The organism is Paenibacillus sp. V4I3, assembly GCF_030817215.1.
Lineage (GTDB): Bacteria > Bacillota > Bacilli > Paenibacillales > NBRC-103111 > Paenibacillus_E.
On record NZ_JAUSZA010000001.1, the window covers coordinates 4,168,315 to 4,283,657 of the forward strand.

Sequence of the window (115,343 nt, forward strand, 5' to 3'; positions counted from 1 at the left end):
GAAATCATCGTTGATGGCATGACTTTTGACGATATGATGAAGCTTATCGTAGAGCACAACATTGTGTGTCCAGATTGCGGCAGCAAGGAATTTACGGATATCCGTCAGTTCAACCTGATGTTCAAAACATTCCAAGGTGTAACGGAAGCTAGCTCTAACGTGGTTTACTTACGTCCGGAAACAGCACAAGGTATTTTCGTTAACTTCAAAAACGTTCAACGCACGATGCGCAAAAAGCTGCCATTCGGTATCGGCCAAATCGGCAAAAGCTTCCGTAACGAAATCACGCCAGGTAACTTTACATTCCGTACACGTGAATTCGAACAAATGGAGCTTGAGTTTTTCTGTAAGCCCGGCGAGGACATGAAGTGGTTCGAGTACTGGAGAAGCTTCTGCCATAACTGGCTGTTGTCTCTAGGTGCCAAAGCGGATAACCTTCGCCTTCGTGATCATAACGACGATGAGTTGTCCCATTACAGCAATGCGACGACGGATATCGAGTACAAATTTCCGTTTGGCTGGGGCGAGCTATGGGGTATCGCGGATCGTACGGATTTTGACTTGAAGCAGCATATGGAGCACTCTGGTGCGGACTTCAACTACATTGATCCAGAAACAAATGAACGATACATTCCTTACTGCATCGAGCCTTCTCTTGGCGCAGACCGCGTTACGTTAGCGCTTTTAATCGATGCTTTCGAAGAGCAAAAGCTGGAAGGTGACGACAGTCGTACGGTTCTGCACTTCCATCCTGCACTGGCGCCGATTAAAGCCGCTATATTCCCACTTTCCAAAAAGTTGAATGAAGGCGCGCAGGCTGTATTTGCTGATCTAGCGAAGCATTTTATGGTGGATTATGATGATACAGGTTCTATTGGTAAAAGATACCGCCGTCACGATGAAATTGGTACACCGTTCTGTATCACATACGACTTTGAGTCCGAAACAGATGGTCAAGTAACGGTGCGTGACCGTGATACAATGGAACAAAAACGGATCCCAATTTCCGAATTAAAAGCATTCATTGAGAATTCACTTCAATTTTAATACCATGCCCCCTGTGAGAACGTCGATGGACGTGATTACAGGGGGCTTTTTTTAGATGACATAATCCAAGATTTCGCTGTAAGGTACGTAGCGTGTTACGCCCTTGAGAGGCGGGCTATATACATGGATGGAAACAGCAGGCTCGTGGAAAGGGTTGCTTAACTGATGAATTTGCTCGCAAGGAGCTTCAAAATATTCACCTGACCCAATATAGTCATCTGTGTGGGCGACGGGATAACCTTCGGAGTCCAGACGGTACTTGGTATTGACTAACGTTCCCTCAATTAAACAAGCGGAGCCGATGGACGAGCCATGGTTATGAATCGCCGTTGCCTCCGAAGCAGGTATGTGAATCACAATAACTTCGAGATCTTTCGTGCTATAAACGACATTCCGACCATAGGGTAGTTGTTTAGGCTCTGTTTTATAAACAGGCACCTCATGAAGTGAGTTGTCTAAGGATTGTAGGGCTTCTTTAAGTTGTTCTAGTGAGGGTTCTTGCAATTTACAGAATGTCTGCTCAATTGCTCTTAATAATGTCATGGTTTCCGCCTCCTGGGTTAATGCTATCTTTTTATCATTTATTATTGGGGAATGGATAAGTTTTATTTATATATCGTATGCGTTCAGTGGTCAAAGGGTTAGTGGGATCTGTGAAATTAATCAATTTGGTATGTAATCGGTCTGTGGACTGGGATTATTTCCTACTCCAGTGCGATTTATTGAAAAGGTAATTATGTCAAAATTGAAATTGTGGAGTGATGAGTGGTTAAAATACTTCGGTTTTAAAGGAATAGCGGAATGAGTTCCGCAATGGTGCCGCAATCGGGCAAAACGAAACAAATAGCGAATCGACGTTCCGCGAAAGCGCCATAATCCGGTAAAACGAAAGAAATAATGGATTGATGTCCCGCGAAAGTGCTTAATCGGGTAAAACGAAAAAAATAACGGAATGACGTTCCCTCCGTATGCAAAAGTTTCAGTAACCGCGAAAATAACGCTTAAGAGAGGATGAGGCTGATATGGTGGATGTTAAAGAACAAGACACGAAAGCGATACTCGCTATTTTCGAGGTGCTTGGCAAAGCTTGGAATGAGCATAACGGGCAAGCGTTCGGCCAATGTTTTACAGTAGATGCTGACTATGTGACCTTCAACGGACAGCATATAAAGGGGCGACAAGACATAGCGGAAATTCATCAGAAGCTGTTTGATGGTGTGTTAAGAGGTTCATCAATGGTGGATGGCGGTTCAATCCAGATCCGATTTCTATCTCCCGATATGGCTGTTGCTCATTGTGTTGGTGCTATTAAACTCAGTTGGCAGAAAAAAGCGCCAAAGAACAGAGATTCCATCAATACAAATGTGATTGTCAAAGAAAAAGGCGATTGGAAAATTGCAGCTTTTCACAACTGCCGCATCCAACCGCCGAATTTTATTCAAAAATGGTTTATGAAGTAATCGAATTTGAATGACCTAAACCCGGAACGGCGGCAACTGTCTGCCATCGATATCCGTGAAGCCATACTGATCCGCTAGGGCACCTACCTCGAGAAGTTGACCTGCCTTTTGACTTACTTGAGGATCGGATGCCAACGCGACAACTGCACGGCCGATATATTCCACAGATTCCGTCGTATGAAGTGCTTCGACTTTCATGAAATTCGGATCACCTGGTTCTAAGCCATAATGCTTATAAACGGCTTCCGTACGCATCCAGCCAGGTGCTAAAGTAAGAGCGGTTACATCGATATGGTTTGCTTTTAGATTTTGAGACATAGCGCGTGTCATATTCGTAACCGCTCGTTTCACTGTGTCATAGAAAACATTGATAGGGTAGTCGCCGCCAATATCAGAGTTGACGCCTGTATTAATCAGAAGACCACGATTTTGTTCGAGAAAAAAGGTAGACATCGCATACCGGCTTGAAACCATCTGAGCACGCAGTCCTGCCTCGAACATTTTGTCCCAACGCGACATCGGCTGCTCCCAAAAGGGAACGGAGAAATCGACATCATCATAGTCCTCGTAACCGCCCCAGGCATTATTAACCAAAATATCGAGCGTTCCTTGTTCTTGTTTAATACGTTCGTACAAAGCTTTGACATCAGCGTCGATGGTATGGTCATAACGAACGGCGATTCCTAATCCACCGCGCTGCGTAACGGCTTCAGCGGTATCTTCAATCGTACCCGTGAGATCTGTTCTCGTGGATTTCGCTCTCGTACTGCGTCCTGTCACATAGACAGTGGCCCCAGCCTCCCCAAGTGCTAGGGCAATGCCGCGGCCGCCGCCTCGACTGGAACCGGTAACCAAGGCAACCCGTCCTTGCAGGTTTTGTAAAGTCATTGTTTTGCCTCCTAAGAGTTTTTTGCCAGAAAAACTGGCATCGTAAGCATGAACATAGCTTTTTTCGCCATAAACAACTAGCAGCATCATTAACTTTGTATGCTCAGTTTTAATGTTACATCGAATCCATGACAATTCTTGTCATAGTATTTATAGTAATGAAGAGATGTATCGCTCGACTCAAGGAGAGGATGATTAAGTAAGTAGGTTGAGTAGAGTATCAAGATAATTGATGTAAAAAGTACACAAATCATTCTTAATTAATCTATTTGAGCAGAACTGATGTATTTTGTGCATCTAATATGTCCGTTTTCGAGGAAACTTCCATATATCCGTTCATTTAGATGTACTTTTTTACATGTATTCTCTTGAATACGCCGAAATCGTGGGAAATATATGCACTTTTTGCATCAAAATTCAAGGTGCCTACCATTGCAACGGTTAAATTGAATCCGCTCTTCAAGTCAACTCATTGCCGTATGCATGCTGCATAGCACGAATTTGCTCCCGAATCCAATTCGCCATTTCTAAGGGCTCTTCAACTAGGGCGTCGGCACCCAAACTGAGAAAATACTTCGAAAAGTACGATAAATTACTTCGATGCATGTCTGTCACTAATAGGCCACTGCCATCTTCATAAAGTTCCACGCTACCGTCCAGTCCATTGTTACGTTCATAGGTTCTAACACCACCTGGAGTCAGCTTCACCCGGAGCTTCATTGTCATTTGGCCTGCCTCACGCTCTTGCCCTGCTAACAGCCAATCACCAATTGTGTAGTGTTTGAAGCTTTTGCTTGGAAGTGCGGATTCGGCTCGTTCTAAGCTGCGTATGCGATCTACGCGAAATAAAAGGAATCCTTCTTTTCGAAAGCAATAGGAGGGAAAATACCAAAAACCATTGGACGCGTAAATGCCAATTGGCTGCACGACTCTCTCTGTGGTCTCATCTTTGGACGCGTAGGTTATGCGTAAAGGCGTTTCATCAATAGAAGCGTCCAAAAGCTGCTCCAAGAAAGGGGAACCTTGCGTTCGCGTAGGCGTCCAGAAGGATACTCGATCCTTAAGTGCATCGATTCTCACCTTCGTATCTGTGGGGAGATAGTGATAGAACTTATTCAGAGCCGAAGTCGATTCCGCAGCAAAAGGGAGCGCTCCATAATACTGGAGCGACTGAAAGGCGAAGAACATCGCAACAGCCTCTTGTTCGGAGAATAGAATCGGAGGGAGCATCCGCTTCTTTAATAAGCGATATCCCCCATGTGGTCCAAATTCGGTATATAGCGGCATCCCCAGCTCGCTCAACTCTTGTAAATCGCGGTGCATAGTACGTTCCGAGACGCCGAATTCATCTGCCATCTCTTTCGTGGTGAACTGCATACGTTCGTTTACTGCCATCATCAACTGAATTAACCGTTGAGTTTTGTTCATTGCAGGTTAAACCTCCTTGTGCTAACCGATTGTTCGCATAACCTCTTTCATTGTGGAAACGAAAGCTTCGGCAGCTTTAGAAATGTATCTGCCTTTACGATAGGCAATAACGAGTGTGCGAGTAGGTCTGCCTTCAAGGGTGAGGTGAATGGGTGATAATTCACTGAAGCTTCTTTTTGAAATTAAATAAGGGACGAAACCGATTCCCATGCCTGCAGCGACGAGGGACTGAACCGTTTCCATATTGCTGGATTCGAAGACAATATTAGGGGTAATGCCAGCTTTTTGGCATAGTTCAAGTGTTAGCTTGCGAAATCCCTGCCCTTTTTTCAAAGCGATGAAAGCTTCCTTCTCTAATTGTTCGATTCGAATAGGTTCTTTACTTGCTGCTAATCGATGCAGTGGAGGTACCGCGAGGACGATTTCTTCCTCCAGTAAAGTCTCATAAACGAGAGAATCCTCTCGTAATGGTAATGAGAGCAGCGAGATGTCGGTTTGTCCATTCATCGTAAGTGTTTCTAAGTTAGAGGATGTCTCTTCAACGAGTGTAATTTCAATATCCGGATATGCCGCTTGAAAGACAGGAACAACGAAAGGCAGGATCGTTGAACCCGTAATTGGCATACTGCCTACGACAAGGCGACCCTTTTTCATTTGTGAAATGTCTTCCATTTCTTTCTTCAGCTGCTCGACCATGTCGAGGATTTTTTGGGATTTTTCAACAAAAAGGGACCCAGCATGAGTAAGCTCAACTGAATTGGTGCTGCGCTGGAAAAGAAGGACGCCGATTTCTTTCTCTAGCTTGGATAGCTGCTGGCTTAGGGAAGGCTGTGCAATATGAAGTTTCTCCGCGGCGCGAGAGAAATTGCGTTCGATCGCGATTTGAATCGCATATTGAAGTTGACGTAGTTCCATCGTAGATTTCATCTCCTGATATGTAATAATCTTAGCTTGTATTATTGATACAGCCTATAAAGCATACAGATAATATACCAGATTTTAAGGTTTGATATGAGAAAACCTCGATCGAGGACTCTCACATCGATGAGCAATCATCTGAGGTACAAGCAAAAGCAGTCTGCGGACAAATTCGACAAATTCCACAAACTGCTTTTTGAATTAATATATAGGTTCATCTGTAAAGTAATGTTAATTACCTCTTCTACCTGTAACCAAATTGAATACCAAAGATATGACGGCTAAAACGAGCAGAAGATGGATTAAATTCCCTCCGATATCAAACCCTATTCCTAAAGCCCACAAGACGAGAATAACAACAAAAATGGTCCAAAGCATAGTAGCACATCCTTTTCAAAATGTCATAATTGCTTATGCAAGATACTAACCACCTTTTTTCAAATTCGAATCATCCTATAGGAATAATCTATGAAGCTTATAGTTATTATATCTTGGAGCTATGACGTTATCCGTGTTAAACTACGTTATGAGGGTAAGACATTAACAATTAGAGCGGATAATGACAAGAGGTGACTGGATATGAGTAAAAAGACAATGTTTCAGAAGATTTGGGATAATCACGTTATTAACCAGGAAGAAGGCAAGCCCAGCGTAATCTATATTGATTTGCAGCTTGTTCATGAAGTAACTTCACCGCAAGCTTTCGAAGGCCTTCGTTTATCGGGTCGCAAAGTTCGCAGACCAGACCTAACGTTTGCGACGATGGATCATAACGTACCTACTAAGGATCGTTTCAATATCACTGATCCTATTTCCAAACAACAAATTGATACACTTTCGCAAAACTGCCGTGATTTCGGCGTTACGTTGTTCGACCTAGACAGCCTTGACCAAGGTGTTGTACACGTTATGGGACCTGAGCTAGGACTTACACATCCAGGTAAAACAATCGTTTGCGGAGATAGCCACACTTCGACACATGGCGCATTCGGCGCACTTGCTTTCGGTATTGGAACAAGTGAAGTGGAGCACGTTCTTGCTACACAAACACTGCAACAATCCAGAGCAAAATCATTGGAAGTACGCATTACAGGCAATCTGAAACCAGGCGTAACTGCGAAAGATTTGATTCTTGGCGTTATTGCTAAATACGGTACAGATTTTGCAACGGGTTATGTAATTGAATATACCGGCGAAGCGATTCGTGGTCTTTCCATGGAAGAGCGTATGACGGTTTGTAACATGTCCATTGAAGGTGGAGCTAGAGCAGGTCTTATTGCACCTGACGAAACAACATTTAACTACCTGCGTGGTCGTGAATACGTTCCACAAGGTGCTGACTTTGACGCTGCAGTCGCAGAATGGTCTAACCTTGTTACTGACGAAGGCGCTACGTATGATTGGGTGCTGGAATTTGATGCTGATTCTTTGATTCCGCAAGTGACCTGGGGAACTAGCCCGGGAATGGGGACGAGTATTACATCACTAGTTCCGGATCCGCAAAGCTTTGAAACAGAAAATGAACGTAAAGCTGCTGAAAAAGCGCTTGAATATATGGATTTAACACCAGGAACGCCAATGACTGAACTGAAAGTTGATTATGTCTTCATCGGTTCTTGTACAAATGGTCGTATCGAGGATCTTCGTGCAGCTGCTAAAATTGCACAAGGTTACACGGTTGATCCAAGCGTTACAGCTATCGTAGTTCCAGGTTCCGGACGCGTTAAAATTCAGGCTGAGAAAGAAGGCTTGGACAAAATATTCTCCGACGCTGGCTTCGAATGGCGTGATGCAGGCTGCAGTATGTGTTTGGCCATGAACCCGGACGTTCTGCAACCAGGTCAACGCTGTGCATCGACATCCAACCGTAACTTCGAAGGTCGTCAAGGCCGCGGTGGACGTACGCATTCTCGTGTCTCCAGCAATGGCTGTTGCTGCAGCAATCAAAGGTCATTTCTACGACGTTCGTGATTGGGAAATCAAAGAATACCAACAAGCTTAATTTGGGCTGATTAAGGCAATGCTTACGATGCTAGTTTTGCTAAAGCAAAACTTTAAGGAGAATGAAAACATGGAAGCTTTTAAACAACATACAGGCCTAGTCGGTCCTGTTGATCGCGTGAATGTAGATACAGATGCCATTATTCCTAAGCAATTTCTTAAAAGAATTGAGCGTTCCGGTTTCGGTCAATTCCTCTTCTTCGAATGGAGATGGGATGAAGCGGGCAAAGTTATCGAGAACTTCCCATTAAACCAAGATCGTTATCAAGGAGCTTCTGTTCTGCTCTCCAGAGCGAACTTTGGCTGCGGATCTTCTCGTGAGCATGCACCTTGGGCTATCCAAGATTTCGGCTTCCGCGTCATTATTGCACCGTCTTATGCTGATATCTTCTACAACAACTGCTTCAAAAACAGCATTCTGCCAATCAAGCTATCGGAAGAGCAAGTTGATGATTTATTCGCTCGTACAGCGAAGCATGAAGGCTACAAGCTGAATGTCGATCTTGAGAACAAGACACTCACTGATGAATACGGCTTGAAAATTCAGTTTGATTTGGATGAGCACCGTCGTCAGTTCCTTCTGCAAGGCTTGGATGACATCGGCTTAACACTTCAACATGAAGAGAAAATCACAGCTTATGAACAAGCTCACCAAAAACGTTTGGCTTATAAATAAAATGTGATCATAGAAGACGCAATCCAATGAGCTCTTGCATTGGTTGCGTCTTTTTTGTTCAAGTTGCAAGAATTCAGACCTAGCTTATGGCTAGGTTTTTTTCTTCTTCTTTTTTTGCAACTTTTGGCAGTTTTCCGCGTCTAATAGATTACTAGATTGTCGATTGGACGGAGGTTTTGCTGTCGGGCATATGATTATTTTGGTAAAATGGACACGTTGCTGCTAGTTTATAAAAGATAGATTTTAAGAGTATGAATTTAAGACCCCAATTCCGACATTACATAGAGGTGAATGATGAAATTTCCTGCATTTTGTTTAATGCTGCTAGTTTGCATGCTGCTTCTCCCTACTTATGCGATGGGAGCTGAATCCACCAGCGGAATTAAGCTTTATATGAATGAAAAAAAGCTTGTGTCTAACGAAGTCCAGCCACGTATCGTAAGTGGCAATACGATTGTACCTGTAAGAATTATCGTTGAAGAAATAGGTGCAAAGGTGAGTTGGGATGAATCCACACGCATGGTAACCATCGTCAAAGACGATATGAACATTCAATTGGTTATCGACAGTAAAACGGCCCTGATTAAAGGTAAGAAGGAAAGCTTAGAAGTAGCGCCAATCATCGAAAAAGGCAATACGATGCTTCCACTTCGTTTCATTGGTCAACTTATGGGTATTGAATTTAAGTGGGACTCTTTAACCTCTTCTGTTCATATGTTCAAAAAGGATGATTCCGATTCCAAACCAGTCACAGGACCCATCGATGTTGTAGATGATCACAATCATGGCGAAGTAACGCCCCCAAAACCGCCAGTACCGGGCACTGGCACAAATCCAGGAACGAATATACCCGATCCAAATGTGCACTTGTTGACTTCGATTGTGCTTTCTGAGAAGGAGTTAGCCGTAGCTGCGAAAGACGGTTCTTTAGTTCCGACTATGATGAAATTATCGAACCCGAATCGCATCGTTTTTGACTTCCCTAACACTTCTTTAGATCCATCTCTCCAAAAATTGCTTGTAAATAATGCAGGGGAGCTGCCTTCTATACATCCTCTGGTTGAGAAAGTGCGCTTTTCTAACTTTTCTGATAACCCGGCTACGGTGAGAATTATTTTGGATCTGAAAGGTTCAGCTGACTACCGCGTACAGCCGTCTAAGCTTCCGAATCAATGGACAGCCGCGATAGTAGAGCATAAGTTAACCGTGGTGATTGATGCAGGGCACGGGGATAATGATCCTGGTGCATTATCCATAACTGGCAAGCATGAGAAGGATTTTACACTCGTTACAGCGAAGAAGGTAGAGAAGCTTCTTGTTCAGGACAAGCGGGTTAATGTCCTTATGACTCGCTCTGATGATACGTTCATTCCACTGGATGACCGGGTTTCTTTTGGGAACGACAATCAGTCTGATCTTTTCTTATCGATCCACGGAAATAGCGCAAAAGCTTCGGTATCAGGAACGGAAACGTATTATAACAGACCGGAAAGCATAGCTTTTGCTAATGTCATCCACAAAAATGTGGTTGCTGCTGCTGGATTTCCTGATCGCAAGGTACGCCAAGCTGATTTCAGGGTCATCACGAAAACGACAATGCCGGCTGTTCTAGTCGAAGTGGGGTATTTGTCCAATAAGAACGATGAATCTGCCATGTACAAGGAAGCTTTTCAAGACAAAATAGCGGCTTCTATCGTTGCTGCCATCAAAGAATACCTGAACCTAAAATAAGAGACGAAAGCTTTAAACGTATGCTTTCGAAGTTCGTTTTGCTAGGCAAAACGCTAAGGAGTGAGTGAGATGACCAAAACAAGTCGCCTATTCCATGGGGTGCTTCTTGTAAGTGCCATCACGTTGTCTGTAACCGCCTGCGGTCAGAAAGGTCAACACGTAGGTGGAGCAACACCGCAAACTACGATTGCGCCGACTCCTACAACGGTGGTACAAAGTCCTGCACCAACCCCAACGCAAACACCAGAACCTTTACAGCAAAAAAAGGTCAAAGCCTTTTATAGTGATCAGGACGAAATGAAACTTATAGAAAAAGAAGTCACAATCAGCTACAAAAAGGATGCTGACGTGTATGAAGCCGCACTAAACGCACTCAAAAAGAGTGATGATCCTAAAGCGATTCCCTTATTTGATGATCTTACATTCACAAGCACTTCGTTTGATATAGCTAAGGGTGAATTGAAGATTGATATTAAATTTGGTCCCAAAACGCAATTAGGCGCTCCGGGTGAGGAGTTGTTTTTACAAGCTTTGAAGAAAACCGTGTTTCAATTCCCAGAAGTGAAGTCTTTATATGTGCTGAAAAACGGCAAACAAGTGGATAGCTTAATGGGGCATCTAGAGCTTCCATATCCAATTAAACGACCTAATTAAATGTAGTAGCAGAGGAGTCTAAATCAACGATGAAGAACAAGAAATTAGCAAGTGCAATTGTTAGCTCTTTAATTATTACAAGCCTGGCGGGGACGCCTGTTTTGGCAGCGGAGTCAGTAAATACGGCATCAACAAGTAATGTAAAGCTTTCTTTTCCTGACGTAAAATCGGACTATTGGGGCATTCGACATATATCCAAGCTTGCTTTGGAAGGCATTATTGAAGGCTACGAGGATGGGGCTTATCGAGCAGAGAACTCGGTTTCACAGCAAGATGTCCTTATTATGGCTACTCGTATGATGGGCTTGCAAGGCGATGTAGATGCTATGACGACTGCAACGGTGTTTCCTGATTTCATGCTGGTTGATAACTATGCGCGTAATTATGTAGCAATTGCTCTGCAGAAAGGCTTAATCTCCAACGAGGAAGAGAAAGTAAGAAGCCAAAGCGATAAGTCCAAAGATAAATGGGGCCAGCGGAAGGCAACGAGAGAATGGGTAGCTGAAGTGGTAATTCGTGCTATAGGGAAGGCAACCACCGCACAAAGCTTATCGACAACACCAACGGCTTTCAAAGATAATAATGACATTAGCAACTCAACATTGGGCTTTGTTAATGCAGCAGTTGCTTTGAAGGTTGTTGATGGCTTTGAAGATGGCACGTTCCAACCTAAAGGGGCGGTCACGCGTGCTCAAATGGCAGCCTTTTTAAGTCGCTCCCAAAAGGAGTTAGCTACATTGCCTTCACGTGCTGTGAAAGGGTACATGACAAGCTTAACAAGCGGCACTATTGGCCTTATGGATAGAGACGGCAATACGAGTACATATAAACTTTCACCGAACACAGTGTTCTACGGTAATAAAAATGATACGGCAATAGCTGCGAAAACGCTGCAAGAAACGTTTGAGGTTTCGCTCGTACAAGTGAATGGAACAGCCTACTATGTTGAAATTATTAGCGATGAGCTTCAGCTGGATATTCATGAGGGTAAATTATTGAAATTGAATATGAGCAGTCTCAAGGCCACATTGGATGACTTTGAGAGCTATGATTTAGCACCGGATGTCGCTGTAACTGATACGGAAGGACGTGGCCTGAGCCTAGGTTCTATCGTAAATGGCAGTACGATTCAATTGCGTAAAAGCAAGATTGTCAAAACCGATAAATACACGTCCATCATAGTTAAACAGGTACCTGTTAATAAAACAGCAGAAGGCGCGATTCAAACGCTTAATAAAGATGCCATGCAAATTACGCTTCTTGACACCGTATCTGGGCAGCCTGAAACATATGGTTTCTCAAGTAATTTGATTGCGACTTTACCAGATAACAGCCTCGTAGATATCAATTCTCTTCACGTTGGAGATTCGGTAGAGTATACGGTTAAGAACAGTGAAATTGTAAAGATAGTAATTAAAAAGCAAGCGGATGTCGGTGTTAGTGTTGAGGGGACTTTGAAAGCAATTGGCGATGACAAAACATTTTTAACGATAACCAAAACAGCTGGCGGAGCATTAGCATCCTATGTTCTAAGCGATAACGTGCAAGTCAGAATTAATGGTTTAGCCACGGCTAGTATTTATGATATTGCTCCAGGAGATCAACTTAAGCTGGATGTTTTGAACAACAAAGTAACTTTGATCACGGTAACGAATCGATCCATTGATAATTTATATTTTGCAAAAATAGATAGCTATAATCCAACATCGAAATACTTAACCGTGACCGATAATACTGGTAATCCGCATGTTTATAAAATGACTGATACTGTTTCTATTTCATATGCAGGTACTACACTTCCTTTATCGAGTTTCAACAGCACTTTCACAGCAGGTAAATATGTTGATTTATTAGTTTCGAAAAACACAGTAACGCAAATTAAAATGTCCTCCCAACTGGATGGCGCATTAACGCAATTAAATTTACAAACAAATGATATAACATTGAAAACGGACAGCGGTCAAAGCTTGACGTTCAAGCTTAATTACGCTCCACAGGTTGAGCTTGCAAATAAGCCTAACAGTACACTGTCGGATCTAAAAGTTGGGGACAATATAAGTCTATTACTAAGCTTTGATCAGGGGATTGTCACAAAAATCGTGACGAGTAAAACGGCACTTTATAAAACAATTTTATCTAACGTGAACAGCAAGCAAATTACCGTGACGGATGAGGCGAACACTTCGTATGTCATTTCCCTGGACGGCGTTCCAATCATTAAAGCGGATCAAAGTGTAGGTTCTATTACAGATTTTGCTCTTGATGATTATGTCAAGCTGACGTTCAAAGGTTTAGCTGTTGTAAAAGCAGAGCTGATCAGTCCTGTACGCGGTAAGGTTACAGCTGTGAATGCAGCTAGTACAAGTTTAACCGTTCAAGATTTTTCAGGCAAAAGTCAAGTGATTAACGCAGGCAGCAATTATGACGTTAAGCTTAATGGCGGCGTAGCATGGAGTTTCACTTCCATCAAAGTGGGCGATCGTGTTCAAGTGATGAAAGACGCCAATGACAAAATGCTTATTCAAGTAGCTGTGGGATCTAAGCGGGAAGTGGATAATTATAATAATGTCGTTAACCAATTTTACTTCAAAGCTATAAGCTCCGGAGAAAAAACCGCTTATAGTATTTTCCCAAGAGCCTATTTCCATAAGGGAACAGACGTTGTGTCGGTATCATCCTTTGCAGCTGGAGATCAAGTAACTCTTTATGTGTTAGACGATAAAATTGTTGAGATTGAGAAATAATTTTGAACGAAAAATAAGTTCATCCGTCTGTATATTAGGAGCTTGACTTCTAAGACAGGCGGTTTTTTTCTAATTTATAAAATAAATATGGCAATTATTTAGAAAATGTTCGCATTTTGACGCTTTCAAGCATTGATTCTAACGCCACAATTCGCTACACTGGAGATTATTACGACCCTAAGGAAGTAAAGACATGACACAGAAGTTAGTAAGGCATATTTTGGATACAATCGGTGAGCTCTTTCCGGATGCACATTGCGAGTTGCGCCACAGTAATCCGTTTGAGTTAACGATTGCAGTATTATTATCGGCTCAATGCACCGATGAAACCGTGAATAAGGTGACATTGGATTTATTTCAGAAATATAAGCGTCCTGAAGACTACTTGGCCGTTCCACTTACGGAACTGGAGCAAGACATTCGACGGATAGGATTATTTCGAAATAAGGCAAGCAATATTCAAAAGTTGTGTCAATTGCTGCTGGACAAGTTTGAAGGCGAAATTCCAGAGAAGCACGAACACTTGGTCGAACTGCCCGGTGTAGGCCGTAAAACGGCAAATGTCGTCGTATCGAACGCTTTCGGGGTACCTGCTATTGCGGTAGACACCCATGTAGAGCGAGTCTCCAAAAGATTAGGATTAGTTGGCTGGGACGATTCGGTACTTGAAGTTGAAAAGAAGCTGATGAAGAAGGTTCCGCGCGAAGAGTGGACACAAACACATCATCGTCTTATATTCTTCGGTCGGTATCACTGCAAAGCTCAGAACCCGCAATGCACGATATGTCCATTGTTGGACAGTTGCCGTGAGGGTAAGAAACGTATGAAACCAAGTGCAACTAGGAAAACTATTACAAACAAATGATATGCAGACAAAGGATGGGATTTGAAATGAAATGCATCGCCGTATACACCAATAGCTTTGAACTGTTCTCTGATATTTATGAGCAAGTAATTAACACGCCCCTAGCCGATAATGAGGAAAAAGTCATTGAAGGTGTAACAGTCAGTGAATCCGGTGAAGTTCCTCAGAATTACATAGACAAGATGAAAACGAAATCCGAAGTCGTAGTTATGAAAGTTAAAGACACCGACATTACGATTTTGCAGCATCGCGATGTCTTTGAGATTTTCTTGCCGGAAAAAGAAAAAGCAGTTATGTCCTAAAACCTAAATCTCCCTTTGGGAGATTTTTTTCTGTTATGTTTGAATAGAAGAACGGATCATAAGGAGCGGAATGGACGAATGACGCAAATGGTGGATATAAGCATCTCGGTCATGCCGGATGCGATCAGGAACATGCAGGTTAATCTGCAAACAAAAGGGGATTACGACAATGCAAGCAAGCTAGGTCAGCTGCTTGATAAATTAGACGCTGGACAGATGAATATAGCGTTCTGCGGTCATTTCTCAGCGGGGAAATCGACGCTGATTAATCAGCTTTGTGGGCACGCCTTGCTGCCATCCAGCCCGATTCCAACAAGTGCAAATATCGTGAGTATTCGTAATGGATCACCAGGTGCTCATGTTACGCATCGCGTGAAGGATAGCACAGCAAATAATCTGGGAAAACCGAAAACGATTGCGCTTGAAGAATTAGAAGCGTATTGCGTCAATGGTACCGACATTGAAACGGTAGAGATTTCCTATCCGATTCCATTTCTGGGCAGTCAAACGGCGCTGCTTGATACTCCTGGAATTGATTCTACGGATGATGCTCATCATCAATCTACGGAATCGGCTTTACATCTAGCAGATGTAGTTTTCTATGTTATGGATTACAACCATGTCCAATCCGAAGTCAATCTCGCGTTTACGAAGAAGATGAAGGAGTGGGGAAAGCCGCTCTATTTGGTTGTAAATATGATTGATAAGCACAAAGAATGGGAGCTTCCTTTTACACAGTATAAGGAGGGGACGAAGCAAGCTTTTCTAAGCTGGGGCATCGAGCCGGATGATTTGCTGTTCGTGACCATGAAGGAGCCGAACCATCCGCATAATGAGTATGCGAAGCTGCAATGGCTCCTAAGTCGTTTAATTGAGCGAGGTGATGATCTGCGAAGCTTCAGCATCGATGCATCCGCGCGTTATCTTGCAGCAGAGCACGGCAAGTGGTTGGCTGATCAGCATGAGCCGCAGAAAGCGGAGCTTATGGAGCAAATCAGCCAGGAAGGTGACGTGCAGGAGATTCAGGCGCAAGCTGCAGCGAAGCAGGAAGAGCTTGCGGCGGTGAAGGGACGGCCGGAAGCTTTAACGGCGGCCCTCCGTAAGGAAGTTGGCATGATTATCGAGAATGCCAATATAACACCAGCCTTGACTAGGGATCAGGCTCATGCGTATTTGGAGAGCCGTAAGCCCGGGTTCAAGGTAGGCTTTTTCTCTAGAGCTGCGCAAACAGTTTTGGAGACGGAGAAACGCCTGGGAACGTTTCAGGCGGATTTGGCTGAGCAGGTAGAAGCGCAGCTGGACTGGCATTTGAGGGATGCTTTGAAAAAGGCCGCTCAGGAGCAAGGGCAGCATGATCCTGCCCTTACAGCGCAAATCGAAGCGCTGAAGGTTGACGTGACGACACAGTGGCTAGCAGCACAAGTGAATGCTGGCGCAACCTTCGGCGGCGAATATACGCTTAACTTCATGAAGCAGGTGTCATCTGATATTAAACAGCAGTACCGCAAACAGGCGTTTGCGGTGATTGATCTGATCGCGGCTGCAGTCCGCGAAGGGGGTGCGCAAGCGGCTGACGCGCTTGCGGAAGAGCTCGAAGCGCTAGGCGTCCGCCTCAGCGCTTGCCGGGAACTGCAGCGCCTCGAGGAAGCCGAGGCGGAGGCAGAGGCCCAGCTGCTGCGCATGGCCAGCTGGCCCAGACCGTCTGCGCCGGCGCTGCCGGCTGCGCAGCAGTACACGGCCATGGAGGAGACGGCAGCCGCCCCGCTGAGCGGGGGACTGCACGTGACCTCCATAGGCACGATCCTGCAGGCCGCGGCCACGACTGATGACGCGGCCGCAGGCACTACAGCTGCGTCATCAGTCGTGGCAGCGTCATCAGCGCCTGCCGCGTTCACCTCGGGTGAACACGGTAGGCGCATGGAGCGCAAGGCCGCCGATTTGCAGGCGGCCTCAAGCCTCATCGAGGGCCTGCCGTCGATGAGGTCGATCGCGCGCTCCATGCGCGAGAAATCGGAACGTCTGCGGCAGCGGACGTTCACGATCGCGCTGTTCGGCGCCTTCAGCGCCGGCAAATCCTCTTTCGCCAATGCGTTGATTGGCGAAAGAGTGCTGCCGGTCTCGCCGAACCCAACGACGGCGGCCATCAATAAGATCATGCCGCCGCAGGAAGGTTGGCCGCATGGCACAGCCAAGGTCAAGATGAAGAAGACGGACGCGATTCTGCAGGACGTACTCTATTCTTTGGACATACTCGGCGTGCAGGCGACAGACATGGCATCGGCCCTCAAACGCATAAGCGCACTTTCTCCATCGGACGTTACGGCCAAAGGGAAGCCGCACTATTCCTTCCTGAAGGCAGTGGAGAAAGGTTGGGCCCTTGCCCAAGATCATTTAGGCACCGAACTAAAAATCACCAAAGACGAGTTTCCAAGCTATGTTGCAGACGAATCTAAGTCCTGTTTTGTTGAATTTATCGAATTATATTATTCCAATCCATTGACGGAACAAGGCATTATATTCGTTGATACACCAGGGGCTGACTCCATTAATGCCCGCCATACTGGAGTAGCTTTTAACTATATTAAAAATGCGGATGCTATTCTTTTCGTTACTTATTACAATCATGCTTTCTCTCAAGCAGACCGTGAATTTCTTTTGCAGCTCGGTCGTGTGAAGGATAGCTTTGAGATGGATAAAATGTTCTTTATCGTCAATGCAGCTGATCTTGCCGCTAGCTCGGAAGAATTAAATGGTGTAATTAAACATGTGGAAACGAATTTGCTGCAGCACGGCATCCGAAATCCGCGTATTTATCCAATTTCCAGTTATTTGGCTGCAGAGGGCAAAATAACAGGGAACGAAGATCTGGTTACCCAATCTGGCATTCAGCCATTTGAGCAAGAATTTGTGAAGTTTACGTTCAATGAGCTTAGCGATGTCGCAATCCATTCAGCTAATTTGGAGCTGAATCGAGCGATTGCTACCATGCAGCAATGGCTGGAGCGTGCGCAGTCTGGGGAGGAAGAACGGAAGATTCAGTTGACCAAGCTCGGACAAGCGGAGCATGCTGGAACAGAGCTTCTGGAAAATACCCTTTATGACGCGGAGCTCAAAGAATTAAAGAAAGAAATTCAGGAGCTTTTATACTACGTCAAGCAGCGCACGATGTACCGCTTCGGTGAATTATACAATTATGCCTTTAATCCTTCGACCTTCAGGGATGATGCCAGAGATCCGAAGCAAGCAATGCAATCTGCGTGGGGTGAGCTGCTGCGAATGATCGGTTACGATTTATCCCAGGAGGTGTTGGCCACAACGCTCCGGGTCGAAAATCGCATGAATGTGATTAGCAGCAGCCGTGTAAAGCGGTGGGAAGAGCAGCTTGGTGAGTTGATGGAAGGATTCGAAAGTGGAACGTATGAATCAAGTAAGTTCGTAACACCTGAAATTACGTCTAAACTAGAAGTTCCAGATGTAAGTTTGAAGCTGCTCCATAGTCATTTCAAAAATGCGAAGCAATTTTTCGAAGGTGATGGCAAAAGCAAGCTTAGAGCAGATCTGGAAAATCGGATGAACACGCCAGTGGCAGAATTTATCGAGCAGCAAACAATGGAGCTTGAACAAGCTTATGCGAATCAGTTGGAAAACTGGCTTGCAACTCAGAAAAATCTGATGCTGCAACAACTGAATGAACATGCTGAAGGGCTTCGCGATGCTCTCGAAATGAAGATTGATTTGAACGAACTTATATCCAAACAGCATCAATTAAAGGCTTTTGTTTAATGGTTAAACAAAAGGGTTGGTCGGGTTCTATTGAACTTGGCCAACCCTTTATTGCGTATTGTCATGTAAGGGCTTACATCGATGGTTATCTGGATGATTTTAAAGAATAGGGTGGATTCCTGCAAGTTTTTGTGAAGTTATGGGCATTTAAGCGTTTAAATCCTCGTATCCTCTGATTGCTCGCTAATAGGGATGGTGATAAGATTCATTAGGTAATAAAACGCTTTCTAAGCTTTTCCAATTTATCCTTCTTGAGGAGGGGGCCCCAAAGTGGAAGTGTTCAGGCAACTGAAGCCGTATTTTTGGCCAGAGAAAAAATTATTTTTTGGAGCAATTGCATGTTTAGCGGTGGCAACCGCGCTCGGTCTCGTTTATCCGAATTTATTACGGTATTTAATCGACGACGTAATCACGCAGAAACAATTTGAACTCGTTCCCAGATTAGCACTTGTTGTCGTAGTGGTCGTTTCAATGAAGGGGATGTTTCAATTTCTTCATGGCTTATGCGGAGGTCGTCTAGGTAACCGCGTCGCGTATCATTTGCGTAATGCGCTGTACAACAAGCTTCAGTACTTATCCTTTCAATACTATGATCAGGCAAGAACAGGGGACTTAATGTCTAGATTGACTGCTGATTTGGAGGCCATTCGACAGTTTATCGGCTTCGGCTTTGCTCAGCTCCTAAATGTGATGTTGATGCTGGTTTTCGGCATGGGGATGATGTTCTCGATTAACTGGAAGCTGGCTTTACTTACGATGATAACGATGCCTTTTCTGGCATTTACCGCAATTCGTTTTGAAGGTAAAATTCATCCAGCTTTTCGGATGGTACGTCAATCTCTCAGTACGATGACTACTGCGGTACAAGAAAATATCACTGGGGTTCGAACGGTGAAGTCGTTTGCACGAGAACCTCATGAAGTAACGAAGTTTTCAGCACGCAATGAGGATTATAAGGCCATGAATATCGAAACCTCAGGGATCTGGGCGAAGTATTTTCCGATCATGGAGATTTTGGCGAATTTAAGTGTCGTTACTTTGCTCGGAGTTGGCGGATACATGGTGATCGAGAATACCATAACACTAGGTGAACTCGTTGCTTGCTTCAGTCTCATCTGGTACATTATTGGACCGATGTGGGGTCTGGGCTTTCATATCAATAACTTTACACAAACCAAAGCTTCTGGCGAGAAAATTTTGGAAGTTTTGAATCATTACATGCATGTGAAAGATCAACAAGATGCGATTGCTTTGAAGAGTGAACATGTACAAGGTCATGTGCGTTTTGATCATGTCACTTTTTCTTATCCGGAAAAACAGCCTGCACTTTATGATTTCTCAGTTGATGCTCCTCCTGGTTCTGTTATAGGTCTCCTAGGCAGCACAGGCTCGGGTAAAACAACAGTCATTTCCTTGCTAATGAGGGCCTATAACGTTAAAGAAGGCAAGGTTATGTTAGATGGTCAAGATATTCGCTCATTACAAGTAGAGAGCTATCGCAATCAGATTGCTACTGTTTTCCAAGAAACATTCTTGTTTTCATCTACCATCCGCAACAATATCTCTTATGGACGTAAAGATGTGACGATGGATGACATTATTCGAGCAGCTAAGTTGTCCAAAGCGCATGATTTCATTATGGAGCTTCCGGAAGGGTATGACACGGTTGTTGGCGAGCGCGGACTAGGCTTGTCTGGCGGTCAAAAGCAGCGGATTGCCATCGCTCGGGCGCTTATCAAGGATCCTAAAATTCTCGTTCTAGACGACGCGACAAGCGCGGTTGATATGGAAACGGAACATGAGATTCAAGCAGGCTTCGGCGAGGTTATGAAAGGGCGTACAACATTCATCATTGCTCACCGGATTTCTTCCTTGAAGCATGCCGATGAAATTATTGTTCTGGATAAAGGTCGGATTGTGCAAAGAGGCACACATCAGGACCTGCTGCAGCAGGAAGGTCTTTACCGTCAAACCTATCATATTCAGTATGCGGATGGGCCTCAGAAATCGGCTGCAAGCAGCCAGGCTGCGGCAACAAAGGATCCGGATTTGGATACGATAAACCATTCTCCATCGCAAGAAAGAAGGTTAGCACATTGAGTACTAATTCGGCGCAAACCGAGGCATCTGCCAAAAGAGAAGATTCCCAAGCGGGGCAACGATTCGTATATCAAGATGATGAACTGATTGAAAAGCCTTTTGATTGGGGTCAGTTAAAACGTTTATTTAGTTATATGAAGCCTTATAAGAAACAGATGCTGCCTATTATCATCATTATGATGTTGGTAGGAGCAATCACCAAGCTGACCATTCCGCTGCTCATTCGTGAAGCCATTGATAATTCCATCATTCCGAAGGATAAGAATCTACTTTTCCTAATTGTTGGGATCATGTTTGCCGTATATGTCATTCAATGGCTAGCCAATACATTCCGTATTAAATATACGAATATGATTGGTCAGCGCGTCATCTACGATCTCCGTCATGATTTATTCAGTCATATTCAGAAGCTGTCGTTTCGTTTCTTCGATACACGCCCGGCAGGCTCGGTGCTCGTTCGAGTAACGAACTACGTGAATTCTTTGCAAGATTTGTTCACGAACGGTGTTGTTAACTTATTAATTGATGTTGTACAGCTCTGCGGCATTATTATTATTTTGTTGACGTTTAATTTCAAATTAGGCGCAGCGATCATCGTGACGGTTCCAATTATGTTCCTCATATCGACTCAGCTTCGGAAAAAGATTCGTCGTGCTTGGCAGGACGTGACGATGAAGCAATCCCGTCTGAATGCGCATTTAAATGAATGTATACAAGGCATCAAGGTTACACAGGCCTATACACAAGAAAAAGAAAATATTCAATTCTTCACGAAAATGAATATGGTCAATCGTTTGTCTTGGAACCGTGCTTCGATGCTCAATCAATCGTTTGGTCCTCTCATTGAAATTACGGGAGCTGTTGGCTATTGCATTCTGTTCTGGCTAGGCGCTCATTTAATTCAAACGGAAGAAATATCGGTCGGTTTGTTGGTTGCTTTCGCTACTTACATAGGCTATTTCTGGGAACCAATTACGCGGTTAGGACAAATGTATTCGCAACTGCTCATTGCTATGGCTTCAGCGGAGCGGATCTTCGAGTTTATTGATGAGGAACCTACTGTGGCTGAAATCGAGGGTGCTAAAGATCTATCAAGTATCCAAGGGAATGTGAAGTTTGAGAATCTTGTGTTTGAATATGAGCCTGGGAGACCAGCACTCAACGGCATTAATCTGGATGTACAGGCTGGTCAATCCATCGCGCTGGTTGGTCATACAGGATCGGGTAAAAGTACGATTATGAATTTATTATGCCGTTTCTATGACCCAAATGAAGGCAAAATACTTATCGATGGCCAAGATATTCGTCATGTAACTATCCAAAGCTTACGGTCTCAGATCGGCGTCGTGCTTCAAGATACGTTTATTTTCTCTGGCACGATTCGGGAGAATATCCGCTTCGGTCGACTAGATGCTACGAATGAAGAGATTGAGCTTGTAGCTAAGGCTGTTCATGCACACGATTTTATCATGAGTTTGCCAGGTGGCTATGATACAGAGGTTCAAGAGCGCGGTAACGTACTCTCGATGGGTCAGCGTCAGTTGATTTCCTTCGCTCGCGCACTGCTTGCGAATCCTCGTGTTCTCATCCTGGATGAAGCAACAGCTAGTATTGATACGGATACTGAGCTCAAAATTCAGGAAGCTCTCAAAACGCTGCTTGCTGGTCGAACCTCTTTTATCGTCGCGCACAGACTTTCTACGATTCGGAATGCTGATAAAATCGTAGTGCTCGATCATGGGCGTATGATGGAGATCGGTAATCATGAGGAACTCATGAAAGAACAAAAGATTTACTTTGGACTTATTCAAGCCCAATACAAATTTTTGCAGGATGCGGTTTAACGTTCCGAGAAAAAGCTGTTTAACTGCTGCGGCGGTTAAACGGCTTTTTTCGGTGAATACAGCAAGTTTGTGCACGGAAGTGAATGTCTGGTGTTGATGAAAAAGGCTACTCAGCTTACGCATACCAGCCTCATCATGGTTTTGGTATACAATAGGCTCGGTTTTCGAGCTTATCTCGGTAAACAGCGGGTGAAAGCTCAGTTTCCGAGCCTATGCGCCAATGCATCATTCCTGACTCAACTGAAAGCTCGGATAACATCTTCTCAGCCTACCTTTACCAGTCTAGCCATGGTTTTAGCATACTTTTAGCAGTTTCAGCACCCAATACGGTATCGAACTGCCAAGAGCATCCCAAATGGACGTCTCAGACAGCACTGGCTCTGCCTGATCCGCATTTTTGTTATAATACAGCCAGCTTTTTTGAAACCAGTATACATTTTCAAAATAAATGAAAGTGCTAACCCAAAGATCTCTTTTGGGTCCGTTCCGTATTGTAATGTTTGCAAATTTATTCAAGAAGCTATACTCTTAGAGTGAATTATGCCATTTATTCGCAGGAGGGGACTTCCTTGAGATCATCACGCTTTATGTGGGGCGCAATTGGCCTTACAGCCTCGATATCTACGATTGTTTTCGCAGTAGGCTTTGCTTACGCGGCGAATCAAATATGGTTTCCCAAAGCATCCGGAGACCTCAATCTTGTAGCGACTACACCAAAGAAAGAAACAATGATTGAGAGTAAAAGTAAGCTTCAGATTGTTGCTCTTGGTGATTCATTGACTGCAGGAACAGGCGACAATACTGGCAAGGGTTACGTAGGACGTGTCCGCGAAAAGCTGGAGAAGGAAAGCGGTAAGCCGGTATTCGTACTTAATAATCTGGCGATTCCAGGCTATAAGAGTGACCAGCTTCTCTCTGATTTAGCGCTTAAAAAGACGCAGGACGCACTGGCTCAGGCGGATATCATTTTACTCACGATTGGTGGAAATGATATTTTTGCCGGCGGGGACGGGCTTTTTAAAGGAGAAAATCAGACGGAGTTTAACCCCGAGGGTGCGCTGAAACGCGTAGAACCTGCGCTGGCCAAAATGGATAAGGTTATTCAAGCAATTAATAAGGCCAATCCGAATGCAACTGTGTTGTATGTTGGCTTATATCATCCTTTTCTTGATTTAGATCCCAAAAAAGAAGGTTCGCTTATTGTACAGCGATGGAATAACAGTGTCTTTGAGATGATGAATCGTTATCCTCGAATGGCTATTGTCCCAACCTATGATTTGTTTGAACAAAATTTGATCAAATATTTGTCTTCAGCCGATCATTTTCATCCTAACGGGGACGGCTATGAGCGCATTGCCGATCGGATTGTACAAATTCTGAAGTAGGGGAGGCCAAGCAGATGGCTGTAGCAGCGGTTCCAACAACGGTTTTATCTGTGAAAAATTTAAAAAAACGAATTAAAAATAAAGAGATTATTAAAGGGATATCATTTGATGTATACGCGGGTGAGATTTTTGGTTTCTTAGGACCCAATGGATCAGGTAAAACAACGACGATTCGCATGCTCGTTGATTTAATACGTCCGACTGAAGGGTCTATTCAGATTTGTGGGCACGATGTTCGCAAGGAGCATAATCAAGCGATGCGCCATGTCGGTTGTATCGTCGAGAATCCCGAGCTGTATTCCTATTTGACAGGTTGGGAAAATCTCGAGCATTTTGCAAGAATGCTGCCTAATGTCGATGAGAAACGGATCCAAGAGGTCGTTGAGATCGTCTCCATGGATCAACGTATTCATGATAAGGTACGTACTTATTCCCTAGGTATGCGTCAACGACTTGGTATTGCACAGGCACTGCTTGGACGGCCTAGTTTATTGATATTGGACGAGCCGACGAATGGTCTTGATCCACAAGGGATTAAGGAAATGAGGGAGTTCATTCAGCGTTTGGCTGCGGGTGGACTTAGCTTGTTCGTGTCCAGTCACTTGCTTAGTGAGATTCAGCAAATGTGCCATCGCGTAGCCATTATTAGTCATGGTGAAGTTATACAAGTGGGAGCCGTCGATGATTTGGTCGCTCAAGGCGGCAAAGTCGTGTGGACCGTGTCTCCGGCCGACAAGGCCGAGGGGCTTTTAGAGGCGTCGCCACTCGTGCATGCCATTGAGGAAATTTCTCAAGAAAGTCCAATAGGCTTACCCGTGGCGGTAAAACAAATCGTTACACTGATGGATAAGGAAAACGTCCCGCAGCTAAGTCAGCATTTGATGGAAGCAGGAATTAGCCTCTTTGCTGTAGAAATCAAAAATCCAACACTGGAAGATTTGTTCTTGAGCCTAACCAAAGGTGAAAGAATTGAATAGGGGAAGGTGAAAGAATTGCTTACTTTATATGCCCTTGTTAAGAATGAATGTATTAAAATGATTAAGAAAAAACGCTTTTATGTTATCCTACTTATACTTCTTGCATTAATCCCTATGTTCACTTATGCTCAAATGCGAGTTGCCAAAAATACACAAAAGCAGTTTGGTACGACGGACTGGAAGGCGGATCAACGGCAGAAAATTGCCGACTGGGAAAAGCGTTTAAGCTCAGCACGAACGCCGGATGAGTGGAAACAACAGCTTAGAGTGCAAATTCAAATCGCTAACTATTATCTTGAAAAGGATGTAGATCCGAGTACACCGAATGCGGTTACTTTTACACGCGAGTTTGTGAAAAATGCGGTTGGTTTATTCATTCCGCTCATTATCATGGTCATTTCCGCTGACATCGTATCATCTGAGCATTCTACGGGGACTATTAAATTATTGTTGACAAGACCGGTCCGGCGATGGAAAATCCTATTGAGTAAATTAATTACGGTTGTCTTCTTTACTTCGCTAACGGTATTGTCCACTGGCGTCTTATGTTATTTGATTTCTGGGGTTGTTTTCGGCTATAACGGTTGGACGATGCCGGTATTTACAGGTATTAAGCTGACAGGTACGGAAGTGGATTTCAGTCTTGTACGTGCAGTTGATCAATGGTTCTTTCTTATCATGGAGTTTGGATTGGTTTGGTTCTCAGCATTAGTCGTAGCACTCATGTCACTAATGCTATCCGTTCTCATTCGTTCCACAGCAGCAGGTATGGGGGTCATGCTTGCCGTATTAATATCAGGAACCATTCTTTCGAACATGGTGTCGTCTTGGGAAACTGCGAAATATTTGTTTATGGTCAATTTGGACTTAACTAAATATTTAACAGGAGGCCTTCCGCCAATTAAAGGGATGGACTTGACCTTCTCACTTAGCGTTTTAAGTGTGTGGGCGATCGCTTCACTTATTGTTTCATTTACGGTATTTTCACGAAAAGATGTTTTGAATTAACGGTTATATTAGATAAAGGAGGGCTTCAATGTCCGAGCAGCTAGAATTTGCGAAAGGAATAGCCCCAACGTCGAATTATGAGGCTGATGATATACAAGTCCTGGAAGGGCTTGTAGCGGTTCGTAAAAGACCAGGGATGTATATTGGTAGTACAAGTGCATCGGGTCTACATCATCTGATCTGGGAGATCGTGGACAATGCGGTTGACGAGCATCTTGCCAAACATTGTTCCAAGATTAATGTGACGATACATAAAGATCAGTCCATTACGGTTCAGGATAATGGTAGGGGGATTCCAACCGGAATGCATAAGACCGGCGTGCCAACTCCACAAGTTGTATTTACTATTTTACATGCCGGCGGCAAATTTGGTGGAACAGGCTATAAGAAGTCTGGCGGACTACATGGTGTTGGCGCATCGGTAACAAATGCTCTATCCGAATGGCTGGAAGTAGAAATTTACCGAGATAGCAAGGTGCATAAAATGCGCTTTGAATACTGGGTCGACGATTCAGGGATCGAGCACGTGGGTGAACCGGTTACCGGACTTGAGGTCGTAGGAAATACCAATCGCACAGGAACGAAAGTAACTTTCAAGCCTGACAAACGCGTATTTCAAGGCGGAACAACCATAAACTACGATACTTTAGCTGAACGTCTGCAAGAAATTGCTTTCCTCAACTCAGGACTTCTCGTAAACTTGAAAGACGAACGGTCTGATAAGCTAGACACTTTCCAATATGAGGGTGGCGCGAGTCAATTTGTTGAATTCCTGAATGAGGAGAAAACAGTTCTTCATCCTGTGATTCACTTTGCTTCAGAAAAGGATGAAATCGAAGTAGAGGTAGCCCTGCAATACAATGATGGCTACACGGAAACGATTGCTTCCTTCGTAAACTCAATCCCTACTCGCGGCGGCGGTACGCATGAGACCGGCTTTAAGACAGCTTATACACGTGTCATGAATGAATATGCCCGTAAAGGGGGCATTATCAAAGAAAAAGAAAAAAATCTTGATGGTACCGACCTTCGTGAAGGTATGATGGTTGTTATCAATATCAAGATGGGTGATGTCGAATTCGTTGGTCAAACGAAAGATCAGCTTGGAAGCGCTAATGCAAGAAGTGCAGTGGATGCGGTTGTTTCTGATAAAATGACTGTTTTCTTGGAGGAAAATCCGCAAATTGCGCAAATGATGCTGAAGAAGGCTGTACAAGCTTCCAAAGCACGGGAAGCTGCTCGTAAGGCGCGGGAAGAAATTCGCAGCGGTAAAAAAGGAAAGAGTGAGAGCTCGAACCTGAATGGTAAGCTAACCCCTGCACAATCGAAGGATTTGCAACGCAATGAGTTGTTCATTGTCGAAGGAGATTCCGCCGGCGGTTCAGCGAAGCAAGGACGTGATTCCAAGCACCAGGCAATACTGCCGCTCAAAGGAAAACCGATGAATCCCGAGAAATCCAAGCTTCTCGATATTATGAAAAATGATGAATACAAAGCGATCATCGCCGCCATTGGGGCTGGAGTTGGCTCTGAATTCGAATCCGAAGAGATGAATTACGGCAAAATTATTATTATGACAGATGCAGACACAGACGGTGCGCACATTCAGGTCCTGCTTTTGACCTTCTTTTACCGCTATATGAAGCCATTGATCGATCAGGGTAAAGTGTTTATCGCACAACCACCACTTTATAAAGTGACTAGAAAAGGCAAGAATGGTGGATACAAGTACGCTTGGACCGACGATCAACTACAGGTTGTTGTCAAAGAACTTGGTAAGAATACCGAGCTGCAGCGTTATAAAGGTCTTGGTGAGATGAATCCGGAGCAGTTGTGGGAAACGACGATGAATCCGGAAAGCCGTACCTTGCTGCAAGTACAGATTGAAGATCCCGCTAAAGCGGAACGACGAGTAACAACATTGATGGGTGATAAGGTAGATCCACGCAAGCGGTGGATTATCGAGAACGTCGATTTTACCGAATATGTAGAGTAGACCAAAAAGAGTGGTGAATGAAAGATGAACATATTAGAAGAGTTTTTACCTGCCTTTCTGGAGGAGATCGTTGGCGATCGTTTCGGGCGTTATTCTAAATATATTATTCAGGATCGCGCGATTCCAGATGTAAGGGATGGTTTGAAGCCTGTACAACGACGTGTATTGTACGCGATGTACGATTCAGGCAATACCCCTGATAAGCCTTATCGCAAATCGGCCAAAACCGTCGGTGATGTCATGGGGAATTACCATCCGCATGGAGATGCCTCCATTTATGATGGTATGGTTCGTATGGCGCAGCCTTGGAAGATGGGCCATACACTTGTGGATGGCCATGGAAACTGGGGATCACTAGATGATGATCCGCCCGCAGCTATGCGTTACACAGAGGCTAGACTTTCTGAGATCGCAATGGAACTTCTGCGCGATATTGAGAAACGTACGGTCATGTTCAAGGATAATTTCGATAATTCTACGAAGGAGCCTGTCGTGCTCCCTGCGCGGTATCCGAACTTACTCGTGAATGGTGTTAGCGGGATTTCGGCTGGGTTCGCAACGGAAATTCCACCTCATAATTTACGTGAAATCATTGATGCCTGCACAGCCATGATCGACAAGCCTGAGATTACAGTCGAAGAATTAATGACGATCGTCAAAGGCCCCGATTTTCCGACTTCCGGCATTATCATGGGTGAAGATGGCATTCGCGAAGCTTATCGCACGGGGAAAGGCCGTATTTACATACGTTCCAAAACAGCGATAGAAGATATGCGCGGCGGCAGACAACAGATTGTAATCACGGAAATTCCTTATCAAGTTGTCAAATCTCGACTGGTTACTGCCATGGAGAACATTCGGCTTGAGAAGAAAATCGAAGGTATTGCCGAAGTACGTGATGAAAGCGGTCGTAATGGGTTACGTATTGTCGTGGAGCTTAAGAAGGAAGCCGATGCCCAGGGTATTTTGGCTTACTTACTGAAGAAGACAGACTTGCAAGTGACCTACAATTTCAATATGGTTGCAATTGTGAATAAAGCGCCTCGTCAATTAGGTATTCGTGAAATTCTTGAAGCTTACATTGGTCATCAAAAGGAAGTTGTTACGTTCCGTTCTCAATACGAGCTCGAGAAAGCCGAAGACCGCGCACATGTGTTAGAGGGACTTGTCAAAGCTCTTAACATTCTGGACGAAGTTATCGCAACGATTAAAGCTTCCAAGAATCGGCAAGATGCGCAAAATAACCTTGTTGAGAAGTTTGGATTTTCAGAGCGACAAGCAGATGCTATTCTTGTTTTGCAATTATACCGATTAACGAATTTAGAAATTACAACGCTTGAAAAAGAGTTGAAAGATGTAGAGAAAACGATTGCCTATTTACGTGGTATTCTTGGCAGCTTGAAGAAGTTGTTAGGTGTTATCAAAGATGAAATGGGTGAAATTCGTAAGAAATATGGCATCGACCGCCGCTCGGATATCCAGGGTGAAGTGGAAGAGTTGAAGGTTAATCTCGAGGTACTTGTGAACGCGGAAGATGTCCTCGTTACGTTATCCAATGAAGGTTACCTGAAACGGACGAGCAAGCTTTCGTTCACACGATCAGGCGGAGAACTCGAAAATACAGGACTGAAGGAAGGCGATTACTTGCGCTTCCTGCTCGACGTGAATACGATCGAAAGCTTGCTGATCTTCACGAAGAAGGGGCAATATTACTTGCTGCCTGTCCACCAAGTGCCTGAGTATAAGTGGAAAGAGAACGGCACCGCGATTGTGAATGTCATTCCTATTGCCAAGGAAGATCGCATCGTTAACGTTATTCCGGTCAAGGGCTTTGAGGATCCGACCAAGTCGCTTGTATTCGTCACACGCAAAGGACAAGTGAAGCGTACAGAGCTGAAAGAATATATGACGAACCGCTCAAACGGAATCGTGGCTTGTAAAATCGGTGAGAATGACGAAGTCCTTCAAGTACATCTAAGTGACAATACGAAGGAAATCTTGCTTGTCACAAAGCAGGGCATGAGTATCCGTTTCCGTGAGGAGGAAGTGAACCCGATGGGCCGTGCGGCCGCTGGTGTGCGCGGCATCCAACTCAAGGATGACGATGAAGTCGTCTCAGCCGAGTGGATTTATGGGGATGAGGGAGAAGTGTTGGTCATCTCGGACCTCGGGTATGCGAAGCGTTCCCTAGTCGTGGACTATCCGATCCAAGGACGCGGCGGGAAGGGCATACTTACCTTCGAATTTAAAGAAGGCAAGCGTGTGAGACCTAATGGTTCAGCGTTAATTCGCACATTTATCGTGAAAATGGATTATCTCATTACTGCCGTCATGAGTAATGGGGAGAAGCTGCGTTTCTCAACAGAGACAGCACCTCTGGAGGATCGAAAAGCACAAGGTAAACAACTTATACCTGTTTCCAAAACAGATGCGATCGTAGAGATCCTGAGATTCCCTCAATCATAGCTGACTGTAGGTGGATCCAGCTTCTCAATGAGCATAAAAGCTAACTCCAATAGGACCCACAGGGGCATCGGTTCGTCTAATCGATCCAGCCACTGTGGGTCTTTCATTATGCCAGCCTCCAGTGCCTTTTTGCCAAGCTCTATTTTCCAAGCTTCCACCTTAAACCACTCCTTTGAGTTTTCTAAGAAAACTAGCCTCGTAAGATAGACTTTTTGTGATAATTACGAAGCCATAGAAACTGTTTTCGTTAGTAAAAAATGTACATACCTGCATCACAGTATATGTAAGAAGTGGGCGAGGTGTTAAAAGAAGTCGAGAAGCTTGGGCGATTTCTTGTTAATCGGACAAAGTAATGGAGGGATCGACAGCAAGCCACAGCATGTCTCAAACGGTGCAGCTTTTGTCTGAAAATATTAATGGCATTAACCTTTAAACCAAAGAAAAGGCATGCTATACTTGCCTTAGGAGATGTTGGAAGCGAGTTGATGAGGTTGTATTCCGATGAATTTGGGAAGCTATGGTTGAAATTGTCTAAGGAATTGAAAAACCAGATGGAGGTAGGTTTAGCACCTACCATTACGGAAGGACAGCTTAACGTGTTAGAGCTGCTTATGACGAATGAACGGATGAAGCCTTCTGATTTAATCGAATATTTATCCACAACGCCTGCAGCTGTGACAACACTATTAGATCGGATGGAGAAAAGTGAATTGATCGTAAGAGAGCGGGATGAGAAGGACCGCCGTATCGTTTGGGTCAACGTCACGGACAAAGGAAAGGCGGAATGCGAGAGAGGTATGAGAATCCGGGAACATCTTTTGGATTCATACCTGAGCCGCGTTTCCGCCCATAATCAGAAATTGCTTATTTATTTGCTTGGGAAGGTCGCCAATTAATAGCGACCCAAGGGTTTGAGACGAATTTACAACTCGGGGAGTGTAAATGCGCTCCATGGCCGCTGCATCGGCGGCAGCGACCGAAAGCGCAGCGTCTTTTTGAGCGTTGGATGCTCAAAGGCAAGAGCCGTGGCCCACAGCGCTAGCTGCTGGCCGGGTTTGTTGACCGCGCTGCCGTAGCGCTGGTCGCCGTAGAGCGTGCAGCCGATGGCTGCCAGCTGCACGCGGATCTGATGCGGCCGCCCGGTATGCAGCTTGATCTGGATCAAGCTGAGCCCTTCTTGGCTGCCGAGCAGCTTATAGTCCAGCACAGCCTCCTTGGCGTCCTGCTGGCCTTCTCTGACCACGCTGACGGTATTCGTCCGCGTGTCCTTCCAAAGAAAGTTGCGCAGCGTAGCGGACGGCTGTGGCGGCTTGCCGTGCACGACGGCGACGTACGTCTTGTCGAGCTGCCTCGATCTTACCGCGTCAGATAGTCGGGACGCGGCTTTTGACGTTTTGGCGAATACCATCACGCCGCCAACGGGACGATCAAGCCGGTGTACAAGCCCGAGGTATACATTGCCGGGCTTGTTATGACGGTGCTTCAGATCTGCCTTCAGCACATTCAGCAGATCAGGATCGCGTGAATCGTCTTCCTGCGTAGGCATGTTGACGGGCTTCTCAACCACAAGAATATGGTTGTCTTCGAACAGTATCGGAATTTGTGATGCTCCCGAGCCATCTCTAGATGCTGCCACCGTTACGCCTCCCAGCGTCCCAGAATACCGCAAGGGAGCATCAAGCCGGAGTGGGTGATCGGCAGGCCGATTTCGCCACTGGAGATCGTGCCGCCATGCTTGGCTTTCATCGCCATGCTTAAAATGTTCTGGAGCACAGTGGCCGAGATACCCGTTGTATAAGAGTTGATCAACAGGAACAACGGATTGTCCGTCAGAATCGATTGGCAAGTCTCAATGAAAGGGAAGAGGTCATCTTCTAATTTCCAAGTCTCACCATTGGGTCCGCGTCCGTAGGAGGGAGGATCCATGATAATCGCATCGTATTTGCTTCCGCGGCGCTGTTCTCTTTGTACGAATTTGAATACGTCATCCGTGATAAAACGAACAGGACGGCTGCCTAGGCCGCTCAGATGCAGATTTTCCTTAGCCCATTGAACGACTCCTTTGGAGGCATCCACATGGCAAACTTCGGCACCTGCGTAAGCGCAGGCCAGTGAAGCTCCACCTGTATAAGCAAACAGGTTTAGTACCTTGATGGGACGTCCGGCTCCTTGGATTTTGTCCATCATCCATTTCCAGTTGACTGCTTGCTCAGGGAATAAGCCCGTATGCTTGAAACTGGTTGGCTTAATATAGAAGGACAACTTCTGGTCATAGTTAATCGTCCAGCGCTCAGGAAGCTCTGCGTGCTGCTCCCATTGTCCGCCGCCACTGGAGCTGCGATGATAATGGGCGTCAGCTTGACGCCATGCCGGCGTTTCTTTTTGTAACGGCCAAATGATTTGTGGGTCTGGCCTTCTCAGGACGATCGTGCCCCATCGCTCGAGCTTTTCGCCGCCGCCTGTATCGAGGAGCTCATAATCAACCCAGTCTTTTGCATAAAACATGCTGCATTCCATCCTTCAACTTGTATACTTTAACAAACATTCATTGTACACCATTTATTGACCTAAATCGATCTTTTCAATCAAATCATTCAGTTCTTTTTCTGCAAATTGTTGAAATTGCTGTTGTTCAAGCGCAGCTTTCAGCTGTTCTTTCACAGAATCAAAAGATTTAACGGATCTGGCTTCTACTTTAATAACGTGATAGCCGAAATCTGTCGCGATGGGGTCACCAATTGTTCCGATCGTTTGCTCGATAGCTGCTTTCTTAAACTCGGGTACCCACTGACTTACATCGGCATCCGCATAAAGACCACCAGCATCTTTAGAACCTGGGTCATCTGAGAATTCTTTGGCCAGTTTGGCGAAATCTTCACCGTTCTTTAATTTCTGTTGAACTTCTTTAGCACGTTTAAGTGCTTCCTCTTTCGTACGAAGAACTTTGTTATCTGAGCTTGATGGGTCATTCAATCCAATCAAAATGTGACGCACGGAGGCAATGGTATAAGCATCTTTATCTACTTTGAGTGTTTCATCATATTTAGTTTTTAACTGGGCATCGGAAATACTGGACTTGATGTAATTTTGTGCACCGATGCTGCCCACTAAAAAGTACTGAAGATCCGATTCCTTTACATTCACCTTTTTCAAATCATCCTGAAACTTCGCTTCGCCAAATTGGTTTTTCCAAGCAGCGATTTGCTTAACAGCACCGTCTTTGGCAGCGTTCTGGTCTGCCTCAGATGCTTTACCGAAAAGAATTCGGTTTTGAATGAGTTGTCTTATCACACTTTTTTGGTACTCTGGGTCATCTTTAGAGGCAGCATGGCCTCCATTGAAGAGCGCTTGCAAAGCAAAGAAAGTATCAAATTCACCCTTGGTCACGATTCCACCCTTGTAGTTTGCAACCACATGCCTAGGATTGTTGCCGATCCAAATGGTTTCATTTTCTTCGTCCCACTCAACCTTTTTCCCAAGAGCTTCACTTACAAATCTAAGGGGTACATAGGTAGAACCTTCATAAATAAATCCTTTAGCTTCGGAAGGCGCTTTCTCAACACCGTCAAACATATACTTAAGACTTCGGAATGCTACTTCAATTTGACTGTTTGCTGCGAATGCTACGGTTCCGCTTAATACGGAACCGATCGTTAGACCAACGATAAGTCCCTTTACTTTATCTTTCATTATTAGTGTTCCACCTCTCGATATAATGTCCCTCAAATAATTCACCAACGGTTGAGTAATTTCCTTTTTTTTTTAATGTAAAAATGAAGGATTCTTTGCTTGCTTGTTGTATTTGTTACGTAAGGTGATTATAAGTAAAATCCAGTTTTGACGAAATCAGGTCGATTTAAGGAGGGATAACGTGGGGGCAAATGTTGGTATACCTAGCTCAGAAGATTTGTTTCTGCTTCATGAAGGATCCCTTTACCACAGTTATCGCATCTTAGGGGCGCATGTAAGCAAAACAAAAGGGCAAGAGGGAGTTCGTTTTGCCGTATGGGCACCTCATGCCAAACAGGTTTACTTGCTTGGTGATTTCAACAGTTGGCAATCTGGGACACATCGTTTGGAGAAGTTTAGTACACTTGGCGTATGGATATTGTTCGTTCCAGAAGCAAGTGAAGGCGATTATTACAAGTTTGAAATTCATAGCGAGACAGGCCAGATTTTGTTGAAAGCAGACCCATATGCCTTTTATTCGGAGTTACGTCCGGGTACCGCATCGCGTGTTGTTGATCTAGAAGGTTACGAATGGAAGGATCAGGCATGGCAGCAGCAGAAAAAGGAAAGTCCCGCTTACAATAAGCCACTATCCATTTATGAGGTTCATCTGGGTACGTGGCGCAAAAAGGACCGACATAGTGAAGATTTATATACCTATGATCAGCTTTCTGAAGAGCTAGTGGATTACGCAGTTGAAATGGGGTATACGCACATTGAATTAATGCCGTTGGCGGAGCATCCGTTTGACCGCTCTTGGGGCTATCAAGCAACAGGCTATTTCTCCGTAACCAGCCGCCACGGTACTCCGAAGGAATTCATGCATTTCGTTGATCGGTGTCATCAGAAGGGTATCGGGGTCATAATGGATTGGGTCCCTGGCCATTTCTGTAAGGACAGTCATGGACTCAGGCAGTTTGATGGGAAGCCGCTGTATGAATATGAAGACCCTCGCAAAGCTGAGAAGCTGGAATGGGGTACACTTACTTTCGATTTTGGTCGACCCGAGGTTCAAAGTTTCTTAATCTCAAATGCTGTATTTTGGATGGACATGTATCATATTGATGGGATTAGAGTAGATGCTGTGGCTTCTATGCTGCATTTGAATTTTGGCAGATGGAGCGAGGAACCGATCAAGAATCAATGGGGTGGGGATGACAATCCCGAAGCGATCGCATTCCTGCGCAAGCTGAATCAGGCCGTCTTCTCCTTCTACCCTGATGCGCTGATGATGGCTGAGGATTCTACCGATTGGCCGCTCGTTACTGCGCCTGTCCACGATGGAGGACTCGGATTTAATTATAAGTGGAATATGGGCTGGATGAACGATATGCTGCGTTATATGAAATTAGATCCGATTAACCGCAAGTATCATCACAAGCTGATCACGTTCTCATTCATGTATGCCTTTAGTGAAAATTATGTACTGCCGCTTTCGCACGACGAAGTGGTGCATGGTAAACGTTCACTCCTTCATAAGATGCCAGGCGATTATTGGCAGAAATTTGCTAACCTGCGCGTTCTATATGGGTATATGACAGGTCACCCTGGTAAAAAGCTGCTGTTTATGGGCAGTGAATTCGGGCAATTCGACGAATGGAAGGATCTAGAGGAGCTTGACTGGTTTTTACTTGAAGGATACGAAAAACATAGTCAAATGCATCATTATGTAAAGACACTTAATCAATTTTATTTGGACCAACCGGCGTTGTGGCAGTTGGATCATCATCAGGATGGGTTCGAGTGGATCAACCCTCATGATGAGAGCCAGAGCGTTGTGACCTTTATGCGCAAAGGGAAATTGCCTGAGGATGACTTGATTCTCGTCTGTAATTTCACCCCTGTGGTACACCCGGATTACCGAATTGGTGTTCCGCGGCATGGTGTGTACGAAGTCGTATTTAACAGCGATGCACCCGAGTTTGGCGGTTCTGGACAAGGTAACTCAGAGCCTATATCCAGTGAAAAGCGTTCATGGCACGGGCAGCCGAATAGTTTAGCGTTGTGTATTCCGCCGCTTGCGGCTGTTTATATAAAATGTGTGAGTGAATTCCAAACTGTGATTGACGAAGTTGAAGGGGGAAATCAGATATGCGCAGTAAAGAATGTGTTGCCATGCTCCTTGCTGGAGGAGAAGGACGAAGATTAGGCGTTCTGACGAACAATTTAGCCAAGCCAGCCGTTCATTTTGGCGGGAAGTATCGTATCATTGATTTTACCCTCAGCAATTGTACGAATTCAGGGATCGACACCGTTGGTGTTCTAACGCAGTATCAACCTCTCGTACTCAATACGTATATTGGGATTGGAAGCTCGTGGGACCTTGACCGCAAATATGGCGGTGTGACGGTGTTGCCTCCGTTCATGGAACAAAAAGGCGGGGATTGGTATAAAGGAACCGCGAATGCCATTTATCGCAATATCGGCTTTATTGAGCAATATGATCCCGAATATGTTTTGGTCATCTCGGGTGATCACATTTATAAAATGGACTATGATCTGATGCTGTCTTACCACAAAGAGAAGAAAGCCGACGCAACGATTGCTGTCATTGAAGTTAAATGGGAGGAAACGAACCGATTCGGTATCATGAGCGTCAATGACAAACAAGAAATAACTGAATTTGCAGAAAAACCGAAAGAAGCGAACAGTAACTTGGCTTCGATGGGCATTTATATTTTTAATTGGAGCGTATTGAAGTCTTATCTGCTCGAGGATGAAGAAAATCCTAACTCCAGCAAAGATTTTGGTAAAGATATTATTCCAATGATGCTGAAAGATGAGGCGAGAATGTTCGCTTATCCATTTGATGGCTACTGGAAAGATGTAGGTACGATCGATAGTCTGTGGGAAGCGAACATGGACCTGTTGGACGACAATAATGAGCTTAATTTAAATGATAAGGACTGGCGGGTATACTCCCAAAATCCTTACCAGCCGGCTCAGTATGTGGCGCCAACTGCGAATATAAAGCGTTCCCTCGTGAATGAAGGCTGCGCGATATTCGGGGATGTCGATCATTCCGTTTTGTTCTTCGGTGTACAGGTTGGCGAAGGAAGCCAGATTCGCGATTCCGTCATTATGCCTAATGCCAAAATTGGTAATAACGTAACAATTAATAAAGCGATTATTGGCGAAAACACGGTCGTTGAAGACGGTGCTGTGGTAGATGGCAAAGGGGAAATTGTACTTATTGGTGGCAATGAGCGGATATCAGGGAATGCCAATCAGAAGGGATGATGTCGAGTGAAACATGTGATGGGTGTCATTAATTTAGTGAATGAACCGGATGATTTGGAGGAACTGACCTACTTTCGTTGCCCAGCATCCGTGCCGTTCGGCGGCCGGTATCGATTAATTGATTTTACATTGTCCAATATGGTGAATTCCGGCATTGATAATGTTGCAGTATTCACTCAACATAAATATCGTTCACTCATGGATCATTTGGGTTCTGGGAAAGAATGGGATTTGGACCGGAAGCGTGGCGGCTTGTTCGTGCTTCCATCTGTGCTCAATGAACCAACAGGCATTTCACGTGGTGATTTATACCAATTCTATAGCCATAGAGATTATTTCTATCGTGGTAAAGAAGAGCTTGTTATTATTTCACGAAGCCACATGGTATGCAACCTTGATCTGCGTGACGCTGTACGTTATCACGAGGATACACAAGCAGACATTACGGTTATCTATAAGCAAACAGATGAGGATATTCAAGGGAAATTCCGTCGGTTAGCGGTCAAGGATAGCGGGCAAGTGACTCTCATGGAGGATCACACAGGTAGATTGCGTACAAACAACATTTCAATGGAAATGTACATCATGAGCAAAGCGCTGCTGCTGGATATGGTTGAATCTTGCTTAGCGCAAGGTTACGATCATTTGGTCCGCGATGGCATTATGAAAAACATTGATAAGCTCAGTGTGTATGGATACAAATTCGAAGGTCATGTAGGGATTGTAAACTCGATTCAAGGCTACTACAAGCACAGTATGCAGCTGCTTAATCCGGCGATTTGGAGAGAGCTCTTCTTCCAGAAAAACCTGATTTACACGAAGGTTAAAGATGAACCGCCTGCGAAGTACTTGGATACCGCAGCAGCTAAAAACGCGCTCATCGCAAACGGCTGCGTCATCGAAGGTAAAGTGGAAAACAGTATCCTGTTCCGTGGTGTGAAGATCCGTAAAGGCGCGTACGTGAAGAACAGCATCATTCTCCAAAACTGTGAGATTGAGGAGAATGTGATCATTGAGAATGCAATCCTGGATAAGGATGTCTTCATTAGTCGTGGACGTGTCTTAACTGGAGATAACAAAGCACCATTCATTGCTGCGAAAACAAAAGTGATCTAGATCAAATAAAATTGAAAAGTCAGCTTTCAGAAGCCTAGAAGCTTGAACGATTACCTGAGTTCCTGGCATTTGTTCGAGCTTCGACACCGACCAATCATTCTGAATAAGCTTCGTTTTGCATAAGGTGGCTTTTCAAACATCCATTGGAGGAGTAGGAAGATGAAAGTACTATTTGCCGCATCTGAGGCTGTTCCTTTTATTAAAACAGGCGGTCTAGCTGACGTAATTGGCTCGTTGCCTAAGGAGCTTACTCGTCAAGGACTGGATGTACGGGTTATTTTACCTAAGTATGGCGATATCCCTGCTGTTTATCGGGAAGCAATGACGAAGGTAGTCGCATTTGATGTCTACATCGGTTGGAGAAAGCAATACATCGGAATAGAGATGCTTCAACTTGATGGAGTCACCTTTTACTTCGTGGATAATGAGTTTTATTTCAAGCGTCCAGGCATTTATGGTTACGGTGACGAGGCGGAGCGTTTTGGGTTCTTCTGCAGAGGGATTATTGAGGCGCTCCCGTTACTTGATTTCCAGCCGGATGTGATTCATTGCCATGATTGGCAAACAGGTATGATTCCTGTGCTGCTGAAGGCACATTATCAACATCTCCCTTTCTATAGCGAGATGAAGACGATGTCTACCGTTCATAACTTGAAATACCAAGGTGTGTTTGATCAATCCTTATTAAAAGATTTGTTCGGTTTATCAGACGATCATTTCTCAGGAACTGCGCTTGAATTGCATGGTGGCGCAAGCTTTCTCAAAGGCGGGCTCCTCTATTCAGATCAAATAACAACGGTAAGTCAGACCTATGCGGAGGAAATTCAAACACCTTTTTATGGTGAATTTCTGGACAGCCTGCTGCGTCATCGCAAAGATCAGTTAACGGGCATCGTGAATGGCATTGATTATGATGTGTTCGATCCAATGACTGATTCACATCTAGTTGTGAATTATCGAGATTCCTTACCGAAGAAGCAGCAGAATAAGTTAGCTCTGCAGGAGCGCTTGGGTCTGCCTGTCAATGCAGATGTACCGATGATTGCGTTGGTCACTCGCTTGGTGCAGCAAAAAGGGCTTGATCTCATCCAGCATGTCATTTCAGAGATTCTCGCTTTGGATATTCAACTCGTCGTTCTCGGTACTGGTGACTATGGGTATGAGCAAATGTTCCGTTATGCGGCTCAGACACATCCAGATAAGGTGTCTGCTCAAATCTACTTCGATGAATCATTAGCACATCAAATCTATGCCGCATCTGACTTATTCTTGATGCCGTCACAATTCGAGCCTTGTGGGATTGGGCAGTTGATAGCACTTCGTTATCGATCTGTACCTATTGTCAGAGAAACAGGCGGACTGAAGGATACCGTGCAGCCTTACAATGAGTTCACGGGTGAGGGAACCGGATTCACATTCAGCAACTATAACGCGCATGACATGCTGCATATCATTCGCCGTGCTGTATTTTTCTACAAGAATGATAGAGATGCATGGCTGAAAATTCAGCAAAATATGAAAAAATGCGATTTCAGCTGGAAAAAGTCAGCCCAGCAGTATATTGCACTTTATAAAGAAATGGTTAGTAGCAACGATTAAAAGGAGACTGGAGGCATGATGCTTCCAGTCTCTTCTATCTAGTTCCTCTTCATTTTATCTCTAATCGTGTCGATAAAGACATTACCGGGTGAAATTTTTTAGGAGAGGCAGTTGTTCATAATGAGCCGGACTGAGGTATGTTTAACGGATGCAGATATGTACCACTGCATGTTGTTTCAAACACCTGTAGAGGTGTGGTTTGATGGTGAATTGGAAGATGCAGGTTCATTGATCGAAGCTTATTCGGATGATGTCATTAAAGTGGGCGGCGTTTATTATTTGCGAAAACTGTGCCTAATTAAGAAAATAGCATAAAGGATAGCTTGTAAATGACCTCTTATTCACCTCGTGAATAGGGGGTCTTTTCCTAATTTGTCGAAATTCAGGTATAATAGTGAAGAGCTGATATAAATGGTTTGGAGTGGTGTTATGGACTGGCTATCGCATGTACTAACTGTCGTTTTTGTGATCAATATTTTACTCGCCATAACGGTTGTGTTCTTAGAACGCCGAAATGTGGCGGCAACTTGGTCATGGCTCATGGTGCTCTTATTCATTCCGATTCTCGGATTCCTGCTCTACGTGATGCTCGGACAAAATTTGAGCCGCAGAAAGCTTTATAAATGGAACCGCCGTATGCTGGAAAGAGTGCAAACCGTCATTTCAGAGCAGCGGGAACAGCTGATCGACGGGACGCTGCCCTATATTGATCCAATGGTAAGTCAATATCGAGATTTGATTTATCTGAATGTCGCAACGAATGATGCGTTCCTCACGCAAGATAATGGCGTACATATTTTCACAGACGGTGTGGCTAAATTCAGTGATTTACTGATGAAAATAGAAGCTGCTGAGTCCCATATACATATGCAGTATTATATCGTTAAGAATGATTCGTTGGGTCAGAAGATCATGGAAGCTCTCACGAGGAAAGCGGAGCAGGGTGTCCATGTTAAATTCTTATATGACGATATTGGCTCAAGGTCCTTGAAGGATTCCTTTTTTCGTGATTTCCTAAAGGCTGGCGGGCAAAAAGCCGCATTTTTCCCATCGCGAATTCCATTTCTTAACTATCGGGTAAATTATCGCAATCATCGTAAATTGGTCATCATTGATGGACAGATTGGCTACATGGGTGGATTCAATGTTGGTAATGAATATCTGGGTTTAGACCCGAGATTTGGGTACTGGCGAGATACACACCTTCGTTTAACTGGAAGCGTTGTTCGCGCTTTGCAGTCTAGATTTATTCTGGATTGGAACTTAGCATCCGTGCAGCAAATGGAAGTTGAACCGGAGTATTTTCCCGATAATACGGAAGCCAATAGCCTGGAACAGGTGCCCATGCAAATTGTGGCAAGTGGACCCAATGAAGCATGGCCGCATTTCGTGTATACATTCCTAAAAATGATTCACATGGCGAAGTGCAGAATCCTCTTGCAGACTCCTTATTTTATCCCTGAAGAAAGTATGTTGAATGCGCTGCGCATTGCTGCTCTATCAGGCATTGACGTTAGAATCATGATCCCTGAGAAAGCAGATCATTTGTTTGTTCATTGGGCTTCTTTGTATTATGTAGGAGAATTGCTGCGAGCTGGAGTGAAATGCTACTTATATGATCAAGGCTTTCTTCATGCGAAAACGATCATCGTCGATGGGCAGGTTGCCTCTGTTGGGACGGCCAACTTCGATATTCGCAGCCTCCGGCTTAATTTCGAGACTAACGCCTTGATGTATCATGCGGAGACGGCGAAGAAGCTGGAAAATACGTTCTGGAAGGATATGGAGGGCTGTATGGAGTTGACGTTAGAGGAATATGATAAGCGTTCCTTACGGATTCGGTTTCTGGAGTCCATATCGAAATTGGTTTCTCCCATATTGTAAGTGAAGGCGTAGCCTATGAAAAAAAAGGATATCCAATCATTTCTTGAGAAAGAAAGATTGAATATCCTTTTTGTATTGTTAAAAAGGTTAATTAATAAACCGATTCACCATTGTCATAGTTAAACTGCCATTGAATGCCGAATTTATCCTCTAGGCTGCCGTAGCATTTGCTCCAGAATGTTTCTTGAAGTTCCATGCCTACTTTGCCGCCTTCTTTCAACTTATGGAAGGCTGACTTCACTTCATCGATATCCTTACTCACTAAGGAAAGGCTAATGTTGTTACCAGCAACGAAAGGCATTCCCGGGAAAACATCGGAGAACATAACTGTACTTCCAGAAATGCTAAGGCGTGCATGCATAACTAAATTTTTGGCTTCCTCAGGAAGAGGAAAGGATGGGTCGGGTGGAGTATCTCCAAAGGTCATGATTTGTGGCTTGTCTAGTCCAAATACTTCTGCGTAATACTCAATGACTTCACGAGTGTTTCCATTAAAATTAAGATATACATCAATAGCCATTAAATTCACTCCTTAGATTAAGTGGTCTATCATTTCCATATTGTAACATTTAGCTGTTCTAAAACCAATATACCTGCGGATGAACAAATATAAAAATTATATGAATGAAATGGTTTGATGTATTCGAAGTTCTAATAGGTTATGGAGCAAAGTAGGAAGTAAAAAAAAATTAAAGGAGATGAGATTATTTGACAACTATTTTGATAATGATTATCATAATCAATAGAATCTTATCCTAAACGTCAGGAGATCGTGCATATGTTCGCCTTTGATCCAAGCATTATGCAAAACCGCCATCGTATTTGGCAGGGGACGACAGTCAGGAATCCCAATACTTATGGTTCGGAGAGAAAGCGGAAAATCCGCTTATTTGCCGTTTTCGTCAGGTCAAAATTCCGATGCATGACGACCGGCATATTTTGCTGCGTGAAAAATGCTGTCTGAATTACTGCTTACCCGGCGGTGATCGATACTGCTACACCTGTCCGCTAATTACAGACGAGCGCCGTATCGAGAAATATTTAGCAGCGCATTAGGCAGAGAAAAGCTTACATATGCTCGCTCAGGAAAACTTAACTGAAAGCAGATTGAGGAGAGAAACTGACGCAAGTCGTTCTCTTTTTTTGTGCGTGCTGATACTTAGTTTTAATTAATAATAACTTTATAGTGCCACGGCCTTTATCTGCTATGCGCACTGTTCAAGAATATCGTTTATTTGCAAAATCACGATATGAAACAGGGGATTACACACACATCGGATTATATGATAAGAATTAAGAAGGGAAACCACATCGCAAGAAGATGTGGTTTTTTCGCAGCATATATCTATTCTCATACAAATTATTGTGAAAGATTGTCGATCATTACCGTTCTGAGCGAAAAACGGAATCCGGCTAAGCTGCGGAAATGAGTTTATTGCGGGAGTTTCTCCGCCTCATTATAGTGTATATGTTGAAGGAGTGATGTTAGTCAGCAGTGAAATGACAGCGCATTCAATGAAACAAATACGGAGGAGGAAGATTGAATGAAGTATATGCGCAGCAAGGGAAGAAAGAGTTGGGTCTCGGCCATCGTGACAGCCGTTATGTTACTCGGCATATGGCTCCCCCTGCTTCCGGCTCCTGTCGCTAAGGCGGCTGTGGGTTTAGGAACGACTTATTACGTCGATGCGACCTTAGGTGACGACAGTCATTCCGGAACGAGTGAAGGCGCAGCCTGGAAGACGCTGGAGAAGGTAAATGTCACCGTATTTCAGCCGGGAGATAACGTCCTGCTGAAGGCTGGTGACAGTTGGGACGGCCAGTTGTGGCCCAAAGGCTCGGGGAGTGGAGGACAGCCGATTGTTATTGACAAATACGGGGCCGGAAGCAAGCCGAAAATTAATGGTAAAGGCTTGATAAATGATGCGGTTCGTCTGTTCAATCAGTCCTACTGGGAAGTTCACAATTTGGATATCTCCAACGCGAAGCCGTCTACCGCCACACCAGGCGAAAATTTGGGCGATTATCGCGGAATTCATGTATCTGGGGATCTGGGCGGAGAGCTTCACTATTTTCGCATCATCGGTGTTGATGTTCATGATGTGACCGGCGAAATCAACTGGATCAGCGGAACACAGCCAAACCCGCCGGAGCCGGGCATCCGCTTTAAAACGGGCTGGGACGGGTCAAAAAAAACAGGCGGAATCGTATTTGATACAACGGTACCGGATCTGTTGAATCCGCCAGGTCAAGCGACGGTGATCAATGACGTCATCATTGAAAACTCAACGATCAAAAATACGTCGTTTGCAGGCATCATTTTTAAACAATATACCGGTGACGATAAAGATGAGAATGGAAACAGTATGGCGACGGCCACCGGTTGGGGGACGAGGGTGAACGCCTCTGATCCTAAATTTACGCCACATACGAATATTGTGATCCGGAATAATTTCATTACCCAGGAGGGTACCGCTTTTGGCTGCAATGGTATGTACTTGACCAATATTCGTGGCGGCGTCGTGGAGAAAAATGTCGTATACCGAACAGGAACCTCAGGGATTGAGGCCTATTATGCGGACGATATTGTCATTCAATACAATGAAGTATATGAAACGCAGCAGAAGGCTGGCGGCGCCGACTCGAACGGAATCGATCCGGACAAAGGCACGACCAACATCCTCATCCAATATAACTATGTCCACGATAACGGCGACGGCATTCTCATCTGCCAATTTGTTTTCGGAAATACGGTAATCCGTTATAACGTTATTAAAAGCAATACCCGTTATCCGATCTATTTGCATTCGGATACGGCCGCCGTTGCGGAGGTGTATAACAATACGATTTACAACGATAAAAGCAATTACTTGATTTATGGCTACGGCAGTTCGCTAAATGCGAAATATCATATACGGAATAACAACATATTTTCAACGCGGTCCAGTGCCACGCTGACGACAAGCAGCACCATTAATTACGAAAATAACAACTACTATGGAGCGTCATTGCAAATTCCAGCGAGCGATACATTGGCGCTTCAGGTGGACCCGAAGTTCGTCAGTACGACTGTAGGCCCTTCCGGAACGGTTGAATCAGGGCCAAGGCTAGACTCGGCGCTAGGATTCCGTTCACAATCGGGCGCCATGACGATCAACTCAGGCCTACCGATGGCTAATCACGGGGGGAAGGATTACACGGGAAATGAGCTATATAACGGACAGTCGGATATTGGAGCTTTCGAGTACTATACATCGGAAGGCTCTCTGACAGAATCCGTGAACGGAAAGGTAAAGGACGGAGCCGGCAAGCCCGTGGCGGGGGCCACCATAACCTTGATGAGCAGCGGAATGACTTATACGGCCTTGAGTGATGCCAAAGGGTACTACTTTATATCCAATCTTCCGTTTGGGAACAATTTAACGCTTACTGCGGAAAAGCATGGTTACAGCGCCGGATCGGCGATTATCTCCATACAACCGCCAAGTACGACGACACAAGACTTAATCATAACCTCGGCAAGTCCGTTTGGCGGGCTAACGGGACAAATACTTGATGAACGGGCGAACCCGTTAGTGGCAGCGGCGGTTATCGTCAAGTATGGAACGGAAACGATCGCATCCGGCATATCCGGCAGCGACGGAGTCTTCCAAATCGACCAAGTTCCAATTGGAGAAAATTATACCGTCATCATCTCCAGGACAGACTACCGAAATACGGAACGAAAGAATGTTAGCGTTTCGCCAGCCAGCGTGACTGACCTGAAAAAGCTGCTTGTGGCAAGCAACACGATCGATGTTCTGCACGATCATACGTTTAATCTCCTGGCGACAGGAGCGATGATTCCGGGAGACAGCCTAACCGTAAGCACTAGCGGTGGCAAGGTCGAAGTAGTCGAGCTTCCCAGCGCAGAAGATAAGAGTGTGAAGCTGACACGAACGACAAACAGCGGCAGCACCAGTCTGGCGCAAACCTTTGCCGCTCCGCTGAAAGGGTTCGTGACCATCGAGGCGGATGTCATGCGAAACGATCCTTACGTCTCCGGCAACAACTGGTTTGGCGTGCCGTATGTATACGGCAGCACCAGCAGCACTAGTCCAGGTATCAGTGCTGCTCTCAGTAAAAACAAAATCAGGGCATACAAAGGAACATCCGACACCGAGCTCATGGATTATGCCCTTGGCCGATGGTATAACATCCGGATGGTCGTCAATACCGTCAATCAGACCTTTGATTTGTATATCGACGGGATTCTCAAGTTCGACGATGCTAATTTCCGCCGAGATATGCCGGACATTACCAGAGTTGATTTCTATGCGAACAGCTCCAACTATGGCAGCGTTCATATCGATAACGTACGTATTACTCAAGGTATCGGTTATGCCAAAAATGATGCGTCCTTGGTTACGCTGACGAGCAGCGGAAGCGTATTAAACCGTTTGAACGAAACGGAATTTGCTGTCGAAGTCCCAAGCGCTGTGGAAAGCGTGACGCTCACGCCAACGGCGAGCAGTCCTTTCGCAAGGTCAATCCTGGTCAATGGAATCCCTACGGCCAGCGGAACATCATCGGCTGAGATTCACTTAACTGGTGATCAGACCATCATCCCAGTAGTCGTCACGGCGGAAGATGGAGCGACGAAGCTATCCTATAAAGTCACAGTCAACCGATTTTCGCCTGCAATGGATTCTTCGTTAAAGCAGCTGACTGTCAGTTCCGGCACGTTAACGCCTTCATTTGATAAAGACGTAACCAGTTACTCGGTAAGTGCTGCTTATGAAACGGAATATGTAACCGTCACGCCAACAGCTAGCTACGAGTTTGCGGACATTACCATAAAGGGCCGTTCCGTTAGCAGCGGTCAACCAGCGGCACCGATTGCCATTGCCGAGGGGGATAATGCCATTGAGGTCGTCGTTTTTTCGGCGGACGGGACAGCCATCACCACGTATACCGTGATCGTGAAGCGGGCGTTAAATCCTTACGGCCAGCTGACCGGCATCGTAAAAGATTCGGAGGGTCGCATTCTTTCCGGGGCTGAGGTCGTGCTAAACTCCGGAGACGGCAGTTTGCGCAGTACGACGTCCGATCAGAATGGAATCTATTTGTTTGGCGACGTAATACCGGCGACAAATTATTCGGTTACCGCATCTAAACCGGGTTACGACAGCGCTGCGGTTAGCGGGATTGCGGTAGCCCGCGCTCAATCGACGACAGTAAGCGTCTTGACGCTGGCCAGCCCTCCGCCCGTGCTCACGGTGGATCAAAGCGGCGGTACCATCCGTTCAGCATCGATTGACATTTCCGGTAAGCTGGATAGCCCGGCTGCCGTTACGATCAATGGCATCATCGTTCCTGTAGCGGCAGACCTGAGCTTCACATCTGCGCTTGAGCTGCAGCAGGGAGCTAATCCGATTGTGATCGAGGCGATCGCCGCTTCCGGAAAGAAGGCCGTTCCGATTGTACTGAATTACTTCGTCGATTCGATCGTCCCGGTTGTCAAACTGAATCAAACAAGCGGTACGGTTAGGGAAGCAGTATATGTTCTCTCAGGTGCTGTCAGCGAGCTATCCACCATAAAGCTTAATGGTGTAGAGTTGGTCGTTACGGGTGAATTGAGCTTTGAAACCAACGTCACACTTCATCCCGGAGATAACACATTCGTGATTCAAGCGGTAGACCTTGTCGGAAATACCTCCGAAGTAGTGATCCTTCATCTCGTTCTGGATACAGCCCCGCCTGTCATTGTACTAAATATGCCTGGCCCCAAAACGGGCAACCATTATAACATAGATAAGAGCCTACTAACGGTCACTGGCCGGATTAACGAACCAGGAGCCGTCTATGTGAACGGGATGCGCGCTGTGGTTCAGGCAGATCTCACATTTACCGCCAGCGTTCCGCTGAAACCGGGTATGAATCAAATTCAGGTAACAGTTTACGATTTGGCAGGGAATGCAGCAGATCCCGTTGGCTATAACGTAGTTCCCTCGAACGGAAAGCCTGAATAACTATGCTCCTTATGAAGAATGCCCGGATACTTTTTCCGGGCGTTCTTTTTTGCTTGATGCCTCAAAAAAGCCCGTCAGTTCAAGGAAACGGAATGAGGTTAAGCAGCTGAAATGAGTTTATTGCAGGTCTCTACATGCCTCGGTATAGTGTTGTTGACCGACCCGAAAGACAAGGGCAATGGGGACGGAAGCTGCAGCGACCGCCCGAGAAAGACACCGAAGGAAGTGATGCATATGGAGAGGAACCCAGCTCAAACGACAGCCTCGCAGCCAAGTCGGGCGCTGGTTAAACGACGGCGGATATCCGGATTGTTGCAGGATTACCAGCTGTATTTACTGATGCTACTGCCGATTTTGTATTTTATTATCTTTAAATACGTTCCGATGTACGGAGTGGCAATCGCATTCAAAGACTTTAACATTTTTCAAGGCATCCTTGGGAGTGAATGGGTGGGGTTCGATAACTTTCGCCAGCTGTTTGCGATGAGCCAGTTTTATCAGGTCGTCCGCAATACGCTGCTGCTCAATTTACTAGACCTCGCGTTTTCGTTTCCGGCACCGATCATCCTCGCGATTTTACTTAACGAGCTTCGGGTTGCCTGGTTTAAAAAAGCGGCACAAACGATTTTGTACTTGCCGCACTTTATTTCCTGGGTCATTATCGGCGGACTTGTTTATCAGATGTTTTCCAACACGGGCGGACTCGTCAACAACCTGGTCAATTCCCTCGGGTTCGAGTCGATCCCGTTCTTGACAGATAAAAACAACTGGGTGCTCGTCTACCTAGGTACAGGAATTTGGCAAAGTGCTGGCTGGGGTACGATCATTTACCTCGCTGCACTAACCGGAATTAACAAAGAGCTTTATGAAGCGTCAGACGTGGATGGAGCAGGGCGGCTCAAAAAAATATGGCACATTACGCTGCCGGGAATTCGTTCGACCATCGTGGTCATGCTGATCATGCAGCTCGGACATATTATGACCATCGGCTTCGAACGGCCTTTCGTGATGGGCAACCCGCTAGTAATGGATTATGCAGAAGTCATCAGTACGTTTGTTTATAAGGCCGGTCTCCAATCGGCGCAATTCTCGATTGCGACTGCGATGGGCTTGTTCCAAGCCTTAGTCGGACTGATCTTCGTCATTGGGGCGAACACGATCGCGAAGCGCTTCGGTGAGCAAGGCATATGGTAAGGAGGAAGCCGGCATGACAAAAGGAATATTGCAGCAGAGGGTCACGGATGTCGTCATCATGTTGATCGTAGGAATCGTATTAATCGTATGTCTCGTACCTTTCCTGCATATCGTATCGATCTCATTAAGCTCAAAACAAGCCGTATTATCGAATATAGTCACGATTTTCCCGCGTGGATTCGATCTGGAGGCGTACCGTATCGTTTTTCTGGATGCCGGAATGCTTAGATCGATGGGACTGACGATCATACTCACAGTCACGTTTACTTTAATTAGTATGCTAATGAGCATCTGCGCGGCTTATCCGCTGACGAAAGAGCGGCTAAAGGGAAGAACCTTATTTATGCTGCTGATCGTCTTCACGATGTTTTTCAGCGGGGGATTAATCCCCGAGTATTTCTTGGTGAAAGAGCTTGGACTCCTGAATAGCTTATTGGCTCTCATTGTTCCGGGCATGATTAGCGCGTTCAACCTGATTATTCTGAAAACGTTCTTTTCCACGATTCCGTCTAGCTTGGAGGAATCTGCCTATCTCGACGGTTGCTCGCATATCGGCATTCTGACGCGGATCGTGCTCCCGCTCTCACTTCCGGTACTGGCAACCTTGAGCCTCTTCTATGCAGTTTCCCGCTGGAACGGTTTCATGGATGCACTGTTTTACATCACCGATTCGCAGCTGTATCCGATTCAACTCAAGCTTTACCAAATCGTCATGAACAGCATGGTGACGGATTTGACTGCTCAGGAAGGGTCTTCGCAGACGGAGGTCGTTCCCGAAGGGCTTAAAGCGGCTAGCATCATGTTTGCAACCACGCCGATTTTGATTGTATATCCGTGGCTTCAGAGGTATTTTGTTTCCGGTGTCATGATCGGAGCAGTTAAAGGATGATAGCTGATCTCTTAATTGAGCTATATAATGATAATGATAAGGATAAGGGGTGCTTTAAATGAAACAAACAAAAATGAAATGGATCGGTTTATCGGTAGCAGCATGCTTGCTGACCGGATCGTTAGCCGCTTGCTCAAGCCCTGCGAAGGAGAGTGCATCGGGAGGCGCTTCCAGCAGTACCGTGCCTAAGGAAGCAGTGACACTGAAGGTCGAAATGTTCGACCGAGGTAATACGCCTTCCGGCGCCGGGCCTGTGGACAATAACTATTGGACGCAGTGGATTCAGAAAGAATTCGGCGATAAAAACAACATCAAGCTGCAATTCATTCCGGTGCCACGCAATCAGGAGGTCGATAAGCTGAACGTGCTCATGACGACCGGTGATGCTCCTGACATCGTGTTTACGTATGATATGAATACCATTTTCAACTATGTGAAAAGCGGCGGTTTGACTGACCTTGGCAAGCTGGTTGACGAGCATGGACCAAACCTGAAAAAGTTCCTCGGCCAAGAAACGCTCGCCTATGGCGTGTTCAGCAGCAAGCAGTACACCATTCCCGCGAAGCGGACGCTGCAGTTCGCCCATGCCTCGATGATCCGCAAGGATTGGTTGGATAAGTTAGGGCTGCCAGTACCGAAAACGAAGGAAGAATTTTACGCTGCGATGAAAATGTTTAAGGAAAAGGATCCGGGAAAAACCGGAGGCAAGGTCGTGCCTTACGGTTTCGCTGCGATGAACGGAAGCAACTACGTTAGCTCATCTCAGTTCTTGGGCTCCTTCATTAAAAAGACGTCGGAGGAGGATTTCTTTGCTTTTAAACCCTCCTGGTCTGATATACTAATGCCAGGTTATAAAGACGGCGTTCAATTTTTAAACAAAATGAATCAAGAAGGTCTCATTAGTCCTGATTTTGCGCTCGATAAAGATATGAAAAAGTTTGAGGCCGATGTGGCTAATGGTTATGTTGGAGCATTTACATCGATTGCCGCGCATCAGAACCTGATGCTGCCCGGTAACGTTTTCGATACAATGAAGAAGAATGTTCCGGGAGCTGAGTATATCTCAATGGATGCGTTCACGAACGAAGAAGGCAAACGTCCGAAACAAATTTATGAACCAACCGGACTCCATATGATGATTCCAAAATCAAGCAAGCACGCCGTTGAGGCCATTAAATATTTAGACTGGATGTCCCAAAATGACGTGCTGTTCAAGTTGTCGAATGGGGTTGAAGGCCAGCACTATACGATGGAAAACAGCTTTCCGAAGCCAATCACGACGGATGAAGCTAAGAAGACGTTCTACAATAACGCGGATATCGCGATTGTCGTGAACGGTAAGGATTTCAGCAGCAAAGAGAAAAATATCGAGGTCGCAGCGCTGACTTATTCGAACTACAAGGAGCTTGCTAAGCAAAATATTATCAATGCACTGGTAGATGGTTATACTCTGCCGAGATTCGACCGTCCGATCGACGCGGACATCAAGTACGGCAAAACACTTGAAGCGAAGGCGCAGGAGACAGTCGTTAAAAGTATCTTGGCTAAGCCAGCGGATTTCAATAAAATATTTGACGATGGTGTGGCTGAGTATTTAAAAATCGGCGGACAGCAGGTCGTTGATGAGCGGAAAGCGGCTTACAAGGAAATGAAGAAAAAGTAACAGATGGCAAGTCAAACCCCTAACTAATTCAAGGGGTTTGTCTACATTTTCAAGGGCAGGAGGCGAGACAATGAAAACGAACAATTACAACACGAGGATGCTGCTTTCGTATCTCCCCATCCTGTTCTTGACGATCAGTGCCCTGATTTTCATTTTTTTCGCGATGATGAATGAATTGAACGTCCGCAATGCGATAAAGGCGAACAAGATAACCACTGAATATATGGCTAACATGTTGGATAGCACACTAAAAAGCATTGACGTCGATTCGCGTAAACTGATCCAGACAAGCGTGGAACTGCAGCAATTTCTGGATGGGCCACCGGACCGGATGCTGGATTTCGCCGCTTCCAATGCACTTAGCGGTTTGATGGTCCAGTACAGTTTTATCGATTCGATCTATTTGTATCGGGCAAAGGACCGGAGAGTACTCGATCAAAGCACTCTCCGTCTGATCGAAGAGTTTCCTGACCGCTCGTATGTTCAAAAAGCTTTGGAGCGGCCTATCAACGGCAATTGGACTTCCCCACGAAGCAAGGAGGGAGAACAGAGTGCGGATGCTGGAGGGAAGGTCGTCTCATTGGGAAGGAACATTCCACTCGATACAGGGAGCCTCGGATACTTGGTCATTAATGTTCGGGTTACCTCCATTGAAAAGTTTATGGATCAGATGGTTGACCGAAAGGTAACGGAAGCGCAGTTGTTCGACGCGGGGGGGAAACCGTTCTTTCAAGAGAGTCAAGAATCTTCGGTAGAGCAAGGGCTGCATGCCGGTATCGTTTCAGATTATACGGGCTGGACGTACCGGACGGTCATCAAGGGCGGTAGGCTGTTCAGCATTCTTTTTCAGGGGGGTGTCATGTGGATCATGCTGGGTCTCGGCGCCATCGTGTTCGCCATTGGCTCCACGTTCTATGTGACTCGCCGCAGCTACAAGCCAATTGAAGCGATCATCCATCGGATTAACCGGTTTTCATCGACCGTAAAAGAAAACGAGCTCAGGGAAGATAAGAACGAATTCGCTTTCATCGATCAGGCGATTGAGAAGCTCATCACCAACAATATGGAGTTTCAGGAAAAACAGCAGGAACATCTATTTATTCGTCGACAGCAATTTCTGCAGAGCCTCTTGAGCGGAGATTATGTAGCGGATGGGAAAACGTGGGAGCAGGAAAGGCATCACTTTGGACTCTCGGATGGTCGTTTTATCGTGGCTCTGCTGGAGATCGATCACTATGTTCAATTTGGATTGACATATAATCAGAAGGATCAGTCCTTATTCAAGTTTGTTGTCAGCAGCGTAGCGGTTGAAATCGCTCAGCAAATCAGCCAGCAGGTCATTGTCGAGTGGATCACCAAAAATCAGCTCATACTTCTGCTTAACTCCGGCAGCGGAAACGATCTTGAGCATTACTTGCTTAAGCTGTCCGAGCAAATACGCGCTTGGATTGAATCTCATTTGGACTTCACGGTAACTATTGGCATTGGAACAGCGGTTGAAGAGGTGGCTGGCATCAGCCGTTCTTTCGAGGAGGCGGCGGAGGCGGTAAGTCATAAGGTTACGCTCGGCGTCAATCAGATCATCGATGCGGTAGAAGTCAAGGGAAATACGTCCGGCGAGTGGTTCCTATATCTGCAGTTGATGCAGAACGCCGTTCGTCATCTTCGAATGGGCGAATTGGAATGGAAAAACGACTTTGAGCGGTTGTTTAGCAACATGGTTGTGCATAGGCTGCAAAAGGACGATGTCGATCGATTGCTCCATTATTTCATTTTTCATTTGGAACGGGAGCTCGAAGGTTGGTTACCTGAAGCAGCGAAGTTTTGGAAGCAAACTGTAAAGCCTGAATTGCTTGAAACGCTCGATAAAAACGACACGTTGGCAGAGTTGGAGGATTGTTTTTGCCTTACGTTTGAGCAATTGACGGACCATCTTCTAGTGGCTGGACAAAATCGCAGGCACAACGTTCTGATGAAGGAGATTCGGGATTACATAGCTGAGCATTTTACGGATCCTAACCTTTCGCTCACGCTGCTTAGCGACCTGTTTCAAGTCAATCCGAAATATTTAAGCCAATTGTTTAAAGAGGAAATCGGCGAAAATTTCAGTGATTTCGTGATCACGCTGCGAATCAACTACGCCAAAAAGCTGCTGAAGGAAACAAACGAGACCGTGCAGGATATATCTGAAAAAACAGGTTATGCCAATGCCATTTCGTTTAGCCGTATCTTTAAAAAGATGGTTGGGATCTCGCCGGGGCAATACCGGGAGTCATCCTAATGCGTACGAAGGAAAGGAGCATGAAAAGTGGAGGGAAAGAAGGTAAATCAATTGCGGCTCAGCAGGGAAATCCGTATTCAGGTTTCTGAGTCGCTAAGTTCCCCGGTGGAGCATGCGCTGCGTTTCCTGCTAAGAGATTGGTCAAACGTTATGCAGGCGGTTCCATTTCTGACAACGCAGGTGGAGGAGGCTGTGGACCTTATCATCCGTTATGCTAGAGCGGAAGATGGCTGGGAGAACCGACCCGAAGCTTATGGCTTTCGGTTCCGTGGCGCCGATGGTCAGCAGACACATATGGAGATCATTGGAGTCGACGATCTGGGACTTATTTACGGCATTCTGGAGTTTAGCAGGCGATATTTAGGCATCGACCCGTTTTGGTTTTGGGCGGATCAGCCGATCAACAAGCTGCCCGAGCTTATTATCCCCATTGAGGATTACAATTCGCCTTTGCCTGTGATCAGATTCCGGGGCTGGTTCGTCAATGATGAGGTAAACCTCATCGGATGGAAGGAGCCGTATCCGCCTTCCCGTGAGGTGTGGGAGCCTGTTTTCGAGGCGCTGCTTCGCTGCGGGGGCAACATGGTCATTCCAGGAACGGATTTACCGAAGAGCGGCGTTCATGCCGAAGTTGCCGCTGAGATGGGCTTGTGGGTGACGCATCACCATGCCGAGCCGCTAGGGGCGGAGATGTTCCTGCGCGCGTATCCCGGACGGATCGCCAGTTACCAGCAGGAGCCAGAGCTGTTCGAAGCATTATGGCAGCAGGCGATCGATAAGCAAAAGGATAAAAACATCGTCTGGGTACTTTCATTCCGTGGGCAGGGCGACAGGCCGTTCTGGGAAAACGATCCTTCGTTTGATACGTCGGAAAAGCGCGGAGCGATGATCAGCAGGGTTGTCCAAAGGCAATACGATATGATCGGCGCTTCGGTAGAACGGCCGGTCTGTTGCGTGGCACTGTATGGGGAAATAGCGGAGCTATATAAAGGCGGCTATATTGACCTGCCGGAAGATGTGATCAAAATATGGGCGGATAACGGCTATGGCAAAATGGTTTCACGAAGACATGGCAGTATCAATCTCAGGGTGCCAGCGCTGCCTGAGCCGAGGGATACTGGAAAGCACGGCATCTATTATCACGTCACGTTTCATGACCTGCAGGCATCGAATCACCTGACGATGTTCCCAGGTTCGGCATCATTTATCAAGGAAGAAGTGGAGCAAGCGATCAAGGCTGGAGCAAACGAATATGTTCTGCTTAACTGTGGCAACATCCGTCCACATGTCTATATGTTGGATTTGATTCGAGAGCTGTGGTCAAAGGGGATGGTAGATACCCGTAAGCATTTGAATGAATTTGTCTGCAGGTATTTTCCCTCCCATCATGAGGAAATCGCTGAGCTGTACCGCTCGTATACGGAAGCAGCCATTCCATACGGCCCTCACGGGGATGATTTGGCGGGGGACGAGTTCTACCATCATCCTGCTAGGAAAATCGTCGGGCACTGGCTTCAGGGGAAGGGGCAGCAATCCCATCGAGGCTTAGTTTGGGCTACAGGAGAGGTACCATTTATCCAGCAGGTCTCTTTCTTTAAGAAGTGCTGCGAAGAGGGACTGGAAGGCTGGAATCAATGGCTGCACCGATGCGACGAGCTCTTGTCCAAGCTGAACAATGCGGAGGACCGACAGCGTGTCATCGATCAGCTTCGCTTTCACGGAATTCTGAACCGCACAGGCTGCGAGGGCTTCCTCTGGTTGTGCCGTGCGTACGAGGCGTACGTTGAGGGGCAGTATCCGCAGGCGTTTGTATATGCGTCACAGTCCATGTGGTGCTATCAAGAGGGAATTCAGGCGCTGCGGGAATCGGAGCAGGGCAAATGGGAAAACTTTTACAAGGCCGATTGGCTGACCAACATCGAGAGTACGGTCCAAAATGTGGACACGTTAAGACGGTTTCTTCGGATGCATGGAGATAGTCCGGACTTTTTCTTATGGTATAAGGAATTCCTCATGCCTGAAACGGAAAAACATATTTATTTGGAAAATACGCACCGTAATCCGCTCTCAGACGACGAACTGGCCGCCAAATTAAAGCGAAAATTTAGCGAATCATTTTAGGTGATTTTTCTTAGTTAATGGCAGCCCTATAATGGGCTGCCAATTATTTTTAGGTCGGTTGAAGCAAGTGTACGGGCAGGGACTCCAAACTCGAAGTCATCCAGCTTTTTTTTGTTTATGGGAAAAGTTAAGAATTAATATAAAAAGAACTGAAATAAACCTACTCCAATCAAAGAGGTGTATGGTAGAATATTCCCAATCCTGGTTGATACGTTTAGTGGAGGGTAGGTCAGTCTCATGCGTGGAAGTAATCTATGGGTGGTTTTCGGGAAAATCCGATCCTTATTTTCCAAAATCCGAATCATGCTTCTCTTCAGTTATTTCATTATTATTCTTATATGCATAGCATCGGTAGGAGCTATTTCCTTCTATATTTCTTATCGCTCCGTGTTGGAGCAGGTAGAGTCGTCAAGTTTTCAAATCGTTCGACAAATAGAAAAAAACATGGATAATGATTTTCAAAACAAACGGAACCTTCTGCTGGCCCCTTATTACAGTACGGAATATATAGATGGGATTAATGCTTATGCGACAATGGATGAACAGGATCAATTCCAGTTTAGGCAAAAGCTTGAAAACTTATTTCTGAAAAGCTTCAACATCACACCAATCAGGGATTTTATCCGATTTCAAATTTATTACAGTAACGGAGAAATGTTGAATGCATCGGATAATCAGAAGTCTTGGAATGCCGAAGAAGTGCAGCAATCCGACTGGTTCCGCAAGACGGTAGACAATGATGGCCGTGTGCATTTTAACGGTCCGACTAAGGAAGCGATTTCTGGAAGCGATAATACCGCTTATTCATCGTCCATTTTAATTCGAGATTTTGCTAATCCCGACTATTTTATTGTTGTACGCGCGGAATACAATGCTGAATTGTTTCATCTAATTGGTCAGAATGATAGTCTTTCCACGAACAGCAAATTGCTTGTTTTAGATCAAAATAATCAACCCATATACGCCTCTTTTGAGCAGTCTGAGCCTGTTCTCCCTAAAGAGATACTATCACGTATCACAAACGGCAGTGGAAAGTTCTGGTATGGTGGCGAGCAGGACAACTTGCTTGTTACGTATACACAGTCGGATTATTCCAATTGGAAAGTCGTACTTGTTATGCCTAAGAAGGAAATATTCGGTTCTCTGGATCGAATCAAAACGGCAACACTACTTACAGCGCTGATAGCCTTTTTAGTCACTATTTTTATTTCCTTTTTGTTCGGACAACGAATTACTAATCCAATACTGGACTTATATAAAACGATCAATCGAGTGAAAAGAGGCGACTTCTCGGTTCGTGTCCAAGTTACGAGAAGCGATGAAATCGGAAGAATCGCGATGAACTTTAATGACATGCAGGTAGAACTTCAAAAGCTAATAGAATCCAAATATATATACCAAATTAAGCTTCAGCAAGTCGAGCTTGCTATGCTCTATTCACAAATTAATCCGCATTTTCTATACAATACGTTAGATAGCATTAAGGCAATGGCCGATTATTACGAGGTCGAGAAAATCGGAGACATGGCTCAGTCACTAGCAGATATGTTCCGCTACAATATCAAAAATAAGGATGAAATGGTTACCCTACGTGAAGAGTTGGAACAAATTGATTCTTATATGAAGATTCAGGGAATCCGTTTCGAGGACAAAATTACCTATATCCAGGAAATTGAGGACGAGTTGCTCGATTACCCGCTGTTGAAAATGACGCTGCAGCCTATTGTGGAGAATGCCGTGTTCCATGGCGTGGAGCCGAAGATTGGGAAAAGCACGATTCGATTGATTGCTCACAAAGAAGGTGAATCTTTACTCATTACAGTAAGTGATGATGGGGTCGGTATTTCGGCAGAGAGACTGAAGGCGTTGAGAAACGAGCTGAAAAAGCAGCGATTGTCAGAAGATATGCCTGTTTCTGCTGCGGGCGGAGGCATTGGTATTCGCAATGTGTACGCCAGGTATGCAATCCGTTTAGGCGAGCAATTCGAATGTAAAATAGAGAGTGAAGCGGGAAAAGGGACCCGTGTAACCCTCATGATTTCATCATGGAACTTGTTGAGGACGAATAATTAAAACTCTCAGGGTAAGAAAATTAAACATTTTTAGTCGAAATCGTGAATAGTGTCATGGAAAGCGTTTTCATATAATTATCTTGTAAGCGATTCCTAAAGGAGGGTACTACAAAAAATGAGAAAAATGAAAACGGCTTTGTCCATGTTAACGGTTTGTCTGGCAGCTAGTTCATTTACAGGATGCAGTAGTAACAGTGGCACTATAGGAACACCAGAAGCAAGCAAATCAGCAGCAGCGACGAACACGCCAATTAGCACAGCAGCTCCGACGAAAGATCCTGTCACTCTTACGTTTGTAATTCCCAATACAGTGGATGCTGTTCCTTTTAACAAAATATTCGAAGCTTATCAAAAGCAAACTGGCAATAAGGTCGAATTACAAGCTTTACCTGGTGGGGACTTCGATAATATGATGAAAACGCGGTTTTCAACAGGCGATTTCCCTGATTTATTTTTGATGCAGCCAGGTACGAAGCAGAACGTCAAATTAAGGGCCGAGGAAACGCTTCATGAATGGAGTGCAGATACAACTGTATGGGATCGAATCATTCCATCGATGAAAGAATTCCAAACAACGCCGGACAAAAAGATATATGGGGTTCCATTCGGGGCTACGGGGATGATGGGGGTTTATTACAACAAAGATGTATTTGGTAAGGTTGGCGTTCAGCCGCCTAAAAACTATGCAGATTTAATTGAGACAGCCAAGAAGATAAAAGCTACAGGCGTGACACCTTTCTATGAAGGAGTGAAGGATGGATGGCCGGCGCAAATCTTTTATTTGACAGGTTGGGTATCGGGCGTAGATCCGGCTATTGGCGATGAAGGCGTTCAGAAACTGGAAAAAAATCAACTCGGTCTTGCGGATATTCCGCAGGTGAAAGATTTATTTGCAAAGCAGAAAGAATTGAAAGATCTCGGCTTATATCAAGATAATTTGATGGCGGGAACGTATGACGAAATGCAAAGCAAGATAGGTGATGGTAAAGTAGCCATGGTGTTTATGCTCGATGGTATTATTCCACAACTGGAGAAAAAATTCAGCAAAGATTTTGTGAAAGATCACATGGGGTTCTTTCCATTCCCTTCGGCGAATGATGCAGGTACAGCATTGATCACGCCTCCGAACCAATTAATGGTGCCTGAGAAAGCGAAACATTCGAAAGAGGCTGTCGATTTGATCAAGTTCATGGTTACTCCGGATATGGTCAATTTGTACTACCAAATAGCGCCTGGTATTCCGATCTTTAAAGATGCTAAAAGTGAATTGTATCCTGTGCAACAAACGGTAAAAGGCTTAATTGATACTGGAAAAGCAAAAATCAACGTCCAAAACCGTCTAACGCCAACATTTGCTGATTTCCAAAAAACGCTGCAAAACTTCTTCATTAATGGCAATGTAGATGCGGCAGTAAAGGAATTCGATGCCAATTATAAAAAAGACGGTAAGTCCAAACGTTTAGCAGGATTCGAATAACGCCAATTTTAAGGAGGGGGAGGCATTGGGGAAAAGCAAGTATCCACTCTATTTTTCATTTCCTGCTCTGGCTGTTTTTCTGGTGTTTTTTATAACTCCAACCCTCATTGGGTTTTATTACAGCTTCACCGATTGGAACATCAATGCCAAGGATATTCGGTTTATAGGCTTTCAAAACTATGCGGCGATCTTTCAAGAGCCGAGACTTACAACCGCTTTGTTCAATACGTTAATCTTTGCGGCTGCTGTAACGGTACTGCAGAACGTATGTGGTCTTGGCTTAGCGCTCATTCTCAATGAAGCTCTTGTGCTGCGCAATGTGCTGCGGATGATATTTTTCCTTCCTTATGTGATAGCTCCGATCATCATTGGTTATATTTTTCGTGCTATTTATCATCCTGAGCATGGGATTGTGAATCAGATTCTTGAGCAGGTTGGGCTTGCCGCACTTGCGCATGATTGGCTGAACGATCCGAAGTATGCGCTGTTTTCCATTATTGTGACGGATATATGGCGTGTAGCTGGATTTTCTATGGTCGTCTATTTGGCGGGACTTCAGTTCATTCCGAAAGATTTAACGGAAAGCGCTTCGATGGATGGAGCGCAATACTGGAGTCGGTTCCGACATATTATTTTCCCGCTGCTGGCACCAGCTTTTACCGTTAATGTATTACTTTCCATGATTGGTTCTATGAAAGTGTTTGAAATGGTTATGGTACTTACAGAAGGTGGACCGGGATATACGACAGAAGTGTTTTACACTTATATTCGCAGTATGTTCAGTTCAGGAGAGTTCGGTTATGCGACAACGGTTAACGTCGTGTTGTTCATCTTAGTTACTTGTATCGGTGTGCCGGTACTGATGAAGATGAAGAAACGGGAGGTGGAGATGTGAGACAACGGCGCAACATGCTTATTGAGCTCGAATTGGTGGCTATCTGTTTGGCACTGATGATCCTCATCCCCTTTCTGATGATCCTCGTCAACTCGTTCAAAGATATCCGCGAATCAGCGCTGTTTGGTTTATCCCTCCCACGAGAGTGGCACTTCAGCAATTATAAGGAAATCTTTGTTCAGGCGCATATTGTACGCGGGTTCATGAACAGCTTCCTGATTTCGGGCTGCGTGGTGCTTTCAGTTAATGTGTTTGCATCTATGGCTGCTTTCATTATTCAACGAAGAGACGACCGTTTTTTGCGTACGGCGTACTATTTATTCATCATGGGCCTAATCGTGCCTGTTTCCATCGTACCGACCATCAAGCTAATGGGTGATTTGCACATTCGAGGAACGTACTTCAGCCTAATCATGTACTACACGGCCGTATTGCTCCCCTTTGCAGTATTTCTGCTAGTAGGATTCATGAAGTCAATCCCACGAGAGCTGGACGAAGCGGCGCTTCTGGAGGGCTGCGGTTATTTCCGATTGTATGTTCAAATCATTCTTCCGCTCATTATTACTGTGCTTGTAACGGTCGCGATCGTTGTCATGGTATCGGTTTGGAACGATTTTTTCGGCCCTTTCTATTTGATGACAGACAGCACGAAGTGGACGATTGTGCTCCAAATTTTTAATTTTGTTACGATGTACAGCACGAATTGGGGCGTTGTGTTCGCTTTTATGGTCGTCGTCGTAGCTCCGATATTACTTATTTATTTGTTTCTGCAAAGGTACATTATTGATGGTTTGACTGCTGGTTCTCTGAAGGGATAACAATAGGTGTAATCAAGTATCGGGAGGGTTTGGTCCATGCGAAAGGTAGTCATTGTCGACGATGAAATATGGATCCGCAGAGGACTTATTCAATCTATACCCTGGGATCGTTTCGGTCTCAGGCTTGTTGGAGAGGCAGGAGACGGGGAAGAGGCGCACACGATCGCGCTTGCCGAGAAACCGGATCTTCTTTTTCTGGATATGCGAATGCCTGGACTGGACGGCAAACAACTGCTCGGAATGCTGCATCGTGATTTACCGGATTTATTAACGATCGTCGTAAGCGGGTATTCCGACTTTGAATATACGAAAGAAGCTATCCGACAGAAAGCATTTGATTATTTATTGAAACCAGTTAAAAAAGATGAGCTAGTCTCTGTGCTGGAGAGGGCAGTAGCAAAGATGAAACAGCAGGAAAAAAAGAAGAGCACATGGCAGTTTGACAGTAAGGAAGACTGGCTTCAACGAGTTTTGTACCATGCGGTCACAGATGTAGAAGCTCATGAGAATGAGGAAGAAATTCCTCTTCCTGAAGGTTGGTCTTGCGGCGAAACCTATGTGATGGTCGGGCAGCGCGATACATTTCGAGATGGATGCGAGTCAAACAAACTTGTTGGGCAACTGCGGGAACTGTTAAACCGGAACAAACCATTCTTGTTCGGGGGAGAATGGAACTTCGTCGTAACAACCTCACCGGAAGCAAATTGGGAATTCGTTATCACTATCGTCGGTGAGCGACTGCAGTTAGAGGAAATGAATAAACTATGTCAGCTCGTCCAAAGGTTGCTCAAACAATTGGAAATGGGCAGCTACAGCTTGGGCATCGGCTTGAAAAAAAAGGATGCCCACTATTTACGGCGTGCTTATCTGGAGGCCGGGCAAGCACTGAAAAAGAAAAGGCTGGGTGTGTCAGGTACCGTCCTTTGGGCTGATAATGACATGAGTAAGCAACGGGTTAATTATCCTCAGGAGAAGGAAAATGCTTTTCTCCGTTCCCTTCAAATGGGCAATAAGGAAGGGGCTCAGCAAGAATCAGACATGCTGTTTGCCGCAATTAGTGAGGATTCAATGACTGTAGATCATTTGCAGAGGAGCGCCTTTTTGCTCGTCCACTCTATCGAGAAACAGCTTCGAGGAACGGAAAATCGGCTAGAGGAAGTATGCGGTAAAAATCCGCAAATGTATACAGAGATGATCCAGCACCGGAACGATGCGGCATCCGTAAAACGGATTTTCGATGAAGAGATCATTCCCTCTGTGCTCGCGTACTACAAACGTTCGCGTGAAAAGCAGGGCAAGAAGATTGTCCGTATGATTCAGAATATGATAGAAAATAACTATGATCAGCCGCTTTCCCTTCATCAGATTGCTGAAAGTCATTACATGAACACGGATTATGTAAGCCGTTTATTTAAAAAAACGACAGGTCACAATTTTGTTGATTATATGACGGATTTCCGGATTAATAAATCGAAAGAACTGATGAAATTGTCTACCTATAAAAATTACGAGATTGCGCAAATGGTTGGCTACGAGGACTACCGATATTTTAGTCAAATCTTTAAGAAAAAAACAGGCATGACCATTGGTAAATATCGGATAGCCGCCGAAACTGCTAATCATTGATGACTAAGGAGTGAATGTAGATGGTAAGACGACTTATTCCCGATACTCTGATGCTGGAAGAACGAGCAGGACATGCTATTAATGCCATGGTGGGGATGGCTGACAAGGATCACAATTATATTCCGTTCTTTAATGCGGATCTGTTACACAAGCCTGCTTTTATGACACATGGTGATTGGGATTACGGCTCTTCGCATGGCAGGATGATTGATGGCTTGATTCTTGCAAGGCATATGTCGGGGGAAACATTCGGTAAGGATGTAGAGGAGCATTACCGTGCTAACTTGCTCTCCTTCTTTAAAGAGGATGGCATGAGCTACCGCCAAAGCAATCCCACCCGTAATTGGGAGCCAAACGCTAATCTGATCGATCAACGTGCCGTTATTTTATCTTTGACGACATGGTTTATGGAAACAGGTGACCCGAAAGTAAAGGAAGCAGCAGACCGTCATGTGGCAGCGCTGAAAAGAATTGCTATCAAAGAGCGCGATGTTTGGTACTATCCGGCATCCGAATACAAAGAAACAGGTTGGCCTTCCGCTAATGGCGTGCAGCTGAGGCTCGCTCCAGATCCGGCTGCGTTCTGTGGCCGATTGGTCATGCCGCTCTTGAAATATCACGAATTGACAGGGAATCAGGATGCTTATGATTTGTGTCAGTTTTTCACGGCTCTGATCATAGAGCGCAGCGGCGTCTTTCATCCGGATGGCAGCTTTAACGATTCGTTGGCTTACCGCAGCGGTCATTTCCATACGCGTCTGGGCACACTCGATGCAATTGCCCGATTCGGTACCTTCACGGGCGATGCGGCGATGATCAGTTGGGTGAAGAAGTGCTACGATTGGGCGCTAACCAAATGCACGGCGTTTGGCTGGACGCCTGGAGATTTGCATGAACAAGCTTATGAGCATGAAACTTGCTCCCTTGTGGATTTGATTGCGACAGGAATAACCCTGGCTAAGAGCGGTTACGTGGAGTACTGGGGAACGGTAGAGCGCTTCCTGCGCAACCATTTGACGGAATCACAGCTTCTGGATTTGGATTGGGTTGAACAGACAGATGATAAATCGAATGACATTCCAGCTAACAAGTCATTTTACAAAGTGGCCGAGCGTACACGGGGATCTTTTGCCGGCTATTCAGCTCCTAACGATTTCATAAGCGATGTAAATGAAGGCCGGGGACATACGAGCGATTTGCAATTATGCTGTCTCGGTTCAGGCACGCGCGGACTGTTCATGGGCTGGAGTAACAGCATCACCGAGAAAAATGGGGCAATCAGCATCAACTTCCTCCTGAACCGAGGCTCCAAATGGCTTGATGTGAGCAGTTATTTGCCGCATGAAGGCAAAGTCATTATTGATGTTCATATGGATGTGCCACGACTTCAAATTCGGATTCCGGAATGGGCCGGTTTTACGAAAATCCGCTTTACTCGCGAGGTTCATGGTCAGGTTACGGAAGGAAAAGGTAGCGAGGAGAGCAGATGGGTCAATAAGCATTTCCTACTGCTAGGTCCAGCAACTGCCGGGGAAAAAATTACGGTAACTTTCCCTCTCAGCTTCCGCAAAACATTGGAAAACGCCGTGGGTCAGACGTTCGAAGCGGAATGGCGCGGTGATGATGTCGTGAATATTACGCCAAAAGGCGAGAAGAAGCCGCTCTACAGTGGTCGTAAAGTATACAATGAGGCACCGATGCGTGAAGGCGATTACCGCAGGTTGGAGAAAGAATTTGTGTGGTAGAGGTTGTATTTTAGAGGAGGAAGAATGATGAAGACTGTTGTAGCTGTCTATACCGGCCAAGGTTTGGCCGACCCGCTCAAAGCGGTGTTTAAGGAACTGCTCCCGGATTGCAGGCTTGTGAACATTATCGATGATAGCCTGATTGGCGATGTGGTGCAAGCAGGGCATGTTCCGCCGGGAGTGGCACGAAGATTAATCCAGTATTTTCATCATGGAGAAGAAATTGGAGCCGATGTGATCCTGAATACATGCTCCTCCGTAGGCGAAGTTGTTGATGATGCGCGCCGACTCATCGGTGTACCCATTGTGAAAATTGATGAATCCATGGCAGCAGCGGCTGTTAGCTATGATCGTATCGCAGTGCTGGCGACTCTGCCATCAACATTGGAACCTACGATGCGGCTCATACAGAAGCAAGCAGAGGCAGCTGACCGACAAGTGACGCTCGTCAATGGACTTGCTGAAGGCGCATTTGATGCGCTTGTTGGCGGTAAACCTGAGGAACACGACCGCATTTTGTTGGAGACGGCAAAGCGGATTGCAGATGCGGCTGACGTGCTTGTACTAGCACAGGGTTCGATGGCACGCATGGAACAGAAACTCAAAGAATTAACCGGTAAACCGGTGCTCTCTTCTCCTCGAATGGGCGTTGAAGCAGTTAAAGCTTTGCTGGAAAAAGCATAACAGTAGCAAGCATAGCAGAGGGGAGAGGCAGGATGAATCAAGAACGTGTTAGGGCTACCTATCTGGTAGAAACGCCATATTCTTTAGAACGTGCAGCAGCGACGATTGCTGGGGAACAATCAACGGGTACCTTTACATCTGTCCCAGGGGAAACGGATGAATTAAAAGCGAAGTACGGCGTAATTGTTGAACATATAGAACAGCTTGCAGAAGTAGATATACCTTCCTTACCGGGAGCGAAGCCGCCCGCTGGGCATGACGGCAAGTACCGTCAAGGGCGCGTAACGGTCTCATTTCCGCTGCATAATTTTGGCCCTTCGATTCCTAACTTGCTTGCAGCGGTAGCCGGAAATCTGTATGAACTCCAGGAACTCTCAGGACTACGTCTATTGGATCTGGATTTACCGCAATCGTTTACGACCCGCTATCCTGGACCGAAGTTTGGCATTGCAGGCACTAGAAAGCTGACTGGGGTGTATGATCGACCCATTCTAGGCACAATTATTAAGCCAAGTATAGGGTTATCTACGGAACAATTGTCAGAACTCGTAAAGAAGCTTGCTCTAGCAGGGATGGATTTTATCAAAGATGACGAGTTGAATGCAAATCCTCCGTGTGCTCCCTTGGAGCAAAAAGTAAAAGCGGTTATGGAAGCCGTCGAACGAGCTGCGGACGCTACCGGTAAGAAGATGATGTATGCTTTTAATATTACAGGTGACATTGACGAGCTTCGCCGAAATCATGATCTCGTCGTGAAATCAGGAGGCACATGCGTTATGGTCAGCATATTGAGTGTGGGACTGAGCGGCCTTGCTTACTTGAACCAGTACAGTGAAGTGCCGATTCATGGTCATCGTAATCAATGGGGGATGCTGACAAGGAGCCCCCTGCTCGGCATAGAATTTACCGCATATCAAAAATTATGCCGTCTGGCAGGTGCCGACCATCTTCATGTCAATGGCTTTAACAGCAAATTCTATGAAAGCAACGAATCCGTATTGCGTTCTATTCAAGCTTGCACATCGCCGTTATTAGGCGGGTATCATTCGATGCCTGTCATTTCGTCTATGCAGTGGGCGGGGACAGCTCCAGTCACCTATGAGGCTACACGTTCCGTTGATGTGATGCACTTGGCCGGTGGCGGCATGCTCGCACATCCAGATGGTCCAGCAGCAGGATTTGAGAGCATGAAGCTCGGCTGGGAGGCCGCTGTACAAGGATTTTCTCTTGACAGCTATGCTAAGCAGCACCCGCCGCTTCAACGTGCGATAGAGAAATACGGGAGAGGTTGAAGCGCCTATGAACGGGATGAAGCTAGTCGATAATCAGGATCAGGCTCAAGATCAGATTAAGCGATTGTTATGTTATTATGGTGACGATTTTACCGGGTCAACTGATGTACTCGAAGCTTTGTTTCAGGCAGGGTTGAAAACGATCTTGTTTCTGGAGCCACCTTCACCGGAAATGCTGCGGGAGCAGTTTCGAGACGTGGATTGTTATGGGGTGGCGGGTGTGGGACGGTCTTTATCACATGAAGAGATGGAGAAGGAATTACGTCCGTTGTTTACAACGATGAAGATGACCGGAGCGGTTGTTGTGCATTATAAGATATGCTCAACGTTTGATTCTTCACCTGATATCGGAAGTATCGGAAAAGCGATGGAGATCGGCAGGGATGTATTCGGTGGACGTTATGTGCCTTTATTAGTGGGCGTGCCCTATTTACGAAGGTATACACTCTTTGGCAATCATTTTGCGGCAGCAGGAGAGCGCATACATAGGCTCGACCGCCATCCTACGATGTCGCAGCATCCCGTGACTCCGATGGTAGAAGCGGATATACGGAAGCATTTGCAAAAGCAAACGAAAATGCAAACTTCATTGTTTGATATTTTAGCGCTTGAAGGACCCGATGTAGAGGTGCATGGGAAATTAGAGCAATTAATTGAAAACGAACGGCCTGATGTCGTGTTATTCGATGTTCTGGATGAGCCTCGATTAGAAAAAGCAGGCCGTTCGATCTGGCAGGAAGCGAATGATGGCGAGGGATTGTTTGTAGTCGGCTCATCAGGTGTTGAATACGCGCTCAATGCTTGCTGGAAAGCAGATGGTATCTTACCACCCGCAGAGCAAGATGTAGTTGCGGTTGAATCTGTCGATCGTCTTTTAGTGGTGTCGGGCAGCTGCTCACCAGTTACAGATAAACAAATTCAGCGTGCTTTGGAGGCAGGATTCACCGGAATTCGGGTTCCGATGAATGAATTGATCCAACCGGAGCTGGCTCAGGAAGCGCAGTTGCGATTGCAGCAAGAGGCGCGATCGGTGCTGGAGAGCGGTCGAAGTGTGGTACTGTATACAGCCTCGGGACCACAAGACCAGACGATTGCTCTCATTCGTGAAACGCTTGCTGCACAAGGGCTTAAGGCCGAAGACAGCGGGCGTCTGCTGGGCAAGGCGCTTGGTATGCTGACCAGAGAATTAGTGGTAGAGACAGGTCTTTCTCGCATTCTTATCGCTGGCGGGGATACATCAGGCTATATAACCCGTGAGTTGGGTATTTATGCACTAGCCTGTAAGGCGGCGCTGGAGCCTGGTGGACCTTTATGCCGTGCATATTCGACAGAGGCGCAGTTTGACGGTCTGGAGCTTGTACTGAAAGGCGGTCAAGTCGGTGGTGAGAATTTTTTTGAGAAGGTAAGAGTTGGCACGTCATTGTAAAAAATTGTGCATGGCTATGCGATATGACGTTCGGGTGGCGAAGGTCGTGGTATTGCATAAATACTTGGGAGGTATTCATGGATAAAATTTGGTTTCGGCAGCCGGCTGCCGAATGGAACGAAGCGCTGCCGATTGGGAATGGCAGGCTGGGGGGCATGATTTTTGGCAAGGTTGCCAAGGAAAAAATTCAGCTGAACGAGGATTCGGTTTGGTATGGGGGACCGAAGGAACGCGACAATCCGGATGCCCTGCAGCATCTTCCGCAAATCCGTCAATGGATCGCGGAAGGGCAAATCCGCAAAGCGGAGCAGCTTGCGGTAATGGCGCTTTCTGGCGTCCCGGAGGGGCAGCGCCACTATATGCCGCTCGCCGATTTGACGCTGGCGTTTACCGGTCACGAAGATGAGGTCGAAGATTATCTGAGGGAGCTTGACTTAAGTACTGGCATCGCATCCGTATCTTACCGAACGGGCGGTGTTCGTTATAAACGCGAGATGCTTTCAAGTCACATCGATCAGGTGTTGGCGGTTCGGCTGGAGGCTGACAGGCCTGGCGCCTTATCGTTAACCGCGCGTCTGATGCGGGGCGAGAAAAATAAGTATGCAGAACAAATAGGCAGGCTGTCCGATCACAGTATTGCGATCCGAGGCAATTGCGGCGGCGGTGGTTCCGAATTTTGTGCCGTATTGTTTGCGGAGGCTCAAGGAGGCGCCGTCAGCGTTATCGGTGAACATTTGATCGTGGATCGAGCCGACAGTTTGACACTCTACATAGCGGCAGCCACCTCATTCCGTTACGAAGATCCGGAGGCAGTATGCGTCAGACGGGTAGAGGAAGCGGTATCGAAAACGTACCCGCGGTTGAAGGACGACCATCAGGAAGACTTCGGACGTCTGTTTGACCGAGTTTCCTTTAAGCTGGAACCCCCTTCGGAAGAAGCTAAGGATTTACCAACAGATAAGAGGCTTGAGCGGGTTCGCGAGGGCGGCGAAGATTCAGGGATCATCCCGCTCTATTTTCAATATGGTCGGTATTTGCTCATATCCAGCAGCCGTCCAGGCTCCTTGCCTGCCAACTTGCAGGGTATTTGGAATGATAAAATTGAGCCGCCGTGGGACAGCAAATATACGATCAATATTAATGCTCAGATGAATTATTGGCCTGCGGAAACATGTAATTTGTCGGAGTGCCACGAGCCACTGTTCGACCTGATCGAGCGGATGCGCGAGCGCGGACGGAAGACCGCACAAATCATGTACGGCTGCCGAGGATTCGTTGCGCATCACAATACGGATATTTGGGGCGATACTTCTCCGCAGGACATATATATTCCGGCAACGTACTGGCCGATGGGCGCTGCATGGCTTTGTTTGCACCTGTGGGAGCATTTCGAATTTGGCGGCGACCGCGAATTTTTGCTGCGAGCTTATGAAACGATGAAAGAATCGGCATTGTTCTTTCTTGACTATTTAATAGAAACTCCGGACGGCAGGCTGGTGACCTGCCCATCCGTATCGCCGGAAAATACGTACGTGCTGCCAAATGGGGAAAGAGGCTGCCTCACTATGGGACCGGCGATGGATAATCAAATCTTACATGCTTTGTTCTCAGGATGTATTCGGGCAAGCGAATTGTTGGAAGCGGATGAAGCGCTGCGGGAAGAGTGGATTCATGTCCGCAGTCGGCTTCCGGAGCCGAAAATCGGCCGTTACGGCCAACTGCAGGAATGGCTCGAGGATTACGAAGAGAAGAAGGCCGGACACCGGCATATTTCCCATCTGTTCGGACTTCATCCCGGCAGTCAAATTAACGTTCGGGAAACACCGGCATTGGCCGAGGCAGCGCGCAAAACGTTGGAGCGCAGACTTGCACACGGAGGCGGGCATACCGGTTGGAGCCGGGCGTGGATCATCAATTTCTGGGCTCGTCTGGAAGACGGAGAGGCCGCATATGAGAACGTCATGGCTCTGCTAAGCAAATCGACACTGCCGAATCTGCTTGATAACCACCCTCCGTTTCAAATCGATGGCAACTTCGGGGGAACTGCGGGCATCGCCGAAATGCTGCTGCAAAGCCATGCCGGAGAACTTCACTTGCTGCCGGCGCTGCCAATGGCATGGTCGGACGGAGAAGTGAAGGGACTGAGGGCACGAGGGGGCTTTGAGGTGGATATCAAATGGAGGAGCGGAAAACTCGAAACGGCCGAGGTACGATCGCAGCTCGGTGGTATTTGTCGTCTTCGAACGAGTGTCGAAGTTCGTATAGTTGGAACTGAACTCTTAAAAGATTATTCGTTATTGGATCAAGTGGTGTGGTTTAAGACGGTCCCCGGAATGGCTTATGTCATCGAGTCGGTCTAAATCGTGATCCAATGTAAGTAGAAAAAGAGCTGTCCACCTTGTAGTCCTACACTGGTCGAAAGCTCTTTTTTTTGTTGTTGAAGGTTCCCAAAAGTAATATAACGGTTGAAATTGTCCATTTGAAGCGAAATCGACACGAAACATTGTACTTTTGAGACTGTCGATCAATATAAGTCTCAAAAAAGCTTTTTAAATATGTCGAATTAATTGATTTTCAGCGAGATTTATAGAATAAGAGCCTCTTTATAAGGTTGTTTTTCATCGTTCCAGATGCTTGGGAAAGCGGAAGCGGGTTTGTAACGATGTTTTTCAATCTTACAGACGAGAAAAGAGCGGACCTGTAAAATGTTATATTTCGCTATTAAAACAGTACTGTCCCGAAGATACGCGAAGGACGGCATACCCGGCTTCATAACCGATGATCTCGACGCACGGTACTTTCTCAATCATAGATCCGTTTTCTGTAATCGCGTCCATGGATATCGCCGGGACGTATACATCTCCTGAACAGTTTGCAGGAATGACCACGTTTAACGTCAACTGATTATGATCAGTTCGCTTCCAAACTACACGCAAACATCCAATTGGCAGCTGGTGCTCAGCCTTGACTTCTTCCAATCCTTGGGGGAATGCCGGTTTAATCGTCACCTTATAACTTTCAAAGTCAGGGTCATATCGATAATCGATTCCAGCCAAACCGGCGTATAACCATTCCTCCAAGTGACCGAGCATAAAATGGTTTTGCGATTTGCCAACGGTCGGACCGTCCCACGCTTCCGTCAACGTCGTCGCACCGTGTGCGATTTGATATCCGTAGCTCGGATGATCAGTTTGTCGAGTCATTTCGTAGATGATGTCCGAACGGCCATTCAGCGCGAGTGCAAGCAGCACATAACGATGCCCGACATCGCCCGCTGTCGTATGATAACCATGCAGACGAATGTCTTCGATCACTCGGGATAGTACGGTTTCCTTATACGGCTCATCGACAAGCCCCAATACAAGCGGCATGGCGTTCGAGGTTTGACTGCCTGTCGCATAACGGGATGTTTCCCGTTCAAAAAATGCGTCATTAAACGCCGATTTGATCTTCTCCCGCAGGGCTGCGTAGTTGACGGCGTCCTGGCTGTTGTTTAACAAGCTTGCGATTTGTGCGAAAATATCTACGATATGGTAAAACATCGCTGTTTCAGTATGAGAGACTGGTGTCTTTTGTGCGAACCCGGGTCCTTTTTCCCCGACATCATACCAATCACCAAGCCCTTGACTGACGATTAAATGATCGGAGCCTTCTGTCACGTAATCGATGTACGCTTTCATACCCTCATAATGCTCGGCCAAAATCCGAGTGTTGCCGTACATACGAAATAGGTTCCATCCTGTCAGCACATACGCACCGCCCCACGAAACGGAATCGCGGAAACAGCGCCACTTATCGGAAAACACGACATATTCGGGTGCCGTCGTTGGCACCATCCCACTGGGCAGTTGGGCATCTCTGATGTCTTCCATCGTTTTCGTTAACAAGGGTTCAATCTGATAATTGAATGCTACGGCAGAGCCCATCAGATGGACTTGTTCCAACCATCCGAGCTTTTCTCGATGGGGACAATCCGTAAACAGGCTTTTCATGTTGCTAAGAATCGCTTGATTAATAATCTTGTGCGTCCGGTTCAGCATAGTATCCGAGCTTTCGAACCTTCCTAAAAATTTCGTATCTGGGTAGATCATCTGTCCTTCAATGGTGACAAGAACGGGGTAATCCGTAGGGGACCCGGACGAATCTGCGGGAATAGCGCCTTCGATTTGTACATAACGAAAACCGTAATAGCTGAACCGAGGCGACCAGATTTCTTCTCCGTTTCCTTTCAGGATGTAGGAAAATCTGTATGGGGAACCGGTCCATTTTTGATTGGCCGTACCGTCATCCTTCAATAGTTCTGCTGGGGATAGGGTGATCTTGGAACCTTCCTGACCAACAACGGATATTTCAACCCATCCTGAAAAGTTTTGCCCGAAATCGGCGACATACACGCCTGGTGTAGGTTGCGATATGCTCACTGGTTTGAAGGTCTGCATGACTTTCAAAGGAGAAAGCGCTTGTGATTTCAGCTTTCCAACAGGCGGGGCAACCTCGGCAGCGTATCCCCAGGCTTCGCGTTCCGTGAAACCGGGCAAATCCCAACCCGCTTGCACACGGCGTGCGTCAAAGTCCTCGCCTCCATATATGCATGAAAAGGTGATCGGTCCCGCAGAGGTTTCCCAGTCCTGATTACTGGCAATCGTGACGGTCGTTCCATCGGTATGCGTGATTTCGAGCTGGATCAGACATCTCGGGGTACCAAAGGAATGTTTGAATTTGCTGTAACGGCCGCCCGTCACGTTGAAAAATCCATTCCCGAGCATAACGCCCACCGCGTTAGCGCCATTTTTCACTTCGTCAGTCACATCGTAAACGCAGTAGAGACAAGTTTTGTCAAAGTTAGTCCATCCGGGCGTAAGCACATGATCGCTGACCTTGTTTCCATTTAACCGAAGCTCGTATTGTCCCAAACCGCATATGTAAGCTCTTGCTCTTTCCACAGATTTATCTAGGTTGAATTCATATCGGAACAAAGGAAGCGAAGCACGTTCCTGCGGCTCTCCGTCAGGTTCACCAATCCAACGGGCTGCCCAATCATTCTCGTTTAAAAGTCCCATTTCCCACCATGATACCGGACTTTCCGACATCTGATCGTTTTGATCCCAAAACTGAAGCTTCCAATAGTAGCGAGTGCGGGACTGTAGCGGAGGGCCTTCATATAGAATATGTACGTTTTTCCTGCTGGCCATTTTCCTGCTATCCCATAGGAAGCGCTGCACACATTCCTCTTCGGTTGACACCACGATCCGGTAGGCTGTTTGCATTTGTGAGCGAATGAGACCGGATTTGTAGCTCCAGCCGAAAGCAGGGCGTGTGACATCGACGCCAATAGGGCATATTTTGCTTTCAACAAACATTTCATCCAGGTGCATCGGTTTGAGTCTCCTTTTAACCATCCTCTAATAGGAATTCATTGACGAAAGACATCTTGCGAGGCGGCCACACTAATCGTTCGGAACTCTTTAGCGTAATTTTTTGTCGGATCGCCATCCTTATAGGGTCTGCAGGAGCAATAGAAGTGATATAGCACGCCATTATGCGTAATGACGGAAGGCTTATGGGCAAAAATGGAGTCGATGGTTCCCTCTTCTCCAACGTGAATGATCGGATCGGGATATTTGTCCCAATGTAAAAGATCCTTCGAAAGCGCAATCCCTTCTTGTGCTTGCTTGTAATTATAGCCAAAGAAATACATAACCCATTGGTCTTTATCCTGTAAAACACAAGGGTCGCTGACAAAACCAGAGTCCCATCTTTCCGGAGAGACACATAATATGGGGTTTTGCTCGTATCTTTGCCAATGCATCAGGTCAGTGGAGAGAGCAACGCCTGTCTGTTCGATCCATTTCCCCTTATTCGTGTTTTTGGCATTATAAAACAAATAGAAAGTGTCATCATGTTCAATTAGGCATTCCTTGTATAAACCGCCTTTTTCCCAATCCGCACCTGCCTCCGGGGTTAGAATCGGATCAGAGTATCTGTGCCACTCCAGCAGCTGTTCATCTTCCGTCCATGCGATTCCGATTTTTGCCGAACCTTCTTCGTACCCGAACTCAGGATAGGCGTGATAGAGCAGCCAGTATTTGTTGTTCCATTTCTTGAGCAATGGTGGAGCATCGATCTGATTTTCCTTCAAGATCCATGTTCCTGCTATATTTTTCGAATCCCAGCCTGAACCTTCATCTCGTCGTAAAATCACACTTAGGTGATCCCAGTGTAACAGGTCTTTGCTTGTGGCCAAGGCTGTTTGATAACCCGTACCGTCAAACCCTACATACATCATGTAAAACTTATCGTTATGCTGAAAGACAAAGGGGCAATCAACAGCACGTTCATCAAAATGACCGGGGACGCCGGATCCGACAAGCACCGGTCTACCCAATTTATATGGTGTTACATAGGGCCCAATATTCATCGTTTTCACACTCCTCAACTGTGGTTAGAACTTGTGACAGATGTAACTTATTTTAAGATTACTATCATACATCTTCCTACTGAGGGGGGGATTGAATCCGATATATAGGGCGATTGAATCTTCAACTTACAGCTGCATTGACATCGCCTGTAAGCGGGCGTAGGATGAGGGGGAATTGTGGAAGTTTCGTTCGGAAGGGGGACTACAGTGAAAGCCGATTATGTATCCAATCCGTACATGTTTCAGACAGCTGGCAGCATTGTCGCCGGACGTAATACCATCGCCCAACTGATTCCGCGAATCAAGTTGCTCGGCGAATTTCGGCATGCGGTGATCGTTACACAGCCTTCTATAGTAGCGCTGGGGGTTATCGAGCAAATCGGCGTCGAGCTCAAGCAAGCGGGTATATCCAGCCATTGTATAACAGAGGTGAAGCCGGAACCGACGGTTGACAATATACGCGCAGTATTCGCTAATATATCCGCAGAACCTGTGGATTTGTTGATAGGTATTGGTGGAGGAAGCGTTCTCGATGCTACGAAAATATTTTCCGTTTTGCTGACTAATCCAACGGACGTGCAGAGTTTGATCGGCACCGATCTCGTTTCGCAACCGGGCATCCCGACAGTTCTAGTGCCGACGACTTCGGGCACCGGTTCCGAAGTGACGCCCAATGCGATTGTAACCGTTCCCGAAGAACAGTTGAAGGTCGGTGTAATTAGCAGGCATTTGCTACCCAAGCTGGTCATTATCGATCCAGTTTTGACGGTAAGCCTGCCGCAACCGATTACGGCAGCAACGGGAATGGATGCTTTTACGCATGCCTTGGAATCGTATATATCCATCAAAGCCAATCCAGTTAGCAACATGTTTGCCTTGGAATCAATACGCTTGATTGCAGACAGTCTGGTTCATGCCTATCATAATGGCTCGGATCTCGGAGCGAGGGAGAAAATGCTGCTCGGGTCGATGTACGGCGGCATGGCATTGAGTGCGGCAGGCACAGCAGCCGTACATGCGCTCGCTTATCCGCTCGGGGGCAAGTTCAACATTTCGCACGGAGTTGCCAATTCAATGCTGCTGCCGCATGTCATGGCCTATAATATGGATGCCATATCTGGGCGGCTTGGAAACGTAGCCCATGCCATGGGACTACAGGTGGAAAAAGGGGGAGGGAAGGACTCATCTGAACGGGTGATCGAGCAGATTTTTGAGTGGACTTCAGAGATGCATATCCCGCAAAATTTGCGTGAATTCGGCATTACGGATCAGGATGTGGATGATTTGGCGATCGCAGCATCAAAGGTCACCAGGCTTTTAAATAATAATCCGAAGCCGATGGACTTGGAATCGATTAAGTCTGTTTACCGGAAACTGTTCCCAAAATTATAAAACGAGTACTATATACATCAACATCAAAGCGAGATGAGCGGATGAGCCATCGTTCAATAAATAAGAGCTTCCAGGGACTTCTAATTCTTTGTCATAAGATCGAATCCTTAAAATAGCAGTCTCCAAAGACCTTTATCTGTTTGATTTTCACCGAAATGAAGAAAAGCCTTAAGAATAAGAGCCTCTACGGGCTCCTATTTCCACTAAATGCGATAAAATTGACAAATTAACAGCCTCTAAAGACTCTTATTCGCAAGAATGCCCCTCACCAGATAAAATTTGTTTAGAAAGCGTTCTAGTTGTTGGTCGTTGGTCGTTTCTGAGCGAATGCTTACGAAGCAAGTTTTGATAAGAAAAGGTCAGTGAGTGCTTACGTAGTAGGTTTTCTAGTGAAAACTCAGCTAATTCTTACGAAGTAAGTTTTGCTAAAGCAAAACGCTAAGGAGGAAACCGCAATTGAAAATTGCCGTCATAGCTGATGACCTTACGGGAGCGGGGGATACTGGCGTACAGTTTGCCAAACGTGGGCTGCAAGTATCCGTGCTCCTGCAATTTGTGTCCGAGTCATGCGCGGTGTCAGAGCGGGATGTGCTCGTACTGGATACCGACAGCCGTTCCCTAGATGCCGAATCGGCATACCAAAGAGCTGCGGAGGCATCGAGGTGCGCTCAGGCTTTCGAGGCGGATGTTGTGTTTAAAAAAATCGATTCCACCTTGCGTGGGAACCTTGGGTCCGAAATTGACGCCGTTTACGACACATTTCGTCCCGATTTCGTCGTCATCGCCCCTGCCTATCCGGAAACCGGCCGTCTGGTTCGGGAAGGCAGATTGTATGTTCATGGAAAACCGCTGCATGAAACCGAGTTCGCAAACGATCCGAAAACGCCGGTCACCGAATCATATATCCCCGAATTGCTGCGGCACCAGACGAAGCAACCTTTTGAAGTCATCCCATCCGGGATATTAGCGGAAGGGAAAAGCTCTATAGAACTGGTTTTGCAAAGCTGCATGTCTCGGGGAGTCAGCTACTTACTAGTAGATTCGGCCGATGATGAAGACCTGCGGCGTATCGTTTCCTTGATCGGGGAGACGACTTACGCTGTCGTTTGGGTCGGTTCAGCCGGCTTGGCGCGACAACTGGCTATTCAACATTCGTCTTTAACACAGCCCTCGCCACAGGAATGTCGCAAAACGGACGGACCAATACTTATCGTGATTGGCAGCGTCAGTCCTCGGTCGCGTCGCCAATTGGATGTCCTTCTCAGTAATCCGGAAGTACGGGGCATCCGGATGGAGGCTTACCAGCTCGTATCGGGCAAAACCGAAAGGGAGCAGGAATTGGCGAAAGCGGAGGAAGAAGCAGCGTTGACCTTAAGCGCAAACCTTCATACGGTGTTATATTCGTCAGGTGACCGGGAAGCCATACGACTCGCTCAGGATGCTGGAGTACGAAATGGCATGGATGCGCAAAAAGTCAGCAACGCGGTATCGCAAGCTTTGGGGGAATCCGTGTCCCGTGTACTGAGACGAGTTAGGGTTGGAGGGATCGTCATGACTGGAGGCGATACTGCAAAACATGTTTGCTCAGCTCTCCAAGCGATCGAATTCCGTGTGTTTGACGAGGTGGAAAGCGGTGTGCCGATTGGACTGCTCATGATGGACGAACCGCTTCCGGCGGTCACCAAAGCGGGAGGATTTGGATCGGATCAAGTGCTGCTGCGAGCGTTGGAGTCATTGAATGGAGGAATCGGGATATGAAACCAATTATTGGAATTACAATGGGCGATGCATCAGGCATCGGACCTGAAATAATCGTGAAAGCGCTGCATCATGCTCCGGTATACGAAACCTGCCGTCCGCTCGTGATTGGCGACCCCGTTATGTTGAAACGGGCTCTTCAGATCGTGGGAGGTTCGGCTTCCATACATACAGTGTCAGGACCACCAGAGGGGCGTTACGAATACGGCAGCATCGATTGCTTGGATATACGTCTGCTCCCACCGAATCTTCCATTCGGTAAAGTATCCGCCGATGCGGGACACGCCGCTTATAAGTTCGTTGAGAAAGCAGTGGAATTGGCGTTAGCCAGGCAAATTGACGCCATATGCACCGCCCCGTTAAACAAGGAGGCTCTGCATAAGGGTGGTCACCTATATCCGGGTCATACGGAAATATTGGCAGGATTGACGAGTACCGAAGACTATTGCATGATGCTCACTGCCCCGAAGCTGAAGGTCATACATTTGACTACACACGTCGGATTAATTCAGGCGATCGAGATGATCGACCCGGAGCGGACATACAAAGTGATTAAGCTGGCGCATGAAACGTTACGGAGGGCTGGAAATGATAGACCGCGTATCGCCGTTTGCGGGATTAATCCGCATGCAGGGGAGAATGGCTTGTTTGGGAACGGGGAGGAAGAACAGAAACTGATTCCCGGCATCATGCAGGCAGCGGAAGAAGGTGTGGACGTTACCGGCCCTTATCCAGCGGATACACTATTTTATCGGGCTGTTTGCGGGGATTTTGACATTGTAGTGGCTTGTTATCATGATCAAGGACATGTTCCGATCAAAGTGCTCGGCATTGAAGCAGGCGTGAATATCACGATCGGGTTGAACGGAGGCATCATCCGCACCTCAGTCGATCATGGAACGGCCTTTGACATTGCCGGTACAGGTAAAGCGGATGAACGAAGTATGTTGGCAGCGATCCGCTCTGCGATTGAGCTTGCGCCCAAACGGATTGACAACCTTTCACAAAACATATAACCGATGCATTCTACTATCCGATCCATACAAGGAGAGATACGATGTTAAAGCCCGCCGGCATTATTCCCGCTATGATTACCCCTTTTGACGAAACTCAAAACATCAATGAGTCCGCATTACGACAATTAGTCCGCAGGTTCATCGATGCAAGCGTTCACGGTCTGTTTTGCCTCGGTACCAATGGGGAGTTCTTTGCTTTGACGATCGAAGAAAAGTTGCGAGTTGCCGAGATCGTCATAGAGGAAGCGCAAGGCAGGCTTCCGATTTATGTGGGCGCAGGGTGTGTCGGAACGAAGGAAACGGCCCAGTTGGCCGCAAGCCTGGAACAAATGGGAGCCGATGCGTTATCTATTATAACTCCCTATTTTTTGGCGTTTACGCAGCAGGAGCTGATCGAGCATTTCCGTACGGTTGCGGAAGCGACGGCACTACCTATTATTTTGTATAACATTCCGGCGCGGACTGGCAACTCTCTTTTACCTCGGACGGTCATGGAGTTAAGTAAAGTGCCTAACATTGTTGGAATCAAAGACAGCAGCGGAAGCTTTGATAACATTTTGCAAATTCTAGAGCTGTGCGAGCCGGATTTTGCCGTATTGGCAGGGACAGACTCGCTCATATTGCCTACACTAATGGCTGGAGGACACGGAGCCATCGCAGCAACAGCCAATGTATTCCCGGAGGTCGTCAGCTCCATTTACGATTTATGGATGCAGGGTAAACCGGAAGAAGCCGAATTGTCACAGCGAAAGCTGCGCGCTCTGCGCAGTGCGTTCTCGCTGGGAACCCTGCCGTCCGTTCTGAAGGAAGTGATGAACATGATCGGTTTGCCTGCGGGAGAACCGCGACTGCCGGTTCAATCGCTCACTCCATCAGCCAAAGGGGAGCTGAGAATTGTGATGGATCGATATATGGGCGAAGGCGTCATAAAATAATCAGGATGAGGTGTTGAAGATGAAGGATGTAAACATTCCGAATGGAGTTTGGCCAACGATGCTGACCCCGTTCACAAATTCCAACGAAGTGGACTATGGCGCATTAGGGCAACTAGTCGAATGGTATATTGCCCAAGGCGTTCACGGCCTGTTCGCGGTCTGCCAATCGAGTGAAATGTTTTACTTGTCTTTGGAGGAGAGAGTAGGGATCGCGCGGTTCGTTAAGGAGAAGGCTTCTGGCCGTGTGCCAGTGATCGCTTCTGGCCATATCTCAGACAGATTCGATAAACAGGTGGAAGAGCTTCAGCGGATGGCTGACACGGGAGTTGATGCGGTCGTGTTGGTCAGCAACCGGCTAGCCGGGCCGGAAGAATCGGACGAGATATGGTTGACCCGTGCAATGGAGCTGCTGGATCGAGTGCCGGGTGTGCTTTTTGGTATTTACGAATGCCCATATCCTTATAAAAGGCTGATGACCCCGAAGCTGCTCAAATGGTGCGCGGATACGGGCAGGTTTGGGTTTCTCAAGGACACGAGCTGCGATCTTAAGCATATTGCCGAGAAGCTCGATGCGGTAAAAGGAAGTCCATTGAAAATATTCAATGCTAATTCCGCAACACTGCTTGAATCGTTACGTTTGGGCGCGGCCGGCTTCAGCGGCGTAATGGCCAATTTTCATCCCGAGCTGTATGTACGTTTGATGGAGCGTTGGAATATAGAGACCAATACGGCCGAAATGATACAAGCGTTTGCCGGACCAGCGTCCTTGATCGAACTGCAGATGTATCCCGTCAATGCGAAATATCATCTGCGAAAAATAGGCCTACCCCTAGCAATACACTGCCGCACCAGAGATTCTAGTGCTTTCAGAGAAAACCAAAGGTTTGAAGTGGAGCAGCTGGGTTCGCTGTATCAATTGTTCAAGCAGCAGTTTATAACAAAATCGAATGTAAGCGTTTGAGCAGAGTGAAAATACGAGGGGGGCGTTACAGTGCCATTTAAAGCAAAGGACAAAATCGTATTTATCGGTGACAGTATAACGGACAAGGGAAGAAAAAAGGACCCCTTAAAGCTGGGCTCGGGTTATGTTCGGCTGCTGCACGATTATCTCACTGCGGTATATCCGAAGCTGTCGTTGAAAATAATCAATGAAGGTGTATCCGGAAACCGCGTCATTGATTTGGAGAGAAGATGGAGAATCGATGTACTGGATCACCAACCGCAGTGGATTTCGATTTCTATCGGTATCAATGACGTATGGCGGCAATTGGATTCGCCAGATGCGGAACAAGTATACCCCGACAAGTTCGAAGCGGTGTATCGCAGCCTGCTGGAACAAGCAAAACAATTACCCAATTGTCGTGCGATTCTCATGCAGCCTACGGTAATCAAGGAGTATCCTGATTCTACAGGGACCCAGTTACTGAAACCTTACGTGGATATTGTTAACCGTCTGACGGAAGAATTTAATGGCATCCTTGTGCCGACGCATGAAGCATTTATCGATTTCTTACAGTGTGAAACAGGTCAGGACTTAACGACCGATGGCGTTCACATGAACACGCTTGGAGATATGCTGATGGCCACAACTTGGCTGAAGGCGGTTACGGGCACCCCCAATAGGAATTAGTATTGGCTATTATTCAGACTGCATGCCATTCACGATGGATGCAGTCTTTTTCATGACTTTTTTCAAGAGATTCATGGAGAGGTGGAAGGCGTCGCCTATAAAATAGGTGAATTCGCCCTATAAACGAAAGTTGAATTTTAGATACACTTGACTCAAGCATCCCGGTGAAGGGAGTCTGTCTATAGGAGGAGAGGACTATGAAAGTTTCTGATCTAAAAACGGAATACATCGAAAATCCGTTAGGTATCGTTACAACCGTTCCCCGCTTAAGCTGGATCATGGAATCGGAAGAATACGGTCAGGTCCAGTCGGCCTATCACGTATTGGTAGCATCTCGTCCGGAGCTGTTGAATGAGAATAAGGGCGATCTATGGGACAGTGGAAAGGTTCAGTCCGACCAATCTATCCATATCTCTTACGAAGGAGCACCTCTAGAATCTAAGCGGGTTTATTATTGGAGGGTCAGGGTTTGGGATAAACGCGATATGGTGTCTGAATGGAGCAGGTCAGCTCACTGGTCGATGGGATTTCTAAACCAAAACGAATGGCAAGCACGTTGGATTGGCAGAACCAATCCTCAGAATACGGAGCTTTTGCCTTCTCCCTATATGAGAAAAACATTTCGAATCGAAAAGCCGGTCCGCCAGGCTTTCATTTACGCAACTGCATTGGGCTTGTACGAACTGCATATTAACGGTGAAAGGGTAGGACGAGATTATTTTGCCCCCGGATGGACAGATTACAACATTAGGGTACAGGTTCAGACCTACGACGTAACGGCGCATCTGGGTACCGGAAGTTTCGGAAGTATGGCTTTGGGAGCGATCCTAGGCACTGGTTGGTATGCCGGTCACGTGGGCATGTTCGGTTCGAACAGGTACGGAGACAACCCTTACTTGCTCCTTGAACTGCATATCGAATATGAGGACGGTTCCTCTGACATTATTGTGACCGATGAATCATGGAAAGCGTTTGCAGGTCCTATCCTGTACTCGGATTTACTAAAAGGCGAAAGTTTTGACGCCCGTCTGGAACCGAAGGGATGGAGCCTGCCTGGATTTGACGATGACTCTTGGGAGACGCCTGTTGTTTTGGAACGCTACGATGGGGTCCTGACGGCACAAGTAGATCCTCCTGTTCAAGTCATGAAGGAACTGCTGCCGATCAGCATGAAGAAAACACCGCGAGGCTCTTACCTATTTGACATGGGACAAAATATGGTTGGCTGGGTTCGTCTTCAAGTTGAAGACGGGCAAGAAGGTCAGAAAGTTACCGTCAGCTGCGCGGAAATGTTGAATGACGATAATACGTCGTTATACACCATAAATCTGCGCGAAGCCGTTCAGCAGGAGACCTACATCCTAAGTGGTGAAAGGGAGGAATGTCTGGAACCTCACTTTACTTTTCACGGGTTCCGGTATGTGGAAGTAACGGGATTGATGAATTCACCCACGCTGCAAACGGTCATCGGTAGAGTGGTTCATTCGGCGACGCCGCAAACGGGTTGGTTAGAAACTTCCAATGTCATGCTGAATAAGCTTCTAAGCAATATTGAGTGGGGACAACGCGGCAATTTTCTCAGCGTGCCGACGGACTGTCCGCAGCGTGACGAACGGTTAGGTTGGACGGGAGACGCGCAAATTTTCGCTCGTACGGCCAGTTTTAATATGGATGTCGGACGCTTTTTCAATAAGTATATGATCGACGTTATCGATGCCCAACGGCCCTCCGGAGCTTTTCCAGATGTGGCGCCGGATTCCGGCTGGGAAGCGTTTAAGCATAATCATGCGGAACTTAACTGGCATGCTCCCGACAATGGCGGATGGGGTGATGCGGGGGTTATTATTCCTTGGACCGTTTACCAGGTGTATGGCGACCACAGAAATTTGGAGGAATGCTATCCGGCGATGGTCAGATGGGTGGAGTATTTGCAAGCGAACACGGTGGACTTGATCCGACCGGGTTACTCGAATTATGGGGATTGGCTCTCCATCCATGCGGACACGCCAAAGGACGTGCTCGATACTGCTTATTTCGCTTACAGCACCTTACTGTTGTCCAAATCTGCGAAGGCACTCGGCAAGGAAGAAGATACACGTAAATACGCGGATTTGTTTGAAAAGATCAAACAAGCTTTCGAGGATGCGTTTGTGGATGAGGCCGGACGGATCAAAGGAGATACGCAGACCGTATACGTGCTTGCACTGAAGATGAACCTGCTGACAGAAGAGCAGCGCAAACTTGCGGTTCGACATTTGGCGGGGAATATCCAGCTGCACGGCAATCATTTGACGACAGGTTTTCTCGGCGTCGGGTATTTACTTCCTGCTTTAACCGAAGGGGGGAGAGAAGATCTTGCTTACACCTTGCTCAATCAAGGTACTTTCCCTTCTTGGCTTTATTCCATCAAGCATGGAGCTACGACCATTTGGGAACGGTGGGACGCCTGGACAGAAACAAACGGATTCCAGAATCCGGGTATGAATTCGTTTAATCATTACTCGTTGGGTTCAGTTGGCGAGTGGATGTATCAAAATATTATGGGGATCAACACAGACGAGGACAGACCGGGATATAAGCATATCGTGATTCATCCCCGTCCAGGGGGCGGGCTCCATTTCGCCAAGGGCGAATTTCATTCTGTTTACGGCAGGATCCGAGTAGAGTGGAAATTGGAGCGGTCGTGGTTCGTTTTGAAAGTCCAAATTCCTGTGAACACAACTGCCACGATCTATGTGCCAGGTGCCGTCCTGAATGAGGATGGGCACGTAACCGAGGGATTGCATTATGTAGGAATGGAAAACAATAAATCCATTTACAGCGCTGGTTCAGGAAGTTACACATTCGTTTCTCGGTGGACAGATGTCGGATTGTGTCTGGGAGCGGAGACAAATGTCACGCATGAGATTGGAGCGTAAAGTAGCTGTTATTACCGGTGCAGCTTCCGGTATTGGAGAGGCTGTTGCACGGCGATTCGCCGAAGAGGGAGCCTGCGTTATCGTCAATGACATTTCCGAAGAGGGAGTTCGGGTCGTCGAAGAGATCGTAGAGGCAGGTGGGAACGCCTTGTTTGTCCACGCAGATATTCGCGCCGAAAACAGCGTAATTGCATTGATGGAAGCTGCCAAAACATATTTCGGCGCCCTGCATATTCTCGTTAACAACGCCGGGGTTACTTGTAGTGCGAACGTCGTGACAGCTGACGAAGCAGCTTGGGATCACGTGATGAATTTGAATTTGAAAAGCGCTTGGTACTGCTGCAAGCACGCCATTCCGTTCATGATGGAACAGGGTGGTGGCAGCATAGTCAACATCGGCTCGACTCATGTTATCCGTACGCAGCGAAATCATTTCCCTTATCACTCTTCCAAGGCAGGCATGCTTGCGATGGCGCAAGGGATATGTGTCGATTTCGGAGGTCAGGGAATCCGTGCAAATACCATTAGCCCGGGGTTTATTGAAACCCCGCTTGCCGAGACCTACATGCAGTCCTATCCAAACCGGGAACAGAAACGCAATGCCATGCTGGCAACACACCCTGTCGGGCGATTCGGTAAGCCGGAAGACGTGGCGAATGCGGCCGTTTTTCTTGCATCTGATGAAGCCGGATTCATTGCTGGAGCAAATCTCGTTGTGGACGGAGGCAGGTCTGTTCTGCAGGTCTTCGATTAAAGATCGAACGGTTAATCATAACAAGGGAGAGAGACTATGACATTCGAAGTTGAGAAAACCGCAGGCGACAGTGAATGGTTTACACATGACCGATTCGGCATGTTTATCCATTGGGGACTATATTCACTTGCAGCGAGGCATGAATGGCTGCAATCCCGGGAAAAATTGAGCGGGGAACAGTACAGGCAAAAATATTTCAAACGATTCGATCCGGATTTGTACGATCCCGATCTTTGGGCACAACTCGCCTCCGACGCAGGCATGAAGTACTTCGTGGTGACGACGAAGCACCATGAGGGTTTTTGCTTATGGGACAGCAAGCTTACCGATTATAAAGCGACGAATTCTCCGGCTGGGCGAGATGTGCTAAGACCTATGGTAGATGCGTTTCGTAAACGCGATATGAAGGTTGGTTTATATTATTCCCTGCTAGATTGGCATCATCCCCATTATTCGGTCGATCCTAAACATCCGCTTCGCTTTGATCCCAATCATATTGCCGGGAATACACAATTAGACTTCACCAACTACCGGAACTATTTGTATGGACAAACGAAGGAATTGCTGACGGATTTCGGTCAAGTAGATCTGTTATTTTATGATTTTTCGTTCCCGGAAGAAAATGGTTTGGCGGGCAAAGGCAAGGAAGATTGGGGCAGTGAAGAGCTAGTCAAAATGATCCGCACCTTACAGCCGAACATTTTATTGAACGACCGCTTGCAGGTGGGTGGCGATATCACAACCCCTGAACAGTATATGCCGACCAAATGGGTCCAGGTAAACGGAAAGCGCGTCGTATGGGAAACTTGCCATACCTTCAGTGGTTCATGGGGCTATCACCGGGAAGAAGAGTCATGGAAAAGCGTCGAATTGCTGATCAAAATGATGATTGATACCGTGAGTAAGGGTGGCAATCTATTATTGAATGTCGGCCCAACCGGACGCGGTGAATTCGACGAGCGTGCCGTAGACCGATTGAAGGGAATGGGGGAATGGATGAAGCGGCACAACCGCTCCATCTACGGATGCACACAAGCTCCGGATACATTCGTTTGCCCCGATGATTGTCGGTTAACTTACAATCCGCAGTTGAATCGCATTTACGTGCATGTGTACAGCTGGCCTTTCAAAAATATCCATCTTCACGGATTCGCCGGAAAAGTGGAGTATGCCCAATTCCTAAACGACGCATCGGAAATCAGATTTAAAGAAGGCTATGTGCCAAGCGGTATTGAAAACGGAGCTTTCAAGGAAGGGCGAGATGACCATACAGTGACTTTATCGCTTCCAGTCAAGAAACCAAATGTTACGGTGCCGGTCATTGAACTGTTTTTAAAATAAAGCAAAATAGAATGGAGGTTGGGTAATAACGATGAAAGCCGTCACTCTTGGATACGCACCCAATCCTGCCCCGCGGGTGGAAAATGGCATCCGGCTGTTGAAACAAGCGCTGCTGGACTGCGGATATGATGTGAAAGTTGAAGAAGTGTCCTGGACGTGGGACAGCTATCGATCCGCACATGAAAGAAAAATCTTTGTGGGAAACCGCAATGAATCTGACTTGCTTCGGCAGTTGGAAGAACGTGACGTACTCTTGTATCACACGGAAGCTCCTGAGGGAGAAGGGTTTTATATCGCCGCTTGCCCGGGCAATCTGATGACGGTTTCTGGGGGCAGCGATTCCGGAATATTATACGGCTGTATGGAGCTTGCGCAGCGAGTTCGCGCTGCAGGGCTTCTGCCCGAAGATATCGCCTACGGTGACGCTCCACGATTCGCGCTTAGGGGGCCGGCGATTGGACTGCAGAAAACAACCGTCGAACCGCCTCGTCAAACGTATGAATATCCGATTACCCCCACACGCTTTCCCTGGTTTTATGACCGGGCATTGTGGCGGGAATTTCTCGATATGCTGCTGGAGCAGCGGTGCAACATCGTCTATTTGTGGGCTGGACATCCCTTCTCCTCGCTAGTGAGATTGGATGATTACCCGGAGGCACTTGAAGTTACAGAAGAAGAGTTTTCGCAGAACGTTGAAACGTTTCGTTGGGTGGCGCAGGAAGCGGACCGACGAGGCATATGGCTCGTATTGAAGTTTTACAACATTCATATTCCGCTGCCTTTTGCGGAGAAGCATGGATTGAAGCTGCATCAACCGAAGCCGCTGCCTTTAACAAGCGATTACTATAAGAAATCGATCGCCTCTTTCGTTCGATCATTCCCTAACGTGGGTATGATGGTCTGCCTCGGGGAAGCGCTGCAGGGGCAGATATACGGAGTGGAATGGTTTAACGAAACGATTCTCGCAGGCTTGTTGGAAGGGCTTAAGGATTCAAATGTGAAGGAAAAGCCGCCGATTATTCTACGATCACACGCGATAGAGCCACAAAAAGTCATTGAGGCGGCGCTGCCTCTGTATCCGAATCTGTATACGGAAGCTAAATATAACGGTGAATCATTGACAACGTATACGCCTCGGGGCAAATGGCAGGACATTCACAACCGTCTCGGTTCGCTGAAGACGATTCATATCGTCAATGTACATATACTTGCTAACCTGGAGCCTTTCCGTTACGGGGCGCCTTCGTTTATCCAAAAATGTATGCAGGCGGCGAAATATCGGCTGAAAGCGAACGGACTGCATCTGTATCCGTTGTTTTTCTGGGATTGGCCGTTTTCGCCGGATTTGGCGGAGCCAAGGCTGAAACAATTGGACCGCGATTGGATTTGGTTCGCAGCCTGGTTCCGTTACGCTTGGAACCCGGATCGCGATCCAGCAGCCGAACGGCATTACTGGATCGAAGTGCTTGGACACAGATACGGCAGCCCGGAAGCAGGCGAAGCGATACTGGACGCATACGAAGCGTCCGGAGAATGTGCGCCCAAGTTGCTGCGGCGGTTCGGTATTACCGAAGGCAACCGTCAAACGATGAGCCTGGGGATGACCATGAGTCAATTGACGAATCCGGAACGGCACATGCCGTGGCCAGATTTATGGGAATCCCAGTCGCCTCAGGGTGAAAGGCTGGAGGAGTATGTGATCCGGGAGCTGAAAGGCGAACCGCACGTCGGAGAGACGCCGCCGGACATTATTGCTGATGTCAGTCGGCATGCGGAAGATGCGGTGCAAGCGATTGAAAGAGCGCGCAAGTTGGTGAAACGAAACTGGGATGAATTTGATCGCTTGTTCGATGACATGCATGCGATTCATCATATGGTGCAGGTGTATGTGCATAAAGTCCGGGCGTCGCTGCTAATTTTGATCTACAAGCATTCGGTCTGTGGAGAGTATTTCAAGCAATTGGAGTTCTTGGAAGAAGCCGCTGTACAGCTTGAGATCGGCCTGAATAGCTACCGAAAGCTAACGCTTTTGACGGAAAAGACGTATTTATTCGCCAACAGTATGCAGACGCCGCAGCGGAAAGTGCCGATTCGTAATGGTCTTGAATTCAAGCACTGGACGGAGTGTCTGCCAGTCTATGAGTTAGAATTGGAACGCTTCCAATTCCATCTCGATGAATTAAAGACGGGCACCCTGCCTGAGGCACTGAAAAACATGAAAGAACCGATTGTTCCGTACCAGGAAGTGCCATTCACCTTGCTGTCTGAAAACGCGGAAACATACCGCGTTGAGAAGGAAGCGCAAGTGTTTGTGGATGGGGATATTCACATTGTCGGTTGTGCGGAAGAACTGGATGGTTTGACGGGAATCCGATTCAGCCAAATGGAAGCAGGTTTGAGCGGAGTGACGATCGATATCGAATTGCAGCAGCCATCCAAGGTGTTGATCGGATATTTCAATTCGAAGGATGAGCAGTGGCTTCAAGTCCCGAGCTTGGAGGAAAACACACACGCGGACGACTTAGGCGGGTATGCGCCGGTATTGCAAAAAGGATTGCGTTTGTACGCGTATCCATCTGTAAATATCCATACGTTTCGATACGAAGCAGGACGGCATTCGCTAGATTTCGGCATGGGAGCTTACTTGATTTTGGGCGTCGTACCTGCTGATCTAGAAATTCGGCCAAGGAATGTCGAGCACAAAAACGATGGCATCAACACATTGGATTGGCTGTACGAGTAAGCAAGCGACAGATTAGGAGAGAGTCTATGTCTGATAAGAGATCCACACTCTGGTATGCCCAGCCGGCCAAGGATTGGTTCGAAGCGCTTCCTATCGGCAATGGCCGATTTGGCGGGATGGTGTATGGCGGCACGAACCGGGAACACATTCAATTGAACGAGGACACGCTTTGGTCGGGGGAACCCCGGGAGACGGTCCGCTATGATGCAGAGCGGCATTTGGATCCTGTTCGTGAATTGATATTTTCGAAGAAGTACGCAGAAGCGGAACAGATGATCGAACAGTACATGGAAGGGCCGGATATTGAGTCCTACATGCCGCTCGGGGATTTGGAACTTATCTACGACGAAGATGGCGAAATATCGGATTATCACAGGGAATTGGATTTGGATGATGGGGTTGTACGGGTGCGTTACTGTCAAAATGGCGCTATGTTCACCCGTGAAGTGTTCGTATCTGCCGTTGATCAAGTGATGGCGATACGTTTGCACAGCGAGAAAAAAACCAGTTTTACCGCCGTGCTTCACAGCCCGCTGCAGTTTTCCGTACGCAAAACTTCTGTAGATCGGGTGACGCTCTCCGGCCGCTGCCCATATCACGTTTTGCCTAACACGGTCAAATCATCCGATCCCATCCTCTATGCCGAGGGAAAAGGAATCGGCTTCGAAATCCACCTTCAAGCAGCAGCGGAGAGCGGAAGGGTGGAAGTCAGCGGCGGGCGGATTCGCTTCAGCGGGAAAGGATCGGTTACTCTGCTGCTGGCCGCCGCTACCAGCTACAACGGCTTCGAGAAAGATCCGGTCGTACTGGGCAAAGATCCTTCAGACTTGTGTGTTGCATGGCTTACGAATGCTGTACGGTTGGGGTACGATCGTCTGAAAGAGCAGCATATGAGCGAGTACGCCGCACTATTCGACAGAGTTTCTATCGACATTGGTGACGGAGGGGAAGACAAAAACATTCTACCTACGGATGTCCGCATCCAAGCGGTTAAAAACGGGAATGACGATCCTGGTCTCGCTGCACTGTTCTTTCAGTTCGGGAGATATTTGCTTATATCCAGCTCCCGTCCCGGTACACAACCGGCGAATCTGCAAGGCATTTGGAACGATAAGAACCAACCACCGTGGTGCAGCAGCTGGACAACAAACATTAATATTGAAATGAACTATTGGCCGGCGGAAGTAGGCAATCTTGCAGAATGCCACCGCCCGCTGTTTGATCTGATTGAAGACTTACGGATTACAGGCCGGAAAGTGGCCAGTATCCATTACCGCAGCAGGGGATGGACCGCTCATCACAACATTGATTTGTGGCGTACCGCGACACCGGTGAGCGGATCGCCCAGTTGGGCATTTTGGCCGATGGCCGGCGCTTGGTTATGCCAACACTTGTGGGAGCATTACGCTTTCAGCCAGGATGAACAATTTCTCAAACAAGCGTATCCGGCAATGAAAGAAGCCGCGCTGTTTTGTCTGGATTGGCTTATCGAGGACCCAGATGGCTATTTGGTCACCTGTCCGTCCACTTCCCCAGAAAATTTCTTCATTACCCCGGACGGGCAGCGAAGCAGCGTAACAAAAGGAACGACAATGGATTTGGCGCTTATCAAAGGCTTGTTTGCCCACTGCATGGAAGCCAGCCGCATTCTAAACCTAGATAACACGTTTAGGGGACAACTGGAAAAGGCATTGAGCCGAATGCCCCCCTTCCGAATCGGTAAATACGGGCAGCTGCAGGAATGGGACGAAGACTTCGAAGAGTTGGAACCGGGCCACCGACATATTGGGCATTTGGTCGTTCTTCATCCACTGGATCAAGTAACACGTCATGGACAGCCCGAACTATTCGACGCCTGCAAGAAAACACTCGAACGCCGTCTTGACCATGGCGGAGCGCACACGGGCTGGAGCTGCGCTTGGACAGTCAACTTTTGGGCGCGGTTGGGTGAACCGATAGAAGCACGCCGATTCTTAAACGACTTGCTGGCTGGTTTACACCCGAATATGATGAATGCTCACCGGCATCCGAAGGTGAAGATGAGTATTTTCCAAATTGATGGTAACTTTGCCGGCATGTCAGGCATTGCGGAAATGCTGCTGCAAAGCCATGCAGGAATGATCCAGCTCCTGCCGGCCTTACCGCCCCAGTGGAGGCGCGGTAGCGTGAAGGGATTGAGAGCCCGAGGTGGGTTTGAAATCGACATGGACTGGGAGGATGGAAAACTATCACGCGCCTGCATCAAGTCGATTGCCGGCAAAAAGTGCCGGCTATGGACCGCTCAGCCGGTTCAAGTCCTTCTGAATGGACAAATCTACCGTTCGTCTAATGACAAGTCGGTGTTTGAAACGGGCAAGGGATTCTGTTACGAAATCGTTCCCGTATTGGAGGCTAAAAGATGAAATACGTCAATACCGTTAAGGAATTCATTTTTGAGGACGACAGACCCTTCCTGAGTTGTCACGCATCCACGTTGGAACTGCTGCCCGGGGGAGATGTGATTGCCGCATGGTTCGGCGGAACACGAGAGAAAGCCGGGGATGTTGCGATTTGGGTATCACACAGGGGAGATGGGGGATGGACGCCACCCGTGAAAGTGGCGGATCAAGAGGATGTTCCCCATTGGAATCCCGTCCTTTTCCGAAACAATGAGGGCGTTCTTTTTCTATATTATAAAGTCGGAACTAGTATTGCCGAATGGGAAACAATGGTTATTCGCTCTACGGATAACGGATACATGTGGTCGCCTCCGATTCCTTTGGTTGAGGGGGATAAGGGAGGAAGGGGACCCGTCAAAAACAAGCCGATTGTGCTGCACGACGGAACGATTGCGGCCCCTGCTTCATTGGAACCAGCTTGGGATGTATTCGTTGACCTCTCGGCCGACGGAGGCGAGACCTGGAATCGCAGTGAGACCGTCCCATTAGACCGCAGCAGAATGATAGGCTCAGGCATTATTCAGCCGACCTTATGGGAATCTAGCCCTGGATACGTGCATATGTTCACTCGAAGCATCGAAGGGGCTATATACCGCAGCGACTCGGTGGACGGGGGAAGAACTTGGTGTCCGGCATATCCCACCGAATTGCCCAACAACAACAGTGGAATCGATTTGGTGAAGCTGGATAACGGAACAATCGCGCTGATTTACAATCCAACACGTCCGGAAACCGGGAAGAAGAAAGGACCGAGAACACCGCTCGTCATCCGGCTTTCACAGGACAACGGCCTTACTTGGGAAAATGAATTCCTGTTGGATGAAGGAGAAAAGCAGTATTCCTATCCCGCTATTGTTGCAAGCGGCCTTAACCTATATGTGACCTATACCTGGAAGCGTGAACGCATTGCCTTCTGGAAAATCACACTTGCCGATTTAGCATGAATGCCCTATAGATTGAGACGATAACCACCATCCATCCCTCAGATGACTTCGATATAATAGACATGGTAATATAATACACCCATAAGTAGTTATGGGATGGGAGGTCATCCATGCCAGCTGGCAGCCGATTGGACGAAAAATTGCGCGCGGGAAAAAAAGCGCTTCGTACGCTCCCCGGTGCACTCTTGCTCGGTTCGACCGGAGCGCGGTTGTGGGCCGATTATTTGGATCCCGTACCTGGTTTTTCCGGACGGTTCGATTTTATTCACAAAGTCAATATTCCTTTGTTGTTTAAGATAACGAACAATTTGGAAGAAAGCTTTGAGCCGTGCCAGACCGAATGGTTTCCGAGTCACTTGCTCATGGCATATACAGGTAATCGTCTTTCATTGGTTGAACGCAAGTTCATCTCTTGGAACGACTGTGCAGTTTCCTGTCAGACTTGGACGAATCGAAGCAGCGAGGAGCTCGTATTACGATTGGAGACGTATGGTGATGCGTTCTCGGAATGCAAAGGGAATTATCTACATGGAATGTTTAACATCGAGCATTACAGCTTTGACATCGCAGGAGTAGTTTCCGTCAGCGATCCCGCATTGTTCGAAGAATTTCGTTTGAAACCAGGAGAATCCAAAGATATTATCGTCTCAGCAGCATTTGGAATTTCCGGTCAGGATCATACCGACTTGCTGAGGGAACGGGCTTCGGCGTATGCGGAAAGCGTTTACACAACCGATGAGGTCATAGAAAATCAGAGTAATGAGTATCAAATCTGGTTTGAAAAAACACCGACATTTACCAGCAGCGACCCTGTGTTAAACAAGACTTGGACCTATCGGTGGTTTCTGCTTCGGCACAATTTGGCCGATCCACAGTACGGTCACTTGTCCTATCCATTGTTTTACGAGGGAAGATCTCATAAAAAAAGTAAAAAGCCCTTCAGTAAAGGGGGGTGGGAGTTCAGCAAGCTGATTAATCTGTCCGTTCCTCTGCATATTATGGATGCCAGATGGTACCACGATCCGGTATATGGCGAAGGACCGCTGCGAAACATGAAGAATGCTCCAGGCGAAGACGGCATGTTCAGCTGCTTGACGGTAGATACCATCATGCATTCGTTTGCTAACTTCTCTTGCTGGGCCGCTTATCAGCTGTATCTCGTACATCGAAACATCGAAATGATATCCGACATACTGCCTGCCATGAAATTGAATGTTTCGGCATGGAACCGTGTAAACGGCAACGATCAGGACCATTTGATGATCGAATACAAACATACAAGGACGGGAAAAGAATACCAGCCAAGTTATTGGTATTTCCATCAATTTCCTAAGAACCCGAAGGACAAGGAAACCTACACCCATCTCAAGAGGGTGGATCGTGCGGTCTATCACTACTTGAACACGCTCGGCGTTGCTAAATTGTGCGAGGTTACGGGCGATCCGGAAGCGGAAGAATATAATCGACAAGCAGAGAATATCAAGCAGGACATTCTTGATAAAATGTGGAATGAAGATACAAAGTTCTTTTACGATCTTCATTATCAAACAGACGAGAAAGCGTTTGTCAAAAATATTGTCGGGTTTTATCCTGGTTGGGCAGAGATCCTTGATGAGCGTTTCAATGGGATGATCGAGCATCTGTTTAATGAGCAGGAATTTCATACGAAGTGTCCGTTCCCGTCCGTTTCCATCGATTGCCCAGCCTATTCGAAAGAAGGGGGCTGGATGGGCCATTTTGTCAAAGGAAGGAATGGCTGCGTCTGGGACGGTCCGACCTGGCCTTATACCAATTCGATTGCGCTCGACGCACTCGCAAAGGAGAGTAAACGGAGAAATCATCAATTCGATCGTCAGTTTGCCTATTATCTGCGCGAATATTCATTTCTCCATTTTATGCAAAGGGATTTAAACCAGCCTGGTCTTGTTGAGCATTACAACAGTGCAACGGGTGAACCGTTAAGCGACGAACAAGAATACAATCACTCGTATTATATCGATCTGTTGATTTCACATGTGGCGGGATTGTCTATTGAAAAAGAGGGGATTATCTTAGATCCTCTGAATACAGGATTGGATTATTTTTGCTTGGACCGCGTGAAGGTGGCAGGCACGGAAATACGGATTACTTACAGGAAACCAAGTGTGTCATCGGATCTTCTGAATGTTGAGGAAGGCTACTGTTTATACGTAAATGGCAAACTTATTTTCTCAAACCATACGCTTTGTCGAACAGAGCTAACTTGGAAGGAACTGGCCTTATAGTGAGATAGTGTACTAAGCGGACAAGGAGTGTGTTCTAATGAAACGTTTCAATGGAGTTGTTGTACAGTCGGAGACGGATCCGCATCTACGGGAAGCTTACCTTCCCATTCCGTATCCGAATGACAACCATGCTGCTAATTTACTAGAACTTAACAACGGCGACCTGCTCTGCGTGTGGTTTTCGGGTAGTGGGGAGGGAAATCCCGATACAAATGTGTTGATGTCGAGATTACCTGCTGGATCCAACCAATGGACTTCTCCCATGCAGCTTTCGGGTGATCCCGAACGATCCGAGCAAAATCCGATCATGCATCAAGCACCAAATGGCAAACTTTGGCTGTTCCATACGTCTAACGAGCCCCATAACCAAAAAACATCGAGGGTTGTTTGCCGCATATCGGAAGATCAAGGCTTTACTTGGAGTCCGACTGAAGTTTTGTTTGATGGTTTGGGCATATTTCTGAGGCATCCACTGCTCGTGCTCAAAAATGGCGATTGGCTGCTCCCGACATATTACTGTAAGCTTGACGGGCATTACAGTGTTGTGCAAATTAGTTCGGATCAAGGGAAAACATGGCAAGAATTCGAAGTGCAGGGCAGCACCCACCGGGTTCAAATGAACGTTGTTGAATTAAACGATGGTACGCTCTACGCGATGTTCCGGAGCCGCCAGGCGGACCGAATCTATACAAGTTTTTCTCGCGAAAATGGAAAAAGTTGGACAGTTCCTGTCAAGAGTGAACTGCCGAACAACAATTCCTCGATGCAGTTCATTAAGATGCAAAATGGCCATCTGGCCTTGATCTATAATAACTCCACGATGGAGCGTGACCAATTCCGGTGGGTCCAAAGAAAGGGTGAATTCCGCAAAAAGCCGCTTCGTACGCCACTTACGTTAGCCGTTTCGGAAGACGAAGGAAAAACATGGCCTTATTTCAGAAACGTACAGATGGCAGATTTGGAGTACAAAGAAACTGAAATTGGATATTCATATCCTTCGATTATCTCCACGCGTGACGGAAAGATTCATATCGCTTTTTCGTATTTGCGCAAAGGAATCAAATATGTTTGTCTAGAGGAAGAATGGGTTAAAGAGGGCATGTGACGGAGGTGATGGTCATGAATGGGAGAATAGATCATTTAAGTGGAGACTTGTTTTTTGACGAAAAAATGGATATTTTCATAAATCGTGAATTGGAATCGTTTACAACCTCCCAGCATACGCATGATTTCGTTGAAATCAGTTATGTGGGGGAAGGAAGCGGTTATCACTATATTGAAGATCAAGTGATTCCTATTAAACAGGGAGATCTGTTTGTGATTCCAATTGGAACATCACATGTGTTTAGGCCATCCTCTCCGACGCAGGATAAAATGCTCGTCATTTATAACTGCATTTTCCGAGTAGGGCTCTTGGAGAACTGGATGCATCTTCTTCAGGAAGAATCCCACACCTACAATTCCATCTCTTTTCCGTGCAAGTGTCCCGAGCGGTGGCTGCATTTTCAAGATAAGCACGATACGTTTTCAACGCTTGTTGACAATATGTACCGGGAATATTTGAAGCGAAGCACCGGCTTTGAGACCATTCTGACCGTTTTGCTGATCCAAATGCTGGTGATGCTGCAGCGTTTTGAATTGAAAAATGAATCAGAGGCTGTTCCTTTTAGGATGTTGGAGGAAGTCGTACATTTTATCAAATCTCATTACACGCAAAACCTTACGGTTCAACATGTGGCGGATTACTTTTTTTTAAGCGCCAGCCATTTTCAACGCTTGTTTAAAAAATCAACGGGTCTGTCATTCACGCAGTACTTGCAAAACGTACGCATTCAAAAATGCTGCGAACTTTTGAAATCTTCCGATATTCCGATTTACCAAATCGCCAATCAAGTCGGTTATCAGGATATGAAGTTTTTCCATGCCCTATTCCGTAAAAAAACGGGGGTAACGCCTCGACAATATCGACAAAACTTCCAAGAGTTCGAAGATAAAGCTATAACGTATTAATATGTGTGGGGCTGACCATAGCAATGGAACAGCTTTTTTTTTTTTACATATTGAAGTGGAGGAATAACGAATGTTGAATCCGGATGATTATTTGAATCATTTATACAACAACCTGAACGATGAGACCAGCCAAGCGCTCAAAAAACCATGGAACGAAAGAAAAGCTGAGGTGCGGTCAAAACTACTTGAAAGTTTGGGGGAATTCCCCGAAACGTCAAGTGAATTGAATCCGGTTGTACGCGAGAGAATTGATAAAGGAGATCACTATCTAGAGCGTGTTAGTTATACGACAGATATAAACCTTCAGGTTACTGCATTCGTACTAATTCCGAAACGGCTCACGGGTAGGGCGCCGACCGTATTGGCATGGCACGGACATGGATATGGGAGCAGAGAGATCGTTGGATTGCAACCAGACGGAACAACGGATTATGGGGCTCCCGGCATACATCAGCATTTTGCTTTGAAGCTTGTACAAAGGGGTATGATCGTCGTAGCGCCAGAAATCATCGGGTTCGGTGATCGTAGGCTGTCGGCTGATAAGGAGAAGGATCCAAAGAAGAACAGTTCTTGCTATTCACTTGCCTCCCGCTTGCTGCTTTATGGAAAAACGTTAGCCGGCCTGCGGATTTATGAAGCCATCAGATCGCTTGATTATTTGTTAACTCGAGAGGATGTCGATCTGGAACGGATCGGATGCATGGGATTTTCCGGTGGCGGTTTGATTGCTTCGCTCGCTTCCGCTTTGGACGTACGTATTAAGGCTACCGTTATTTGTGCGTTTACAAGCACGTTTAGAGGAAGCTTATTAGCAATGAATCATTGCATAGACAATTATATGCCTTCGATTCTTCCTTACGCGGATCTTCCTGAATTGATTGGATTAATCGCACCGAGAGCGCTGTTTGTCGAATCGGGAATCGAAGACCCCTTATTTCCGGTCGCCTCTGTACAGGAAGCTTGCGTCAAACTCCAGGAGATATATCATACAGAGGGAATCGGAGGAAAGTTCGAAGTTGATCTTTTTCCAGGAAAACATGAAGTGTCCGGGAGAAAATCATACGATTGGTTAGCCCGGCAGTTGAAAGCATGATTCACCTATAGAGTAAGCCATCATCACCTATAAGTTAGAAAGTCGATGGATGTATAATGAACTGAAACCGTTATCATCGGGAAGTTCGAAACAGACTATAGGAGGTGCCGCAATGGGGCGCATTCTTTTGAATCACGTGGAAAAACGATATGGTAAAGATGGCGGATATGCCGTTAAAGATTTCCATTTGGAAATACACGACGGAGAATTTCTTGTCATGGTAGGTCCGTCCGGCTGCGGTAAATCGACGACACTCCGGATGATCGCCGGCTTGGAGGATATTACATCGGGAGAACTTTATATCGGAGATCAATTGGTCAACCATTTGCCGCCGAAGGATCGGGATATTGCGATGGTATTTCAAAACTACGCCTTATACCCGAACATGAGCGTGTACGAAAATATCGCGTTCGGTTTGCGCTTGCGTAAGATGCCCAAACACGAGATCGATCAAGCAGTTAAAAAATCGTCAAGAATACTAGAAATCGAACCTTTTCTAGACAGGAAGCCTAAGCAGCTATCCGGCGGTCAGCGTCAACGTGTAGCCCTCGGCCGAGCCATTGTCCGTGATCCCCAAGTCTTCTTAATGGATGAGCCACTATCCAATTTGGATGCTAAACTGAGAGTTCAAATGAGAACGGAGATCATTAAGCTTCACAAGCAGCTTGGCGTGACGATGGTGTACGTGACGCATGATCAGGTGGAAGCGATGACAATGGGTCATCGCATCGTCGTCATGAAAGACGGCATTATCCAGCAAGTAGATACACCGCAGAAGATTTACAATAATCCAAGAAATATGTTCGTTGCCGGATTTATCGGGACGCCGCCGATCAATTTAATTGAGGGTAAAATTATGGAAAGCACCGATGGCAAATTGGAGTTTCACACCAACCGGTATTATTTGGAAATCCCCGCGAATCAATCGAACATTTTAAAGAAGAAAAATAAAGTAAACAGAACCGTCGTATTAGGAATTCGCTGCGAGAATATCCATGTAAACCCGGCAGTGAATGATGCTCACAACCATGCACAAATCGTCGGGACTCAAAAGATTAACGAATTGATGGGGGCGGACATGTATTTATACATGGATATCGGCATGCCCAATCTGCTGATTGTTAGAACCCGGGCCGATCACAATTTTGAGGAAAACGAGAAGCTTGCTCTATCTCTCGATATGCAGAAAGCACTATTTTTCGATAAGGACTCAAAGGACAATCTATTGTATTAAATATACAGCGGAGGGATGAAGTTGAAGGTGTTTTTTCGAACCCGGGTATGGATTTCAACGATGCTGGCGCTCGTATGTATGCTCAGTCAAACGCTTCCCGGTTTAGCGGATACAAGCCTTTCATCAGGGACAGACTCGAAGACAACGAGGATGGAAAACCAGGCGAATTCATCCAAGCAACTGGATCCTAATTATTTTGAAAAGCTTGATCAGTGGAAAAAGGAAGGAGCTTCGACCGATCACAATGGGACAATGAGCATCCCCGGCTCGAAGCTCGTCAGTCAGTCGGCTAACGCCAATGTTACTATAGGGCCCTATAACGAAAAAAATGGCGTTCTGATCTGGACCGCCTTAAGGGATGAATGGATCGAATACGAGGTGGATGTGGCGCAAGGCGGGTTGTATACAATTGAAATGTCATACAATCCGTTCGTCGGTACGAAATACCGCAAGCCGATTGCGTTAAATTTGACCGTAGATGGCTCAAGCCCCTATTTGGAATCGAAATCGGTCGAGTTATACAGACATTGGAAGGATAAATTTCCGATTCGCAAAGATGATAAAGGCGATGAGATTCGCCCAACGGCTGATGATAAATCCGGATGGTTATCTTGGGAGCTGCGTGATTTGTCCGGCGTATACGAAGATCCGCTAACCTGGTATTTGAAACCAGGGAAGCACAGAATCCGGTTGGCGGGCAGCGATCCGTTTGCGCTTGAATCCATAACGTTTAAAGCGCCGCACAAAACAACCGACTATAAAACCGTTAGAAGTATGTGGCCAACTAATGTAGCTGCTGTACAGGCGGATCCGATCGTGATCGAAGCGGAACAACTGCTATGGAAAAACGATTCATCCATATCACTGGCATACGATAACGATATTGCTTCTACACCCAGTGTACGCGGCCATATTACTTACAATGTAATAGACGGTTCCCGGTGGTCGTCGAATAATCAAGAGATTAGCTGGAACATCGACGTACCGGAGACCGGATACTACAAAATTGCGATGCGCGCGGAACAATCGTACGTATCTAACCGCTCGTCGTTCCGTCAGATAAAGATAAACGGCAAAGTGCCGTTTGCTGAGCTGAAAGCCTATCGTTTTATGTACGCATCAGGCTGGAAGGGGATTACACTGGCCGACGATCGGGACAATCCGTACGAATTTTATTTGGAAAAAGGGACTAATACGATCTCGATGCGCGTCACATGGGCTCCATTGAGTTCGATAGCTTCCGATTTGGATCATACCATAGGAGAATTGTCGAAGCTTTCCGCTGATCTAAGAACGTTGACCGGCGGGGTGGACGACAAAAACCGGACGTGGGATTTCAAGAATGACCTTCCCATTTTTGTCGAACAATTGCAAGGCGTTCATGATGATTTGAACGGAGTTCGCGAGCGAATGGCAGTAATTAATGGCCGTCCGGATGCGGTTACGCAAGCGCTTGTTACTGTGCAGAAAGATATGGAAGATTTGCTGAAAAACCCAGATGAAATTCCGTATAATGCAAGCATCTTGAACAGACTGCAAGGCCGGGTGGCCGAACAAATCAAGCAACTCACCTATCAGCCTCTTCAGTTGGATCGTATTTATGTCGTGCCCATTGAACAACCGCTTCCGAAGATATTACCTACCTTTTATGAAAAATGGGAAGGGGCCGTCATCAATTTCATTGATTCCTTTAAATCAAAAAGAACGACAAACAAGGAAGACATGGTGTTTGTATGGTGCTCGATGTTTGGATGCTCCGAGGACGGGATTACGTCAATATGCTGCAAGGTTTGGCGGATGAATTGTTTACACCGCAAACCGGAATCAAAGTCAGAGTGAATCTGCTTAAAGATGAGAAGCTGCTTGTTATGATGAATGCCGCAGGAATTGCGCCTGACGTCGCGTTAGGCTTGCAGCAGCAAATTCCGTTCGACTATGCGATTCGCGGTGGGATCTATAATCTGAAGCAATTTCCGGACTTCGACGAGTACTATAAGCAGTTTTCCCCGGGTACGTGGCCAGCGTTCTATTATAATGGCGGTTACTACGCAGTACCGGAAACACAGGAGTTCCGGGTCATGTACTACCGGAAAGATATTTTGCAAAAATTGGACCTGAAAGTTCCGGACACATGGGATGATCTTTACAAGATGCTGCCTGTGCTGCAGCAGAACGGTATGAACTTTACGCCGGTTAATGATCACGGCATATTCCTGCAGATGCATGGAGCGGAATACTATTTGCAAGACGGCTCGAAAACGGGGCTGACTTCGGAGAAAAGCTTCAATGCATTCAAACAATGGACCGAGCTGCAAAACAAATATGCGATCGATCAACAAATGGATAGCTTCTACCAGCACTTCAGGGAAGGGTCCTATCCTCTAGGTATTGCCGATTTGAATACGTATCTACAATTAAATGTAGCGGCTCCAGAACTGAATGGTTTGTGGGGGGTAGCCCCTGTTCCCGGTGAACGGCAGGATGATGGCACGGTAGCCAGGTGGATGGGTGGAAACATGTATTCTTCGATGATTATGAAAAACGCCAAACATCCGAAGGAAGGCTGGGAGTTTTTGAAATGGTGGACTTCGGCGGAAGTACAGGAAAGGTTCGGTACAGATTTGGAAACGCTCAACGGCGTGACGTTCCGCTGGTTTACATCGAATATGGATGCGTTCACTCAGCTGCCGTGGAAGGAAGATGATCTGCAAGCGATATTGGAGCAATGGAAATGGTACAGGGAAGTTCCGAACGTTCCTGGCGGCAGCTATTTAATGGAGCGCGAAATGAAAAACGCATGGAACCGAACCGTGATCGACGGGATGAACTACCGGACTTCGCTCGAACTGTCTGCGAAAGAATTGGATCGGGAAATCCAAAGAAAACTGCAGGAATTTAAATTTATCGATGGAAACGGGAAAATGGTTCGGTCGTTGGACTTGCCGATTATTACAAAGCCGTGGGAAGGGGTGGAAAAGTATGTTAAAAAGTGAGCCGATTGTGCTGCCTAGTGTACAAAGGGTTAAAAAGGCCACAAACCGAGTAAAGGAACCTACGTTATTGCAAACGATTTGGTCATACCGAGTGTCCTATTTGTTCATAGCGCCATTTATGATTTGCTTCATTCTTTTTATCTTTCTTCCTGTTCTTTCCGCGATTGTGCTTAGTTTTACTTACTATAATTCCATTGAGCCTCCCAGGTTCGTCGGTTGGGACAATTTTCGTTACATGTTGTCACAGGATTTGACTCTGCTCAAATACGCGCTGCCGAACACCATTACATTTGCGTTACTTGTCGGACCAGGTGGATATATGGCAGCCTTTTTACTGGCTTGGCTGATTTCGATCCTGCCTGGCATCTATCGCAAATGGTTTACACTTGCTATGTATACGCCTTCTTTGGCAGGCACTATAGCGATTGGCATTATATGGGTTCCTATGTTATCAAGCGACCGAATTGGTTACTTGAACAGTGTACTTCTGAAATTCGGACTCATTAGCGAACCGATATTGTGGGCTACAAGCAAAGAGTATTTGATGAGCTCTATGGTCTTTGTCACGCTATGGAAAAGTATGGGAATAGGGTTCCTAGCTATGCTGGCCGGTATTTTGAATGTGAATCCAGAGCTATACGAAGCAGGTAAAATTGACGGCATTCGCAGCAGGCTGGAAGAAATTTGGTATATCACGATCCCTTCCACAAAGCCGCAAATGTTGTTCGGTGCCGTCATGGCTATCGTTGGTGCGATTCAATCCGGAGAAATCGGTCAGACACTTTCGGGCATGAATCCGACGCCACAATATTCGGGTCATGTTCTCCTGACCCATATGCATGACTATGGATACACCCGTTTTGAGCTCGGTTATTCGACAGCGTTATCCGTACTTTTGCTTATATTTATTTACTTTGCTAATAAGCTATGCGAGAAGCTGTTCGGAACGAAGGAGGGCGAATAAATGAGCATCGCTGGTACTCTTCGAAACTTCAAATCGTGGCGAATACGCAAAAGACTCCGCAAATTCAGTCCTATGGAAAAAATATCAATATTCATTCTAATTTTGATGAGTATTTTTTTGCTGCTGCCGTTGGTTTATATATTCAATCATGCCTTTAAGCCATATGAGGAATTGTTCATTTATCCGCCGAACATATTCGTAAGGCATCCTACTTTTCAAAGCTTTATGGAATTAGCGTCCATAACGAAGGGAACGGCGGTTCCGATCACGCGCTACTTGTTTAACAGCGTGATTGCTACCGTACTGGCTGTTATTGCAATCGTAATTGCAAGCGCCATGTGCGCTTATGCGATTTCCAAGCATAAATTTCCAGGGCACAAGATGATATTCGCGACGATTCTTTTGACACTGTTATTCGTTCCTGAAACGGTTTCAATTCCCAGATATTTGATCATCAGCCAATTGGGCATTTTTAACACGTACTGGGCACATGTCCTTCCGCTCGTTGCCGTGCCGACAGGTGTTTTTTTGATGAAGCAGTTTATCGATCAACTTCCAGATGAATTGCTCGATTCTGCCCGGATGGACGGGGCAAAAGAGTTTACGCTTTTTTTAAGAATCGTTATTCCCGTCGTTATGCCTGCGATTATGACGGTCAGCATCATCGCGTTTAACTCAGCATGGCTCAGCACGGAAGCGTCGGAAAACTTTATTCAGGATGAGGAATTGAAAACGTTTCAGTTCTATGTGCAGACCTTGACCTCCGGTTTGGCTAACAGTGTGTCAAGGCAAGGTGCTGCGGCTGCGGCTGCAATGATCCTATTTTTGCCGAATTTCATTATGTTTTTGGCGTTCCAAAGTAAGGTCATCGCGACAATGGCACATTCCGGTATCAAGTAATGATCACAACGGATTGAGGGGGGATAACGTACCGATGGGCATTCAACAGAACGGGCGAGAAGTGGATAAATGGGGACGGTTTGAGCTGACGTTAAAAGGACCGTCCGAAGGAAATCCGTTTCAAGAGGTTCAGCTATCCGCCCGATTTCAATACAAGAACCTCATTATAGAGCCTGATGGCTTTTACGATGGAAACGGAACATACCGGATCCGCTTCATGCCTGATCGAATTGGCGTCTGGCGCTATGTTACCCGCAGCAATCATGGTGATCTTGATGGTCATTACGGCGAATTCGTATGTGTAGAGCCGTCCCGCGAGAACCATGGTCCCGTGCGGGTGAAGGATCATTATTTATTCGCGTATGAGGACGGTACACCGTATATGCCATTCGGCACTACCTGCTATCATTGGACCCATCACAGAGACGAGCGGCTTGAGGAGCTTACACTACAATCGTTGAAAGATTCTCCGTTCAATAAAGTAAGGATGTGTCTTTTACCCACACGGGATATGAAACCTCCTCTTCAGTTGGCCTTCGAGGGAACGTGTCCGGAAGATGTGGATAAAACACGGTTCAATAGCGAATTTTTTGCCCATTTGGAGCAGCGGATCGATGATTTGATGCAGCTCGGCATAGAAGCCGATCTCGTTTTATTCCATCCTTATGATAAAGGGTTTTGGGGCGTCGATAACATGGATGCGGGAACCGATTCTTTTTACTTGCGCTACGTGATCGCACGCCTTTCCGCATTCCGGAACGTATGGTGGTCGCTTTCCAATGAGTACGACTTTAATACATTCAAAACGGTCGAAGATTGGGATCGGCTGATTCAATTCGTACAGCATAAGGACCCGTACCAACATCTACGTTCGATCCATAACGGTACGAAGATGTACAAATCTTCCTGGTTGTACGATTTCTCCAAGCCTTGGATTACTCATCAAAGCATACAGCACTGGGATGCGGAGCTTACGACAAGCTGGCGGGAGGCGAATCCCAAACCAATCGTCATTGATGAAATATCCTATGAAGGCAACAGCTCTAGACGTTGGGGCAATATTTCCGGTGAGGAAATGACCCACCGATTCTGGGAAGCCATGTCACGAGGCGGTTTTGTCGGGCATGGTGAATCGTTCATCGATCGGGAGACAAGGGCCTGGATATCCTCTGGAGGTAAACTGTACGGAGAGAGTACGGAGAGAATCACTTTTTTGCGTAAAATTATGGAGCAAGGTCCTGCAGATTGGATGAAGGCTTGGCAGCAAGGAACGTATGGGCTTCAATATTTCGGTCATCACCAGCATGCCTATAAGTTCATTAACCTCCCTGAAAATGCTTCCTATCACATCGAGATCATTGATACTTGGAACATGACCATTACACCGGTTAAAGGCACGTTTCGCGGACGAAGCAGGGTTGACCTCCCCGGAAAACCTAATCTCGCATTGCGCATTTTGAAGGTTTGAGTAGAAAACCCGGAAGGAGGAGGTCAGACTGATAGTAACCAAGGAAGTTGAACGCTGGGGTGTGTTTGAGCTGACACTGGAAGGTCCCTCAGATGGAATCCCGTTCACTGACATACGTCTCTGCGCCATATTCAAGAAGGAACTGCATGTTGCTGAAGCAGAAGGATTTTACGACGGCAGCGGGAAATACCGTATCCGGTTTATGCCGGAGGAAGAAGGCGTATGGTCGTATGCAACGTCAAGCAATTGTTCGGATCTGGACGGGATATCTGGAGAGTTTACCTGCACCATCCCAGCAGCCGGCAATCACGGACCCGTTCGGGTAAAGAATGCTGTTCATTTTCAGTATGCGGATGGAACTCGGTTCATACCGATTGGCACGACCTCTTATGTATGGCATCTGCAAAGCGAACAACTTCAAGAGCAAACGCTGCATACGCTGCAGCAATCGCCATTTAACAAAATCCGCATGTGTGTTTTTCCGAAAAATTACGTGTTTAATAACGCTGAGCCGGATGCCTATCCATTTGAAGGCTCGTCAGAACAGGGATTCGATTATAGCCGTCTTCGACCGGATTATTTTGCCCATTTGGAGAAGAGGGTAAAGGATTTGGCAGATTTGGGTATACAGGCGGACCTCATTTTGTTTCATCCCTACGACGAGGGACGCTGGGGTTTCGATGAGATGACTTCGAATGAAGACGATCGTTATCTACGCTATGTCATCGCACGACTTGGTGCCTACCACAACGTTTGGTGGTCGCTCGCCAATGAATACGATTTAATGAACCATAAAAGTCTCGAAGATTGGAAGCGTTTATTTCGTATTGCTCAGGAATATGATTATGGCGGACATTTGCGCTCGATCCATAATTGTCGAACATGGTATGACTTCGGTGTTCCATGGGTGACGCATGCGAGTATCCAACATGCCGACGTGAGAGTTGTTTCTGAATGCACCAAACAATATGGAAAACCTGTCATTATCGATGAATGCGGTTACGAGGGAAATCTGGATACCAAGTGGGGCAGTTTGACCCCTGAAGAGTTAGTTTGCCGGATTTGGGAAGGGATTTGCCGTGGCGGCTATGTCACTCATGGGGAAACGTATTTGAATGCGGAGCAAGTTCTTTGGTGGTCGCATGGAGGGGAACTTCATGGACGAAGCGTTCGGAGAATCGAATTTATGCGTGGCATTCTTCAGGATACGCCGGAGCATATGACATACAGCAGTGATCGGCTCGATGCCGCTACGTTGGAGTTGAGGGGCGAATACTATTTACAGTACTTTGGCCCACATCGGTTTGCATTCCGCGAATTTGCACTGCCAGATGGGAAATATGAAGTTGATCTGATCGATACATGGAACATGACCATCACGCCGCTTTCTGGGACATATGAAGGTCGATTCCGAATTGATTTGCCTGCAAAGCTTTATTACGCGCTGCGTATTCGAAAAATGACCGTTTAGTCTTATCAATAGCTTAATCAGGGAGAGATGTCATTGGAACATTTGCGGAAATTAACGGGAAATTCAAAGCTTTGGTACGAAAAACCGGCAAAAACGTGGAATGAGGCATTACCGATCGGCAACGGTCGTCTAGGTGCGATGATATTTGGAAAAGTAAATCAAGAACGGCTGCAATTGAACGAAGACTCGGTTTGGTACGGCGGACCGGTGAACGGAGACAATCCGGAGGGTCGGCGATATTTTCCGGAAGTAAGGCGTTTATTAAGTAAAGGGAAACAAATTGAAGCAGAAGAGCTGGCACAAATGGGGTTAATGTCCAATCCCAAATCCATGCGACCCTATCAACCGTTGGGTGATTTGCATTTCTACCACGACGGGGAAAAAAAGATGATTTCCAATTATTACAGGGATTTGGACATTGAACAGGGTATCGCCCATGTCAGCTATTGCCTAAACGATGTTCAGCATGAGAGGGAATTGTTCAGCAGTGCGGTCGATCAGGTGATGGTTATCAGGATCACATGCAATCGGCCTGCAACATTGAATCTCAGGATGCATTTGAGCCGAAGACCGTTTGACGAGGGTACGCAAAGGATAGCCAATGATACTTTGATGATGAGCGGAGAAAGCGGAAAAAACGGGGTGACGTACTGCACGGCTGTGAAAGTCGTTCCAGAGAGCGGATCGGTGAATGCCATCGGTGATTTCCTCACTGTCCATCAGGCGGAAGCTGTTACCATCTATCTTTCGGCTGCAACAACATTTCGACATGAGGACCCTCAAGCCGAGTGCATTCAACAGCTGGTTCATGCAGCAAGCAAGGGATATGAACGGGTAAAGAAGGATCACGTAACAGATCATGCCTCCAAATTTGGGCGTGTAAAGCTGGAACTGGGCCGTCCCGAAGATGCGGGTGAAACCGAATTACTACCTACCGATGCTAGGTTGCAACGATACAAAGATGGCGGGGAAGATCCCGGGCTCATTTCGCTGTTTTTCCAATATGGCCGTTATTTGCTTATGGCCAGTTCCCGCCCTGGTTCAAATCCTGCGAATTTGCAGGGCATTTGGAATGAAAGCTTCACTCCGCCGTGGGAGTCCAAATATACGATTAATATTAACACGGAGATGAATTACTGGCCTGCGGAAGTTTGCAATTTGTCTGAATGTCATGAACCATTGTTTGATTTGATCGATCGCATGCGGGTTCATGGCAGGAAAACGGCGCAAAAGGTGTACGGCTGCGGTGGATTCGTCGCTCACCATAATACAGACATGTGGGGATCAACCCAAATAGAGGGAAATCATATACCAGGTTCAATTTGGCCGATGGGTGCCGCTTGGTTATCTCTGCACCTCTGGGAACATTACCGGTTCGGCTTGGATGAATCATTTCTCCGTGAACGGGCGTATCCGGTTATGAAGGAAGCAGCCGAATTTTTCTTGGACTACTTGTTTGAAGACGAAAAGGGACGTCTCGTTACGGGTCCTTCGACCTCTCCCGAAAATAAGTTCATCGGTCCCGACGGAAGCGTGGGATGTCTGAGTATAGGTCCTTCCATGGATACTCAAATCGTCTATACATTATTCAGCGCTTGTATGGTGGCTTCCGATATTCTTCAAACGGATGAAACGATTCGGCAGAAATGGGAAACGACACTTCGCAAGCTGCCGCAACCGCAAATTGGCAAACACGGGCAGCTGCAGGAATGGGTGGAGGATTGGAATGAAGTGCATCCGGGTCACCGCCACATCTCCCACTTATTCGCGCTCCATCCTGGAGAAATCATTCATGTGAGGCATACACCGGAATGGGCGCAAGCGGCCAAACGGACGCTGGAACGCAGGTTGGAGAACGGGGGCGGCCAAACGGGATGGAGCCGTGCTTGGATCATTAATTTTTTTGCGCGCTTGGAGGACGGGGAACAATCCTATGAGCATGTTCGCTTGCTGCTTTCCCTCTCGACACTACCGAATTTGTTCGACAATCATCCGCCTTTTCAGATTGACGGCAATTTTGGCGGAACGGCTGGAATTGCCGAGATGCTCCTGCAATCGCACCGTGGGGAGATTGCACTGCTTCCTGCCTTACCGAAGGCATGGATGCGTGGTAAAATCAGCGGTTTTCGCGCCCGTGGCGGTTTCGAGATCGAGATGGAATGGGAGGAAGGCGAGCTAACCCGCTGTGTCATTAAAGCGACGAAAAGCCAATTATGCACCGTAACGTGCAGGCGCCCGCAATCGTCACTTACCGTGGAAATGGATGGGACGCCGGTTGAAACCATTACCTCGGAGTATTTGACCAAGTTCGACGCTGTTGAGGGTAAGACGTACGTGCTCACAGCAAGGAAGCAGACTCAGCTTGAAGAAGCGAAGATGGTAACCAACATATAGCGTTGGAAATAGGATCATGCACAAGGCCACCGTTATCGGTGGCCTTGTTTGTCGTACAGCCTATCTCTCAGTCATCTTCGGCGACTTTTTGGACAGCCTTTTTTGCTGCAATGATGTTTTTCATCTTAAGATTCAAGTTGAGGTAGCGATGCAATTCCTGCAACGATGGTTTACATCGTTATGAGGGGGGGGGGGAGTATAACAGATCATAAAAAGTTGATGGAACGATGTTTTACATTGTTGCAATAAAGCCAATCTTCGTTTCTATGCTGTAACGATACTTTTCATCATTGTGTCACAGGTCGGCAAATTCTGCTGTTATGGAATGTGATAAGAGATAGACGTACATTCGTTGCTTACCGCGTGCGCCAGGGATAAGTATTCCCTTTGAGAGTAAGCTGCGGAGCAGGTTGCGCGCTTTTTGCTGCTCAACATCTAACTCCGTACATACGTTACTCGGTTTTACTTTTCTATTGCTGCGGAGCGCCATACGAATAATCTCACGTTCTTCGATAGAACAATTGCTGTACCGACCGGAGTGACTGCTTCAAAACCATTTTCCCATGAATGGATGGATCATTTGCTCGCACATTCTCGGTTTGTCTTTCACATCATCGAAGGAGAAGCGGAGCAATTTCCAGCCATCGAGCATCAAATGATTTTGTCGGATCCATTGATCGGAAAACTGAGAGCGTGAAATCTTCTGCAAGTGCGGACCTTAACCGTCGATTTCGATTGTTAGCCGTACGTGCCCGCGAATGAACGCAAAGTCGATAAATCGTGTTCCGTCGCGGAAGTCATGGACTTCATATTCAGGTACCAGATTGTCAAAGTTTGAGAAGGCGGGCCACCATACTTGCTGCAAAAATAACTGTTCCGCATGGCCGAGTCCTTCTGTTTAACGCCTCCGCGCTTCGCCTTGCCGCGACTTAACATGGTGTCGTATAAATTCTGAATAAGCAAGTACAGCCTTCAACCACCATACCTCCTTAGGAAAAAATAAAGCCGCTCCCCAGTCAGGATAACCTGAAACTGAGCAGCGGCGTGTGCTTCACAACCGTATATCTATTGAAATGATATAGCACAAAGCTGAAATCTATTGCTACTTGAAACATCATCTATTTTTGGAATAGGTAATTGCTGACAAGGTCACCATAATCGGTTGCCTTGTTTGTTGTGTGCGCACGGAGAAACTACAGTAACAGCCCTCTAGACCTTCCTTCAACTAACTCCTGATAGGCTCATATTATACCAGCAAATGATTCAATCATTGTGGTCGAATGATCCCTAAAAAAAGCATGAACACCCTATAAATGTTTTTTCGTAGTGATGTAATGTAGTAATTAAGAGGTGATACCATGGAATTCATTAGACCTGAAGATTATTTGCCAAGAAAGCAAAATATACCGGACTTGAAGAAATACGGAATCGGCTTAATCGGCTGCGGGAGCATTGCGAATACGGCGCATTTACCCGGCTATCGTAAATATGGATTGCCTATTGCGGCTGTCTGCGACGTCAACGAGGAAGCGGCTCGTGCTACAGCACAAAAGTTTGATATTCCGTTTTGGACGACCGATGTTAATGAACTATTGCAAAATGATGAAGTAGGCATTATCGATTTAGCAATCCACCCTGAGCCGAGACTGGAAGTGCTGAAACTGATCGGCAAAGCGCCTCGGCCAGTTTTATGCCAGAAGCCGTTGGCGCTGGATTTGGAGCATGCTCAGGTGCTTAGTCAAGAGGCGAACCGGCTGGGTATCGTGCTAGGCGTGAACCAACAGGCTCGCTGGGCTCCGGCTCACAAAGCGCTGAAGATGGTTCTTGAGCAGGATCTCATCGGTGAGGTATACAGCATCCACCATGATATGCGTTCATTCCAAGACCAAGCCGGCTGGTGGTGGACGAAGATGAAAAATTTCAATATTGTCGATCACGGGGTCCACTATGTGGATTTGTGCCGATATTTTAACCCTAATCCCGAAGAAGAGTGGTCCCGGGTTCACTGCACGACAGCGCAGCTGAAGCAGCAAAACGCGATTGACCCGCTGATCTATTCGGCGAACGTTGAGTTTGGTCCGAAAGGCGGACGAAACCCGCTCATGGCTTCACTTCATTTTAACAATATTGCCAAAGCAAGCCGTTCCCATAGCAACACATGGTGGATTGACGGGACAGAAGGAAGCCTCTGGTGTACGCAAGAAACTCTCTATATGGCGCTGAACAAGCACAAAAACGTCGTGCACGAGATCAAGCTGAAAGGAACTTGGTTCCCGGACGCCTTCGCAGGCTCCATGATCGCATTCATGACCGCGATGGAGGAAGGCAAGCGTCCGCCGGTTACTCCGGAAGATAACTTGCAGACTGTCGCCTTGACGACAGCAATGGTCATTTCTAGTCAAGAAGGATGCGTGGTGGAAAGAACGGGCGTGTTGAAAGGAAGCGATCAATGATGAACAGACTCGGTTTTATGAGTTACATATATCTAGGCTGGAGCGCGGAAGCAATCGCTGAAGACGCAAGTAAACACGGATTGGCTTATGTGCAGATCGACCCTAAGCAAGCTATGCAGGTGATGGACGATGAGCTGTTTTCACTGACTCGTGCTGAAAAAATCCGTACCATCTTCGAGAATAAAGGGATTTCCGTCGTAGGTTTGTCGGGATACACCAATTTACTGAATCCTAACCTTCAGAAGCGAGAAGATAAATTGAAGCAGCTTGAGAAGATGATCGACCTATGTTCGGCTTACGGAACACGGTATATCGCGACGGAAACGGGAAGTCTTCACCCTACCAACGCTTGGCGAGATTTTGAGGGAAACAGGACTCCTGAAGCATGGGATCAACTATTATTCATCGTCGACCATTTGCGGAACCGAGCTGTGAAGAACGATGCCGTATTATTGATCGAAGGATTTGCGCTAAATGTGCTAGCGAGTCCGGAACAGGGTGTCCGTTTGATGGAACAGCTCGGAACCGAAGGGTTGGCGCTCATTATGGATCCTTTCAATTATTTGACGCAGGACGATTTAAGCCGACAAGAAGAAGCAATGGCGAACATATTCGACTGCATTGCCCCATATTCACCGATTGCGCATGCCAAAGATGCACTCTATGGAGATGAAGGCTTTACAACGCCTCGGGTAGGGGGGGGACAAGCGGATTGGAATGTGTATGCAGCGCTGCTTGGCAGTCGATTGCCGGATGTCCCGTTGATTCTGGAGCATGCAAAGCCGGAAGAAGTAGCGGAATGTTTGGATTTGATCCGAAAATCCTTTGAAAGCGCAGTTAGGACGTGAATGAAGGATGTCTATGACGCATAAACCGAAATTGGGAATACAGGGCCCTGTTGTCGCATGGCAGGATTCGTGGGCAGGGGATGCTTCAGAGCGTATTATGCGGACGGGAACGGGGAGTATTTGTCCGTCTCAAGACCGAAAGCCTGAGCCAGATGAATTTCTACATGCTTTGCGCGAATTGAAAGCGGACTTTTATGTTCATCATGTGATTCCAGAAATGAAAGGGTATTCAGAGCTCTTGGCAGATATCGCGGGTGCGGGATTAGACATTTGCCTTGGCAACGAATATGGAAACATTAACGGGCCCTGGACGGAAGGAACGAACAGGTACGACGTGCCTGATGAGGCGATTGTGCAGGCCGCAAGTTCGGGTCGGTGCATCGGACTGTTGTATGATGAGCCGGAGCATTTGCAAATTAATGCCGGACAGTATCGCCATGACGGGTGGTTCCCACATTGGGGCAGCACCGATGATATGAATTTGGTAGAGTCGCGCAGCAAGGTGGAGCGGTCGGTTTTGTCCCGTGTCCAGCACGTACATAGCGTCTTGGAGCAAACCGGATCACCCCGCACTTCCATGCCTTTGATTGCGGAGCATGTATTTCCTACCATGTTCCACACGTTTGCCAGAGCGGGAATGGACATCTGTCCCAAGATTATGAAGGAATCATTTCAATCCTTGCAGCTATCTACCGCATTGGGAGCGGCCAAACAATATGACAAAGCGCTATGGATTTGCGCCGATTTGTGGGGTCCGGATACGGGAAGGTGGTTCACCCGTTTTCAAGGATTTCCCGGGCACTCTCCTCAAGAATTTGAGTCAGCTTTGAGGATGGGCTACTTGATGGGACCGTCACATTTGTTCGTGGAAAATATCGATGTTCTGTTCAAACATACCTCAATCGGATTTGAAGCAACCGAATTCGGCGAAGTATGGAAAGAGTTCGTCCGTAAATTTATCCCTGATCACACGTTGACTTGGCACCATTCGCAGGCGAATCCGGATATCGCGGTCATTCATTCGGATGACGGAAATTATGGTCAGAATGAAAGGTTGTTCGGCAATCGGACACTCGCTGATGTAGGCGGGTCCCAAAGCGTGTTTCACATCTGGCATTTGCTCAGCCGGGGAACAATACCTGCTCACGGCAGCTGCATGCATATCCCAGGCTACGACTTTCCAAGACACGAATTGAAAAGAGAAGTAGCGTACGAACAATTTCCGTTAGAACAAGGGTACGTTTCAAGCGACGGAAGAAGGGTGCATCCGTTATTTTATCCGGTTAGAAATGTCCTTGCATTTGACGATCAAGTCAGCGCAGAACTTCTGGGACGACCGAAATTGATTATGGTTGGAGGCTCCTCCCTTTCCGCCGAAACACTGTTTGTTATCATCAAAAGAGCGGAAGATGGGGGAGTCGTCGTGATCGCAGAATGGCTGCTACCTCCTGATTGTCCGGAAAAGCTAAGGAACAGTGGAAAAATGGGCTTCGGAAGGTGGATCGTCACGAACGATTTTTTGGATGAACGAGTGAAAGAAATCGTTGAACCCTTTTTGGGGGAAGAACGCTGCTGGATGCAGCGCTTCGGCACGACAGAAGTGAGAATGTACCCTAAGGACAGCGACGGGTATACACTCGATTTTGAAATCGCAGCTGTATGAAACGAATCCAAGCGGTAGGGTTTCGGCAGAGGGGGAGATAAGTTTGGAGCAAATCAAACATCAGGATCCGTTTGCGGAGATTGCCTTTCGTGAACATCCCGGAAATAAAGACGAATTGCGGGAGATTCCTCCCGTGGCTTACGAAAAAAAATATTTCACGCCGGGATCGGAAAAAGCGACGAACGTATCTTATCACACCTACGAGGAACAAATCGCATATTTCCATGAAGAGTTGAAGCTGCTGCGCGAGAAGTACCGCCCGTTTATGAGAAATTTGGCTCCGTCCTCCACACTGCGCCGCAACCGACAGGCATGTAAGGAGTTTCAATTTCGCTATCAAACGTCTGAGGACGCCAACTTTACGAATGTGCTGGAAGGAGCAGGGGATTGGGAATCGGTGATGGTTCCTGATTTCCGCGGACCGACGGGAGAAAACGGCAATTGGACGGGATTTTACCGCAGTGAATTTCCCTATGGTCCCGTTCCCGAAGGAAAGAGAGTCTACCTCGTATTTAAAGGGGTTGACTATAAAGCGACGGTATATCTCAATCGCAAGTGTATAGGCAGCCATGAGGGGTTCTTTGCTCCTTTCGAATTCGACGTGACTGACTTGCTGCAGGAACTCAATACGCTGGTCGTTGAAGTGTTAAACGATTATCCGATGATGGGGGTAGGCGGTACGAAGCTGGACGGAGATAAAATGTACGCGGCGACTGGCCCAGGATGGGACGATGCATTCAGCGGCTGGAGCCACTGCCCACCGGGTGCCGGCATATACAATTCGGTCTATTTGGAAGAGCGGTCGACGTTGTTTATTCAGGACATTTTTGTTCGGCCGAACATTGATGACGGCTTCGTGGAAGTATGGATTGATGTGAATAATACGACGAATAAGCTGAAAGAAAACTTCGAATTGATTCTTGAAATCATGCCGAAAAACTTCACCGGTCAAGGAAGCGTTCCCATCTCGTTTCAAGCGGCTTACGCCGGTCCGGGTCTTAATTACTATCGCTACAAGGTGGATTTTCTGTCATTCCGGATGTGGGAACCGGAAACTCCTTTTTTGTATATAGCTCGCGTTCAAGTAAAGAACAGTACGGAATGTTTGGATATCCAAGACCGCACCTTCGGCATGCGAAAATTTCATATGGACGAAAAGGACACACCGAAAGGAACGCTGTACCTCAATAATCAACCGATTATATTAAGAGGCGCCAATGAAATGGGGCACTTGCAGCAATGTGTCATGAATAACGATTTCGAGCA

The 115,343-nt window shown here is 46.6% G+C and carries 81 protein-coding genes and 1 pseudogene (2 of these 82 only partly in view); 68 read left to right on the plus strand and 14 right to left on the minus strand.

What is annotated here, in order from left to right; all coding sequences use genetic code 11:
* A protein-coding gene (locus QFZ77_RS19195; protein WP_307441867.1) for a glycine--tRNA ligase crosses the window boundary here: on the plus strand, nucleotides 1-1,047 show its 3' portion. The gene continues 336 nt to the left of window position 1, outside the view; 1,047 of the gene's 1,383 nt are visible here — the last part of the coding sequence; the start codon falls outside the window, past its left edge; it ends in the stop codon at nucleotides 1,045-1,047.
* A gap of 51 nt (nucleotides 1,048-1,098) precedes the next feature.
* Here the strand turns inward: QFZ77_RS19195 and QFZ77_RS19200 are convergent, their stop codons facing one another.
* Complete coding sequence (locus tag QFZ77_RS19200) at nucleotides 1,099-1,590, minus strand: cysteine dioxygenase (protein WP_307441869.1); 492 nt, start codon at nucleotides 1,588-1,590, stop codon at nucleotides 1,099-1,101.
* A gap of 479 nt (nucleotides 1,591-2,069) precedes the next feature.
* On the opposite strand from QFZ77_RS19200, the gene QFZ77_RS19205 reads away from it, so the two are divergent.
* Entirely contained in the window at nucleotides 2,070-2,507 is a 438-nt protein-coding gene (locus QFZ77_RS19205; RefSeq protein ID WP_307441871.1) for an SgcJ/EcaC family oxidoreductase, read from the plus strand.
* Between the two features lie 15 nt (nucleotides 2,508-2,522).
* On the opposite strand, the gene QFZ77_RS19210 is transcribed toward QFZ77_RS19205, so the two are convergent.
* The 4 genes from QFZ77_RS19210 to QFZ77_RS19225 form a co-directional block, all read right to left on the minus strand.
* Nucleotides 2,523-3,395: an SDR family NAD(P)-dependent oxidoreductase gene (locus QFZ77_RS19210; protein WP_307441873.1), complete on the minus strand. Its 873-nt coding sequence runs from the start codon at nucleotides 3,393-3,395 to the stop codon at nucleotides 2,523-2,525.
* Nucleotides 3,396-3,854: 459 nt separating this feature from the next.
* Nucleotides 3,855-4,823, minus strand: coding sequence for a helix-turn-helix transcriptional regulator (locus tag QFZ77_RS19215; RefSeq protein WP_307441875.1), 969 nt, complete (start codon nucleotides 4,821-4,823; stop codon nucleotides 3,855-3,857).
* Between the two features lie 21 nt (nucleotides 4,824-4,844).
* Entirely contained in the window at nucleotides 4,845-5,738 is an 894-nt protein-coding gene (locus QFZ77_RS19220) for a LysR family transcriptional regulator (protein WP_047674339.1), read from the minus strand.
* Nucleotides 5,739-5,972: 234 nt separating this feature from the next.
* The gene (locus QFZ77_RS19225; protein ID WP_156397095.1) at nucleotides 5,973-6,119 is read right to left on the minus strand and encodes a lmo0937 family membrane protein; all 147 of its coding nucleotides are present in this window, start codon (nucleotides 6,117-6,119) and stop codon (nucleotides 5,973-5,975) included.
* 201 nt (nucleotides 6,120-6,320) lie between these two features.
* On the opposite strand from QFZ77_RS19225, the pseudogene leuC reads away from it, so the two are divergent.
* The 10 genes and pseudogenes from leuC (at nucleotide 6,321) to QFZ77_RS19275 (ending at nucleotide 22,441) form a co-directional block, all read left to right on the plus strand.
* Nucleotides 6,321-7,743 (plus strand): annotated as a pseudogene (gene leuC / locus QFZ77_RS19230) (3-isopropylmalate dehydratase large subunit).
* Nucleotides 7,744-7,812: 69 nt separating this feature from the next.
* Nucleotides 7,813-8,418: a 3-isopropylmalate dehydratase small subunit gene (gene leuD, locus QFZ77_RS19235; protein WP_171649342.1), complete on the plus strand. Its 606-nt coding sequence runs from the start codon at nucleotides 7,813-7,815 to the stop codon at nucleotides 8,416-8,418.
* 291 nt (nucleotides 8,419-8,709) lie between these two features.
* Nucleotides 8,710-10,149, plus strand: coding sequence for an N-acetylmuramoyl-L-alanine amidase family protein (locus QFZ77_RS19240; RefSeq protein ID WP_307441878.1), 1,440 nt, complete (start codon nucleotides 8,710-8,712; stop codon nucleotides 10,147-10,149).
* A gap of 69 nt (nucleotides 10,150-10,218) precedes the next feature.
* Entirely contained in the window at nucleotides 10,219-10,803 is a 585-nt protein-coding gene (locus QFZ77_RS19245; RefSeq protein WP_307441880.1) for a GerMN domain-containing protein, read from the plus strand.
* 29 nt (nucleotides 10,804-10,832) lie between these two features.
* Complete coding sequence (locus QFZ77_RS19250) at nucleotides 10,833-13,547, plus strand: S-layer homology domain-containing protein (protein WP_307441882.1); 2,715 nt, start codon at nucleotides 10,833-10,835, stop codon at nucleotides 13,545-13,547.
* A gap of 193 nt (nucleotides 13,548-13,740) precedes the next feature.
* Nucleotides 13,741-14,412 (plus strand): endonuclease III, encoded by a 672-nt coding sequence (gene nth, locus QFZ77_RS19255; protein WP_307441885.1) that lies wholly within the window; start codon nucleotides 13,741-13,743, stop codon nucleotides 14,410-14,412.
* Nucleotides 14,413-14,438: 26 nt separating this feature from the next.
* The gene (locus QFZ77_RS19260) at nucleotides 14,439-14,714 is read left to right on the plus strand and encodes an NAD/NADP transhydrogenase alpha subunit (RefSeq protein WP_307441886.1); all 276 of its coding nucleotides are present in this window, start codon (nucleotides 14,439-14,441) and stop codon (nucleotides 14,712-14,714) included.
* 78 nt (nucleotides 14,715-14,792) lie between these two features.
* Nucleotides 14,793-18,497, plus strand: a complete 3,705-nt coding sequence (locus QFZ77_RS19265) for a dynamin family protein (protein WP_307441888.1) — start codon at nucleotides 14,793-14,795, stop codon at nucleotides 18,495-18,497.
* 270 nt (nucleotides 18,498-18,767) lie between these two features.
* Complete coding sequence (locus QFZ77_RS19270) at nucleotides 18,768-20,597, plus strand: ABC transporter ATP-binding protein (protein ID WP_307441889.1); 1,830 nt, start codon at nucleotides 18,768-18,770, stop codon at nucleotides 20,595-20,597.
* Nucleotides 20,594-22,441 carry an ABC transporter ATP-binding protein gene (locus QFZ77_RS19275; RefSeq protein WP_307441892.1) on the plus strand — a complete coding sequence of 616 codons (1,848 nt, stop codon included), beginning with the start codon at nucleotides 20,594-20,596 and terminating at the stop codon, nucleotides 22,439-22,441. The genes QFZ77_RS19270 and QFZ77_RS19275 overlap by 4 nt, the downstream gene beginning before the upstream one ends.
* 294 nt (nucleotides 22,442-22,735) lie before the next feature.
* Here QFZ77_RS19275 and QFZ77_RS19280 read toward each other — a convergent pair whose 3' ends face one another.
* Nucleotides 22,736-22,957, minus strand: a complete 222-nt coding sequence (locus QFZ77_RS19280) for a hypothetical protein (protein ID WP_307441894.1) — start codon at nucleotides 22,955-22,957, stop codon at nucleotides 22,736-22,738.
* A gap of 53 nt (nucleotides 22,958-23,010) precedes the next feature.
* On the opposite strand from QFZ77_RS19280, the gene QFZ77_RS19285 reads away from it, so the two are divergent.
* The 5 genes from QFZ77_RS19285 to gyrA are packed head-to-tail and all read left to right on the plus strand — an operon-like array spanning nucleotide 23,011 to nucleotide 30,273.
* Nucleotides 23,011-23,826 carry a GDSL-type esterase/lipase family protein gene (locus tag QFZ77_RS19285; protein ID WP_307441896.1) on the plus strand — a complete coding sequence of 272 codons (816 nt, stop codon included), beginning with the start codon at nucleotides 23,011-23,013 and terminating at the stop codon, nucleotides 23,824-23,826.
* Between the two features lie 14 nt (nucleotides 23,827-23,840).
* Nucleotides 23,841-24,803 carry an ABC transporter ATP-binding protein gene (locus tag QFZ77_RS19290; RefSeq protein WP_307441897.1) on the plus strand — a complete coding sequence of 321 codons (963 nt, stop codon included), beginning with the start codon at nucleotides 23,841-23,843 and terminating at the stop codon, nucleotides 24,801-24,803.
* A 15-nt stretch (nucleotides 24,804-24,818) separates the two neighbouring features.
* Entirely contained in the window at nucleotides 24,819-25,811 is a 993-nt protein-coding gene (locus QFZ77_RS19295; RefSeq protein ID WP_307441899.1) for an ABC transporter permease, read from the plus strand.
* A gap of 28 nt (nucleotides 25,812-25,839) precedes the next feature.
* Nucleotides 25,840-27,807, plus strand: a complete 1,968-nt coding sequence (gene parE, locus QFZ77_RS19300) for a DNA topoisomerase IV subunit B (RefSeq protein WP_307441901.1) — start codon at nucleotides 25,840-25,842, stop codon at nucleotides 27,805-27,807.
* 24 nt (nucleotides 27,808-27,831) lie between these two features.
* Nucleotides 27,832-30,273 carry a DNA gyrase subunit A gene (gene gyrA / locus QFZ77_RS19305; RefSeq protein WP_307441903.1) on the plus strand — a complete coding sequence of 814 codons (2,442 nt, stop codon included), beginning with the start codon at nucleotides 27,832-27,834 and terminating at the stop codon, nucleotides 30,271-30,273.
* Here gyrA and QFZ77_RS19310 read toward each other — a convergent pair.
* Nucleotides 30,264-30,431, minus strand: a complete 168-nt coding sequence (locus QFZ77_RS19310; RefSeq protein WP_200957347.1) for a hypothetical protein — start codon at nucleotides 30,429-30,431, stop codon at nucleotides 30,264-30,266. The genes gyrA and QFZ77_RS19310 overlap by 10 nt on opposite strands.
* A gap of 333 nt (nucleotides 30,432-30,764) precedes the next feature.
* On the opposite strand from QFZ77_RS19310, the gene QFZ77_RS19315 reads away from it, so the two are divergent.
* Entirely contained in the window at nucleotides 30,765-31,169 is a 405-nt protein-coding gene (locus QFZ77_RS19315) for a MarR family winged helix-turn-helix transcriptional regulator (RefSeq protein WP_307449649.1), read from the plus strand.
* A 26-nt stretch (nucleotides 31,170-31,195) separates the two neighbouring features.
* Here QFZ77_RS19315 and QFZ77_RS19320 read toward each other — a convergent pair whose 3' ends face one another.
* From QFZ77_RS19320 to QFZ77_RS19330, 3 genes are read right to left on the minus strand one after another with little or no spacing between them, the layout of a single operon-like run.
* Entirely contained in the window at nucleotides 31,196-31,909 is a 714-nt protein-coding gene (locus tag QFZ77_RS19320) for an RluA family pseudouridine synthase (protein ID WP_307441905.1), read from the minus strand.
* Nucleotides 31,910-31,911: 2 nt separating this feature from the next.
* Entirely contained in the window at nucleotides 31,912-32,778 is an 867-nt protein-coding gene (locus QFZ77_RS19325) for a class I SAM-dependent methyltransferase (RefSeq protein WP_307441906.1), read from the minus strand.
* 54 nt (nucleotides 32,779-32,832) lie between these two features.
* Nucleotides 32,833-33,963 carry a peptidylprolyl isomerase gene (locus tag QFZ77_RS19330; protein ID WP_307441908.1) on the minus strand — a complete coding sequence of 377 codons (1,131 nt, stop codon included), beginning with the start codon at nucleotides 33,961-33,963 and terminating at the stop codon, nucleotides 32,833-32,835.
* 181 nt (nucleotides 33,964-34,144) lie between these two features.
* Between QFZ77_RS19330 and glgB the strand changes: the two genes are divergently transcribed.
* From glgB to cls, 6 genes are all read left to right on the plus strand, one after another.
* Nucleotides 34,145-36,151, plus strand: coding sequence for a 1,4-alpha-glucan branching protein GlgB (glgB, locus tag QFZ77_RS19335; RefSeq protein WP_307441909.1), 2,007 nt, complete (start codon nucleotides 34,145-34,147; stop codon nucleotides 36,149-36,151).
* Nucleotides 36,094-37,242, plus strand: a complete 1,149-nt coding sequence (locus tag QFZ77_RS19340; protein ID WP_307441911.1) for a glucose-1-phosphate adenylyltransferase — start codon at nucleotides 36,094-36,096, stop codon at nucleotides 37,240-37,242. Before glgB ends, QFZ77_RS19340 begins: the two co-directional genes overlap by 58 nt.
* 6 nt (nucleotides 37,243-37,248) lie before the next feature.
* Nucleotides 37,249-38,358: a glucose-1-phosphate adenylyltransferase subunit GlgD gene (gene glgD, locus QFZ77_RS19345; RefSeq protein WP_047674386.1), complete on the plus strand. Its 1,110-nt coding sequence runs from the start codon at nucleotides 37,249-37,251 to the stop codon at nucleotides 38,356-38,358.
* Between the two features lie 159 nt (nucleotides 38,359-38,517).
* On the plus strand, nucleotides 38,518-39,957 hold the full coding sequence (gene glgA / locus QFZ77_RS19350; RefSeq protein ID WP_307441913.1) for a glycogen synthase GlgA: 1,440 nt from the start codon (nucleotides 38,518-38,520) through the stop codon (nucleotides 39,955-39,957).
* A 120-nt stretch (nucleotides 39,958-40,077) separates the two neighbouring features.
* Nucleotides 40,078-40,272 (plus strand): hypothetical protein, encoded by a 195-nt coding sequence (locus QFZ77_RS19355; protein WP_171692658.1) that lies wholly within the window; start codon nucleotides 40,078-40,080, stop codon nucleotides 40,270-40,272.
* Nucleotides 40,273-40,386: 114 nt separating this feature from the next.
* Complete coding sequence (cls, locus tag QFZ77_RS19360) at nucleotides 40,387-41,841, plus strand: cardiolipin synthase (protein WP_307441915.1); 1,455 nt, start codon at nucleotides 40,387-40,389, stop codon at nucleotides 41,839-41,841.
* A 91-nt stretch (nucleotides 41,842-41,932) separates the two neighbouring features.
* Here the strand turns inward: cls and QFZ77_RS19365 are convergent, their stop codons facing one another.
* Nucleotides 41,933-42,361, minus strand: coding sequence for a VOC family protein (locus QFZ77_RS19365; protein ID WP_307441916.1), 429 nt, complete (start codon nucleotides 42,359-42,361; stop codon nucleotides 41,933-41,935).
* 1,024 nt (nucleotides 42,362-43,385) lie between these two features.
* Between QFZ77_RS19365 and QFZ77_RS19370 the strand changes: the two genes are divergently transcribed.
* The 16 genes from QFZ77_RS19370 to QFZ77_RS19445 all read left to right on the plus strand — a co-directional run bounded on the left by QFZ77_RS19370 (nucleotide 43,386) and on the right by QFZ77_RS19445 (nucleotide 70,395).
* Nucleotides 43,386-47,852, plus strand: a complete 4,467-nt coding sequence (locus tag QFZ77_RS19370) for a carboxypeptidase regulatory-like domain-containing protein (RefSeq protein WP_307441917.1) — start codon at nucleotides 43,386-43,388, stop codon at nucleotides 47,850-47,852.
* A gap of 228 nt (nucleotides 47,853-48,080) precedes the next feature.
* The gene (locus QFZ77_RS19375) at nucleotides 48,081-49,046 is read left to right on the plus strand and encodes an ABC transporter permease (RefSeq protein ID WP_307449652.1); all 966 of its coding nucleotides are present in this window, start codon (nucleotides 48,081-48,083) and stop codon (nucleotides 49,044-49,046) included.
* A 13-nt stretch (nucleotides 49,047-49,059) separates the two neighbouring features.
* Nucleotides 49,060-49,935, plus strand: a complete 876-nt coding sequence (locus tag QFZ77_RS19380) for a carbohydrate ABC transporter permease (protein WP_307441918.1) — start codon at nucleotides 49,060-49,062, stop codon at nucleotides 49,933-49,935.
* Nucleotides 49,936-49,993: 58 nt separating this feature from the next.
* Nucleotides 49,994-51,598, plus strand: coding sequence for an extracellular solute-binding protein (locus QFZ77_RS19385; protein WP_307441919.1), 1,605 nt, complete (start codon nucleotides 49,994-49,996; stop codon nucleotides 51,596-51,598).
* A gap of 70 nt (nucleotides 51,599-51,668) precedes the next feature.
* A complete protein-coding gene (locus QFZ77_RS19390; protein ID WP_307441920.1) occupies nucleotides 51,669-53,879 on the plus strand; it encodes a helix-turn-helix domain-containing protein in 2,211 nt (736 codons plus the stop codon).
* Nucleotides 53,880-53,906: 27 nt separating this feature from the next.
* Nucleotides 53,907-56,000 carry a glycosyl hydrolase 115 family protein gene (locus tag QFZ77_RS19395; protein WP_307441922.1) on the plus strand — a complete coding sequence of 698 codons (2,094 nt, stop codon included), beginning with the start codon at nucleotides 53,907-53,909 and terminating at the stop codon, nucleotides 55,998-56,000.
* Nucleotides 56,001-56,237: 237 nt separating this feature from the next.
* Entirely contained in the window at nucleotides 56,238-58,073 is a 1,836-nt protein-coding gene (locus QFZ77_RS19400; RefSeq protein WP_307441924.1) for a cache domain-containing sensor histidine kinase, read from the plus strand.
* A 114-nt stretch (nucleotides 58,074-58,187) separates the two neighbouring features.
* Nucleotides 58,188-59,549, plus strand: a complete 1,362-nt coding sequence (locus QFZ77_RS19405; protein WP_307441926.1) for an ABC transporter substrate-binding protein — start codon at nucleotides 58,188-58,190, stop codon at nucleotides 59,547-59,549.
* A 25-nt stretch (nucleotides 59,550-59,574) separates the two neighbouring features.
* Nucleotides 59,575-60,444: a carbohydrate ABC transporter permease gene (locus QFZ77_RS19410; protein ID WP_307441927.1), complete on the plus strand. Its 870-nt coding sequence runs from the start codon at nucleotides 59,575-59,577 to the stop codon at nucleotides 60,442-60,444.
* Nucleotides 60,441-61,262 carry a carbohydrate ABC transporter permease gene (locus QFZ77_RS19415; RefSeq protein WP_307441928.1) on the plus strand — a complete coding sequence of 274 codons (822 nt, stop codon included), beginning with the start codon at nucleotides 60,441-60,443 and terminating at the stop codon, nucleotides 61,260-61,262. Before QFZ77_RS19410 ends, QFZ77_RS19415 begins: the two co-directional genes overlap by 4 nt.
* A gap of 36 nt (nucleotides 61,263-61,298) precedes the next feature.
* On the plus strand, nucleotides 61,299-62,888 hold the full coding sequence (locus tag QFZ77_RS19420) for a response regulator (RefSeq protein ID WP_307441930.1): 1,590 nt from the start codon (nucleotides 61,299-61,301) through the stop codon (nucleotides 62,886-62,888).
* 20 nt (nucleotides 62,889-62,908) lie between these two features.
* Nucleotides 62,909-64,633 (plus strand): glycoside hydrolase family protein, encoded by a 1,725-nt coding sequence (locus tag QFZ77_RS19425; protein ID WP_307441932.1) that lies wholly within the window; start codon nucleotides 62,909-62,911, stop codon nucleotides 64,631-64,633.
* Between the two features lie 24 nt (nucleotides 64,634-64,657).
* On the plus strand, nucleotides 64,658-65,317 hold the full coding sequence (locus QFZ77_RS19430) for an aspartate/glutamate racemase family protein (protein ID WP_307441934.1): 660 nt from the start codon (nucleotides 64,658-64,660) through the stop codon (nucleotides 65,315-65,317).
* 32 nt (nucleotides 65,318-65,349) lie between these two features.
* Nucleotides 65,350-66,609, plus strand: a complete 1,260-nt coding sequence (locus QFZ77_RS19435; RefSeq protein ID WP_307441935.1) for a ribulose-bisphosphate carboxylase large subunit family protein — start codon at nucleotides 65,350-65,352, stop codon at nucleotides 66,607-66,609.
* A 7-nt stretch (nucleotides 66,610-66,616) separates the two neighbouring features.
* Entirely contained in the window at nucleotides 66,617-68,035 is a 1,419-nt protein-coding gene (locus tag QFZ77_RS19440; protein WP_307441937.1) for a four-carbon acid sugar kinase family protein, read from the plus strand.
* Nucleotides 68,036-68,112: 77 nt separating this feature from the next.
* A complete protein-coding gene (locus tag QFZ77_RS19445; protein WP_307441939.1) occupies nucleotides 68,113-70,395 on the plus strand; it encodes a glycoside hydrolase family 95 protein in 2,283 nt (760 codons plus the stop codon).
* 348 nt (nucleotides 70,396-70,743) lie between these two features.
* Here QFZ77_RS19445 and QFZ77_RS19450 read toward each other — a convergent pair whose 3' ends face one another.
* Both QFZ77_RS19450 and QFZ77_RS19455 read right to left on the minus strand, forming a co-directional pair.
* Nucleotides 70,744-73,410 (minus strand): alpha-L-rhamnosidase, encoded by a 2,667-nt coding sequence (locus QFZ77_RS19450; protein WP_307441940.1) that lies wholly within the window; start codon nucleotides 73,408-73,410, stop codon nucleotides 70,744-70,746.
* Nucleotides 73,411-73,448: 38 nt separating this feature from the next.
* Nucleotides 73,449-74,453, minus strand: coding sequence for a glycoside hydrolase family protein (locus tag QFZ77_RS19455; RefSeq protein ID WP_307441941.1), 1,005 nt, complete (start codon nucleotides 74,451-74,453; stop codon nucleotides 73,449-73,451).
* A 237-nt stretch (nucleotides 74,454-74,690) separates the two neighbouring features.
* Here QFZ77_RS19455 and QFZ77_RS19460 point away from each other — a divergent pair, with 237 nt between their 5' ends.
* The 24 genes from QFZ77_RS19460 (at nucleotide 74,691) to QFZ77_RS19575 (ending at nucleotide 109,113) form a co-directional block, all read left to right on the plus strand.
* On the plus strand, nucleotides 74,691-75,845 hold the full coding sequence (locus QFZ77_RS19460; RefSeq protein ID WP_307449655.1) for an iron-containing alcohol dehydrogenase: 1,155 nt from the start codon (nucleotides 74,691-74,693) through the stop codon (nucleotides 75,843-75,845).
* Nucleotides 75,846-76,301: 456 nt separating this feature from the next.
* Entirely contained in the window at nucleotides 76,302-77,603 is a 1,302-nt protein-coding gene (locus QFZ77_RS19465) for a four-carbon acid sugar kinase family protein (RefSeq protein WP_307441943.1), read from the plus strand.
* On the plus strand, nucleotides 77,600-78,619 hold the full coding sequence (gene pdxA / locus QFZ77_RS19470) for a 4-hydroxythreonine-4-phosphate dehydrogenase PdxA (protein WP_307441945.1): 1,020 nt from the start codon (nucleotides 77,600-77,602) through the stop codon (nucleotides 78,617-78,619). Before QFZ77_RS19465 ends, pdxA begins: the two co-directional genes overlap by 4 nt.
* A 41-nt stretch (nucleotides 78,620-78,660) precedes the next feature.
* Nucleotides 78,661-79,554 (plus strand): 4-hydroxy-tetrahydrodipicolinate synthase, encoded by an 894-nt coding sequence (gene dapA, locus QFZ77_RS19475; protein ID WP_307441947.1) that lies wholly within the window; start codon nucleotides 78,661-78,663, stop codon nucleotides 79,552-79,554.
* A 19-nt stretch (nucleotides 79,555-79,573) separates the two neighbouring features.
* Nucleotides 79,574-80,515 (plus strand): dihydrodipicolinate synthase family protein, encoded by a 942-nt coding sequence (locus tag QFZ77_RS19480; RefSeq protein ID WP_307441949.1) that lies wholly within the window; start codon nucleotides 79,574-79,576, stop codon nucleotides 80,513-80,515.
* Nucleotides 80,516-80,545: 30 nt separating this feature from the next.
* On the plus strand, nucleotides 80,546-81,184 hold the full coding sequence (locus tag QFZ77_RS19485; protein WP_307441950.1) for an SGNH/GDSL hydrolase family protein: 639 nt from the start codon (nucleotides 80,546-80,548) through the stop codon (nucleotides 81,182-81,184).
* Nucleotides 81,185-81,381: 197 nt separating this feature from the next.
* Entirely contained in the window at nucleotides 81,382-84,102 is a 2,721-nt protein-coding gene (locus tag QFZ77_RS19490; RefSeq protein ID WP_307441951.1) for a glycoside hydrolase family 78 protein, read from the plus strand.
* Nucleotides 84,077-84,856 (plus strand): SDR family NAD(P)-dependent oxidoreductase, encoded by a 780-nt coding sequence (locus tag QFZ77_RS19495; RefSeq protein WP_307441952.1) that lies wholly within the window; start codon nucleotides 84,077-84,079, stop codon nucleotides 84,854-84,856. The genes QFZ77_RS19490 and QFZ77_RS19495 overlap by 26 nt, the downstream gene beginning before the upstream one ends.
* Nucleotides 84,857-84,892: 36 nt before the next feature.
* Nucleotides 84,893-86,197, plus strand: coding sequence for an alpha-L-fucosidase (locus QFZ77_RS19500; protein WP_307441954.1), 1,305 nt, complete (start codon nucleotides 84,893-84,895; stop codon nucleotides 86,195-86,197).
* A gap of 31 nt (nucleotides 86,198-86,228) precedes the next feature.
* A complete protein-coding gene (locus QFZ77_RS19505) occupies nucleotides 86,229-88,940 on the plus strand; it encodes a hypothetical protein (RefSeq protein ID WP_307441955.1) in 2,712 nt (903 codons plus the stop codon).
* Nucleotides 88,941-88,966: 26 nt separating this feature from the next.
* On the plus strand, nucleotides 88,967-91,342 hold the full coding sequence (locus QFZ77_RS19510) for a glycoside hydrolase family 95 protein (protein WP_307441956.1): 2,376 nt from the start codon (nucleotides 88,967-88,969) through the stop codon (nucleotides 91,340-91,342).
* Nucleotides 91,339-92,322, plus strand: coding sequence for a sialidase family protein (locus QFZ77_RS19515; protein WP_307441958.1), 984 nt, complete (start codon nucleotides 91,339-91,341; stop codon nucleotides 92,320-92,322). Before QFZ77_RS19510 ends, QFZ77_RS19515 begins: the two co-directional genes overlap by 4 nt.
* Nucleotides 92,323-92,432: 110 nt before the next feature.
* Nucleotides 92,433-94,586: an MGH1-like glycoside hydrolase domain-containing protein gene (locus QFZ77_RS19520; protein WP_307441959.1), complete on the plus strand. Its 2,154-nt coding sequence runs from the start codon at nucleotides 92,433-92,435 to the stop codon at nucleotides 94,584-94,586.
* 37 nt (nucleotides 94,587-94,623) lie between these two features.
* Nucleotides 94,624-95,691 (plus strand): sialidase family protein, encoded by a 1,068-nt coding sequence (locus tag QFZ77_RS19525; RefSeq protein WP_307441961.1) that lies wholly within the window; start codon nucleotides 94,624-94,626, stop codon nucleotides 95,689-95,691.
* 14 nt (nucleotides 95,692-95,705) lie between these two features.
* Nucleotides 95,706-96,596 carry an AraC family transcriptional regulator gene (locus QFZ77_RS19530; RefSeq protein ID WP_307441962.1) on the plus strand — a complete coding sequence of 297 codons (891 nt, stop codon included), beginning with the start codon at nucleotides 95,706-95,708 and terminating at the stop codon, nucleotides 96,594-96,596.
* Nucleotides 96,597-96,666: 70 nt separating this feature from the next.
* Nucleotides 96,667-97,689: a dienelactone hydrolase family protein gene (locus QFZ77_RS19535; RefSeq protein WP_307441963.1), complete on the plus strand. Its 1,023-nt coding sequence runs from the start codon at nucleotides 96,667-96,669 to the stop codon at nucleotides 97,687-97,689.
* A gap of 112 nt (nucleotides 97,690-97,801) precedes the next feature.
* Entirely contained in the window at nucleotides 97,802-98,923 is a 1,122-nt protein-coding gene (locus QFZ77_RS19540; protein ID WP_307441965.1) for an ABC transporter ATP-binding protein, read from the plus strand.
* Between the two features lie 21 nt (nucleotides 98,924-98,944).
* Nucleotides 98,945-100,762 (plus strand): carbohydrate-binding protein, encoded by a 1,818-nt coding sequence (locus tag QFZ77_RS19545; protein WP_307441967.1) that lies wholly within the window; start codon nucleotides 98,945-98,947, stop codon nucleotides 100,760-100,762.
* Nucleotides 100,702-101,916 carry an ABC transporter substrate-binding protein gene (locus tag QFZ77_RS19550; RefSeq protein ID WP_307441969.1) on the plus strand — a complete coding sequence of 405 codons (1,215 nt, stop codon included), beginning with the start codon at nucleotides 100,702-100,704 and terminating at the stop codon, nucleotides 101,914-101,916. Before QFZ77_RS19545 ends, QFZ77_RS19550 begins: the two co-directional genes overlap by 61 nt.
* Nucleotides 101,903-102,880 (plus strand): carbohydrate ABC transporter permease, encoded by a 978-nt coding sequence (locus tag QFZ77_RS19555; protein ID WP_307441971.1) that lies wholly within the window; start codon nucleotides 101,903-101,905, stop codon nucleotides 102,878-102,880. The genes QFZ77_RS19550 and QFZ77_RS19555 overlap by 14 nt, the downstream gene beginning before the upstream one ends.
* Complete coding sequence (locus QFZ77_RS19560) at nucleotides 102,881-103,780, plus strand: carbohydrate ABC transporter permease (RefSeq protein WP_307441973.1); 900 nt, start codon at nucleotides 102,881-102,883, stop codon at nucleotides 103,778-103,780.
* A gap of 34 nt (nucleotides 103,781-103,814) precedes the next feature.
* A complete protein-coding gene (locus tag QFZ77_RS19565; protein WP_307441974.1) occupies nucleotides 103,815-105,248 on the plus strand; it encodes a DUF5060 domain-containing protein in 1,434 nt (477 codons plus the stop codon).
* A gap of 31 nt (nucleotides 105,249-105,279) precedes the next feature.
* Nucleotides 105,280-106,719 (plus strand): DUF5605 domain-containing protein, encoded by a 1,440-nt coding sequence (locus QFZ77_RS19570; RefSeq protein WP_307449658.1) that lies wholly within the window; start codon nucleotides 105,280-105,282, stop codon nucleotides 106,717-106,719.
* A 33-nt stretch (nucleotides 106,720-106,752) separates the two neighbouring features.
* On the plus strand, nucleotides 106,753-109,113 hold the full coding sequence (locus tag QFZ77_RS19575) for a glycoside hydrolase family 95 protein (protein WP_307441976.1): 2,361 nt from the start codon (nucleotides 106,753-106,755) through the stop codon (nucleotides 109,111-109,113).
* 738 nt (nucleotides 109,114-109,851) lie between these two features.
* Here QFZ77_RS19575 and QFZ77_RS19580 read toward each other — a convergent pair.
* Entirely contained in the window at nucleotides 109,852-110,076 is a 225-nt protein-coding gene (locus QFZ77_RS19580; protein ID WP_307441977.1) for a hypothetical protein, read from the minus strand.
* A gap of 395 nt (nucleotides 110,077-110,471) precedes the next feature.
* On the opposite strand from QFZ77_RS19580, the gene QFZ77_RS19585 reads away from it, so the two are divergent.
* The 4 genes in view from QFZ77_RS19585 to QFZ77_RS19600 are tightly spaced (at most 43 nt apart) and all read left to right on the plus strand, a layout consistent with a single transcriptional unit that may run on beyond the window.
* Nucleotides 110,472-111,566 (plus strand): Gfo/Idh/MocA family protein, encoded by a 1,095-nt coding sequence (locus tag QFZ77_RS19585; protein WP_307441979.1) that lies wholly within the window; start codon nucleotides 110,472-110,474, stop codon nucleotides 111,564-111,566.
* On the plus strand, nucleotides 111,563-112,414 hold the full coding sequence (locus tag QFZ77_RS19590; protein ID WP_307441981.1) for a sugar phosphate isomerase/epimerase family protein: 852 nt from the start codon (nucleotides 111,563-111,565) through the stop codon (nucleotides 112,412-112,414). The genes QFZ77_RS19585 and QFZ77_RS19590 overlap by 4 nt, the downstream gene beginning before the upstream one ends.
* Nucleotides 112,415-112,427: 13 nt before the next feature.
* Nucleotides 112,428-114,077, plus strand: a complete 1,650-nt coding sequence (locus QFZ77_RS19595; RefSeq protein ID WP_307441983.1) for a hypothetical protein — start codon at nucleotides 112,428-112,430, stop codon at nucleotides 114,075-114,077.
* Nucleotides 114,078-114,120: 43 nt separating this feature from the next.
* Nucleotides 114,121-115,343, plus strand: the start of a protein-coding gene (locus QFZ77_RS19600) for a glycosyl hydrolase 2 galactose-binding domain-containing protein (RefSeq protein WP_307441985.1). Its footprint extends 1,855 nt past the window's final position; the window shows 1,223 of its 3,078 coding nt (coding positions 1-1,223); the start codon lies at nucleotides 114,121-114,123; the stop codon falls past the right edge of the window.

Excerpts from the sequence above, each read along its gene's own strand:
- QFZ77_RS19440 (WP_307441937.1), top strand. The coding sequence starts at position 66,617 with ATGAACGGGATGAAGCTAGTCGATAATCAGGATCAGGCTCAAGATCAG.
- QFZ77_RS19425 (WP_307441932.1), top strand. The coding sequence starts at position 62,909 with ATGGTAAGACGACTTATTCCCGATACTCTGATGCTGGAAGAACGAGCA.
- QFZ77_RS19370 (WP_307441917.1), top strand. The coding sequence starts at position 43,386 with ATGAAGTATATGCGCAGCAAGGGAAGAAAGAGTTGGGTCTCGGCCATC.
- parE (WP_307441901.1), top strand. The coding sequence starts at position 25,840 with ATGTCCGAGCAGCTAGAATTTGCGAAAGGAATAGCCCCAACGTCGAAT.
- pdxA (WP_307441945.1), top strand. The coding sequence starts at position 77,600 with ATGAAACCAATTATTGGAATTACAATGGGCGATGCATCAGGCATCGGA.
- QFZ77_RS19565 (WP_307441974.1), top strand. The coding sequence starts at position 103,815 with ATGGGCATTCAACAGAACGGGCGAGAAGTGGATAAATGGGGACGGTTT.
- QFZ77_RS19480 (WP_307441949.1), top strand. The coding sequence starts at position 79,574 with ATGAAGGATGTAAACATTCCGAATGGAGTTTGGCCAACGATGCTGACC.
- QFZ77_RS19325 (WP_307441906.1), bottom strand. The coding sequence starts at position 32,778 with ATGTTTTATGCAAAAGACTGGGTTGATTATGAGCTCCTCGATACAGGC.
- QFZ77_RS19405 (WP_307441926.1), top strand. The coding sequence starts at position 58,188 with ATGAGAAAAATGAAAACGGCTTTGTCCATGTTAACGGTTTGTCTGGCA.
- QFZ77_RS19250 (WP_307441882.1), top strand. The coding sequence starts at position 10,833 with ATGAAGAACAAGAAATTAGCAAGTGCAATTGTTAGCTCTTTAATTATT.
- QFZ77_RS19265 (WP_307441888.1), top strand. The coding sequence starts at position 14,793 with ATGACGCAAATGGTGGATATAAGCATCTCGGTCATGCCGGATGCGATC.
- nth (WP_307441885.1), top strand. The coding sequence starts at position 13,741 with ATGACACAGAAGTTAGTAAGGCATATTTTGGATACAATCGGTGAGCTC.
- QFZ77_RS19210 (WP_307441873.1), bottom strand. The coding sequence starts at position 3,395 with ATGACTTTACAAAACCTGCAAGGACGGGTTGCCTTGGTTACCGGTTCC.
- QFZ77_RS19290 (WP_307441897.1), top strand. The coding sequence starts at position 23,841 with ATGGCTGTAGCAGCGGTTCCAACAACGGTTTTATCTGTGAAAAATTTA.
- QFZ77_RS19245 (WP_307441880.1), top strand. The coding sequence starts at position 10,219 with ATGACCAAAACAAGTCGCCTATTCCATGGGGTGCTTCTTGTAAGTGCC.
- QFZ77_RS19450 (WP_307441940.1), bottom strand. The coding sequence starts at position 73,410 with ATGCACCTGGATGAAATGTTTGTTGAAAGCAAAATATGCCCTATTGGC.
- glgA (WP_307441913.1), top strand. The coding sequence starts at position 38,518 with ATGAAAGTACTATTTGCCGCATCTGAGGCTGTTCCTTTTATTAAAACA.
- QFZ77_RS19220 (WP_047674339.1), bottom strand. The coding sequence starts at position 5,738 with ATGGAACTACGTCAACTTCAATATGCGATTCAAATCGCGATCGAACGC.
- QFZ77_RS19215 (WP_307441875.1), bottom strand. The coding sequence starts at position 4,823 with ATGAACAAAACTCAACGGTTAATTCAGTTGATGATGGCAGTAAACGAA.
- QFZ77_RS19510 (WP_307441956.1), top strand. The coding sequence starts at position 88,967 with ATGTCTGATAAGAGATCCACACTCTGGTATGCCCAGCCGGCCAAGGAT.
- gyrA (WP_307441903.1), top strand. The coding sequence starts at position 27,832 with ATGAACATATTAGAAGAGTTTTTACCTGCCTTTCTGGAGGAGATCGTT.
- QFZ77_RS19555 (WP_307441971.1), top strand. The coding sequence starts at position 101,903 with ATGTTAAAAAGTGAGCCGATTGTGCTGCCTAGTGTACAAAGGGTTAAA.
- QFZ77_RS19240 (WP_307441878.1), top strand. The coding sequence starts at position 8,710 with ATGATGAAATTTCCTGCATTTTGTTTAATGCTGCTAGTTTGCATGCTG.
- QFZ77_RS19590 (WP_307441981.1), top strand. The coding sequence starts at position 111,563 with ATGATGAACAGACTCGGTTTTATGAGTTACATATATCTAGGCTGGAGC.
- QFZ77_RS19490 (WP_307441951.1), top strand. The coding sequence starts at position 81,382 with ATGAAAGTTTCTGATCTAAAAACGGAATACATCGAAAATCCGTTAGGT.
- QFZ77_RS19430 (WP_307441934.1), top strand. The coding sequence starts at position 64,658 with ATGATGAAGACTGTTGTAGCTGTCTATACCGGCCAAGGTTTGGCCGAC.
- QFZ77_RS19520 (WP_307441959.1), top strand. The coding sequence starts at position 92,433 with ATGCCAGCTGGCAGCCGATTGGACGAAAAATTGCGCGCGGGAAAAAAA.
- QFZ77_RS19365 (WP_307441916.1), bottom strand. The coding sequence starts at position 42,361 with ATGGCTATTGATGTATATCTTAATTTTAATGGAAACACTCGTGAAGTC.
- QFZ77_RS19330 (WP_307441908.1), bottom strand. The coding sequence starts at position 33,963 with ATGAAAGATAAAGTAAAGGGACTTATCGTTGGTCTAACGATCGGTTCC.
- QFZ77_RS19375 (WP_307449652.1), top strand. The coding sequence starts at position 48,081 with ATGCATATGGAGAGGAACCCAGCTCAAACGACAGCCTCGCAGCCAAGT.
- QFZ77_RS19585 (WP_307441979.1), top strand. The coding sequence starts at position 110,472 with ATGGAATTCATTAGACCTGAAGATTATTTGCCAAGAAAGCAAAATATA.
- QFZ77_RS19525 (WP_307441961.1), top strand. The coding sequence starts at position 94,624 with ATGAAACGTTTCAATGGAGTTGTTGTACAGTCGGAGACGGATCCGCAT.
- leuD (WP_171649342.1), top strand. The coding sequence starts at position 7,813 with ATGGAAGCTTTTAAACAACATACAGGCCTAGTCGGTCCTGTTGATCGC.
- QFZ77_RS19385 (WP_307441919.1), top strand. The coding sequence starts at position 49,994 with ATGAAACAAACAAAAATGAAATGGATCGGTTTATCGGTAGCAGCATGC.
- QFZ77_RS19535 (WP_307441963.1), top strand. The coding sequence starts at position 96,667 with ATGTTGAATCCGGATGATTATTTGAATCATTTATACAACAACCTGAAC.
- QFZ77_RS19500 (WP_307441954.1), top strand. The coding sequence starts at position 84,893 with ATGACATTCGAAGTTGAGAAAACCGCAGGCGACAGTGAATGGTTTACA.
- QFZ77_RS19390 (WP_307441920.1), top strand. The coding sequence starts at position 51,669 with ATGAAAACGAACAATTACAACACGAGGATGCTGCTTTCGTATCTCCCC.
- dapA (WP_307441947.1), top strand. The coding sequence starts at position 78,661 with ATGTTAAAGCCCGCCGGCATTATTCCCGCTATGATTACCCCTTTTGAC.
- QFZ77_RS19515 (WP_307441958.1), top strand. The coding sequence starts at position 91,339 with ATGAAATACGTCAATACCGTTAAGGAATTCATTTTTGAGGACGACAGA.
- QFZ77_RS19505 (WP_307441955.1), top strand. The coding sequence starts at position 86,229 with ATGAAAGCCGTCACTCTTGGATACGCACCCAATCCTGCCCCGCGGGTG.
- QFZ77_RS19200 (WP_307441869.1), bottom strand. The coding sequence starts at position 1,590 with ATGACATTATTAAGAGCAATTGAGCAGACATTCTGTAAATTGCAAGAA.
- QFZ77_RS19225 (WP_156397095.1), bottom strand. The coding sequence starts at position 6,119 with ATGCTTTGGACCATTTTTGTTGTTATTCTCGTCTTGTGGGCTTTAGGA.
- QFZ77_RS19560 (WP_307441973.1), top strand. The coding sequence starts at position 102,881 with ATGAGCATCGCTGGTACTCTTCGAAACTTCAAATCGTGGCGAATACGC.
- QFZ77_RS19445 (WP_307441939.1), top strand. The coding sequence starts at position 68,113 with ATGGATAAAATTTGGTTTCGGCAGCCGGCTGCCGAATGGAACGAAGCG.
- QFZ77_RS19495 (WP_307441952.1), top strand. The coding sequence starts at position 84,077 with ATGTCACGCATGAGATTGGAGCGTAAAGTAGCTGTTATTACCGGTGCA.
- QFZ77_RS19380 (WP_307441918.1), top strand. The coding sequence starts at position 49,060 with ATGACAAAAGGAATATTGCAGCAGAGGGTCACGGATGTCGTCATCATG.
- QFZ77_RS19340 (WP_307441911.1), top strand. The coding sequence starts at position 36,094 with ATGCGCAGTAAAGAATGTGTTGCCATGCTCCTTGCTGGAGGAGAAGGA.
- QFZ77_RS19435 (WP_307441935.1), top strand. The coding sequence starts at position 65,350 with ATGAATCAAGAACGTGTTAGGGCTACCTATCTGGTAGAAACGCCATAT.
- QFZ77_RS19540 (WP_307441965.1), top strand. The coding sequence starts at position 97,802 with ATGGGGCGCATTCTTTTGAATCACGTGGAAAAACGATATGGTAAAGAT.
- QFZ77_RS19550 (WP_307441969.1), top strand. The coding sequence starts at position 100,702 with ATGCTGCAAGGTTTGGCGGATGAATTGTTTACACCGCAAACCGGAATC.
- QFZ77_RS19355 (WP_171692658.1), top strand. The coding sequence starts at position 40,078 with ATGAGCCGGACTGAGGTATGTTTAACGGATGCAGATATGTACCACTGC.
- QFZ77_RS19455 (WP_307441941.1), bottom strand. The coding sequence starts at position 74,453 with ATGAATATTGGGCCCTATGTAACACCATATAAATTGGGTAGACCGGTG.
- QFZ77_RS19460 (WP_307449655.1), top strand. The coding sequence starts at position 74,691 with ATGTTTCAGACAGCTGGCAGCATTGTCGCCGGACGTAATACCATCGCC.
- cls (WP_307441915.1), top strand. The coding sequence starts at position 40,387 with ATGGACTGGCTATCGCATGTACTAACTGTCGTTTTTGTGATCAATATT.
- QFZ77_RS19530 (WP_307441962.1), top strand. The coding sequence starts at position 95,706 with ATGAATGGGAGAATAGATCATTTAAGTGGAGACTTGTTTTTTGACGAA.
- QFZ77_RS19205 (WP_307441871.1), top strand. The coding sequence starts at position 2,070 with ATGGTGGATGTTAAAGAACAAGACACGAAAGCGATACTCGCTATTTTC.
- QFZ77_RS19260 (WP_307441886.1), top strand. The coding sequence starts at position 14,439 with ATGAAATGCATCGCCGTATACACCAATAGCTTTGAACTGTTCTCTGAT.
- QFZ77_RS19400 (WP_307441924.1), top strand. The coding sequence starts at position 56,238 with ATGCGTGGAAGTAATCTATGGGTGGTTTTCGGGAAAATCCGATCCTTA.
- QFZ77_RS19420 (WP_307441930.1), top strand. The coding sequence starts at position 61,299 with ATGCGAAAGGTAGTCATTGTCGACGATGAAATATGGATCCGCAGAGGA.
- QFZ77_RS19595 (WP_307441983.1), top strand. The coding sequence starts at position 112,428 with ATGACGCATAAACCGAAATTGGGAATACAGGGCCCTGTTGTCGCATGG.